Origin of the sequence: Paraburkholderia aspalathi (assembly GCF_905220735.1) — a bacterium.
Taxonomy (GTDB): Bacteria; Pseudomonadota; Gammaproteobacteria; order Burkholderiales; family Burkholderiaceae; genus Paraburkholderia; species Paraburkholderia aspalathi.
Genome location: NZ_CAJNBA010000003.1, coordinates 342,304 through 454,500, shown reverse-complemented (window position 1 = coordinate 454,500; position 112,197 = coordinate 342,304). Strand labels below are relative to the sequence as shown.

General features: G+C 61.9%; 108 protein-coding genes and 6 tRNA genes (1 of these 114 only partly in view). 51 read left to right on the top strand and 63 right to left on the bottom strand.

From position 1 onward, the window contains the following. The 12 genes from KHO30_RS20945 to KHO30_RS20890 all read right to left on the bottom strand — a co-directional run. On the bottom strand, nucleotides 1-1,410 hold the 5' portion of the coding sequence (locus KHO30_RS20945; protein WP_211702123.1) for an MMPL family transporter. The gene continues 1,002 nt to the left of window position 1, outside the view; only the first 1,410 of its 2,412 coding nucleotides appear in the window; it begins with the start codon at nucleotides 1,408-1,410; its stop codon lies beyond the left edge, outside the window. Next, nucleotides 1,410-2,093, bottom strand: a complete 684-nt coding sequence (locus KHO30_RS20940; protein ID WP_093639111.1) for an outer membrane lipoprotein carrier protein LolA — start codon at nucleotides 2,091-2,093, stop codon at nucleotides 1,410-1,412. Before KHO30_RS20940 ends, KHO30_RS20945 begins: the two co-directional genes overlap by 1 nt. After that, nucleotides 2,081-2,512 (bottom strand): acyl-CoA thioesterase, encoded by a 432-nt coding sequence (locus KHO30_RS20935; protein ID WP_093639108.1) that lies wholly within the window; start codon nucleotides 2,510-2,512, stop codon nucleotides 2,081-2,083. The genes KHO30_RS20940 and KHO30_RS20935 overlap by 13 nt, the downstream gene beginning before the upstream one ends. Next, nucleotides 2,509-4,116, bottom strand: a complete 1,608-nt coding sequence (locus KHO30_RS20930) for an HAL/PAL/TAL family ammonia-lyase (RefSeq protein WP_211702120.1) — start codon at nucleotides 4,114-4,116, stop codon at nucleotides 2,509-2,511. The genes KHO30_RS20935 and KHO30_RS20930 overlap by 4 nt, the downstream gene beginning before the upstream one ends. Then, entirely contained in the window at nucleotides 4,103-5,872 is a 1,770-nt protein-coding gene (locus tag KHO30_RS20925) for a glycosyltransferase family 2 protein (RefSeq protein WP_211702411.1), read from the bottom strand. The genes KHO30_RS20930 and KHO30_RS20925 overlap by 14 nt, the downstream gene beginning before the upstream one ends. After that, a complete protein-coding gene (locus KHO30_RS20920; protein ID WP_211702118.1) occupies nucleotides 5,872-7,566 on the bottom strand; it encodes an ApeI family dehydratase in 1,695 nt (564 codons plus the stop codon). The genes KHO30_RS20925 and KHO30_RS20920 overlap by 1 nt, the downstream gene beginning before the upstream one ends. Next, the gene (locus KHO30_RS20915; RefSeq protein WP_211702115.1) at nucleotides 7,563-8,225 is read right to left on the bottom strand and encodes a COG4648 family protein; all 663 of its coding nucleotides are present in this window, start codon (nucleotides 8,223-8,225) and stop codon (nucleotides 7,563-7,565) included. Before KHO30_RS20915 ends, KHO30_RS20920 begins: the two co-directional genes overlap by 4 nt. Then, complete coding sequence (locus KHO30_RS20910) at nucleotides 8,225-8,476, bottom strand: acyl carrier protein (RefSeq protein ID WP_093639096.1); 252 nt, start codon at nucleotides 8,474-8,476, stop codon at nucleotides 8,225-8,227. The genes KHO30_RS20915 and KHO30_RS20910 overlap by 1 nt, the downstream gene beginning before the upstream one ends. 2 nt (nucleotides 8,477-8,478) lie before the next feature. Next, nucleotides 8,479-8,778, bottom strand: coding sequence for a phosphopantetheine-binding protein (locus KHO30_RS20905; RefSeq protein ID WP_054037294.1), 300 nt, complete (start codon nucleotides 8,776-8,778; stop codon nucleotides 8,479-8,481). After that, on the bottom strand, nucleotides 8,753-9,547 hold the full coding sequence (locus KHO30_RS20900) for a lysophospholipid acyltransferase family protein (RefSeq protein ID WP_093639093.1): 795 nt from the start codon (nucleotides 9,545-9,547) through the stop codon (nucleotides 8,753-8,755). The genes KHO30_RS20905 and KHO30_RS20900 overlap by 26 nt, the downstream gene beginning before the upstream one ends. Continuing rightward, nucleotides 9,531-10,244, bottom strand: coding sequence for a beta-ketoacyl synthase chain length factor (locus KHO30_RS20895; protein ID WP_211702112.1), 714 nt, complete (start codon nucleotides 10,242-10,244; stop codon nucleotides 9,531-9,533). The genes KHO30_RS20900 and KHO30_RS20895 overlap by 17 nt, the downstream gene beginning before the upstream one ends. A 696-nt stretch (nucleotides 10,245-10,940) precedes the next feature. Next, nucleotides 10,941-11,639 (bottom strand): DUF4136 domain-containing protein, encoded by a 699-nt coding sequence (locus KHO30_RS20890; protein WP_200618122.1) that lies wholly within the window; start codon nucleotides 11,637-11,639, stop codon nucleotides 10,941-10,943. A gap of 242 nt (nucleotides 11,640-11,881) precedes the next feature. Here KHO30_RS20890 and pepN point away from each other — a divergent pair, with 242 nt between their 5' ends. From pepN to KHO30_RS20865, 5 genes are all read left to right on the top strand, one after another. Next, nucleotides 11,882-14,578 carry an aminopeptidase N gene (gene pepN / locus KHO30_RS20885; RefSeq protein WP_200618121.1) on the top strand — a complete coding sequence of 899 codons (2,697 nt, stop codon included), beginning with the start codon at nucleotides 11,882-11,884 and terminating at the stop codon, nucleotides 14,576-14,578. A 196-nt stretch (nucleotides 14,579-14,774) separates the two neighbouring features. Beyond that, nucleotides 14,775-15,056 carry a type II toxin-antitoxin system RelE/ParE family toxin gene (locus KHO30_RS20880; RefSeq protein ID WP_200564691.1) on the top strand — a complete coding sequence of 94 codons (282 nt, stop codon included), beginning with the start codon at nucleotides 14,775-14,777 and terminating at the stop codon, nucleotides 15,054-15,056. Between the two features lie 16 nt (nucleotides 15,057-15,072). Further along, nucleotides 15,073-15,528 (top strand): HigA family addiction module antitoxin, encoded by a 456-nt coding sequence (locus KHO30_RS20875; RefSeq protein ID WP_054037300.1) that lies wholly within the window; start codon nucleotides 15,073-15,075, stop codon nucleotides 15,526-15,528. A gap of 122 nt (nucleotides 15,529-15,650) precedes the next feature. Next, nucleotides 15,651-16,667, top strand: a complete 1,017-nt coding sequence (locus tag KHO30_RS20870) for a class 1 fructose-bisphosphatase (RefSeq protein WP_093639075.1) — start codon at nucleotides 15,651-15,653, stop codon at nucleotides 16,665-16,667. Nucleotides 16,668-16,722: 55 nt separating this feature from the next. Then, nucleotides 16,723-16,798 (top strand) — tRNA-Thr (locus KHO30_RS20865). Nucleotides 16,799-16,913: 115 nt separating this feature from the next. Here the strand turns inward: KHO30_RS20865 and KHO30_RS20860 are convergent. Together KHO30_RS20860 and KHO30_RS20855 are read right to left on the bottom strand one after the other, a co-directional pair. Beyond that, nucleotides 16,914-17,114, bottom strand: coding sequence for a hypothetical protein (locus KHO30_RS20860; protein ID WP_093639072.1), 201 nt, complete (start codon nucleotides 17,112-17,114; stop codon nucleotides 16,914-16,916). 224 nt (nucleotides 17,115-17,338) lie between these two features. Next, complete coding sequence (locus KHO30_RS20855; protein WP_342345969.1) at nucleotides 17,339-18,253, bottom strand: LysR family transcriptional regulator; 915 nt, start codon at nucleotides 18,251-18,253, stop codon at nucleotides 17,339-17,341. Between the two features lie 125 nt (nucleotides 18,254-18,378). Between KHO30_RS20855 and KHO30_RS20850 the strand changes: the two genes are divergently transcribed. The 3 genes from KHO30_RS20850 to KHO30_RS20840 all read left to right on the top strand — a co-directional run bounded on the left by KHO30_RS20850 (nucleotide 18,379) and on the right by KHO30_RS20840 (nucleotide 21,048). Further along, nucleotides 18,379-19,494 carry an aldo/keto reductase gene (locus KHO30_RS20850; protein WP_200650551.1) on the top strand — a complete coding sequence of 372 codons (1,116 nt, stop codon included), beginning with the start codon at nucleotides 18,379-18,381 and terminating at the stop codon, nucleotides 19,492-19,494. Between the two features lie 510 nt (nucleotides 19,495-20,004). Next, on the top strand, nucleotides 20,005-20,154 hold the full coding sequence (locus KHO30_RS20845; RefSeq protein ID WP_028200145.1) for a hypothetical protein: 150 nt from the start codon (nucleotides 20,005-20,007) through the stop codon (nucleotides 20,152-20,154). 297 nt (nucleotides 20,155-20,451) lie between these two features. Further along, nucleotides 20,452-21,048 (top strand): chorismate mutase, encoded by a 597-nt coding sequence (locus KHO30_RS20840; RefSeq protein ID WP_200618118.1) that lies wholly within the window; start codon nucleotides 20,452-20,454, stop codon nucleotides 21,046-21,048. A gap of 109 nt (nucleotides 21,049-21,157) precedes the next feature. Here KHO30_RS20840 and KHO30_RS20835 read toward each other — a convergent pair whose 3' ends face one another. Both KHO30_RS20835 and KHO30_RS20830 read right to left on the bottom strand, forming a co-directional pair. Next, entirely contained in the window at nucleotides 21,158-22,312 is a 1,155-nt protein-coding gene (locus tag KHO30_RS20835; RefSeq protein ID WP_211702110.1) for an exonuclease domain-containing protein, read from the bottom strand. Between the two features lie 352 nt (nucleotides 22,313-22,664). Next, a complete protein-coding gene (locus KHO30_RS20830; RefSeq protein WP_054037310.1) occupies nucleotides 22,665-22,868 on the bottom strand; it encodes a cold-shock protein in 204 nt (67 codons plus the stop codon). Between the two features lie 445 nt (nucleotides 22,869-23,313). Here KHO30_RS20830 and KHO30_RS20825 point away from each other — a divergent pair, with 445 nt between their 5' ends. Further along, nucleotides 23,314-23,562 carry a hypothetical protein gene (locus KHO30_RS20825; RefSeq protein WP_093639059.1) on the top strand — a complete coding sequence of 83 codons (249 nt, stop codon included), beginning with the start codon at nucleotides 23,314-23,316 and terminating at the stop codon, nucleotides 23,560-23,562. 530 nt (nucleotides 23,563-24,092) lie between these two features. Further along, a complete protein-coding gene (locus tag KHO30_RS20820; protein ID WP_200618116.1) occupies nucleotides 24,093-25,241 on the top strand; it encodes a porin in 1,149 nt (382 codons plus the stop codon). A gap of 51 nt (nucleotides 25,242-25,292) precedes the next feature. On the opposite strand, the gene greB is transcribed toward KHO30_RS20820, so the two are convergent. Continuing rightward, on the bottom strand, nucleotides 25,293-25,871 hold the full coding sequence (gene greB, locus KHO30_RS20815; RefSeq protein ID WP_211702108.1) for a transcription elongation factor GreB: 579 nt from the start codon (nucleotides 25,869-25,871) through the stop codon (nucleotides 25,293-25,295). A 120-nt stretch (nucleotides 25,872-25,991) separates the two neighbouring features. On the opposite strand from greB, the gene KHO30_RS20810 reads away from it, so the two are divergent. Both KHO30_RS20810 and KHO30_RS20805 read left to right on the top strand, forming a co-directional pair. Beyond that, nucleotides 25,992-26,068: transfer RNA gene (locus KHO30_RS20810), tRNA-Arg, on the top strand. Nucleotides 26,069-26,157: 89 nt separating this feature from the next. After that, nucleotides 26,158-26,234, top strand: a tRNA-Arg gene (locus tag KHO30_RS20805). A gap of 106 nt (nucleotides 26,235-26,340) precedes the next feature. Here the strand turns inward: KHO30_RS20805 and KHO30_RS20800 are convergent. The 5 genes from KHO30_RS20800 to KHO30_RS20780 all read right to left on the bottom strand — a co-directional run bounded on the left by KHO30_RS20800 (nucleotide 26,341) and on the right by KHO30_RS20780 (nucleotide 31,297). Next, nucleotides 26,341-26,829, bottom strand: a complete 489-nt coding sequence (locus tag KHO30_RS20800; RefSeq protein WP_211702105.1) for a phage protein NinX family protein — start codon at nucleotides 26,827-26,829, stop codon at nucleotides 26,341-26,343. 135 nt (nucleotides 26,830-26,964) lie between these two features. Next, nucleotides 26,965-29,319, bottom strand: coding sequence for a RelA/SpoT family protein (locus tag KHO30_RS20795; RefSeq protein ID WP_054037314.1), 2,355 nt, complete (start codon nucleotides 29,317-29,319; stop codon nucleotides 26,965-26,967). A 91-nt stretch (nucleotides 29,320-29,410) separates the two neighbouring features. Next, nucleotides 29,411-29,614, bottom strand: coding sequence for a DNA-directed RNA polymerase subunit omega (gene rpoZ / locus KHO30_RS20790; protein WP_006025620.1), 204 nt, complete (start codon nucleotides 29,612-29,614; stop codon nucleotides 29,411-29,413). A 60-nt stretch (nucleotides 29,615-29,674) separates the two neighbouring features. Beyond that, the gene (gmk, locus tag KHO30_RS20785; protein ID WP_093639047.1) at nucleotides 29,675-30,355 is read right to left on the bottom strand and encodes a guanylate kinase; all 681 of its coding nucleotides are present in this window, start codon (nucleotides 30,353-30,355) and stop codon (nucleotides 29,675-29,677) included. 18 nt (nucleotides 30,356-30,373) lie between these two features. Beyond that, the gene (locus KHO30_RS20780) at nucleotides 30,374-31,297 is read right to left on the bottom strand and encodes a YicC/YloC family endoribonuclease (RefSeq protein WP_211702102.1); all 924 of its coding nucleotides are present in this window, start codon (nucleotides 31,295-31,297) and stop codon (nucleotides 30,374-30,376) included. Nucleotides 31,298-31,553: 256 nt separating this feature from the next. Between KHO30_RS20780 and rph the strand changes: the two genes are divergently transcribed. From rph to KHO30_RS20755, 5 genes are all read left to right on the top strand, one after another. Next, nucleotides 31,554-32,294, top strand: coding sequence for a ribonuclease PH (rph, locus tag KHO30_RS20775; RefSeq protein WP_054037414.1), 741 nt, complete (start codon nucleotides 31,554-31,556; stop codon nucleotides 32,292-32,294). Beyond that, on the top strand, nucleotides 32,287-32,934 hold the full coding sequence (gene rdgB, locus KHO30_RS20770) for an RdgB/HAM1 family non-canonical purine NTP pyrophosphatase (protein ID WP_211702099.1): 648 nt from the start codon (nucleotides 32,287-32,289) through the stop codon (nucleotides 32,932-32,934). Before rph ends, rdgB begins: the two co-directional genes overlap by 8 nt. Continuing rightward, nucleotides 32,931-34,160, top strand: coding sequence for a radical SAM family heme chaperone HemW (hemW, locus tag KHO30_RS20765; protein WP_211702097.1), 1,230 nt, complete (start codon nucleotides 32,931-32,933; stop codon nucleotides 34,158-34,160). The genes rdgB and hemW overlap by 4 nt, the downstream gene beginning before the upstream one ends. Before the next feature lie 55 nt (nucleotides 34,161-34,215). Then, nucleotides 34,216-34,305 (top strand) — tRNA-Ser (locus KHO30_RS20760). Between the two features lie 522 nt (nucleotides 34,306-34,827). Continuing rightward, entirely contained in the window at nucleotides 34,828-35,286 is a 459-nt protein-coding gene (locus KHO30_RS20755) for a hypothetical protein (RefSeq protein WP_211702095.1), read from the top strand. A gap of 43 nt (nucleotides 35,287-35,329) precedes the next feature. Here KHO30_RS20755 and KHO30_RS20750 read toward each other — a convergent pair whose 3' ends face one another. The 3 genes from KHO30_RS20750 to KHO30_RS20740 form a co-directional block, all read right to left on the bottom strand. Next, entirely contained in the window at nucleotides 35,330-35,734 is a 405-nt protein-coding gene (locus KHO30_RS20750; RefSeq protein WP_211702092.1) for a RidA family protein, read from the bottom strand. A gap of 87 nt (nucleotides 35,735-35,821) precedes the next feature. After that, nucleotides 35,822-36,052 carry a hypothetical protein gene (locus tag KHO30_RS20745; protein WP_054037416.1) on the bottom strand — a complete coding sequence of 77 codons (231 nt, stop codon included), beginning with the start codon at nucleotides 36,050-36,052 and terminating at the stop codon, nucleotides 35,822-35,824. 188 nt (nucleotides 36,053-36,240) lie between these two features. Continuing rightward, a complete protein-coding gene (locus KHO30_RS20740; RefSeq protein WP_054037418.1) occupies nucleotides 36,241-37,461 on the bottom strand; it encodes a Bcr/CflA family multidrug efflux MFS transporter in 1,221 nt (406 codons plus the stop codon). Nucleotides 37,462-37,710: 249 nt separating this feature from the next. Between KHO30_RS20740 and KHO30_RS20735 the strand changes: the two genes are divergently transcribed. From KHO30_RS20735 to KHO30_RS20720, 4 genes are all read left to right on the top strand, one after another. Beyond that, entirely contained in the window at nucleotides 37,711-38,208 is a 498-nt protein-coding gene (locus KHO30_RS20735) for a hypothetical protein (RefSeq protein ID WP_211702090.1), read from the top strand. A 91-nt stretch (nucleotides 38,209-38,299) separates the two neighbouring features. Further along, entirely contained in the window at nucleotides 38,300-39,583 is a 1,284-nt protein-coding gene (hemL, locus tag KHO30_RS20730; RefSeq protein WP_211702087.1) for a glutamate-1-semialdehyde 2,1-aminomutase, read from the top strand. 70 nt (nucleotides 39,584-39,653) lie between these two features. Beyond that, a complete protein-coding gene (gene ribD / locus KHO30_RS20725; protein WP_093639020.1) occupies nucleotides 39,654-40,823 on the top strand; it encodes a bifunctional diaminohydroxyphosphoribosylaminopyrimidine deaminase/5-amino-6-(5-phosphoribosylamino)uracil reductase RibD in 1,170 nt (389 codons plus the stop codon). Between the two features lie 15 nt (nucleotides 40,824-40,838). Then, the gene (locus tag KHO30_RS20720; protein ID WP_054037332.1) at nucleotides 40,839-41,474 is read left to right on the top strand and encodes a riboflavin synthase; all 636 of its coding nucleotides are present in this window, start codon (nucleotides 40,839-40,841) and stop codon (nucleotides 41,472-41,474) included. An 89-nt stretch (nucleotides 41,475-41,563) separates the two neighbouring features. Here KHO30_RS20720 and ilvD read toward each other — a convergent pair whose 3' ends face one another. Further along, complete coding sequence (ilvD, locus tag KHO30_RS20715; protein WP_093639014.1) at nucleotides 41,564-43,426, bottom strand: dihydroxy-acid dehydratase; 1,863 nt, start codon at nucleotides 43,424-43,426, stop codon at nucleotides 41,564-41,566. Nucleotides 43,427-43,629: 203 nt separating this feature from the next. Between ilvD and ribBA the strand changes: the two genes are divergently transcribed. The 4 genes from ribBA (at nucleotide 43,630) to KHO30_RS20695 (ending at nucleotide 47,015) form a co-directional block, all read left to right on the top strand. Further along, on the top strand, nucleotides 43,630-44,766 hold the full coding sequence (ribBA, locus tag KHO30_RS20710; protein WP_054037333.1) for a bifunctional 3,4-dihydroxy-2-butanone-4-phosphate synthase/GTP cyclohydrolase II: 1,137 nt from the start codon (nucleotides 43,630-43,632) through the stop codon (nucleotides 44,764-44,766). Nucleotides 44,767-44,816: 50 nt separating this feature from the next. Beyond that, nucleotides 44,817-45,323: a 6,7-dimethyl-8-ribityllumazine synthase gene (gene ribH / locus KHO30_RS20705; protein WP_054037335.1), complete on the top strand. Its 507-nt coding sequence runs from the start codon at nucleotides 44,817-44,819 to the stop codon at nucleotides 45,321-45,323. Then, the gene (nusB, locus tag KHO30_RS20700; protein WP_028197808.1) at nucleotides 45,320-45,754 is read left to right on the top strand and encodes a transcription antitermination factor NusB; all 435 of its coding nucleotides are present in this window, start codon (nucleotides 45,320-45,322) and stop codon (nucleotides 45,752-45,754) included. The genes ribH and nusB overlap by 4 nt, the downstream gene beginning before the upstream one ends. A 64-nt stretch (nucleotides 45,755-45,818) precedes the next feature. Beyond that, entirely contained in the window at nucleotides 45,819-47,015 is a 1,197-nt protein-coding gene (locus KHO30_RS20695; RefSeq protein WP_211702084.1) for a pyridoxal phosphate-dependent aminotransferase, read from the top strand. A gap of 114 nt (nucleotides 47,016-47,129) precedes the next feature. Here KHO30_RS20695 and KHO30_RS20690 read toward each other — a convergent pair whose 3' ends face one another. Beyond that, nucleotides 47,130-48,323 (bottom strand): lytic transglycosylase domain-containing protein, encoded by a 1,194-nt coding sequence (locus tag KHO30_RS20690; RefSeq protein ID WP_211702083.1) that lies wholly within the window; start codon nucleotides 48,321-48,323, stop codon nucleotides 47,130-47,132. A gap of 606 nt (nucleotides 48,324-48,929) precedes the next feature. Between KHO30_RS20690 and KHO30_RS20685 the strand changes: the two genes are divergently transcribed. Continuing rightward, a complete protein-coding gene (locus KHO30_RS20685) occupies nucleotides 48,930-50,498 on the top strand; it encodes a UbiD family decarboxylase (RefSeq protein WP_211702079.1) in 1,569 nt (522 codons plus the stop codon). A 134-nt stretch (nucleotides 50,499-50,632) separates the two neighbouring features. Continuing rightward, on the top strand, nucleotides 50,633-51,310 hold the full coding sequence (locus KHO30_RS20680; protein ID WP_093639002.1) for a LysE family translocator: 678 nt from the start codon (nucleotides 50,633-50,635) through the stop codon (nucleotides 51,308-51,310). Nucleotides 51,311-51,390: 80 nt separating this feature from the next. Here the strand turns inward: KHO30_RS20680 and KHO30_RS20675 are convergent, their stop codons facing one another. Together KHO30_RS20675 and KHO30_RS20670 are read right to left on the bottom strand one after the other, a co-directional pair. Next, nucleotides 51,391-52,356, bottom strand: a complete 966-nt coding sequence (locus tag KHO30_RS20675; RefSeq protein ID WP_211702077.1) for a threo-3-hydroxy-L-aspartate ammonia-lyase — start codon at nucleotides 52,354-52,356, stop codon at nucleotides 51,391-51,393. Nucleotides 52,357-52,513: 157 nt separating this feature from the next. After that, nucleotides 52,514-52,816: a hypothetical protein gene (locus KHO30_RS20670; protein ID WP_093638996.1), complete on the bottom strand. Its 303-nt coding sequence runs from the start codon at nucleotides 52,814-52,816 to the stop codon at nucleotides 52,514-52,516. 768 nt (nucleotides 52,817-53,584) lie between these two features. On the opposite strand from KHO30_RS20670, the gene KHO30_RS20665 reads away from it, so the two are divergent. The 4 genes from KHO30_RS20665 to KHO30_RS20650 all read left to right on the top strand — a co-directional run bounded on the left by KHO30_RS20665 (nucleotide 53,585) and on the right by KHO30_RS20650 (nucleotide 55,861). Beyond that, nucleotides 53,585-54,523 (top strand): Rossmann-like and DUF2520 domain-containing protein, encoded by a 939-nt coding sequence (locus tag KHO30_RS20665; RefSeq protein WP_211702074.1) that lies wholly within the window; start codon nucleotides 53,585-53,587, stop codon nucleotides 54,521-54,523. A gap of 77 nt (nucleotides 54,524-54,600) precedes the next feature. After that, nucleotides 54,601-54,921: an EthD family reductase gene (locus KHO30_RS20660; RefSeq protein WP_211702071.1), complete on the top strand. Its 321-nt coding sequence runs from the start codon at nucleotides 54,601-54,603 to the stop codon at nucleotides 54,919-54,921. Nucleotides 54,922-55,137: 216 nt separating this feature from the next. Next, nucleotides 55,138-55,701, top strand: a complete 564-nt coding sequence (locus KHO30_RS20655; RefSeq protein WP_093638987.1) for a YggT family protein — start codon at nucleotides 55,138-55,140, stop codon at nucleotides 55,699-55,701. A gap of 86 nt (nucleotides 55,702-55,787) precedes the next feature. Then, nucleotides 55,788-55,861 (top strand) — tRNA-Gly (locus tag KHO30_RS20650). 173 nt (nucleotides 55,862-56,034) lie between these two features. Here the strand turns inward: KHO30_RS20650 and KHO30_RS20645 are convergent. Both KHO30_RS20645 and KHO30_RS20640 read right to left on the bottom strand, forming a co-directional pair. Then, entirely contained in the window at nucleotides 56,035-56,514 is a 480-nt protein-coding gene (locus KHO30_RS20645; protein ID WP_211702068.1) for a hypothetical protein, read from the bottom strand. A gap of 3 nt (nucleotides 56,515-56,517) precedes the next feature. Then, the gene (locus KHO30_RS20640) at nucleotides 56,518-56,901 is read right to left on the bottom strand and encodes an aggregation-promoting factor C-terminal-like domain-containing protein (protein ID WP_200618067.1); all 384 of its coding nucleotides are present in this window, start codon (nucleotides 56,899-56,901) and stop codon (nucleotides 56,518-56,520) included. A 398-nt stretch (nucleotides 56,902-57,299) separates the two neighbouring features. Between KHO30_RS20640 and trmB the strand changes: the two genes are divergently transcribed. Beyond that, entirely contained in the window at nucleotides 57,300-58,106 is an 807-nt protein-coding gene (gene trmB / locus KHO30_RS20635) for a tRNA (guanosine(46)-N7)-methyltransferase TrmB (protein WP_211702065.1), read from the top strand. An 85-nt stretch (nucleotides 58,107-58,191) separates the two neighbouring features. Here trmB and KHO30_RS20630 read toward each other — a convergent pair whose 3' ends face one another. The 3 genes from KHO30_RS20630 to KHO30_RS20620 all read right to left on the bottom strand — a co-directional run bounded on the left by KHO30_RS20630 (nucleotide 58,192) and on the right by KHO30_RS20620 (nucleotide 60,120). Beyond that, nucleotides 58,192-59,028 (bottom strand): undecaprenyl-diphosphate phosphatase, encoded by an 837-nt coding sequence (locus tag KHO30_RS20630; RefSeq protein WP_211702062.1) that lies wholly within the window; start codon nucleotides 59,026-59,028, stop codon nucleotides 58,192-58,194. A 79-nt stretch (nucleotides 59,029-59,107) separates the two neighbouring features. After that, on the bottom strand, nucleotides 59,108-59,701 hold the full coding sequence (locus KHO30_RS20625) for a DUF1439 domain-containing protein (protein ID WP_200618064.1): 594 nt from the start codon (nucleotides 59,699-59,701) through the stop codon (nucleotides 59,108-59,110). 89 nt (nucleotides 59,702-59,790) lie between these two features. Further along, the gene (locus KHO30_RS20620; protein ID WP_200618061.1) at nucleotides 59,791-60,120 is read right to left on the bottom strand and encodes a YkgJ family cysteine cluster protein; all 330 of its coding nucleotides are present in this window, start codon (nucleotides 60,118-60,120) and stop codon (nucleotides 59,791-59,793) included. 232 nt (nucleotides 60,121-60,352) lie between these two features. Between KHO30_RS20620 and hemN the strand changes: the two genes are divergently transcribed. Together hemN and KHO30_RS20610 are read left to right on the top strand one after the other, a co-directional pair. After that, nucleotides 60,353-61,738 carry an oxygen-independent coproporphyrinogen III oxidase gene (gene hemN / locus KHO30_RS20615; protein ID WP_211702060.1) on the top strand — a complete coding sequence of 462 codons (1,386 nt, stop codon included), beginning with the start codon at nucleotides 60,353-60,355 and terminating at the stop codon, nucleotides 61,736-61,738. A 106-nt stretch (nucleotides 61,739-61,844) separates the two neighbouring features. Then, nucleotides 61,845-61,929, top strand: a tRNA-Leu gene (locus KHO30_RS20610). A gap of 97 nt (nucleotides 61,930-62,026) precedes the next feature. Here KHO30_RS20610 and KHO30_RS20605 read toward each other — a convergent pair. Next, complete coding sequence (locus KHO30_RS20605) at nucleotides 62,027-62,251, bottom strand: DUF6900 domain-containing protein (protein WP_093638969.1); 225 nt, start codon at nucleotides 62,249-62,251, stop codon at nucleotides 62,027-62,029. 141 nt (nucleotides 62,252-62,392) lie between these two features. Continuing rightward, nucleotides 62,393-63,778, bottom strand: a complete 1,386-nt coding sequence (locus tag KHO30_RS20600) for an amino acid permease (protein ID WP_211702057.1) — start codon at nucleotides 63,776-63,778, stop codon at nucleotides 62,393-62,395. Between the two features lie 214 nt (nucleotides 63,779-63,992). Here KHO30_RS20600 and KHO30_RS20595 point away from each other — a divergent pair, with 214 nt between their 5' ends. Next, nucleotides 63,993-64,946 (top strand): alpha/beta fold hydrolase, encoded by a 954-nt coding sequence (locus KHO30_RS20595; RefSeq protein ID WP_211702055.1) that lies wholly within the window; start codon nucleotides 63,993-63,995, stop codon nucleotides 64,944-64,946. A gap of 32 nt (nucleotides 64,947-64,978) precedes the next feature. On the opposite strand, the gene KHO30_RS20590 is transcribed toward KHO30_RS20595, so the two are convergent. From KHO30_RS20590 to KHO30_RS20550, 9 genes are all read right to left on the bottom strand, one after another. Continuing rightward, nucleotides 64,979-65,812: a M55 family metallopeptidase gene (locus tag KHO30_RS20590; protein WP_211702053.1), complete on the bottom strand. Its 834-nt coding sequence runs from the start codon at nucleotides 65,810-65,812 to the stop codon at nucleotides 64,979-64,981. Continuing rightward, entirely contained in the window at nucleotides 65,812-66,966 is a 1,155-nt protein-coding gene (locus KHO30_RS20585; protein ID WP_211702051.1) for a DmpA family aminopeptidase, read from the bottom strand. Before KHO30_RS20585 ends, KHO30_RS20590 begins: the two co-directional genes overlap by 1 nt. Further along, nucleotides 66,963-67,868, bottom strand: coding sequence for a glutathione ABC transporter permease GsiD (gsiD, locus tag KHO30_RS20580; RefSeq protein ID WP_054037373.1), 906 nt, complete (start codon nucleotides 67,866-67,868; stop codon nucleotides 66,963-66,965). The genes KHO30_RS20585 and gsiD overlap by 4 nt, the downstream gene beginning before the upstream one ends. A gap of 7 nt (nucleotides 67,869-67,875) precedes the next feature. After that, a complete protein-coding gene (gsiC, locus tag KHO30_RS20575; RefSeq protein ID WP_054037376.1) occupies nucleotides 67,876-68,796 on the bottom strand; it encodes a glutathione ABC transporter permease GsiC in 921 nt (306 codons plus the stop codon). A gap of 108 nt (nucleotides 68,797-68,904) precedes the next feature. Further along, entirely contained in the window at nucleotides 68,905-70,467 is a 1,563-nt protein-coding gene (gsiB, locus tag KHO30_RS20570; RefSeq protein WP_211702049.1) for a glutathione ABC transporter substrate-binding protein GsiB, read from the bottom strand. A 118-nt stretch (nucleotides 70,468-70,585) separates the two neighbouring features. After that, complete coding sequence (locus tag KHO30_RS20565; protein ID WP_211702047.1) at nucleotides 70,586-72,508, bottom strand: dipeptide ABC transporter ATP-binding protein; 1,923 nt, start codon at nucleotides 72,506-72,508, stop codon at nucleotides 70,586-70,588. Between the two features lie 99 nt (nucleotides 72,509-72,607). Beyond that, complete coding sequence (locus KHO30_RS20560) at nucleotides 72,608-73,600, bottom strand: isoaspartyl peptidase/L-asparaginase family protein (protein ID WP_211702045.1); 993 nt, start codon at nucleotides 73,598-73,600, stop codon at nucleotides 72,608-72,610. Continuing rightward, a complete protein-coding gene (locus tag KHO30_RS20555) occupies nucleotides 73,597-74,562 on the bottom strand; it encodes a MurR/RpiR family transcriptional regulator (RefSeq protein ID WP_211702044.1) in 966 nt (321 codons plus the stop codon). The genes KHO30_RS20560 and KHO30_RS20555 overlap by 4 nt, the downstream gene beginning before the upstream one ends. Before the next feature lie 185 nt (nucleotides 74,563-74,747). Continuing rightward, nucleotides 74,748-76,007, bottom strand: coding sequence for an MFS transporter (locus KHO30_RS20550; RefSeq protein WP_211702042.1), 1,260 nt, complete (start codon nucleotides 76,005-76,007; stop codon nucleotides 74,748-74,750). 94 nt (nucleotides 76,008-76,101) lie between these two features. Between KHO30_RS20550 and KHO30_RS20545 the strand changes: the two genes are divergently transcribed. Together KHO30_RS20545 and KHO30_RS20540 are read left to right on the top strand one after the other, a co-directional pair. After that, complete coding sequence (locus tag KHO30_RS20545) at nucleotides 76,102-76,812, top strand: pseudouridine synthase (RefSeq protein WP_211702040.1); 711 nt, start codon at nucleotides 76,102-76,104, stop codon at nucleotides 76,810-76,812. 168 nt (nucleotides 76,813-76,980) lie between these two features. Beyond that, nucleotides 76,981-77,169: a hypothetical protein gene (locus KHO30_RS20540; RefSeq protein WP_093638935.1), complete on the top strand. Its 189-nt coding sequence runs from the start codon at nucleotides 76,981-76,983 to the stop codon at nucleotides 77,167-77,169. Nucleotides 77,170-77,271: 102 nt separating this feature from the next. Here the strand turns inward: KHO30_RS20540 and KHO30_RS20535 are convergent, their stop codons facing one another. Continuing rightward, nucleotides 77,272-78,306 (bottom strand): NAD-dependent epimerase/dehydratase family protein, encoded by a 1,035-nt coding sequence (locus KHO30_RS20535; RefSeq protein WP_211702038.1) that lies wholly within the window; start codon nucleotides 78,304-78,306, stop codon nucleotides 77,272-77,274. A 94-nt stretch (nucleotides 78,307-78,400) separates the two neighbouring features. Here KHO30_RS20535 and KHO30_RS20530 point away from each other — a divergent pair, with 94 nt between their 5' ends. After that, complete coding sequence (locus KHO30_RS20530) at nucleotides 78,401-79,432, top strand: CDP-6-deoxy-delta-3,4-glucoseen reductase (RefSeq protein WP_211702036.1); 1,032 nt, start codon at nucleotides 78,401-78,403, stop codon at nucleotides 79,430-79,432. Here KHO30_RS20530 and KHO30_RS20525 read toward each other — a convergent pair. Beyond that, nucleotides 79,398-79,790, bottom strand: a complete 393-nt coding sequence (locus tag KHO30_RS20525) for a hypothetical protein (RefSeq protein WP_211702034.1) — start codon at nucleotides 79,788-79,790, stop codon at nucleotides 79,398-79,400. The two genes, KHO30_RS20530 and KHO30_RS20525, sit on opposite strands and share 35 nt — an antisense overlap. Before the next feature lie 557 nt (nucleotides 79,791-80,347). On the opposite strand from KHO30_RS20525, the gene KHO30_RS20520 reads away from it, so the two are divergent. Further along, complete coding sequence (locus KHO30_RS20520; protein ID WP_211702033.1) at nucleotides 80,348-81,532, top strand: acetylornithine transaminase; 1,185 nt, start codon at nucleotides 80,348-80,350, stop codon at nucleotides 81,530-81,532. 18 nt (nucleotides 81,533-81,550) lie between these two features. Then, nucleotides 81,551-82,018, top strand: a complete 468-nt coding sequence (locus tag KHO30_RS20515; protein ID WP_200564721.1) for a GNAT family acetyltransferase — start codon at nucleotides 81,551-81,553, stop codon at nucleotides 82,016-82,018. 88 nt (nucleotides 82,019-82,106) lie between these two features. Here the strand turns inward: KHO30_RS20515 and KHO30_RS20510 are convergent, their stop codons facing one another. The 7 genes from KHO30_RS20510 to KHO30_RS20480 all read right to left on the bottom strand — a co-directional run bounded on the left by KHO30_RS20510 (nucleotide 82,107) and on the right by KHO30_RS20480 (nucleotide 89,135). Then, nucleotides 82,107-82,823 carry an ABC transporter ATP-binding protein gene (locus KHO30_RS20510; RefSeq protein ID WP_093638918.1) on the bottom strand — a complete coding sequence of 239 codons (717 nt, stop codon included), beginning with the start codon at nucleotides 82,821-82,823 and terminating at the stop codon, nucleotides 82,107-82,109. Beyond that, nucleotides 82,823-83,596, bottom strand: coding sequence for an ABC transporter ATP-binding protein (locus tag KHO30_RS20505; protein ID WP_054043663.1), 774 nt, complete (start codon nucleotides 83,594-83,596; stop codon nucleotides 82,823-82,825). Before KHO30_RS20505 ends, KHO30_RS20510 begins: the two co-directional genes overlap by 1 nt. Before the next feature lie 15 nt (nucleotides 83,597-83,611). Continuing rightward, entirely contained in the window at nucleotides 83,612-84,781 is a 1,170-nt protein-coding gene (locus KHO30_RS20500; RefSeq protein WP_093638915.1) for an ABC transporter permease subunit, read from the bottom strand. A gap of 13 nt (nucleotides 84,782-84,794) precedes the next feature. Further along, a complete protein-coding gene (locus KHO30_RS20495) occupies nucleotides 84,795-85,745 on the bottom strand; it encodes a branched-chain amino acid ABC transporter permease (RefSeq protein ID WP_200618030.1) in 951 nt (316 codons plus the stop codon). Between the two features lie 230 nt (nucleotides 85,746-85,975). Then, a complete protein-coding gene (locus KHO30_RS20490) occupies nucleotides 85,976-87,175 on the bottom strand; it encodes a branched-chain amino acid ABC transporter substrate-binding protein (protein WP_200618028.1) in 1,200 nt (399 codons plus the stop codon). 542 nt (nucleotides 87,176-87,717) lie between these two features. Next, nucleotides 87,718-88,677: a 4-hydroxy-3-methylbut-2-enyl diphosphate reductase gene (gene ispH / locus KHO30_RS20485; protein ID WP_093638909.1), complete on the bottom strand. Its 960-nt coding sequence runs from the start codon at nucleotides 88,675-88,677 to the stop codon at nucleotides 87,718-87,720. 2 nt (nucleotides 88,678-88,679) lie between these two features. After that, nucleotides 88,680-89,135, bottom strand: coding sequence for an FKBP-type peptidyl-prolyl cis-trans isomerase (locus tag KHO30_RS20480; protein ID WP_054042637.1), 456 nt, complete (start codon nucleotides 89,133-89,135; stop codon nucleotides 88,680-88,682). 210 nt (nucleotides 89,136-89,345) lie between these two features. Between KHO30_RS20480 and radC the strand changes: the two genes are divergently transcribed. The 4 genes from radC (at nucleotide 89,346) to nadB (ending at nucleotide 92,703) form a co-directional block, all read left to right on the top strand. After that, nucleotides 89,346-90,212, top strand: a complete 867-nt coding sequence (radC, locus tag KHO30_RS20475; protein ID WP_244864096.1) for a RadC family protein — start codon at nucleotides 89,346-89,348, stop codon at nucleotides 90,210-90,212. A 242-nt stretch (nucleotides 90,213-90,454) separates the two neighbouring features. Next, entirely contained in the window at nucleotides 90,455-90,688 is a 234-nt protein-coding gene (rpmB, locus tag KHO30_RS20470) for a 50S ribosomal protein L28 (RefSeq protein WP_007180631.1), read from the top strand. A 10-nt stretch (nucleotides 90,689-90,698) separates the two neighbouring features. After that, a complete protein-coding gene (rpmG, locus tag KHO30_RS20465) occupies nucleotides 90,699-90,866 on the top strand; it encodes a 50S ribosomal protein L33 (RefSeq protein WP_006050116.1) in 168 nt (55 codons plus the stop codon). Nucleotides 90,867-91,104: 238 nt separating this feature from the next. After that, nucleotides 91,105-92,703 (top strand): L-aspartate oxidase, encoded by a 1,599-nt coding sequence (nadB, locus tag KHO30_RS20460; RefSeq protein ID WP_093639273.1) that lies wholly within the window; start codon nucleotides 91,105-91,107, stop codon nucleotides 92,701-92,703. Nucleotides 92,704-92,787: 84 nt separating this feature from the next. On the opposite strand, the gene nadC is transcribed toward nadB, so the two are convergent. The 6 genes from nadC to purN all read right to left on the bottom strand — a co-directional run bounded on the left by nadC (nucleotide 92,788) and on the right by purN (nucleotide 99,724). Then, complete coding sequence (gene nadC / locus KHO30_RS20455; protein WP_093638905.1) at nucleotides 92,788-93,699, bottom strand: carboxylating nicotinate-nucleotide diphosphorylase; 912 nt, start codon at nucleotides 93,697-93,699, stop codon at nucleotides 92,788-92,790. After that, on the bottom strand, nucleotides 93,699-94,838 hold the full coding sequence (nadA, locus tag KHO30_RS20450; RefSeq protein WP_211702031.1) for a quinolinate synthase NadA: 1,140 nt from the start codon (nucleotides 94,836-94,838) through the stop codon (nucleotides 93,699-93,701). The genes nadC and nadA overlap by 1 nt, the downstream gene beginning before the upstream one ends. A gap of 142 nt (nucleotides 94,839-94,980) precedes the next feature. Then, on the bottom strand, nucleotides 94,981-96,177 hold the full coding sequence (locus KHO30_RS20445; protein ID WP_054042639.1) for a DesA family fatty acid desaturase: 1,197 nt from the start codon (nucleotides 96,175-96,177) through the stop codon (nucleotides 94,981-94,983). 202 nt (nucleotides 96,178-96,379) lie between these two features. Next, nucleotides 96,380-97,735, bottom strand: a complete 1,356-nt coding sequence (locus KHO30_RS20440; RefSeq protein WP_211702029.1) for a mechanosensitive ion channel family protein — start codon at nucleotides 97,733-97,735, stop codon at nucleotides 96,380-96,382. A gap of 79 nt (nucleotides 97,736-97,814) precedes the next feature. Then, nucleotides 97,815-99,074 carry an RsmB/NOP family class I SAM-dependent RNA methyltransferase gene (locus tag KHO30_RS20435; RefSeq protein ID WP_093638896.1) on the bottom strand — a complete coding sequence of 420 codons (1,260 nt, stop codon included), beginning with the start codon at nucleotides 99,072-99,074 and terminating at the stop codon, nucleotides 97,815-97,817. Further along, nucleotides 99,071-99,724, bottom strand: coding sequence for a phosphoribosylglycinamide formyltransferase (gene purN / locus KHO30_RS20430; protein WP_093638893.1), 654 nt, complete (start codon nucleotides 99,722-99,724; stop codon nucleotides 99,071-99,073). The genes KHO30_RS20435 and purN overlap by 4 nt, the downstream gene beginning before the upstream one ends. Before the next feature lie 118 nt (nucleotides 99,725-99,842). On the opposite strand from purN, the gene KHO30_RS20425 reads away from it, so the two are divergent. The 6 genes from KHO30_RS20425 (at nucleotide 99,843) to dut (ending at nucleotide 107,160) form a co-directional block, all read left to right on the top strand. Next, nucleotides 99,843-100,838 (top strand): bifunctional riboflavin kinase/FAD synthetase, encoded by a 996-nt coding sequence (locus tag KHO30_RS20425; protein WP_054042648.1) that lies wholly within the window; start codon nucleotides 99,843-99,845, stop codon nucleotides 100,836-100,838. A gap of 170 nt (nucleotides 100,839-101,008) precedes the next feature. Beyond that, nucleotides 101,009-103,846, top strand: a complete 2,838-nt coding sequence (gene ileS / locus KHO30_RS20420; RefSeq protein ID WP_211702027.1) for an isoleucine--tRNA ligase — start codon at nucleotides 101,009-101,011, stop codon at nucleotides 103,844-103,846. Further along, complete coding sequence (gene lspA / locus KHO30_RS20415) at nucleotides 103,846-104,352, top strand: signal peptidase II (protein ID WP_093638890.1); 507 nt, start codon at nucleotides 103,846-103,848, stop codon at nucleotides 104,350-104,352. Before ileS ends, lspA begins: the two co-directional genes overlap by 1 nt. A 37-nt stretch (nucleotides 104,353-104,389) precedes the next feature. Then, a complete protein-coding gene (gene coaBC / locus KHO30_RS20410; protein WP_211702025.1) occupies nucleotides 104,390-105,604 on the top strand; it encodes a bifunctional phosphopantothenoylcysteine decarboxylase/phosphopantothenate--cysteine ligase CoaBC in 1,215 nt (404 codons plus the stop codon). A gap of 75 nt (nucleotides 105,605-105,679) precedes the next feature. Then, nucleotides 105,680-106,699, top strand: a complete 1,020-nt coding sequence (locus KHO30_RS20405) for an LLM class flavin-dependent oxidoreductase (protein ID WP_093638884.1) — start codon at nucleotides 105,680-105,682, stop codon at nucleotides 106,697-106,699. A 14-nt stretch (nucleotides 106,700-106,713) separates the two neighbouring features. Then, nucleotides 106,714-107,160, top strand: coding sequence for a dUTP diphosphatase (gene dut / locus KHO30_RS20400; protein ID WP_054042650.1), 447 nt, complete (start codon nucleotides 106,714-106,716; stop codon nucleotides 107,158-107,160). 138 nt (nucleotides 107,161-107,298) lie between these two features. Here dut and clpA read toward each other — a convergent pair whose 3' ends face one another. After that, nucleotides 107,299-109,596: an ATP-dependent Clp protease ATP-binding subunit ClpA gene (gene clpA, locus KHO30_RS20395; protein ID WP_074282414.1), complete on the bottom strand. Its 2,298-nt coding sequence runs from the start codon at nucleotides 109,594-109,596 to the stop codon at nucleotides 107,299-107,301. After that, complete coding sequence (gene clpS, locus KHO30_RS20390) at nucleotides 109,593-109,907, bottom strand: ATP-dependent Clp protease adapter ClpS (protein WP_006050100.1); 315 nt, start codon at nucleotides 109,905-109,907, stop codon at nucleotides 109,593-109,595. Before clpS ends, clpA begins: the two co-directional genes overlap by 4 nt. A gap of 553 nt (nucleotides 109,908-110,460) precedes the next feature. On the opposite strand from clpS, the gene KHO30_RS20385 reads away from it, so the two are divergent. Further along, entirely contained in the window at nucleotides 110,461-110,667 is a 207-nt protein-coding gene (locus KHO30_RS20385) for a cold-shock protein (RefSeq protein WP_007180614.1), read from the top strand. A 251-nt stretch (nucleotides 110,668-110,918) separates the two neighbouring features. Here the strand turns inward: KHO30_RS20385 and icd are convergent, their stop codons facing one another. Further along, entirely contained in the window at nucleotides 110,919-112,175 is a 1,257-nt protein-coding gene (icd, locus tag KHO30_RS20380) for an NADP-dependent isocitrate dehydrogenase (RefSeq protein ID WP_093638881.1), read from the bottom strand. Between the last annotated feature and the right edge of the window lie 22 nt (nucleotides 112,176-112,197).

Genomic DNA, 112,197 nt, shown 5'->3' with positions numbered 1-112,197 from the left:
ATCACGCTGGATCAGCAGATGGATATCGTCGTCGCTCGTCAGACGCAACCAGCCGGGAATCGCCACGATCAGCAATAGCGCCGCGACGAACCATGCGCGCTTGCCGCCGATCGTGCGATGCCAGACCGTCAGCAGACGCGCCGCACCAGCGAACAGGTGCCGCGGGCCGCGCTTCGGCGGGCGCGTGAGCAACGCGGGCAACAGCCACAGCACGGAGGCATACGCCGTCACAATGCCCGCAATCGCGAAGCATGCTATCTGCTTGAGCGCCGGGAACGGCACCCACGTGAGGATCGCGTAGCCAAGCAGGCTGGTGGCAAGCGCGACCGTCAAGGCCGGGCGCACGGCACGCGCGCCACGGCGCGAATCCCAATCGCGCTCTGCACCGAGATAGACCACGAAATACTGAATCGAATAATCGACCGCTTCGCCGATCAGACTCGCGCCGAACACCAGCGTCAACAGATGCAGTTGACCGAACACCAGCATCGTGACCGCAAGCGCGCAGACGATGCCGAGCGCCGTCGAAACGAAACCGAGCAGCAACAGACGCGGCGAGCGGAACACCCACATCATCAGCAACGCAATCCCGCACAGCGACGCGACGCCGATCAGATGCACCTCATGTTCCGATGCGCTACGGGCCGACTCCGCGTAGAACACCGCACCGGTTCTCGCCACCGACACGTCAGGGAACGCCTGCTTCAGGCTGCTTTCACCCTGCGCAAGCGCGGCGAGCACGGCGTGCTGCGTTTTCGATTCGTAGGCGGAGCCCGGCAGCGTGGCGACGATCAGCACGCTGGTCGCGCTGCCGCGATGCGACACCAGCATGTTGTCTTCGAGTTCGAGATTCGACGTGGCGAGCGGCAAACCGCCGAGCCAGTGTTCGAGCCAACCGAACGGATCGTCGGCGAGCGGCGTGGTCAGGCCTCCGTGCAATGGGCTGTAGATGCGTTGTGCAAGTGCGTCGTGCAGCGTGGGGCTTGCAGCATTGCTCTGCGCGAGTGCCGCGCGGTCAGCGGGCGCCAGCAAACCGAACCGATACGGCATATACAGCGCGGCGATCTGCGACAGATCGAACGGCGGCAGCTCCGCCGTCACCGAGCCGAACGCCCCGCTCTTCTGCAACGATGCGCCGAGTTGTTTCGCAGCCGTTTTGGCGTGCGCGTCATCGTTGCTGGTGACCAGGAAAACCGTGCGGTCGCCCAGCGCACTCGCCAGCGTATCGACCGCCTTTTCGGCGATCGGATCCGCTTCCGTGGCAGGCAGCAACGCCAACAGATTGGTCTGCAGCGGTGAGGGTCCCGCAAAACGCCAGCCGCAATACAGCGCTGCGGCGAGCGCGAGCAGCAGCCACGCGGCGCGCATGCCCCACGCCTGTTTCGCGGACCGCTGTTGCAGCACCTGCATTACGGCGCTCCGAGAAGGCTACGCTCAGCCGGCGTTGGTTCGCTCACCGCAGCGCTTTTCGCAAAGTCGAGCTTCGTGATGTCGCCGTTCGCGAGCGTGATGCGCAAGCTCTGCAGATAGTCGCCGCCGTTCATTTGCAAACCTTTGATCGACTGCGCAATCTGCGGCTGGTTCGGCGTGAGCTGCATGCGCCACTGCGCGGCGCTGCCTTCGGCCTGCACGTCGAATTGCGAATAGAGCGCCGACAGATCGCCGCCTAGCATCGCGCGCATCATCTTCGAAACCTGCGCGACGCCGCGTGTGCCCTGGGCACTGTGAGCGGTCACACGCTGGCCGTTGGCGTCGACTTCGGCGACGCCCGCGTCGGTGATCACGTAGGTGGCTTTGTAAGGCGTGTCAATCTGCCAGATCACACCACGATCGCGGAAGAACAGCAGCGAACCCGTGCTGACGAGCGGCTGCTTCATCGCGGCGAGCGTTTGCGTTTGCGTGAATTGCGCACGAACGCCCTTGGCCTGGGCAAGGTGGGAGGCGATCTGCGAGACGAGTGCCGGGTTGCCGGCGGACTGCGCGGCTTCAGCCGCAGACGCCACCAGCGGCCATGCTGCCAGGCTCGATACGCTTAGGGTGCCTAGCGTGAGCAACGCTCCCGCTGCCACACCGCGCAAGCTCATCGTCCCCATACGCGCTCCAGCTTTTCGAATACGACGGGCGGCGACACGAACTGCAATTCCTGCGTCGCGGCATCGACCGCGACCTGGATCGTGTAGCCCTTCGTCAATCGCGTACCGGATGCGCAGTCGACAATTTCATAGCCTATTTTCAGGCGATTTTCGTGTTCGAGCAGTTGCGTGCGCACTTCGAGCGCCTGGCCGTAAGTAGCCGGGCGCACATACTTCAGATGTGCTTCGACGATCGGCCACAGGTAACCTGAAGCCTGCATTTCGCGGTAGTCATAGTCGAACGTGCGCAGGAGCGCCGCGCGGCCGATCTCGAAGTACTTCAGATAGTGGCCATGCCAGCACACGTTCATCGCGTCGACGTCGTGAAACGGCACTTCGACCATCGCGCTGGCAGTCAACACTTTAGGGGAGCCGCTCATGCGTTCGGGCCTCCGCGATAGTCGTTCAACAGATCGCAGGCGGCGATGCGCGCAGTCAGTGCGCGCAGGTCGCTTTCCAGCGCGCGGTCTTCGTCGACGAACGGCGACTGCGCCGTCACGCTATCGATGAACGCTTGCAGCGGCGCGGGAACAGGCGTGGTGCTGTCGATCTTCAAGCGCAGACGCGCGGCTTGCACCGTCGCCAGCGTATGCGCGGCGGCAACCTGCTCGGTCAACTCCAGCACGCGCAAACAGTCGCGCGCAGCGATCGTGCCCATGCTGACCTTGTCCTGATTGTGCGCTTCGGTCGAACGCGAGAACACGCTCGCCGGCATCGTGTTCTTCAACGCTTCGGCCGTCCATGCGGACGACGAAATCTGCACCGCCTTGAAACCGTGATTGATCGCTGCGCGCGCGGGCGCAGCACCCGACAGGTTGCGCGGCAAGCCGTTATTGAAATTCACGTCGACCAGCAGCGCGAGCTGCCGGTCCATCAGATCGGCGAGATTGGCGACCGCGACTTTCAGCGAGTCCATCGCGAACGCGATATGGCCGCCGTAGAAGTTGCCGCCGTGCAGCACGCGCTCGTTGTCGGGGTCGATCAGCGGGTTGTCGTTCGCGCTGTTCAGTTCGTTCTCGACATCGCGGCGCACCCATGACAAAGCATCGCGCGCAACACCGATTACGTGAGGCGCACAGCGAATCGAATAGCGGTCCTGCAGACGATGCCCCGGCGTATCGTCGCGCCCACTCAGATCGTCGCGAATCCACGCCGCGGCTTCGGCCTGGCCTGCATGCGGCTTCACTTCGAACAGCATTGCGTCGAAGTGCGCGGCGCGGCCGTCGAGTGCCACGGTAGAGAGCGCGGTGAGACGTGCGGTGAGGCGCGTCAGATGATCGGCGCGCGCGAACGCGAGACAGGCGAGGCCCGTCATCACCGCGGTGCCGTTCATCAGCGCAAGGCCTTCTTTCGGCGCGAGCGTCAGTGGCTCGTGACCCAGTTCGGCCCAGACTTCGCGCACGTTGCGCAGACTGTCTTCGAACATCACATCGCGTTCGCCGGCGAGCGCGGCGGCTACATACGAGAGCGGCGTCAGGTCACCGCTTGCGCCGACCGAGCCTTCCGACGGAATGCGCGGCAACACGCGATGATTGATCAGATCGGCAAGGCGTTCAAGCAACACGGGGCGCACGCCGGAGAAACCATAGGCCAGCGAGTTGAGTCGCGCGGCGATCACCGCGAGCGTTTGTGCGTCGTCGAGATACTGGCCCATGCCGCAGCCGTGGTAACGCGTCAACTGCAACGGCAACGCTTCGACGAGTTCCATCGGCACGTCGACCACGCACGCGTCGCCATAGCCGGTGTTGACGCCGTACACGGTCGCGCCCGACGCCAGATGCCGGCGCAGAAAATCCGCGCCGCGCTGGATGCGCGCACGCCACGCCGGATCGGCGCTCAACGCAACCGGTGCGCGATGGTGAGCGATCGCAACGACTTCTTCGATCGTCAGCTTGCGGCCGCCGATCGTTACCGCTGCCGCGTTCGCGCGGGTGTTCTCACTTGCGCTAGCGCTCTGCGCCTCGATCAGATCATGTTCGGCCATGTGTGCCTCGCTTGGGGCTGGCCCAGAAATCGAAGAAATTGAACCATTGATAAGGTGCCTTGCGGCAATAGTGTTCGAGGCGCGCCGCGTACCGCTGCGCCCACGCGGCAAGATGCTGCGCGCGTTCGCGGCGCGGCAACTCGATGCGCTCGGCGAACGGTTCGAAATACAAACGATAACCGTCGCGCTCTTTCAGGCAGAAGAACAGATAGACAGGGCAGCCCAACGCATGTGCGAGCACGTAGGGGCCTTGCGCGAACGGCGCAGTCGAGCCGAGAAATTGCGCTTCGGTCGTGCGACCCGCTTCGTGGGCGGGCACGCGGTCGCCGACGATCACCAGCAGCTCGCCCGCATCGACGCGCTCCTGCATCATCATCGCAGTCTCAGGACCGAAGTCGCTGACTTCGAGCAGATGCCGCGCGAACTGGCTATTCGCCGACGCCAGCACGCTATTGAAGCGCCGCGCGTGTTCGGTGTAGACCACCGCGGTGACTTTCGCGTAGGCGCCCTGCGCGGCGAGCGCGCGGGTCATTTCCAGATTGCCGAGATGCGCGCCGATCACGAGCGCGCCTTTGCCGCTTGCCACCAATGCTTCGAATGCCGATGGGTCTTCGAATTTGACGTCGGCGTTGTTGACACGACCGGACCACGCCGCGAGCTTATCGAAACCCGATTGCGCGAACGCCAGCATGTGGCGATAGGCGGACAGCCAACCCGGGCGCGGCGTATCGCCGTGCGGTGCGGCCGCACCGAGACGCGTGAAGTAGTTGCTCGACGCCTCGCGTGCGGCACGACCCGTCAGCAGAAAATACGCGACGATCGGATGCAGCCAGAGCGCGGTGAAACGGCGGCCGAATAACTTGCAACTGAGGGCGAGCAAGGACATGCCCAGATGGCTGCCGCGTTCGGCGATTCGCCACCAGTCCTGGGGGCTTTGTTCGTTTTGTTCAGCGTGCTGGCCGGGTTCGTTCTGATCGCCCTGCTTGACCGCCTCACTTGCAATAGCCGAACGGCGTGGCATCACTTTGTGCGCGAGCAGCATCGGCAGACGCCACAGCATGCCGAACACGAGGCGCGTGTGGCTGCGGCTGATGCGCACGTTGTCCCACAGCACGTCGAAATGCGAGACGCCGTCGCTTGCATAGGTGACGCGCGTCGGAATCGAACGGAACGCGGCGCGCCGCCAGTGCAGACGCACGAGAATTTCGATGTCGAAGTCCATGCGCGTCGGCAGTTGCACGCTGTCGATCAGCTCGCAAGCAAGCGCAAGCGGATACAGACGGAAGCCGCACATCGAATCGCGGATCGTCAGCGAGAGCGTTTCGATCCACACCCACACGTGTGTCAGATAACGGCCGTAGAGGCGCGATTTCGGCACGCTCTCGTCGTAGACCGGGCGGCCGAGGATCACCGCGCCCGGTTCGGCAAGCGCCGCGTCGATGAAACGTGGCACGTCCGTCGCGTCGTGCTGGCCGTCGGCATCGATCTGCAGAGCGTGCGTGTACTCCGCGGTGCGTGCGGCGCGTAGTCCCGCCATCACCGCCGCGCCTTTGCCGCCGTTGACCGGCAAACGTAGGAGCGTAAGCTGCTCCGCGTACTGTTGCGCGAGCGAAGCGAGCACCAACTGGGTCGCTTCATCGCTGCCGTCGTCGACGACAAAGATCGGCAAGCCGTGCACCGCGAGATGGGCAACGGTCGCGCCGATCGCGTCCTTGTGGTTATAAATCGGAATGACGATGCAAGGAGCGAAGCGCATCATGCGGGCTCCCGATACACGATCACACCGGACGCGCATTCACGCCCGCTCAGCCGGTACGCGAACTGCACGCGGCCACGCGCGGCGTCGTGTGCGAGCGTGAGATTCAGCACCGCGCCCGGTGGCACCGGCGCCATGAACTTGAGGCGATCGACCGATGCCAGTGCTCGCACGGCGGGCACGTGTTCAGCGGCCAGATGCATGGCCCAGTGCACCTGAACGACGCCCGGCAGAATCGGCAGACCGGGGAAGTGGCCGGCGAAATGCACGAGCGTCGGCGGCACGCGCAGTTCGTAGTGCAACGTGTCGGCACTGCGGGCTTCGGCGAGCACTTCCACGCCGTCCTCGCGCGGTTCGAATGCCGCCGCGACAGCGGCCACCGGCAGCTTGCCGCGCGCGTCGAACGGCAACGTGAGGCGGAAACGCCAATGACGCGGCAGCACCACCACATCGAAATAGGCAGCGAGATGTCGGCGCAGGGTGCGCGCGAGTTGCACGCGGCCATCGCCGCGCAATGCCTCGCAGCCGGCTTCCGTCAGCGCCACGACGGCGCCGACGCGCTCGCGCGAGGCGCCTTCCAGCGGCGCGATCGCCGCTTGCGCAACATACGGATGCAGCGCGAGACGCGCTTCGAGCTCCGGCAACGACACGCGCTTGCCATCCAGCTTGAGCACGCGATCGAGGCGGCCTTGCAGGCGGAAGCGGCCATCGGCGTCGAACGCGATCTTGTCGTCCGTGCGATGCCAGCCGGTGTGATCGAGATGCGGCGAGCGGACATTCAGCGCGCCGTCTTCGTCGCGGCGCACTTCAATGCCGACGACCGGCTGCCAGGCATCGGTCCGATCCTGACGACGCCACGCGATGCCACCGGTTTCCGTACTGCCGTAGATTTCGAGCGGCGCAGCGCCATAAGCGGCGGCGTATTCCTGTGCGGCTTCCAGGGCGAGCGGGCCGCCTGAAGAAAAGAACGCGCGCGGCGCCGGCGTCAACGCGGCGAAGCCGGGCAGCGCAGGCCAACGCGACAATTGCGCGGGCGTCGAGACAACCACCGTCGCGCCGCATTGCTCGATCTGCGCTTGCAGATGCAAAGGCTCGATGCTGATGGTGCGGTCAAACGCGCGGCCCGCTGCAAGCGGCCATAACACGCGAAACAACAAACCGTAGATGTGATGATGCGGCACGCTCGCGAGCATCGTCGCATCGCCGACCAAAGCACCCCACTGCTTTTCGAGCGTGTGCACTTCGGCATTGAATTGCGCGAGGGTCTTGCGGATCGGTTTGGGGGCGCCGCTGCTGCCGGAAGTGTAGAGCGTCAACGGAGCTTGCGGATCGATCGTGTGTGAAGCATCAGCATCAGCGTCTGCGTCTCGCACGCCAAGTGGCAGGTCGGCGTCGGTCAGCACGGCGTCGTACACATCGGCCAGATCGGCGAGATAGCCCGGCGTCGCGTTGGCCGGAATCACCGGCTCCTTGCCGCACGCGAACAGCGCAAACAGCGCGCAGGCGAAATCGAACGGATCATCGATACACAATGCGTAGCGGCGCGCGTCTTGCGTTTGCATCAGCGTGACCAGCGTCGACACACGAGCGCGAAACGCTGTGCGGTCGAGCACCGTCGCGCCGTCGCGGCATACCGGCGCATTCACGACGGCGGCCCCATGGCCCGCCGACAACAGGTCGTGCAACGCAATCATGCCGCCTCCGAACGCGCGGCTCGCGGCAGCACCACCAGATAACGCCAGATGACCTCGGCTACCAGCAGCACGCCGATCAACCCATAAGCGATCGCGCCGTTATAGAGCGACCAGTTTGCGCGGCTCCAATAGAGCGCCGTATAAGCGGAGAACGCGCCGTTCAGCGCGAAGAAAACGCACCACACCTGGGTCACGCGCCACGTATGGCGCACGGCGCCCGGCGGCAGATCCGGATTGCCCAGCCGCGCGAATTTTTCGATCATCGACGGCCCGCGCACGAGCGTCGCACCGAACGCGATCAGCAGACCCAGATTGACGAGCGAAGGATAGAGGCGCAGCAGCAGTTCGCTGTTGGTGAACACGATGGCCGCCGAGGCGCAGCTCAGCAAGCCGACCACGGTGCAGTCGATCGTGGAGAGCCGGCGCAGCGAGGTCGCGACCGGACCGCTGCCGGCCCAGCGTTGCAGCCACAGAATCGCAAACAGCATGCAGCCGACATAGCGCGGCGTGTCCCAGCGCCAGGCACACAGAATCAACGCGGGATACGCGAGTTTCAACAGAACCTGCACCACCGTTTTGGCCCAGTGGCGCTCAGTGCCGGGCGAAGCCTCGGCGGGCCGGCTCGCCGCCGCTTGCATTCGCGAGCGCACGGATGGCATCAGCCTTGTGCCGCCAGCAGCGATTCGACCGCACCGATCACATCGCCGACCGTGCGCACCGACTTGAATTCTTCCGGCTTGATGCGGCGGCCGGTCATTTCCTGCAGTTTGATCGCGAGGTCGACGGCGTCGATACTGTCGAGATCGAGGTCCTCGAAGAGATGCGCGTCTGGCGTCACGCGCTCCGGCTCGATCGCGAAGTTCTCTTTGAAGATGGCGCGGATGCGCTCAAGAATCTCTGCCTCGTTCACGATTAATCCCCTTTTCTTGTGGTTTCGTTCACAGCATGCGCCGTTTCGCGTTGACTCGCGACCAGCGCGGCCAGCGTGCTGATCGAACGGAAGTGCTCGCGGGTGCGTTCGTCGTTCGCGGCGATGGTCAGCTGGTATTGTTTGCGCAGCACGATGCCGATCTCGAGCGCGTCGATCGAGTCGAGACCGATGCCGTCGGTATCGAACAACGGGGCGTCGTCGTCGATATCGGCCGGACTCAGGTCTTCCAGATCGAGGGCTTCGATCAGAAGCTGTTTAATTTCCAGTTTTAAAGAATCCATAATCGAACAGGTGCTGAGTAATGTGAGCTTCGATGGCGCTGGTCACGCTGCGCGCCGCGAGAGACGGTGAAGTGTCGTGGTCGGCGAGTTGCTCGACGCCAAGCGGCTCGAGCACGTTCACACGGATCCTGAAAGCGCGCGCCGGCACGTCATACCAGCGCATCTGCTTGGTGAACGCCGGCGGATCGCAGTCCATCAGCACCGGCACGATCGGCGCGCCGACCTTTAATGCCATGTGCGCGAACCCGCGTGAAAACGCGTGCAGCCGGTTCGGCGCGGGGCTGCGCGTGCCCTCGGGAAAAATAATCATCGTGTAGCCCGCTGCCAGCTGTCGCGCGCCGGCTTCGACGAGTTCCGACGGATCCGCGTTGCTCACATATTCCGCCGAGCGCACGATCCCCCAGAAACACGGGTTGCCCCAGTGCGCGTTTTTCACCACGCAACAGGCGCGCGGCGTGAGCGACAACAACACCATCACGTCCAGGTAGGTCGGGTGATTGGCGACCACGATCGCCGGGCCGCCGGCGCGCAATGCCTGCCCACCCGATACCTCGAGCTCCATCACGCCGATGCGCTGCAACACCGCGACCAGCGCGCGGAAAAACCAGTGAATCACGGTCGTCACCACGCGCTGACGCGACGCCCGGTGCGGCCACAGCCACGCGAGCGGAAACACCAGCACCGAAAACAGCACGCCGCAGATGCCGAACACCACGAAGGCCATGCCTGTCGCGCAGAACCGCCAAACGTAATCAAGCCGCGCGTTCATGCCACCTCCAATGCCAGGCCGCGCCGGCGCCTTGCCAGACGGCGGGCCTACCCGTTTCCAGACAGTGCTGCAGCGCCTGACTCTGGGTCGTGAAACGTTCTTCCGTGCTTGCCTCCTGCGCGGCCACGACTGCCTCGTCACCCGCGCCGGACAACGTGCAGACCAGTTGCCCCGTCGCCGCTTCGCCGTTCAGCAGGATCGCGATCGCGCCGCCCTGCACTTCGTCTTCGATCGTGCCGTACGCCTGATCGGCCGGTTCGTCAGCGTACACCAGCAATACTGGTGCCCCGGGCTGCGTTGCATATTGCGCGTACGCTTCCAGCAGCGCGTAGCCGAGCGTCTCGGCGCCGGCCGAGATCGCGCTGGCAGCGGAACGATCGCCGCGCGCGATGCCGAACACGCCGGTCATGGCGTTCAGCACCGAGAGGCTGAAAGCGGTCGGCGAGACCGGATCTCCCGCGCTGATGGCACGCAGGATGTCCGTGGTGCGCCGCAATTCGCCGTGACGTGAAGCGAACACGACCCGGACCTCATCTTGCGCCACACAGTCGTGCGCTACCTTCAGGGCGACTCTGGACAGCGTGCTCAGGCGACGCCGCACGATCGGCTCGATGAAGCCGATGTCGGGTGCGGCAGATGCGGCAGCAGGCCAGCTAGACCAGCGAGCGACCGGAATGGTCCAGTGCAGATCGGGCATATCGGTGTTCGCGCGTAGAAGCGAGGAGAGGCTGAGGGCGCCTGACGGAATACGCAGCCGTCACAGCGTATGCGCGCCGCGCGGAACGACAATCTCCAGCCGGGGTCAATCCAATCTTCTTATATAGGGTTCAGCGTTTTAACGGCACGTGGCCCCGATTATTTAGGCGCCTTCGCCAATTAGTCTGATGGATTGACTCAGGCTCCCTGTGGTCGCCGGAATCATACTGAATATTGTGGATTAAATCAGCCACAAAAGACGTATCTATCTGTATCCGTATCGCAGGTGCGACGGATGCCTGGACAACGTCAAAATATAGGCCTGGCGGCCCTTGCGCGATCGTGAGCAGTCTGCAAAGCCGCCTTGCGGCGAGCTCCGCGGGCCAGATGGGCGCTGCTACGTCAGCAAATAGACGCGAATACTTTCATTTAACTTTCTAAACAAGTGTTTCGTTTCGGAACATTTCAACGCTTTGGGGCCGGCCTGCTGAGTGAAATGCCGTGCATTTTTCGATTCTCGTGCGCGACTTACGGAGGCTTACCGTAACGTCGTTTTTGCCATATCGCGGTGGCGCTACCCACTTCCGGTCAAAGACACGCTCGCGCCGGCAGCAAAGCAAAACGGCCTGGCAGGGTGACCTGCCGGGCCGTTTTTGTTGCGCTGCAACGTATGCGGTTCGCCGCGAAGGTGCAGCGCTTACTGCACAACCTTCGCACCCGGCGCCGAGGCTGGTGCAGCCGCGGGCGCGGCGCCCGTCGTCGCGACTTCGTTCGAGACCCCGCCGTTCTTGTCGACGGGAAGCTTCACGGTATGGACGACGCCGTTGCCGAGCGGGAAGTCCGCCAGCGCGCTGCGCGCCAGATACGGCATGGCTCTCACCAGCGACGATTCTTCGTCCGAATTGCGCGCCGTCACGTTATAGACCTCTTTGCCGCTGGCTCGCTCGGTAATCCGCACGCCGAGCAGGTGCGTGAAGATCGGGTAACTCTGGTTCACATAGGCGGTCGGAAACGCACCCCACGGTCCCCACGGATCGAACGGCCGGCCCCAGTACGGCGCCGGCCAGGGGTTGTAATACACCGGCTGCGCAACCGTCACCATGTCCGAGCGAATCCCGTACGAGAGCCCGACCAGATAACGCGCCTGGGACGTGTCGACCTGACGGAACGCATGCGTGGCGAGTTCGTTGCCGACGAGGCGCTCGTAGGTGGTGAGTTCGAGATTGTTCTGCTGATCGCCCGCCCGTGTGAACGCATAGGTACGGCTGGCGTCGTTGCCGCTCCAGTCGGAGAATGCCGTGACCTGCGAGGTCACGTAACTCGTGCAGCCCGACAGCAGCACCGTCAGCGTGGCCAGCAGCAGTGTGGCGCGGCGGGTCCATCGATTAATGTTCATGGTCTACCTCTTAAGGCCTTTAGTTTGCTTCTGGATTGTTAGCGTTGCGCCTGTCGCCACTCGATTTCAACGACGCGCTGGCCTTTTTTATTCCACGCGCGCGCCGATAATACGCTGACCAGGCGAATCGGCAAAAAGTTCGAGCCGCACAATCCGCCGAGCCTTTGTACAATGGCTCGACAAGCCCGGCTCGCGCGCCATAAGCACGCTTGACGGCTCGAGTCCCATCACTACAGAACGCCATGGCCGATACCGCAACGCCCAATGTGATCCGCCGCGCCGATTACGCGCCGCCCGCCTTCCTGATCGACACCGTCGCACTGGAGTTCGATCTGATCCCCGAACGCACCGTCGTCAGGAACACGATGCGGGTGCGCCGCAACCCGGACGCGTCCCACGCCTCGAATTTCGAACTGATGGGCGAACAACTCGAGTTCGTCAGCGCCACGATCGACGGCGCCCCGTTCGCCCAAGCGCATGCGCACGAACACGGCCTTACGCTCGACAACGTGCCGGATAGCTTCGAGCTCACGCTCACCAGCATCTGCAATCCGGCGGAAAACACCACGCTGTCGGGCCTGTATGTGTCGGGCGGCAACTTCTTCACGCAGTGCGAGGCCGAGGGCTTTCGCCGCATCACCTATTTCCTCGACCGCCCCGACGTGATGGCGACCTTCACGGTCACGCTGCGCGCCAGCAAGGCCGACTATCCGGTGCTGCTGTCGAACGGCAATCTGCTCGAAGAAGGCGATCTGCCGGACGGCCGCCATTTCGCCCGCTGGGAAGATCCGTTCAGGAAGCCGAGCTATCTGTTCGCGCTGGTCGCCGGCAAACTGGTCGCGCTCGAAGAACGCGTGAAGAGCGGTTCGGGCAAGGAAAAGCTGTTGCAGGTGTGGGTCGAACCGCACGACCTGGACAAGACCCGTCACGCCATGGATTCGCTGATCAACTCGATCCGCTGGGACGAGTCGCGCTTCGGGCTGGAACTGGATCTGGACCGCTTCATGATCGTCGCGGTGAGCGACTTCAACATGGGCGCGATGGAGAACAAGGGGCTCAACATCTTCAACACGAAGTACGTGCTGGCGAACCCCGAAACGGCAACGGACACCGACTTCGCGAATATCGAGGCGGTGGTCGGCCACGAGTACTTCCACAACTGGACCGGCAACCGCGTGACGTGCCGCGACTGGTTCCAGCTGAGTCTGAAAGAAGGCCTGACGGTGTTCCGCGATCAGGAGTTCTCGGCCGACATGGCGGGCGGCGCGACCGATGAAGCCGCGCGCGCCACCAAACGCATCGAAGACGTGCGCGTACTGCGGCAGATGCAGTTCGCCGAAGACGCGGGTCCGATGGCGCACCCAGTGCGCCCGGAAAGCTACGTCGAGATCAACAACTTCTACACGATGACGGTCTACGAAAAAGGCTCGGAAGTCGTGCGGATGTATCAAACGCTGTTCGGCCGCGACGGTTTCCGCAAAGGCATGGACCTGTACTTCAAGCGTCATGACGGCCAGGCTGTGACCTGCGACGACTTCCGTCACGCGCTCGCCGATGCGAACGGCCGTGATCTCGCGCAATTCGAGCGCTGGTACAGCCAGGCCGGCACGCCGCGCGTGTCCGTGCGCACGCAATACGACGCCGCGCAGCAGCGCTACAGCGTGACGCTCACGCAAGGCTACGGCGATACCGCCCCGGCCGCGCGTGAAACGCAAAAGGGTCCGCTGCTGATTCCGTTCGCGATTGGTTTGATCGGCAAGGACGGCCACGATCTGCCGCTGCAACTGGAAGGCGAAACCAGGGCGTCGGAAGCCACCACTCGCGTGCTGGAATTCACGCAGACCGAACAGACCTTCACGTTCGTCAACGTCGCGCAGGAACCACTGCCCTCGCTGCTGCGTAATTTCTCGGCGCCGGTGATCGTCGAATACGACTACTCGGCCGATCAGCTCGCTTTCCTGCTCGCGCACGACAGCGATCCGTTCAACCGCTGGGAAGCCGGTCAACGGCTCGCCACGCGCGAGCTGCTGACGCTCGCCGGGCGCGCCGCCACGGGCGTGCCGCTGCAACTCGACGACTCGGTGGTCGCGGCGTTCGCTCGCGTGCTGACCGACGAGACGCTCTCGCCCGCTTTCCGCGAACTGGCGTTGATGCTGCCGTCGGAAGCGTATCTGGCTGAACAGATGGCCGAATCGAATCCGGCTGCCGTACATGCCGCGCGGCAGTTTGTGCGCAAGCGCCTCGCGAATGCGCTCAGAGCGGACTGGCTTGCCGTGTACGAAAAGCACCGCACGCCAGGTGCGTATGAAGCGACGCCGGAGGCTTCCGGTCATCGTGCGTTGAAGAATCTTGCGCTGTCGTATCTCGCGGAACTGGACGATCCGGCTGGAGCCGTGCGGCTTGCATCCGCGCAATACGACGCCGCCAACAACATGACCGACCGCTCGGCGGCGCTCTCGGCGTTGCTCAATGCGTCGGCGGCGAACGGCGGCAGCGTGGAGGCGCAGCAGGCGCTGGACGACTTCTACCGGCGCTTCGAAAAGGAACCGCTCGTCATCGACAAGTGGTTCGCCTTGCAAGCCACGCAACGTGGCAGCGCGCAGCGTCCGGTGATCGAGATCGTGCGCAAGCTTATGGCGCATCCTGCGTTCAACCTGAAGAACCCCAACCGCGCGCGCTCGCTGATTTTCAGCTTCTGCGCCGCGAACCCTGCGCAGTTCCATGCCGAAGACGGCTCGGGCTACGCGTTCTGGGCCGAGCAGGTGATCGCGCTCGACGCCATCAATCCGCAAGTGGCCGCGCGCCTCGCCCGCTCGCTGGAATTGTGGCGCCGCTTCACGCCGACACTGCGCGACGGCATGCGCGCGGCGCTGGAGAAAGTGGCGTCGCAGGTGAAGTCGCGCGACGTGCGCGAGATCGTGGAAAAAGCGTTGGCGTGACGATCGTCTGACAGCGCTTTACGCAGCGAAAAGCCGGCACGTGTTGCCGGCTTTTTTTCGTCCTCAATTTCGCGATGAGGCGATGTGCGGACGTCAACGTTAGCCGTCTGGACGACTATTCGTATCGGCTCGACAGGGTGAAAGTAAACGCATTCATTTGACGGTTTACGTTTAACGCGATGCGTTATATCATCCCATGATCACGACATTCGGCGACAAGGCTACGGCGGCAATCTTTCAGGGCAAGTTCGTGCATTCACTGCCGCTTCATATGCAGGCGCTCGCACGCCGCAAGCTGCTCATGATCGACGCCGCCAGGTCGATCCGCAACCTGCACGCGCCGCCGGGCAATCGGCTCGAATCCTTGCAAGGCCAGCGCAGCGGGCAGTGGAGTATTCGCATCAACGCACAGTGGCGCATCTGTTTTCACTTTGTCGACGGGGAGGCGCTGAATGTCGAAATTGTCGACTATCACTGATTATTGGGAGACCGGCATGGTCATCAAACGCTCCGATCTGGGCAGCATCGATTTCTCCGACATCAGCACCGGCGAAAGTATCCCGGAAATCCACCCCGGCGAGATTCTGCGGTGCGAGTTCCTCGAGCCGCTCGGCATGTCCGTCAACGCGCTCGCCCTTGCGCTGCGCGTACCGGCGCCGCGCATCAACGACATCGTGCGCGGCAAACGCGCCATCTCGGCTGACACCGCGCTGCGGCTCGAGCGCTACTTCGGCGCGAGTGCGCAATTCTGGCTGAATCTGCAGATCGCCTACGACCTGCGGGTCGCCACCGCGGCGGCCGGCGAGCAGATCGAACGCGAGATCGAGCCGATGCCCAAGGCGAACCGGCCCAAAATGCCGAAGGTCCCCGCCGAACACGCCCGTGCCGCGGCGCTTGCCACCCATGTGGCCGGCCATGTCACGGCCATCAAGGCTCGCCGAAAAGCCTGAATTTCGCGCGCCTTTACAGCCCCTGGCAAGACGGGCGCACGCCCTTGTATCTCAAAAGCACGGAATCGACACAGCGAGCGGTTAAAATCGAGACATTCCCTAAGCCTTCCCGGAGTACAGCAATGGCTTTGCAACGTCGTACCACTCTCACGAAGTACCTGATCGAGCAGCAGCGCGAAACCAACAACCTGCCGGCCGACCTGCGCCTTTTGATCGAAGTCGTCGCGCGCGCGTGCAAGGCGATCAGCTACCACGTCAGCAAGGGCGCGCTGGGCGATGCGCTCGGCACGGCGGGCAGCGAGAACGTTCAGGGCGAAGTGCAGAAGAAGCTCGACATCCTGTCGAACGAAATCCTGCTCGAAGCGAATGAATGGGGCGGTAACCTCGCGGGCATGGCGTCCGAGGAAATGGAGCAGTTCTTCCCGATCCCCGCCAACTACCCGAAAGGCGAATACCTGCTGGTGTTCGATCCGCTCGACGGCTCGTCGAACATCGATGTCAACGTGTCGATCGGCACGATCTTCTCGGTGCTGCGCTGCCCGGACGGCCAGCAGCCCACCGAACAATCGTTCCTGCAACCCGGCACGCAGCAGGTTGCGGCAGGTTATGCCGTGTACGGCCCGCAAACCGTGCTGGTGCTGACCACCGGCAACGGTGTGAACTGCTTCACGCTCGACCGCGAACTGGGTTCGTGGGTGCTCACGCAAAGCGATATGCGCATTCCGGTCGAAACGCGCGAATATGCGATCAACGCGTCGAACGAGCGTCATTGGTATCCGCCGGTTGAGAAATACATCGGCGAGTTGAAAGACGGCAAGGACGGTTCGCGCCAGAGCGACTTCAACATGCGCTGGATCGCGTCGATGGTGGCCGACGTGCACCGTATCCTGAACCGCGGCGGCATCTTCATGTACCCGGCCGACAAGCGCACACCGGACAAGCCGGGCAAGCTGCGCCTGATGTACGAAGCGAACCCGATGGCGTTCATCGTCGAGCAGGCCGGGGGCGCCGCGACCAATGGCGAGAAGCGGATTCTGGATATCCAGCCGAAAAGTCTGCACGAACGTGTAGCGGTGTTCCTCGGCTCGAAGAACGAAGTCGACCGCGTCACGCGCTACCATCTCGAAGCAAAAAAGTGACCGCGGGGGCTTGCCAAGTTCCTGAAGAAGTCCCTATAATCTCGTTTCTCCTGATGCCGGAATAGCTCAGACGGTAGAGCAGCGCATTCGTAATGCGAAGGTCGGGGGTTCGATTCCTCTTTCCGGCACCACAAGATTCAAGCAAAAAGCCCAGTCCTCGTGACTGGGCTTTTTGCTTTTCTGTTGCCGGTTTTCAACGCGGTTTTCGCTGCAACCGGCGCCACAACGACCAAAGATAGCGCCCCTTCAGCCGCCAAAATCCAGTCGATCGCTTCGCGCGGTCACGCCGAGATTGCGAACGATCATGGCGTCTTCAACGATCACGTTCTCAGCCGGCTTCATGCCATAGGCCAACACCGCTTCCTGCGGCGCTGACGAGAACCACGAGATCCGGCCGGCGCACTCGATACCGACCTGACGTCCTTTCCAATAGACAGCGTTTTCCATGGCGAACTCTCTGAAGGGCGAAGACTGCCATCTTCCGCGCCGGTGTCGGCGCTTCCGTTATCCACCGCACCCTGTGCCGCAGATAGCCGCTTCAATGATAGTCGGCGGCACGATCGAGGCGAACGACAAACCAACGGCAGTTGCAGACACCACCCGGGGAGAGCCGCACGGCAGCGTATCCGACGCAACGATTCGCAGCCTGAAGCTGCAGTACCACGCGAGGTCTATCGGACTTCGCGCTTCTCCCGTAGGAAATCGATCAGCGCGCGCAGCTTGAACGGCATCTGCGCACGGCTCGCGGTGTACAGAAAAAACCCCGGGAAGCTCGGACACCACGCCTCCAGCACGCGGACCAGGCGGCCGTCTTCGAGTTGCTCCTTCACGTAGTCGTCGATCACGTGAAGGAGACCCACGCCCTGCTCCGCCGCCCGCACCATCGTGCGCAGATCGTTGGTGACGAGACTCCCGCGCGTCTCGACTTCGAACACGCGCGACGGATCGTCAGGCTGCGCGAACTCCCATCGATAGATGCCGCCGCTAGTCGAGAAGCGATAGCGCAGGCAATCGTGAGCAGCGAGATCGGCTGGCGTCGCCGGCGCTGGGTAGCGCTCGAAGTACGCCCGCGAACCGGCTACGACAATACGGATGTCACCACTCAAGGGCACCGCCACCATGTCCTTCGCGATCCGTTCGCCGAGCCGGATGCCCGCGTCGAATCCTTCGCCGACCACGTCAGCGAAACCATCGTCGAGTGTCAGATCGAGCCGGATCTGCGGATAGCGGCGCGTGAACTCGGCCAGATGCGGCAACACCAGCAGCTCGCTCGCGACCCTCGGCAAATTGATGCGCAGCGTGCCGGCAGGCTGGTCGCGGGTTTCGTCGAGCGCCTCGAAGGCCGCCTCCAGTTCGCCCAGCGCAGGCAGCACACGCGCGAGAAACTGCGCGCCAGCTTCCGTCAGGGCGACACGCCGGGTGGTCCGGTTGAAGAGGCGCACATTCAACTGAGTCTCGAGCGAACGAATGCTTTGCGACAACGCCGAGGCCGTCACGCCGGTTTCCGCAGCGGCGTGCGTGAAGCTGCCGTGGCGCGCCACGCTCGCGAACGCCATCAACGCCGGCAACTGGGCTGGGTCCATCATGATCTCCATTGTTAAGTCAGACTTCACAATCCTTGCAGACAGACAGCATTTTTCCAAGCAAAGAATCGGCGCACGATGGCGCCATCGATTCAACGCTTCCCACCTGACTGTTCAAGGAGACTGACATGACGATGGACCGCTACACCCTGCTCGGCCGCTCGGGCCTTCGCGTGAGCCCGATTGCACTCGGCACGATGACCTTCGGCACCGAATGGGGCTGGGGCGCCGACGAACAAGCAGCGCAACGCCTGTTCGATCTGTACGTGGATGCCGGCGGCAACTTCATCGACACCGCGGACATGTACACCGAAGGCACCAGTGAGAAATGGCTCGGCAAGTTCGTCGCGGCGCGCGGTCTGCGCGACCGGCTCGTGATCGCCACCAAGTACGGCTACAACGCCGAGACCGGCAATCCGAACGCGGGCGGCAACCATCGCAAGAATCTGCTGCGTGCGCTCGACGGCTCGCTCAAACGCCTCGGCACCGACTACATCGACCTGTATTACCTGCACACATGGGACCGCGTCACCCCGGTGGACGAAGTCATGCGCGCGATGGACGACGCCGTGCGCGCGGGCAAGATCCGCTACGTCGGCCTGTCGGATACGCCCGCGTGGTTTGCCGGACGGGCGCAGACGCTGGCCGACTGGCGCGGCTTCGAACCAGTCGCGGCAATGCAGCTTGAATACTCGATGATCGAACGCAACGCCGAAAATGAATTCGCTGATCTCGCCGCAAATCTGGGCATGGGGCTCGTGCCGTGGAGTCCGCTGGGTATGGGTGTGTTGTCGGGCAAATACCGTCCGTCGCAAGGCGGAGCGGCGAGCGCTGTTTCCGGCGACGGGCGCCTAGCGGGCATGGCCAGCGCGCCACCGCCGGGATTCGACAAGCTGACTGAGCGCAACTTCCGCATCGTCGCGGAACTGGAGGCCGTCGCGAACTTCGCGGGGCGACCGATGGCGCAAGTTGCGTTGAACTGGCTGCACCAGAAGCGCGGCGTGTCGAGCATCATTGTTGGCGCGACCCGACCGGAGCAGTTGCAGGAGTCGCTCGGCTCGCTCGATTTCACGCTCGCGCCGGAATTGGTCGCACGACTCAACGCCATCTCGGCACCTGCCCGTCCATTCCCGTACTACATGTTTGCTGATGGTCATCAGGCGCGGATTCATGGCCAGGTCGAAGTCGCCGACAAACCTGCGGCCTACTCCGCACCCGTCACGATTCCAGCGTCAAACGCGTAAAAATTGTCCACCTCGAGCGCCACGCTTCGTCTGGAGCGTGGCGCTTTTCTATTTGCAAAAAATAGTCAGAAAAGTATTCCCATTCGTCAACGAATTCGCGCAATCGTTCGTTTACAAACAATTAGGGGGCTGAATGACCGTGTTGAATCAGTCGGTAATAAACGAACGTTCGGACTAACACGGAGAAAATCCTTCCGATGCGGCAGTGCACAAAAATCGCCGTGATTTGTTCATATCAACGGATTTGAACATGCGATGCTGTGACGCAACAGAGATAATGCGCGGAAGGCGCATGGGGCAAGGCTGAGAGGGGAACGGAAGAGATATCGGACTGTTTTTGATTGGCCGCGGCAAATTCAGTTCTGCGCAGTCAACCGGCAAATTCTATTCAAACATTCCGTTCCAATGTAAGGCTGTACCGTTAAAGCAACACACATCATGTGAGCCGCATCAGACGCTGGTGCAAAACGGGGACCGAGGCAGATAATCGGTTTGTAAAGGAGAGAGATCATGGATGCCAAACCACCAAAGATTCCGACCCCGGATAAAGTTTTTAGTCCGGATCCGGAACCCGCTGGCGTCGAGTTTCTGGGTGCCGAACTGCCCGAGCATGTTCGCGCATTTTTCGACGAACAACGTAAGTCGTGCGACTCGAAGTAATTGTGCAGTGGCGCGATGCAGCATCAGCGTCCGCGCGTCCGGCGCGTGGCGAACGTTGCTACGCGCCCCTACGATTGTCGTTTGCCGCTTTCGGGGTGCGGGTTACGCCTGCCTGATTGTGACGCCGAGCTGATCTGGCCCGGCGCAAGTGATAGCACTCGTCTCTCACTCGTCTCTGCCAGGCGCCTTTAAATATCCCCGCAGTTTGCTATTCGGTTGTTCAGCACGCCCGCTTGATCCGCGCATCGTCTATTCTTCTGGTTTTTCTTCCGCGGCCACTGGCCACTCCCGCCTTCCATGAATCGCTCGTATCGCTTTGGAGCGTCATGCGCGCTCGCGTTGTTCGCCGCGCTTGCGCTCGCGCCCGCCCCAGCCGTCGCGGATGGCGACGACACCGCTCTCACCAATCTGATCGCACTGGCTTCGCAGCGTCTCGCGCTCGCAGAGCCCGTCGCGCGCTGGAAGTGGGCCAACCACCAGGCGATTACGGATACGCCGCGCGAGAATGCGTTGCTCGCCGACGTCGAAAAGCGCGCCGTTGCAGCGAACGTCGATCCAGCGTTTGCGCGCGCCTTCTTCCAGGATCAGATCGACGCCAGCAAGGATGTGCAAAACGCGCTGTTTGATACCTGGCGCAGCACGCGGCCGCCCGAGGGCCCTGCGCCCGACCTCGCTAGCAGCACGCGGCCGCAGTTGGACCGGCTGACGCAATCGCTCGTGGCCGGACTCGCGCGCGTGCAACCGCTGCGCACGGCGCAGGATTGTCCGTCGCGCGTGGCGCAATCGCTGGCTAACTGGAAATCGCTGACGCGCTATGACTCGACCCATTCGAGCGCGTTGACGCGCGCTCTCGGCCACGTGTGCGAAGCGGGTGGAGTCGGTGCGACGGGCTGATCGCTTGGGGCGGTCGAACGGGTCCGAAATCCCGACCGGTCCGCCGCCGCCCTCAGGTGCTGATTGAACTCGCCCTGAAGAGCGGGTTATTGCACAAACAAAACCCGAGTTAAGCCAGACTCGGCACAGGCGTGCCGCTGGAAACGCTCAAGGGCATCACGCGCAAGCCGCGCGCCAGATGGCTTTGCAGAAGACGATAGGTCGACAGTTCGAACGCTCCGCCCGCGCTCGACGCATACAGTTCCGCCGCTTGGGCGAGCGAGGGCGCATGCCCAAGGTAACGCCACCGGTCGACAACATGAAAAGCGCGCGCGTGCGACACGTCTTCACGCTCCTCAAATACGATCGGACCTTCGAACGGCCAGGGTGCATCCACCGGATCGCTCTTCAAGACACGTGGCACCCGGTTATGGCCCGGACGCAGCGTTGCGATCCATTGCGCCTCTGCAAGCATGGCACCCAGTTCGCCACCGGTCGCGCGCCACTCGACACGCCGAACCTGTTGCGCAAGCCTCACATCCTTCGACGAACGCCGCTCACCCGTTAAGTGCGAGCGCAGCCGCTGACGCACACGCACGCTTCGCCCGACATAGAGCGGCAGATCGTCTTCTCCATAGAACGCATAGACACCGCATCCGGCCGGCGCGGTGTCGAGCAGATCTTCGGTGATAGCGCCGGCAAGCCGGTAGCGCCGCGTAGTGCGCTCGATCTGCGCCTGCAGGATGTCCGGAGGTACAAGACCGCCATGCAGACGTTGCCAGAACTGCCAGATCAGATCGGCGTCGGCGAGTGCGCGGTGACGATCGGACGGGACGAGACCATGACGCTCCACCAACGCATCGAGCCCATGGCGCTTTTCCGCCGGAAACAACGCGCGCGACAGGCGCACGGTGCACAACACATCCGGATCGAACGCGAGTCCGGCCCGGCGAAACTCCCCACGCAGAAAACCGCGATCGAAACTGGCGTTGTGCGCGACGAACAGTTTGCCGTTCAGGCGCTCGAACAATGCCGGCGCGATAACGTCGAAAGTAGGCGCGCCTCGCACCATCGCATTCGTGATGCCGGTGAGCTGCTGAATGAAGGAAGGAATCGGTTGCTGCGGGTCGACCAGGCTGCTCCAACGCGACACACCGGCCGGTCCTATTTCAACCACGCCGACTTCGGTGATGCGATGCTCACTGGTCGAGCCGCCGGTGGTTTCAAGGTCGACGAAGACGATCGGCACATCTAGGGCCGGTTGCGGCAGAAACTGTTCAGACATGGAAAAGGATACTTTGGACGCGTGGCTTTGCGGCAAGTATGCACCAGTTAGCCGCTGCGCACCCAGCCAGTATTGCTTTGCCCTTGTCGTCGTGCGGCGCAAAGACTGCATTCCTGCACGACCTGCGATTCCCTCATAAAGCCGTTAATTATTATATTTTTATGCTGGCGATTTTAGATTCCAGGGCGAAATTTTACGCCCCTAATCTTCCCCAGATTAATTCGAACCAGGTAGTTAATCGCGTATGCCGCGATGATAATAACCAATGCCCATAAAAAAAGCCTCCGCGTCTTGCGAAGGCTTTCCGGCGATCAGGCTGCCCGGCGACATACTCAGAGCAGCGCGGTGCGACTTACAGCGGTTGAATGTTCGCCGCTTGCTTGCCCTTCGGGCCTGCCTTGACCTCAAAGGAGACGCGCTGGCTTTCCTTCAACGACTTGAAGCCTTCAGTGCGGATCTCCGAAAAGTGCGCGAACAGGTCTTCGCCACCCGAATCCGATGTAATGAAGCCAAAGCCCTTAGCATCGTTGAACCATTTAACAATACCAGTTTCCATATTCCAGCTTCCCTCGAGGATTTATCAAAATCGGGGCATTGCCCTCAAACTGCATTTCCTGGCCATTTCATCCGCGATCGGGCATTTGTGAAGCCCTCAGCACTTCCATATCTGGCAATTGAAATTCAGCTTTGCTGTTATACGAGGAACGAAGAATCAACGTCAAGCGAATTTTGCATATTCACTTAGCACGCCGCGCGATAAGTCAATGCCAAATGAATCAGAGGAATTCCGACAGCATATTCAGCAAAAACCGGATAACTTTTCACGTCAATATTACTCGCTCGATATCACCCATCAGCGATATCGGAAAAAATTTCGGCATGCCCACGCGAATATGTAACAAAGGATGTTTTCAGTAAGTGTTTGTCCGAGTTGTTGCGCCGCACTCATGCCAGCATGATGGAAATCAGTACCGAGAAGTAATGCGCGTCAGGAGATTGCCATGCTGTTCAATGAATTCCGTCGCCTCATCGCCTGGTTCACCCAATCGCACAGAAGGACAGTTCCCGCGCAATCCGAGCCGGCCGCCCCGTCACCCTCGGCCTTCGAAGTCGATCCCATGTGGCATGGGGACCACTGGCAAAACCTGCTCTCGTCCCCCATGGATGCGCGTCGCTACGTGATGGAAGACTGGAGTGTCTCGGTGGCAACCGACTGGAGTGATGTGGACGGTGCCGCGCCGGCGCACTGACTAACGCCGTCGAATCCACAATCGGTAGGCAAAAAAAAGCGCGACTGGGAAGTCGCGCCGACAAAGGTTTGGAGATCTTTTTCGTCAACGAAAAAGTCTGCTTCGGAAAGCAGAGATTTCAGTATAACGGCTTAGTCGAAATCGATTATTCGCATAATCGACAACCATCTATTGCTATAGCGACAACAATCCTTTTTTACGATTTATTGCGTTGTTTTTTTGCATCGATTGTTGTAGCAAATGTGCAACGCGATTCAGTTGACTCCCCTCTCACCCCCCACTCAATAACGCTGCAAGCCTTTATCAGCAAGGCTTAAACGGTATTCGCATATCGTTTCATATCCAGTAATACTTTATTGCGAAAATCGGAACATCCGCTTTGCAAGCGTCTCTCTACACTCTGCGTAACCGGAAACCGGCGCGCGTGCTGTACAGCGCGCTTCTCATGCGGATTTCGCCTCTCGCAGCGCCCGCGTGATGGTCTCCTTAAGCCTGGGTTCAACGCCCACTCTAGCTCTCGGAGTTACAAGATGAAAAAGACTCTCATGGTCGCGGCCCTCACGGGCGTTTTTGCAACGGCAGCGCATGCCCAGAGCAGCGTCACGCTGTATGGCTTGATCGACGCCGGCATCACCTATACCAATAACCAGCACGGCCACAGCAACTGGCAAGAAACGAGCGGCTCGGTGAACGGCAGCCGTTGGGGCTTGCGTGGTTCTGAAGACCTCGGTGGCGGTCTCAAGGCCATCTTCACGTTGGAAAACGGCTTCGGCATCAATGACGGCACGCTGAAACAAGGTGGCCGCGAATTTGGTCGTCAAGCGTTCGTCGGTCTGACGAGCGACCAGTTCGGCGCCGTGACCCTCGGCCGTCAATACGACAGCATGGTCGACTACGTGGGCCCGCTGGCACTGACCGGCACGCAATACGGCGGCACGCAGTTCGCGCACCCGTTCGATAACGACAACCTGAACAACTCGTTCCGCGTCAACAACTCGGTCAAGTACCAGAGCGTGAACTACGGCGGCTTCAAGTTCGGCGGCATGTACGGTTTCTCGAACCAGGCTGACGGCTTCGCCAACAACCGTGCTTACAGCGCGGGCGCATCGTATAACTGGGGCGGCCTGAACCTCGCTGCTGCTTACCTGCAACTGAACAGCAACGGCGCAACTGGCGCAGCTGCAGCGTTCAATTCGGGCGGCGCAGTGTCGAGCGACAACACGTTCTTTGCTGCTCGCCAGCAAACGTGGGGCGCAGGTGCTAACTATGCATTCGGCCCGGCTACCGTCGGCCTCGTGTACTCGCAAACGAATCTGTCGGGTCTGGCTGGCATCGGTGCAGGCGCATCGGGTCAAACAGGCGGTATCGGCGGCTTCGGCGGCAGCAGCGCTCACTTCCAGAACTTCGAAGCTAACGCTCGCTACGCGCTGACGCCGGCAGTGAGCATCGCCGGTTCGTACACGTACACGCGTGCAAGCCTGGCCGGCACGCGTCCGCACTGGAACCAGTTCAACCTGCAAACCGCGTACGCGCTGTCCAAGCGTACGGACGTGTACCTGCAAGGCGAATATCAGCAAGTCAACGAAAACGCCGTCGTCGATGCAGACATCAACGGTCTGGGCGCTTCGGGCAACAACAAGCAAGTCGCTGTAACCGCAGGTCTGCGTCACCGCTTCTAAAGCAGCTGGCAACACCTGCAGTATCGAAGGCGCCGTTCGCGGCGCCTTTTTTTATGCTGCACCGCCGCCGGTATCGGGCGGGGGATATTTGACGTCCAGGATGTCGATCGGCTGCGGGCCGGCCGGCGTGTACAACGTCACCGTATCGCCGATTTTGGCCTTGAGCAGTGCCCGCGCGATCGGCGAGATCCAGCTGACGTGGCCGACATCCAGATCGACCTCATCGACGCCGACAATCGTCAGGGAATGCACCTCGCCATCTTCCGTCGCATATTCCACGGTCGCGCCGAAGAAAACCTGATCGACGTTCTCCTGTTTGCTGCTGTCGACTATTTCAGCGATGTCGAGACGCTTGGTCAGAAAACGAATCCGCCGATCGATTTCTCGCAAACGGCGTTTGCCATAGATGTAGTCGCCGTTTTCCGAGCGGTCACCGTTCGAGGCCGCCCACGACACCAGTCTGACCACCTCCGGCCGCTCGACATCGATCAGATGCAGCAATTCATCGCGCATCCGCCGGTAGCCGGCGGGCGTGATGTAGTTTTTTGTACCCGGGGGGATTTCGGGCTGGGCGACGTCGAGATCGTCGTCATTCTCGTCGCTCGACTCTTTGACAAAGGCCTTGTTCATGATGATCCGGTAACCGCAGCAAACGACTGCCTATCAAGGGTACACGATCAGGGCAATGAGACAAATCGCAGTTACATGCTTCCCTTTTTGAAAACCTTTGCTATAATCTCGTTTCTGCGTGCGGCTGTAGCTCAGTTGGATAGAGTACTTGGCTACGAACCAAGGGGTCGTGGGTTCGAATCCTGCCAGCCGCACCACTTATTCGAGGGCCTCCCTCCGGGGAGGCCCTTACGTTTTACCGAGCCTCATTGCAGTATCATCGTATTTAGCGCCACCTGTTTAGCGTGCGGCTGTAGCTCAGTTGGATAGAGTACTTGGCTACGAACCAAGGGGTCGTGGGTTCGAATCCTGCCAGCCGCACCACCTATGAAGGGCCTTCCGATCGGAAGGCCCTTTGTTTTTGCGTGACCGGTTCTGCTTTAACCGGTCCACCCGGCCAGCCCCTCAAGCCTTGGCGGCGTCACCGCAGCTACCGCGGTATCGACTGAATATCACCGATCTGCCCATCGGGACTCGGCACATCCGCGAACGGCCTTTCCGCCGATTCCTCGCCGATCAGCGCCGCGTGCTCGCCAGCCACAGCCTGCGCCTGCCACAACACCTCGCCCACACTTGCGCCGAAACGGCTTTCAACAAACGCCCGCAGCAGCGCGATCCGCAACGAGTCTCCCCGCCCTTCCACGGTTCGATGGCCGCCTTCGAACTCCGCGATGCAATGTGCCGCGCCATGATCGGTCCGCTCACGCACCTCCAGCCGCTGCGCGCGCTCCAATACCGCCGCAGCCGCTTCCCACGACGCGGAAGGCGTAAAACGGCCATCCCACGGGCGGCCGCGGTCATTGCCGCGGATCGAGACGGTTTCGCCGCTATCGGTAAAGTAGATTTCGCGCACGAAGTCATGCAGGCTGCGCGCCACCCAATAATCGAGCGCCACGCCGGTGAGGTCAGCTACGTTCATAAGCGTTCTCCCTGAAGTTCCGGTGAGACTCGCTGACTAGCAGGTGCGTTCAGATTCGAACAAAGGCCGCCTGAAGCCGCCCGAGGCAAGCAGACGTCAATGTGTTTAGTCGAGCAGACCCAGCCGGCTTTCAGATCAGTAATCCGCGCGCTCGCGGTCGATTCGCATCCCGCCGTCGTGACGGTGATGCCCTTCCTCGCTCGGCCGCTCGCGCGCAATACGCATCACGTCCGGATTCGTACGCACGCGGCGCATGACGTTGGCGAGATGGACGCGATCGCTGACCTGGATCACAAAGCGCAGCACCGTGGATTCCTGCGACAGGTCTTCGTCCATCGCGATGTGGACGATGTTCGCATCCGCCGATGTGATATCGGCGGCCACCCGGGCGAATACGCCCTTGGTGTTCTTGACCAGCACCTTCACCGCGACGTCGAACAGACGCCCCGGCTGCGGCGCCCATGCCACGTCGATCCAGCGGCCCGGATCGCGGCGGTGGATACGCTGCGCAACGCGGCAGTCGGTGGTGTGGATCGCCATGCCGAGGCCGATGCCGATGTAGCCCATGATGTCGTCGCCCGGAATCGGACGGCAGCACGCGGACAGTTGCACCGACATGCCTTCGGTGCCGGTGATCACGACCGGCGGCGCATGCGATGCTGTGCCGTCGCGCGAACCGTCGTCGTCGGCATCGCGGCCGCTCATCAGCACTTCGATGCGCTTGGCCATGACCGCAGCGACACGGCGGCCGAGGCCGATATCCGCGAAGATTTCCTGACGGTTCTTGTTGCCCGTCCACTGCACCAGCTTTTCCCACGCCTCAGGCGTGACGTCCGACAGCGCCAGCCCATAGCCCTTCAGCGCCTGGTCGACGAGGCGCTCGCCGAGCTGCACGGACTCGTTCAGACGCATGGTCTTCAGGTAGTGGCGGATCGCCGAACGCGCCTTGCCGGTACGCACGAATCCAAGCCACGCTGGATTCGGCTTCGAATAGGGCGCCGTAATGACTTCGACGATATCGCCGCTCTTCAGCTCGGTACGCAGCGGCAGGAGTTCATTGTTGATCTTCACTGCGACGCACTGGTTGCCCAGATCGCTGTGGATCGAATACGCGAAGTCGAGTGCAGTGGCGCCGCGCGGCAGCGCCATGATCTTCGACTTCGGCGTAAACACGTAGACCGCATCCGGGAACAGATCAATCTTGACGTGCTCGAGGAATTCGCTCGAATCGCCCGCTTCACTCTGAATGTCCAGCAACGACTTCAGCCACTGGTGCGCGCGCTTTTGCACATCGTTCAGATCCGCGCCGCCATTCTTGTACAGCCAGTGCGCGGCGACGCCCGCTTCGGCGATCTCGTGCATCTTGCGCGTGCGCACCTGGAACTCGATCGGCGCGCCGAACGGGCCAACCAGTGTGGTGTGCAGCGACTGATAGCCGTTCACCTTCGGGATCGCGATGTAATCCTTGAACTTGCCCGGCACCGGCTTGTAGAGCGCATGCAGCGCGCCGATGCAGGTGTAGCACTCCAGCGCACTTTCGACCACCACGCGGAAGCCGTACACGTCGAGCACCTGCGAGAACGACAACTGCTTGTCGCGCATCTTCTTATAGATACTGAAGATGGTTTTCTCGCGGCCGGTGACTTCGGCGTCGAGCTTCGCGTCGGCAATCGCGCGCTGCACCGACTCCAGAATCTTGCCGACCACTTCACGCCGGTTGCCGCGCGCGGCCTTGACGGCTTTTTCGAGCGTGGCGTAGCGATGCGGGTTGAAGTTCGCGAAGCTCAGGTCCTGCAGCTCGCGATAGGTATTGTTCAGGCCAAGCCGGTGGGCGATCGGTGCGTAGATGTCCAGCGTTTCGCGCGCCACGCGGCGGCGCTTTTCGTGCGGCACCGCACCCAGCGTGCGCATGTTGTGCAGCCGGTCGGCGAGCTTGACCAGAATCACGCGGACGTCGCGCGCCATCGCGAGCAGCATCTTGCGGAAGTTTTCCGCTTGCGCCTCTTCGCGATTGCGAAACTCCATCTTGTCCAGCTTCGACAACCCGTCCACCAGTTCCGCGACCTTCGCGCCGAATCGCTCGGCGAGTTCGGCCTTGGTCACGCCCTGGTCTTCCATCACGTCATGCAGCAGCGCCGCCATGATCGACTGGGCGTCGAGATTCCAGCCGGCGCAGATTTCCGCGACGGCGACAGGATGCGTGATGTAGGGCTCGCCGCTCTGGCGATACTGGCCAAGGTGGGCTTCGTCGCTGAAATGGAACGCCGCCTTGATGTCCTTGATTTCTTCCGGCTGTAGGTAACCGGACAGAACACCTGTCAGCTTGGCGATCGAAACGACGTCATGCCGGCGCGGTTGCTCCGGCGTGGCGGTCGGCCCGAACAGATGGCGAAACGACTGTTCGAGGACCGCGTCGATGTACTTCCGTGCAGACGAGGGCGAATCGGCGTCGTGTTCCACTTCCGTGGCGGTGGGCGGGGTAGCACTCAATTTCGCCTCCGTAGCGGTTAGGGTTGGACGCCGGTCTGTACGTTGATGCAATTACATGGCAATGGGGCAATCGAAAACGGAAGCGTGCGCCTTAGACAGGCACCTTCTTCAACATTTCGACGCCAACCTGGCCAGCTGCGATTTCACGCAATGCGACGACCGTGGGCTTGTCGCGGCTTTCGATCTTCGGCGTGTGACCTTGTGCGAGCTGACGCGCGCGATAGGTTGCGGCAAGCGCGAGTTCGAAACGGTTCGGAATCTGTTTGAGGCAGTCTTCGACGGTAATGCGGGCCATGTTGGGTTCCTTCTCAGTATGTTGCTTATTCTACCTTATGTGCTCGACATGCCGCCGCGTTCACGCGTGTGGCAGGTGAATGCCAAGCTGCACGAAAAGCTGCGTGTGACGGGCGTATTGCGAGGCGAAGCGCGAACGCGTCGCCGCCACGAGGCAGCGCAGTTCGCCGAGCGCGCGTTCGAAGTTGTCGTTGATCACGACGTACTCCGCTTCGGCCGCGTGCGCCATCTCGCTGCCGGCTGCGAGCAGACGGCGCGTGATCACGTTCGGTTCGTCCTGGCCGCGCTTTTTCAAACGCTCTTCGAGTGCGTCCAGGGACGGCGGCAAGATGAAGATTTCAACAGCGTTGTGAAACTGTTTCTTCACCTGCTGCGCGCCTTGCCAGTCGATTTCGAGCAGCACGTCATGGCCGCTTTTCATCTGTTCTTCGATCCACACGCGCGAAGTGGCGTAGTAGTTGCCGTGTACTTCCGCGCTTTCCAGAAACTCGCCAGCAGCGTGACGGGTCAGGAAATCGTCGACCGTCGTGAAGTGATAGTGCTCGCCGTCCTGCTCCTTCGGGCGCGGCGGGCGCGTCGTGTACGAAATCGACAGACGGATCGCGTCGTCGCCGGCGAGCAGCGCGTTCACGAGCGTCGACTTGCCCGCGCCCGAAGGCGCGACCACCATGAACAGGTTGCCGGGATAAGCACCGGCGTAAGGATTGCGCGGTGCGCTGGTTTCGCGTGTGTGGTCGGTCATGTTCTCGGGGCTCCTGCCTTACTCCAGATTCTGTACTTGCTCGCGCATCTGTTCGATGAGCAGCTTCAGGGTCATCGACGAATCGGCCAGTTCCTTCGCCGCCGCCTTCGAGCCGAGCGTGTTCGCTTCGCGATTCAGTTCCTGCATCATGAAGTCGAGCCGCTTGCCGACCTTGCCGCCCTTCTCGATCACGTGACGTGTTTCGTTCAGGTGAGCCGTGAGGCGCGACAGTTCTTCGGCGATGTCGATACGGATGCCGTACATCGTGACTTCCTGGCGAATCCGTTCGTTGATTTCTTCGCGCGAGACGCTCGTTGCCGTCGTGTCCGGCGCGGCGATACCCAGCGCTTCCTGCAGACGTTCGACGATCTTCTGCTGATGTTTGGCGATCAGCTCCGGCACGAGCGGCGTGATCTTCGTGACGATCGCTTCCATCTCGGTGACGTTGGCGAGCAGCACCGCCGCCAGCTGCGCGCCTTCGCGGGCACGCACGTCGATCAGATCGGTAATCGCCTGCTTGCCGCATGCGAGCACCGCATCGCGCAGCACGTCCGGCGCCACGCCGGTTTCGGCCAGCACGCCTGGCCAGCGCAGAATTTCTCCGGTGCGCAGGCGCCCTGCTTCCGGGAACGTCGACAACACCGTGCGCTCGAGCAGCGCAAGTTGCGTCAGCGCCTCGCGATTCACCGAGCCCGCGTTAGCCGATTGTTCGCTGCGTTGCAGGTTGATACGGATGTCGACCTTGCCGCGCGAAAGCTTGTTCATCAGCATTTCGCGCAACGTCGGTTCGCAGACGCGCACGTCTTCCGGCATTCGGAAGTTCAGATCGAGAAAGCGCGAGTTCACCGTGCGCAATTCGACCGATACGCTCACGCCGCCTGTGCCTGAGGCCGGGACGAGTTCGCGCGTGGCGCTCGCATAGCCAGTCATGCTGTAGATCATCGTATTTCTCGCGATTGTGGCCATGCGTTCGACGATGGCCGGAGAGTCGAATCGCCCGGCGTGTACGAGACGCGGGGCGGAGAATCCGCATTATCCCATTTTTACCGACAAGGCCGCTTCATACGCGCGAAGTACTACCCCGCGCAAAGCCCCGGCACATGCGGGCGGCCGTCCGATCGACAGGCCGCGCCGCGCCCGACGCGATCGGCGGTAAAATCGCGGTTTCCCCCTGCTCTTCTTCCAGACCAATCCCAACATGACCGACAACACCCAACGCCCCAGCGGCCGCCAGGCCAATCAGCTGCGCGACGTGCGCATCACGCGCCACTACACGAAGCATGCGGAGGGCTCGGTGCTGGTCGAGTTCGGCGACACCAAGGTGATCTGCACGGCGAGCATTGCCGAGAGCGTGCCGTCGTTCCTGCGCGACCGCGGCCAGGGCTGGCTGACCGCCGAATACGGCATGCTGCCGCGCGCCACGCATACCCGCAGCGACCGCGAAGCCGCGCGCGGCAAGCAAACCGGCCGCACCCAGGAAATCCAGCGCCTGATCGGCCGCGCGCTGCGCTCGGTGTTCGATCTCGAGAAGCTCGGCGCGCGCACGCTGCATATCGATTGCGACGTGATCCAGGCCGACGGCGGCACGCGCACGGCCAGCATCACGGGCGCATTCGTGGCGGCGCATGATGCCGTGGCCAAATTGCTGGCTACGGGCCGCATCGAAAGCTCGCCGATTACCGATTACGTCGCGGCGATTTCGGTCGGCGTGTACGACGGTCTGCCGGTGCTGGATCTCGACTACGACGAAGATTCGCAATGCGACACCGACATGAATGTGGTGATGACGGGCGCGGGTGGCTTCGTCGAAATTCAGGGCACGGCCGAAGGCGTGCCTTTCTCGCGCGATGAAATGAATTCGCTGCTCGATCTGGCGAGCGATGGCATCAACACGCTGATCGCAAAGCAGAAAGCAGCGCTGGAGCAAAAGAGTGAGTGAAGTTCGTCAAGGCAACGGCGCAGTTGCGCCTGACTCGCCGTTGAAGAAAGTCGTGCTGGCGTCGAACAACGCGGGCAAGCTGCGCGAGTTCGCGGCGCTGCTCGGCGCGGCCGGCATTGACCTGATTCCGCAAGGCGAGTTGAACGTGCCGGAAGCGGAAGAGCCGTATCCGACGTTCGTCGAAAACGCGCTGACCAAGGCGCGTCACGCGGCAAAGCTCACCGGCCTGCCCGCCCTCGCCGACGATTCCGGTTTGTGCGTACGCGCGCTGCGCGGCGCGCCTGGCGTTTATTCGGCGCGCTACGCGCAACTCGCCGGCGGTGAAAAGAGCGATGCGGCTAACAACGCACAGCTCGTTTCAGCCTTGCAAGGTGAAACCGATCGGCGCGCGTATTACTACTGCGTGCTGGCGCTCGTGCGTCATGCGGACGATCCCGAACCGCTGATCGCCGAAGGCCGCTGGCATGGCGAAATGCTGGATGCGCCGCGCGGCGCGCATGGCTTCGGCTATGACCCGTACTTCTTCCTGCCGTCGCTGAATGCGAGCGCCGCGGAACTTGAACCGGCGGTAAAGAACGCCAGCAGCCATCGCGCGATTGCCTTGCGCCATCTGCTCGCGCGTTTGACGGAGGAAGCGTGATTCCGATCAAACCGGCGCCTGCCGATATCGGCAACGGCGTCATCAAGGCCTTCACGTCGCCAGGCGCCATTCGCCTGACGTCGTTGCCGCCCTTGGCGTTGTATGTGCACTTCCCCTGGTGCGTGCGCAAATGCCCGTACTGCGATTTCAACTCGCACGAATGGAAAGGCGACACGTTTCCGGAGACCGAGTATCTCGACGCGCTGCGCGCCGATCTCGAGATGGCGTTGCCGCTCGTGTGGGGGCGCCAGGTGCATACCGTGTTCATCGGCGGCGGCACGCCCAGCTTGCTGTCGGCGGCCGGACTCGATCGTATGCTGTCCGACGTGCGTGCGCTGCTGCCGCTCGACGCCGACGCGGAAATCACGCTCGAAGCCAACCCTGGTACGTTCGAAGCGGCCAAGTTCGCGCAGTTTCGCGCGAGCGGCGTGAATCGCCTGTCGGTGGGCATCCAGAGCTTCAATGAAGCGCATCTGAAGGCGCTCGGCCGGATTCACGACGCGACGCAGGCGCGCCACGCGGTGGAAGTGGCCGCAAACACCTTCGACAACTTCAACCTCGATCTGATGTTCGCGCTGCCGCAGCAGACGCTCGCAGAGTGTCAGGCGGATGTGGAGACGGCCTTGTCGTTCGCGCCGCCGCATTTGTCGCTGTATCACCTCACGCTGGAACCGAACACGCTGTTTGCGAAATTCCCGCCTGCGCTCCCCGACGACGATGCGTCCGCCGACATGCAAGACTGGATTCACGAACGCACGACAGCCGCAGGCTACGAACGCTACGAAGTGTCCGCGTATGCGCAGCCGCATCGGCAGAGCAAGCACAATCTGAATTACTGGCGCTTCGGCGACTATCTCGGCATCGGCGCGGGTGCGCATACCAAACTGTCGTTTCCGAACCGCGTGCTGCGTCAGGTGCGCTATAAGCACCCCACTACCTTCATCGAGCGAGCGTTGGCCGGCACGGCAGTGCAGGAAGAGAACGAGGTCGGGCCGCGCGATCTGCCGTTCGAGTTCATGCTGAACGCGCTGCGGCTGGTGGAAGGATTTCCGGTGCATCGCTTTATTGAGCGCACAGGGCTCTCGATGACCTCCATCGAACCGGCTTTGCAGGAGGCGGAACGGCGCAAGCTGATTACGCGCGACCACGAAAAGATCGCGCCGACGCCGCTTGGCCAGGCCTTCCTGAACGATCTGCAGGCGCTGTTTCTGAAAGATCCGCAGTGATTGCAGCCCCGCCAAGCGCCGCAACGAGGATTTTTCAGGTTACAATTTAGGGCTTGGAGGTGTGGCCGAGCGGTTTAAGGCACCGGTCTTGAAAACCGGCGAAGGAGTGATCCTTCCGTGAGTTCGAATCTCACCGCCTCCGCCAGACAATCAATGAATACGGGCCTATAGGCCCGTTTTTCATTTCTGCACATCAAAACACCCGCCGATCGGCAAATGTCCAACGTGTCGAACGGGTAAGCAACTGTAAATAAAACCCGCTAGCACCGAGGCTGCGTAATTTGCCGTCACAAGCTAGCCCGAACGAACGCGGCGCCCGGCTCCTCCAACTCATGACAAGGGAGGAACCATGCTCAAATTACTGTTAACGATAGGTTTCGCAGTGGGCCTTACCGGGTGTGTCGTTGCACCGCCCTATGGCGGCTACCCGGCATACGGATATGCGCCCGGCTACTACGCCGCCCCGAGCGTCAGCGTGGGTGTTGGAGTCGGCGGTTATTACGGTGGCCGCGGGCGGTGGTAATTTCTGACTGAGCTGATTCCCGGCCAAGTTCGTATCGGTCAATCTCTCGGCACCACCCGCATTAAGGGGAACCCCTCCCTCAACATCTCGCTCCCATGGTCGATATCAAGACTATCTGTGCCTCAGCACGCCAGGGAGTCGCTCATGAAAGTCAGTACTTTAGCCTGTGCACTAATTTGGGTTGCCGCGAGCGCGGGCGCATCGTCCGCGCTCGCCGGCACGTCAACGGCGCTGTCCGACGACGATAGCGCAGCGGTATTCGGCTCGGCCAGGCTGTCGAATCTGCAGGACATCGGCGGCAGCGCGAAAGTTGGCGCCTCTGCCGCTACCCTGGGCGCCAATACGCTGAAAGGCGCGAGCGGCAACATCGGCGTGAACGTCTCAGCCGGTGCGCTGAATGCTCAGTCCAACCAGATCATCCTCATCACCACACCGCAAGCCTCGGTCACCTCGCAACAGAATGTGCATGCCGTCGCGCAAGTGACGGGCAGCACCTCCGCCAAACTTGGTGCTGGCTCACTAGCGGCGGTAAGCGGCAATGCCGGCGTGAATATCGCGTCCGGTGTGGGTAATGCCCAGTTCAACGGGCTCATCATTCACTGAGTCGCAACGCCTCGCAACGCATCGCAACGCATCAGGCCACGACTTAAACCAGCGCGGTCGCCTCGACCTCGACCTTCAACCCGTAATGCAGGTGTGGAACCGGCACGACGGCCCGCGCCGGCCGTGCCTCACCTGCCCAACGCGCGTAGACCTGATTGAAGCTCGCCCAGTGTTCGACATCGGCGATATAGACGCGCACCTGCACCAGTTGCGCAATGCTGCTGCCGGCGCCTTCGAGCGCAGCCTGAACATTCGCCAATACCTGCTCGGCCTGGACCTCGAACGAGGCGTCAGCAAGCTTCTCGCCCTGTGCGTTGATCGGCAACTGTCCCGAGACGAATACAAAACCATTCGCGATCGCGACGTGACTGTAATGGCCACCCGGCTTTGCCAAACCAGCGGGATTGTCCATGTGCGGCAGATGCGGGGCGTGCTGGCTAACAGCCATGAATGCAACTCCAAAGTGGATGGCGCCTTGGTGGCGCGTGACTATGCACGGGACGCTGCATGCCGCTCACCGCCCACGTCAGACGCGTCACACGCTAAGCGCATCCAGCTTCTCACGCGCATCGGCGCAACGGCGATTCAGGTCGCGATGCATCAGCTGACTGTCGAGCAGCGCCGATACATCAGACAAACCGTAATCAAAGCGCAAGACGTATTCGATGTCTGTGTAATCGTGATAGGCGCCGCTGTCTGCCAGCTTCTGCGCTTCAGCGAAGGCAGCATGTTGCCGTTCGCCATTCATCAAATCTCTGATCGCCATGATTGCCGCTCCGAGGAACAGTGACTCCATCATAGCAACGCAAATCAAAACGCACGGTCGCGCGCACGCAACACCTGGTGTTTTCCGTAGACACGTTGTTCGCGCAGGATGAAGAAGCAGGCATGCCGCGCGTTTCGGCAAAGGAACAATGATCCGCGTTCAGCGAAGAATGCCTGCTCGCGATGCCGTCAAACAGCAGCGACAGGTACCTTCATCCCGTGCCATTTGACTACCAGAATCCGCCCGACGTAACACAGCACGCCCGCGACGCCCACGACGATGCCCATACCCTTGGGCGAGCCATCCTGCCAGAGTCCAACGGCGAGGCTCGCCAACGCGCCGAGCGCCAACTGCACCGCGCCGAACACAGCGGCGGCGGCGCCGGCATTCAACGGATACCGATGCATAAGATCGGTCGTGCAGTTAGCGGACAACAAGCCCACCACGCCAACCACGAAGAACAATCCGAAAACGATCGACCACAAACCGCCCCACCCCGTCAGCGAGACGAGACAGACGAACAGCGACGCAATGCAACTCACGGTCGCGGCGAACGAAATGATCGGCAGCGAACCGAGCCTGCCGACGAGACGCGTATTCATCAAGTTGCCGAACATGATGCCGACGATATTCAACGCGAACAGAAAGCCATAGTGCTGCGCCGATACATGGAAATATTCGATGTACACGAACGGCGTCGCCGTGATGTACGCGAACATCGACGCGAACGCCATGCCCCCGCACAGCATGTGCCCCCACGCGACCGGATCGCGCAGCAATTTGCCATAGGCGCCGAACGATTTCAGCAGCGCTGAATGCGCACGCTTTTCGGGCGGCCACGTTTCCGGCACCTTGAGAAATGCAGTCACCGCGCACACCGTACCGAACAGCGTCAGCACGACAAAGACAACACGCCAGCCGCCGAGCAACAGCAACTGCCCGCCGATCAGCGGCGCGAGCAACGGCCCGATCGACGTGACGATGGCGAGCATCGACAGCACACGCGCGGCATCGGTCGGCCCGTGCGCGTCGCGGGCAATCGCGCGCGCCAGCACCGAGGCCGCGCCCGCGCCGAGCGCCTGCACGAAGCGGAATATCACCAGCGATCCGATCGAAAACGACAGCGCACAGGCCACGCTTGCCAGCGCATACATGATGATGCCGCCGAGCAGCACGGGCCGGCGGCCATAGGTATCCGACAACGGACCATAGAGCAGCATGCCGATCGAAAAGCCGAACATGAAGCTGGTAAGCGTGGTTTGCGCGGCGCCGTTGCTGATGGCGAATGCCTGCGAAATAGTCGGCAGGCTCGGCAAATACATATCGATCGAAATCGGCCCGCATGCGGCAAGCGCACCGAGCAACAGAATCAGCCGGCCATCGGGCCGGCTTCGGGTGACGTGAGACATGGGAATCCAGATGAAGCGCCGCGCCTTTATCGGCAGCGACACACGGTGAAACAGGGAAAGCAGCAGCTTGACGACCTCGATTGTACGCGACAGCTAAACCGTCCGAGGCGTCCAGGTTCGAATGATCACGGGCCGTTCATGCTCCGCGACAAGCGCGCCGTCGATCGGTTAAGCTGCCGCCAGAACGCTTCGGGGCGTGACACAAACCTGTCCGCTACGCCTTCCACACTGCCCTGTTCCGACCTTGTCATGACTGCCTTCCTGTTGATCTGGAGCCCCAAGAAATGGCCGTGGCCCGAGTTACCCGGCGTGGCGAAACGTGTCGCCGCAGGCGTAGCGGTGGCTGATGTGTGGGGTTGCGGATTTGCCCGCAGCATCCTGCCGGGCGACCGCGTGTTCCTGCACCGTGTCGCGCAGGAACCCAAGGGCATTTTCGGCTCGGGCTACGTAACGCGCGCGCCGTACGAGGTCCCCGACCCGGCGACGAAGCGCGGCTACCGGTTGTGCATCGACTTCGTCTACGACTGGGTGGTCGACGCACACGAGGGTGTCGTGATTCCACGCGAGATGTTGCGTACGCATCCGTTTTCGGTGCAGACATGGGACGCGCAGAGTTCAGGCACCGTGATCAAGCCAATGGCGGAAGGCGCGCTGGAGAAGCGCTGGGCCGAACTCACAGGCAAGCGCAAGCCGCCAAAGCTCGACACATCCGCCGGCATGGGCATACCCAAAACCTCTTCACGCTGACTCCGGTACAATTTCTGTACTCATCCCAGCGCTGCGCCAGCCGCTTCCGGGCTATCCGCGCCGCTGCGCAACCCAAATTCCAGCCATCGTCATGTCCAATAATCAGACCCTCTTCGAACGCGCGCAGCGCACCATCCCCGGCGGCGTGAACTCGCCGGTCCGCGCCTTCCGTTCGGTAGGCGGCACGCCACGCTTCATCGAACGCGCCGAAGGAGCGTACTTCTGGGACGCGGACGGCCAACGCTATATCGATTACATCGGCTCATGGGGCCCGATGATCCTCGGCCACGTCCATCCCGAAGTGCTGGAAGCCGTTCAGCGCGTGCTGGCTAACGGCTTCTCGTTCGGCGCGCCGACAGAATCCGAAATCGAAATCGCCGAAGAAATCTGCAAACTGGTCCCGTCGATCGAACAGGTTCGCATGGTCTCGAGCGGCACCGAAGCGACCATGAGCGCACTGCGTCTCGCGCGCGGCTTCACGAATCGCAGCCGCATCGTCAAGTTCGAAGGCTGCTATCACGGTCACGCGGATAGCCTGCTGGTCAAAGCCGGCTCGGGCCTGCTCACGTTCGGCAATCCGACTTCGGCGGGCGTACCAGCCGATATCGCCAAGCACACCACAGTGCTCGAGTACAACAACGTCGCGGAACTCGAAGAAGCGTTCAAGGCGTTCGGCAACGAGATCGCCTCTGTGATCGTCGAGCCGGTGGCGGGCAACATGAACCTCGTGCGCGCCACGCCTGAATTCCTGCAAGCCTTGCGGCGCCTGTGCACCGAGTACGGCTCGGTGCTGATTTTCGACGAAGTGATGTGCGGTTTCCGCGTCGCCCTGGGCGGCGCGCAAGAGGTCTACGGCATCACGCCGGACCTGACGTGTCTGGGCAAGGTGATCGGCGGCGGCATGCCGGCGGCGGCCTTCGGCGGCCGGCGCGACATCATGGCTCACCTCGCGCCGCTCGGCGGCGTCTACCAGGCGGGCACGTTGTCGGGCAATCCGATCGCGGTCGCCGCAGGTCTGAAGACGCTGCAACTGATCCAGGCGCCCGGCTTCTACGACACGCTCACCGCCCGCACCACGCGTCTTGCGCAAGGTCTCGCCAATGTCGCGCGTGAAGCGAAGGTGCCGTTCGCGGCCGATTCGCTCGGCGGCATGTTCGGCCTCTACTTCACCGAGTCGGTCCCGACCAGCTTTGCCGAAGTCACAAAGAGCGACGTGCCGCGCTTCAATGCGTTCTTCCACAAGATGCTCGACGCAGGCGTGTACTTCGCGCCGTCGGCCTATGAAGCGGGCTTCGTGTCGATCGTGCACGACGACGCGATTATCGACGCGACAATCGACGCGGCGCGCGGCGCGTTCGCCTCGCTCGCGGCCTGAAGCCGGTAAGACACGCAACCCCTGACCCCAGGTTCAATACTGCCTAGCCACCGTACCCGACCGGACACCGATGTTTTCGCAAACCGACTTCGTCCATATGGAACGCGCGCTCGCGCTAGCCAAGCGCGGCATGTACACGACCGACCCGAATCCGCGCGTCGGTTGCGTGCTCGTCAAGAACGGCGAGGTGATCGGCGAAGGCTTCACGCAACCGGCCGGTCAGGATCATGCCGAGGTTCGCGCGTTGAAGGACGCGCGCTCGCGCGGCCATGATCTGCGCGGCGCCACGGCCTACGTGACGCTCGAACCATGCAGCCATTTCGGCCGCACACCGCCGTGCGCCAACGCGCTGATCGAGGCGCAGGTCGAGCGCGTGGTCGCGGCGATGGAAGACCCGAATCCGCAAGTCTCCGGGCGTGGCCTCAAAATGCTGCGCGACGCCGGCATTGAAGTACGTTGCGGACTGCTCGCCAACGAAGCGCACGAACTGAACATCGGCTTCGTGTCGCGCATGACGCGCGGCCGCCCATGGGTGCGCATGAAAGTGGCCGCGTCGCTGGATGGCCGCACCGGCTTGCCGTCGGGCGTCAGTCAATGGATTACCGGCGAAGCGGCACGCGCCGACGGTCATGCGTGGCGCGCCCGTGCGTCGGCGATTCTGACGGGCATCGGCACCGTCAGGGAAGACGATCCGCGCATGACCGTGCGTGCCGTCGACACGCCGCGCCAGCCGCAACGCGTGCTGATCGACAGCCAGCTCGACGTGCCGCCTGACGCGCAGATTCTGGCCGGCGCACCCACGCTGATTTTCTGCGGCAATCTCGACGAGCGTCACACCGAGCGAGCCGCCGCACTGCGCGATCGCGGCGCGGAGATCGTGCAACTGGCGAACGCGTCCGGCAAGGTCGATTTGCCCGCCATGCTGAAAATACTCGGCGAGCGTAACGTCAACGAACTGCACGTCGAAGCGGGCTACAAGCTCAACGGTTCACTGCTGCGCGAAGGCTGCGTCGACGAACTGCTGGTCTATCTCGCGCCCAGCCTGCTTGGCGTAGACTCGATGAGCATGTTCAATCTGAACGCGCCCGAAACGCTCGACGGCCGCACGCAACTGAACTTCCACGCAGTCGACCGGATCGGCGACGATCTGCGGATTCTTGCTCGCTTCGTGCCCCGCGCCGTGCCGGATCCGGCACCCGAAACCGGCACCGAGCCCGCACCCCAACCAACTTCGAATTGATCAAGGATTAGCACGATGTTTACAGGAATCGTCGCGGCGGTGGGCCGCATCGAATCAGTCAAACCCCTCGGCACGGATGGCGACGCGGGTGTGCGCCTGAACGTCGAAGCCGGCGGCCTCGATCTCGAAGACGTGCAGCTCGGCGACAGCATCACGATCCAGGGCGCCTGCATGACGGTGGTGGAAAAAGCCGCGCATTCATTCGAAGTGGACGTGTCGCGCGAAAGCCTGAATTGCACCGTCGGTCTCGGCGAGCCGGGCGAAGTCAATCTCGAGAAGGCGCTCCGTGCACACGACCGGCTCGGCGGCCATATCGTCTCCGGCCATGTGGACGGTCTCGGCACGGTCACGCGTTTCGCGCCGGTCGGCGAATCGCATGAATTGCGCGTGCTCGCTCCGCGCGAGATCGGCCGCTATCTGGCTTACAAAGGCTCGATCACAGTCAACGGCGTGAGCCTGACGGTCAACTCGGTTCAGGACCGCGACGACGGCTGCGAATTCTCGATCAACCTGATTCCTCACACGGTGCAGGTGACGTCGCTGAAGAATCTGCGCGAGGGTTCGCAGGTGAATCTGGAGATCGATCTGATCGCGCGGTATGTGGAGCGGATGCTGTCGGCATCGCAGGACGGACAGCAGCCTTTGAAGTAATCGGATTGACGGGCGGCGTCCGTTGCGGACGCCGCCCAGCCTCACGGCTCCTATCTCAGCGAGCCGGTCAGCCAAGCGTCAACTACGCCTTACTTGCGCTTCAATTGCGAGAGATCCCGCACCGCGCCACGGTCCGCGGAAGTCGCCAGCGCCGCATAGGCCTGCAACGCCTGCGACACCACACGTTCACGATCCACCGGCATCCACGCCTTATCACCACGAGCCTCCATGGCCTCGCGACGGCGCGCCAATTCGTCGTCTGACACCACCAGATGCATCTTGCGCTTGGGAATGTCGATCTCGATCACATCGCCATCTTCCACCAGACCGATCGTGCCGCCTTCGGCTGCTTCCGGCGACGCGTGCCCGATCACGAGCCCTGACGAACCGCCGGAGAAACGGCCGTCGGTGAACAGCGCACAGGTCTTGCCCAGACCCTTGGACTTCAGATACGACGTGGGGTACAGCATTTCCTGCATGCCCGGACCGCCCTTGGGACCTTCGTAACGGATCACGACCACGTCACCCGCTACGACCTTGTCGCCCAGAATGGCGTCGACAGCGTCGTCCTGGCTCTCGAAGACGCGCGCGCGCCCGGAGAAGATCCATTGCGATTCGTCGACACCCGCGGTCTTGACGATGCAGCCCTTCTCCGCGAGGTTGCCGTAGAGCACGGCGAGGCCGCCGTCTTTCGAATACGCGTCCTGCTTGCTGCGGATACAGCCGGTCTTGCGGTCGGTATCCAGCGACGCGAACGTGGCTTCCTGGCTGAACGCGACGGTAGTCGGAATGCCGCCCGGAGCCGCACGGAAGAACTTCTGCGCTTCTTCACCCGCACCACCGGCGACGTCCCATTTGGCGATGGCATTGCCCAGCGTGCCGCTATGCACGTTGCCGCACGACAGGTCCAGCAGATCCGCGCGGGCCAGCTCGCCGAGAATGCCGAGGATGCCGCCGGCACGGTGCACGTCTTCGATATGGTATTTGTCGGTGGCGGGCGCCGCTTTGCACAGGCACGGCACTTTGCGCGAGATGCGGTCGATGTCGGACATCGTGAAATCGACGCCGGCTTCCTGCGCGGCAGCCAGCAGGTGCAGCACGGTATTGGTCGAACCGCCCATGGCCACGTCGAGCGCCATGGCGTTCTCGAATGCCTGCTTGGTGGCGATGCTGCGCGGCAGGACCGACGCGTCTTCTTCCTGATAGTAGCGGCGGCACAGGTCCACCACGAGGCGGCCGGCCTGTTCGAACAGGCCCTTACGCCATGCATGCGTGGCGACGATCGTGCCGTTGCCCGGCAACGCGAGACCAATCGCCTCGGTCAGGCAATTCATCGAGTTCGCGGTGAACATGCCCGAGCAGGAACCGCACGTCGGACAGGCGCTGCGCTCGACTTCGGCCACTTCAGCGTCGCTGATCTTGGGGTCCGCCGCCTTGATCATCGCGTCGATCAGGTCGATCTTGGCGATCACCTGGCCGTCCGTGGGCGATTTGACCTTGCCCGCTTCCATCGGACCGCCGGACACGAACACAACCGGAATGTTCAGGCGCATGGCGGCCATCAGCATGCCCGGGGTGATCTTGTCGCAATTGGAGATGCAGACCATGGCGTCGGCGCAGTGCGCATTGACCATGTATTCCACCGAGTCGGCGATCAGCTCGCGCGAAGGCAGCGAATACAGCATGCCGCCGTGGCCCATGGCAATGCCGTCGTCCACCGCGATGGTGTTGAACTCCTTGGCCACACCACCGGCCGCTTCGATTTCCTTCGCGACCAGCGCGCCCAGGTCGCGCAGATGCACATGGCCCGGCACGAACTGGGTGAACGAGTTCACCACCGCGATGATCGGCTTGCCGAAATCGTCGTCTTTCATTCCGGTAGCGCGCCACAGGGCGCGGGCGCCGGCCATGTTGCGGCCATGAGTCGATGTGCGTGAGCGATAGTGCGGCATGATCTTTCTCGAACGGGTTTAGCGGGGAAGTTGTTTTCTGGAGGCGGCCTTCGCGGGCGCGGCGAATTATAGCAACGCCGCCCTGTCAAACCGCCGCCAGACAGCCGTAAGTGCCTCGCCAAACGGCCTATGCCATCCGGCCCAGGCGACGTGGGGGCGCGCGTGGCGTAAAATACGCGCTTTCTTCGAAAAACTCCGCCAACATGACGCTCGCCTCCACTCAAGAGATCATTGCCGAACTGAAAGCAGGCCGGATGGTGATCCTCGTCGACGAAGAAGACCGCGAAAACGAGGGCGACCTCGTGATCGCCGCCGAATTCGTCACGCCGGAAGCGATCAACTTCATGGCCCGCTACGGCCGCGGCCTGATTTGTCTGACGCTCACGCAGGAACGCTGCAAGCTGCTGAACCTGCCGCTCATGACCTATCGCAACGGCACGCAGTACGGCACGGCGTTCACCGTCAGTATCGAAGCAGCCGAAGGCGTGACCACGGGCATCTCGGCGGCCGACCGTGCCCGCACGATCGCCGTGGCGGTCGCACCGGACACCAAGGCCGAGCACATCGTGCAGCCGGGACACGTGTTCCCGATCATGGCGCAGCCCGGCGGCGTGCTGGTGCGCGCCGGCCATACCGAGGCCGGCTGCGACTTCACCGCGCTGGCAGGCCTCACGCCGGCCGCGGTGATCTGCGAAGTCATTAAAGACGACGGCACGATGGCGCGCCTGCCGGACCTGATGGAATTCGCCAAAGAGCACGATCTGAAGATCGGCACGATCGCGGATCTGATTCACTACCGCAGCCGCACGGAATCGATCGTCGAGCGCATTTGCGAACGCACCATGCAAACCGCGCACGGCGCGTTTCGCGCGGTGATGTATCTCGACCAGCCGAGTGGCCAGCCGCATATCGCGCTGGTGCGCGGCACGCCGAACCCGGAGCAGGAAACGCTGGTGCGCGTGCACGAGCCGCTGTCCATGCTGGATCTGCTCGAAGTCGGCAAATCAACGCACTCATGGACGCTGGATGCGGCGATGAAAGAGATCGCCGAGCGCGACCTCGGTGTGATCGTGCTCCTGAACTGCGGCGATTCGAAGGAGCATCTGGTCGACGTGTTCAAGGCGTTCGATTCGAAGGAAAAAGCCGAGGCGCTCAAACGCCGGCCGGTCGACTTCAAGACGTACGGCATCGGCGCGCAGATCCTGCGTGAGCTGGGTGTCGGCAAGATGCAGGTGCTGTCGAACCCGCGCAAGCTGGGCAGCATGTCGGGGTACGGCCTGGAAGTCACCGGCTTCGTGCCGATGCCGGGCAGCACCGCACAGGCTCCGCAACAAGGCTGATCCGACCATTCACGCGCTTAAGCGCCAACTCAAAACACTACGGAATTCACATGGAAATCGGACAATACCAACCGAATCTCGACGGCGACGGACTGCGTATCGGCATCGTCCAGGCGCGTTTTAACGAACCCGTCTGCAACGGTCTCGCGGATTCGTGCATCGAAGAACTCGAACGCCTCGGCGTGACCGGCGAAGACGTGCTGCTGGTCACCGTGCCGGGCGCACTGGAAATCCCGCTGGCGCTGCAAAAGCTCGCCGAAAGCGCGCAATTCGACGCACTGATCGCGCTGGGCGCGGTGATTCGCGGCGAGACGTACCACTTCGAACTGGTGTCGAACGAAAGCGGCGCGGGCATCACCCGCATCGGCCTCGACTTCGGCATTCCGGTTGCGAACGCCGTGCTGACCACCGAAAACGACGAACAAGCCGTCGCGCGCATGACCGAGAAGGGTCGTGACGCAGCGCGCGTGGCCGTCGAAATGGCGAACCTTTCGGTCGCGCTCGAACAGCTCGGCGGTGACGACGAGGAAGAAGACGAAGAAGAGGAAGAGGCATGAAGAGCGCACGCCGACGCTCCCGCGAACTGGCCACGCAGGGGCTTTACCAGTGGCTGCTGTCGGGTTCGCCCGGCGGCGAAATCGACGCGCAACTGCGCGGCGCGCAGGGCTTCGACAAGGCCGACCACGAACATCTGGACGCCATCCTGCACGGCGTGATCCGCGATTCGGAAGCGCTCTCCGCCGATATCGCACCGTGCCTCGACCGCCCGATCGATCAGCTTTCGCCGGTCGAACGCGCCGTGCTGCTGGTCGCCGCTTTCGAGTTGAAGAATCACCTCGATATCCCCTATCGCGTGGTCATCAATGAAGCCGTCGAACTCGCCAAGACGTTTGGCGGCGCGGACGGCTATAAGTACGTGAACGGCGTGCTGGACAAGCTGTCAGCGCAATTGCGCGCTGCCGAAACGCAGGCAGCCCGCAAGCATTGAGCTTGAGGCGGGGCGAGCGCGCCATGCGCCGTCCCGCTGTTGCTTCTGAACTGGATTTGATCGTATGAACTCCGTGACCGAACCCTTGGTGCGGCTTGCTGCCCGCGTTGACGCCATCCAGCCTTTCTATGTGATGGAACTGGCCAAGGAAGCTGCGCTACTCGAGCGCGAAGGGCGCGACATCATCCACATGGGAATCGGCGAACCCGATTTCACCGCACCCGAGCCGGTCATCGAAGCGGCCGCGAGCGCCCTGCGCCGCGGCGTTACGCAATACACGAACGCACTTGGCCTGCACGCGCTGCGCGAGGCGATCTCGGCGCATTATGCCGAGTTCTACGGCGTGAGCGTCGATCCTTCGCGGATCGTTGTCACCGCCGGCGCGTCTGCCGCGCTGCTGCTGGCTTGCGCGGCGCTGGTCGATCGCGACGATGAAGTGCTGATGCCCGACCCATGCTACCCGTGCAACCGCCACTTCGTGATAGCTGCGGAAGGCAAGCCGGTGATGGTGCCGAGCGGGCCGGCCGAACGCTTCCAGCTGACCGCTGCCGACGTCGAACGCCTGTGGAACGAACACACCCGCGGCGTGCTGCTGGCGTCGCCGTCTAACCCGACGGGCACGTCGATCGAACCGGCTGAACTCGAACGCATCGTTAAGGCCGTGCGGGTGCGTGGCGGCTTTACGATCGTCGACGAGATCTACCAGGGCCTGAGCTACGACGCGAAGCCCGTCTCGGCGCTCTCGTTCGGTGAAGACGTCATCACCGTCAACAGCTTTTCGAAGTACTTCAACATGACCGGCTGGCGTTTGGGCTGGCTGGTGGTGCCGCCCGGCATGGTCGGCGCGTTCGAAAAGCTCGCGCAGAACCTGTTCATCTGCGCGTCGGCGCTCGCGCAGCATGCGGCGCTGGCCTGCTTCGAACCAGACACGATCGCCATCTACGAAGCGCGCCGCCTCGAATTCAAGCGCCGCCGCGACTTCATTGCGCCGGCGCTCGAATCGCTGGGCTTCTCTGTGCCGGTGATGCCGGACGGCGCGTTCTATGTATACGCCGATTGCCGCACGGTCGCGCATCCGGCGGCCGGAGATAGCGCGGCGCTCACGAAGGCGATGCTGCACGACGCTGGAGTGGTGCTGGTGCCCGGCATGGACTTCGGTACGTACGCGCCGAAGGACTACATCCGGCTCTCGTATGCCACTGCCCTGCCGAAGCTGGAAGAAGCGGTCGAGCGGCTGGCGAAGCTCTTCGGACGGCACTGACTGGATAGAGGCATCAGAGTACAAACGCAAGCCACAAAAGAAAAAGGACACCTTCGGGTGTCCTTTTTTGTATCGGCCGCTCTCGCGTGCCGGGCGAACCGGATTACATCAACCTCAAGCGCCCAACTCCGAAGCCGATGCCACATGCTTGGTCGCATTGGAACTGGCATCGTCCTGCTCGGACACCGGCGTCTTCACCGGCGCTGCCGCGGCGCTCAGCGGATGACCGGCATCGAGCGTCATCTGTACGCGCTTGCCGTTGGTCGGTGCCGCTACAGCCGTCGTCGTATTCGACGCCGTCAGAACCGGAGCCTGCGGTGCGTTGATCGGCACCTTACGGCCACGCGCCACATCACGCAGACGGCCACGCTCGGCCATTACCTTGGCACCGTAGCCGCCGTCGTCCTGCGAGGTCGAGCCGACGTAGAGACGCAGACCGCCCGGCAGGGAACCGCCGCGTGCGATGCAATCCTTCAGCACCAGCGCGCCCACCTTGATGTTCGCGACCGGTTCAAGCGCCGCGCTCTGGCCGCCGAAATACTGGAACTTGTCCGAGTGAACCTTGGACATCACCTGCATCAGGCCCTGCGCGCCCACGCCGCTCTCGGCGTACGGGTTGAAGCCCGATTCGATTGCCATCACGGACAGCAGGAGAAGCGGGTCGAGACCGACTTCGCGGCCGGTGTCGAACGCTGCCTTCACGAGCTCGCTAACGGGCTCCTGAGCAACGCGATAGCGCCGCGCCAGGTAAGACGAAACCAGATCCTGCTCGCGGGTCGAAACCAGCACGCGATCGTCGCGTGCATCGGCCGAGACGCGCTGCGCCGGGATCAGCCGTGCCAGCGCGGAGACGCTCTGCATGGTGCGCGGGTCGAGGCCGTTCAGTGCGGCCACGCCCATACCGGACGTGCCGGTGCCGTCGAAGGCGCCGTCATAGCTGGTATTGCTGGCGGTGACGCCGTTGTTGCCATTGTTGCCGTTGTTCGCACCGCTCGCGGTGTCGCTACTTGTCGAATTCGCGGCCAGCGAGTCGTCAGAGGACGCACCAGGGGGCCCGAAAGCCGGCAGCGGGTGGCCCTGCAGCAGACGGGCGGGACCGGCTTGCACAGCGGCGGAAATGACCGGCATCAGCTTGGCGGCAAGGGTGCCGCGCAAAGCTGGCATCAGCCACAGCGTAACGGCCAGCACGACGGCGATTCCGCCGACAATGCTGAACAGGTGATGACTCATTCGCGTGCCGCGACGCAACGCACCACGCACAACTTGCGCAATACGTTCATCGGGACGCCACGATAACCAGGCGTTCATTCAGATCTCCCATGTTGCATGATCCGCGAACTCCGCCAGTCGAACAGGCGGTAACACACATTCGCAGAGTCAAGACATCGCGCGCTCTGTCTGGTTAGGGCAGCAGCGACGTCGGGAAAACGGCAAATACCGTTTGTGGGGAGCCATCTTGAAAAGAGGCCCGCGGCATGCCAAAAAACATGCGGGCGGAGGCTCCCACGCGAAAAACCAGCGTCAACAGGCGCTGGCGAGGACTTCAGTAAGACCGTCAAATACCGTGCAGGGGGTCGGTAAGCGGTGACGCGTTGCGTCTGAAGGGACCGGGGCGGCGGTAAAAACGTTCACGCCCTGCAACCAATGTGGACGGATTTTATGCAGGGTTTTATAGATCGTCAACACTATAGATAGGCAAATGTATAACTAATTGTAATAATGAACAGTGTTCAGTCCGTTAAGAACCGCGCGGTGCGCGCTTCTTGAGCTATCTCAATTAGTCCTCCCGAAGCAGGCCGTTTGGCCAATCTACGTGCGACTGCCAACACAGGTAAAATCGACAATCGTTCTGGCACCGCGAAGCCCTGCCGTGCCCTACCTTTTTGCCGCTTGCGCGGCTCTCTACCGCACCAGATGAAATACAAAGACCTGCGCGATTTCGTCGGCCGTCTCGAAACGATCGGTGAACTGCGCCGCATCTCGCAAAACGTCTCGCCCGTCCTGGAAATGACCGAACTGTGCGACCGCGTCCTCCGCGCCGGCGGTCCCGCGATATTGTTTGAGAGCCAGCAGCAGCATGCGTTTCCGGTGCTCGGCAACCTGTTCGGCACGCCGCGCCGCGTCGCGCTCGGCATGGGTATCGACGCGCAAGCAGGTGAAGGCGATGGCGCCGCGCTGGAGTCGCTGCGCGACGTCGGCCGTCTGCTCTCCGCATTGAAGGAACCGGAGCCACCGAAGGGCCTCAAGGACGCTGGCAAACTGTTCTCGCTCGCGAAGGCGGTGTGGGACATGGCGCCCAAAACAGTGAGCGCGCCGCCCTGCCAGGAAATCGTCTGGGAAGGCAACGACGTCGACCTCGGAAAGCTGCCAATTCAAACCTGCTGGCCGGGCGATGCAGGGCCGCTGATCACATGGGGCCTGACCGTCACAAAAGGCCCGAATAAGAGCCGACAAAATCTAGGCATATATCGCCAGCAACTGATCGGGCGTAACAAACTCATCATGCGCTGGCTCGCGCATCGCGGCGGCGCACTCGATTTCCGCGAGTTCGCGCTGCAGAATCCGGGCAAGCCGTATCCCGTAGCCGTGGTGCTGGGCGCCGACCCGGCGACCATCCTCGGTGCGGTGACGCCGGTGCCCGACACGCTCTCCGAATACCAGTTCGCCGGGCTGCTGCGCGGCGGCCGCACCGAACTCGCGAAGTGCATCACGCCGGGCGTCGACGGTTTGCAGGTGCCCGCGCGCGCGGAAATCGTCCTGGAAGGCTTCATCTATCCGCAGGAAGGCACGCCCTCACCTGCTCCCGCAGGCGCGCCGCCGCGTCCGGCCAAGGGCGCGTCCGCCGCTTACGAACATGCGCTGGAAGGACCCTACGGCGACCACACCGGCTACTACAACGAGCAGGAGTGGTTTCCCGTCTTCACGGTCGAGCGCATCACCATGCGGCGCGACGCGATCTATCACTCCACCTACACCGGCAAACCGCCCGATGAGCCCGCCGTGCTCGGCGTCGCGCTCAACGAAGTGTTCGTGCCGCTGTTGCAGAAGCAGTTCACCGAGATCACCGATTTCTATCTGCCGCCCGAAGGATGCAGCTACCGGATGGCGATCGTGCAGATGAAGAAGAGCTATCCGGGTCACGCCAAGCGCGTGATGTTCGGCGTGTGGAGTTTCCTGCGGCAATTCATGTATACGAAATTCATCGTCGTGGTCGACGAAGACGTGAATATCCGCGACTGGAAGGAAGTGATCTGGGCGATCACCACGCGTATCGATCCCGCCCGAGACACCGTACTGGTCGATCGCACGCCGATCGACTACCTGGATTTTGCCTCGCCGGTGGCGGGTCTGGGATCGAAGATGGGACTCGACGCGACCAACAAATGGCCCGGCGAAACCGATCGCGAATGGGGCCGTCCGATCGAGATGGACGGCGCGGTCAAAAAACGCATCGACACCTTGTGGGATGAGTTGGGACTGTAAAAACAGGCCCTGAGTCTCACCGGTCACATCGCTGAATGTCGGGATTCTGTCGGCATCGAAGCGATCCGTTCACCAGCCGGATCGCTCCCGCTTGAACAAGTCTGAATAACAAAACTGATGGAGCAGTTGCGCGGATGCATGCCTTTTCAATGATGTCGGATGGTTTCTTTCTGTCGTTGTCGTTATGTCTGGATATCGGTCTCGTCAACGTCGCGATGATTTCGCTGACGCTGTCGCACGGCTTCAAACCGGGCTTCTGGCTGGGCTTGGGTTCCTGTTTCGGCGATCTCGTTTACGCGGCGCTCGCGCTCGCGGGAATGGCTGCGCTGCTGCAGTTCGAATCGGTACGCTGGGTGGTGTGGATCGGCGGCGCGGCGGTCCTGCTGTTTCTCACATGGAAGATGGCGCGTGAAGCGCTGTTCCCGGCGACGGCGCCTGCAGTTGCCGGCGAAGCGGATGCCAACGCATCGCATCTTTCCCCGTGGCGCGGTTTCTTGCGCGGCGCGTTGCTGGCAATGTCATCGCCGTCAGCGATTCTATGGTTCGCCGCAGTCGGCGGTGCGTTGATTGCGAAAGCCGGCGCCACCAGCGCGACCACTGCACCGGTATTTCTCGGCGGCTTCTTCCTGGGTGGCTTGTGCTGGACGATCTTTATCTGCGGACTCGGTAGCCATGGACGCAAACGCGCCGGCACCGGTTTGCTGCGTGCGTGCCATGTGTTGTCGGCGCTGCTGTTCGCCTACTTCTCATATAGCGTGATCGTGAACGGATATCGCGATCTGATCGTGCAGACCGCACAGGTGGCAAGCTAGAAAAAACGGCTCGCCTTGGCGAGCCGTCTTCCCTCAATTTCAACGTGCGCAGCTCGGCGCAATAACGATCAAGCAGCGTATCAGGCGAGATACTGCGCCAGCTTCGCCAGATCGACGTTGCCGCCGCTCACCACCACACCCACGCGCTTGCCCTTCACCGGCACGATGCCATTGAGCACGGCAGCCGCGGCGAGACAACCCGTCGGCTCGACCACGATCTTCATGCGCTGCGCGAAGAAACGCATGGTCTCGATCAACTGCTCGTCGCTGACCGTTTCAATCTGCGCGACCAGCTTCCGGATGATGGCAAACGTGTAGTCGCCGAGATGCGTGGAAGCAGCGCCGTCGGCAATCGTGCGCGGCGTGTCGATATGCACGATCTCGCCGCGTGCGAGCGATTGCTGGCCGTCGTTGCCCGCTTCGGGTTCAATACCGATGACGGTGCACGCCGGGCTCAACGCCGCCGCCGCCAGTGCGCTGCCGCCGATCAATCCACCGCCGCCGAGACAAACGAAGAGCATGTCGAGCGGGCCGGTTTCGTCGATCAACTCCTTCACCGCCGTGCCCTGCCCCGCGATCACATGCGGATGGTCGTACGGCGGAATCAGCGTCATGCCACGCTCTTCGGCGAGCCGCCGGCCGATCTCTTCGCGATTCTCGGTGTAGCGGTCGTAGCTGATCACTTCGCCGCCATAGCCCTTGGTCGCCGCGACTTTGGCGGCGGGCGCGTCGTGCGGCATGATGATCGTGGCGTGAATCCCGGCAAGACGCGCCGATAGCGCGATTGCTTGCGCGTGATTGCCCGACGAGTACGTCAACACACCCGCTTTACGTTGCTCCGCGTCGAAATGCGAAATCGCGTTGTAGGCGCCGCGAAACTTGAAAGCTCCCATGCGCTGAAAATTTTCGCACTTGAAGAACACCGACGCGCCCGTGCGCTCGTTGAACGTGCTCGAGGTTAGAACGGGGGTGCGATGAGCGACGCCTTCGAGACGCGCAGCGGCGTCGAGTACGTCGTCGAAAGTGGGAGCGGGAAGCGCTTGCATTGACGAAACTCTCCAGAGCGGTGGCGAAACAGCCATTCTCCCAGCTTCGACGATGCTTTGGTATGTCGCGCGGTATGCCGCAGTAGAAACACAAACGGCGTAACCCGGCGATCAAGCCGGCGTTACGCCGTCAACCCATGCTGTGCTCTGCCCGCGATTAGCGGCGATAGTAGCCGTGGCCGTAATAACCGCGACCGTAGTAACCGTGATGATAATAAGGACGGCCGTAGCCACCGTAATACCCACCCACCACGACTGCCGGCGGCGCGTAGTAGCCCGGCGCATAGACCACAGGCGGAGGCGGCGGCGCGTAATAGACCGGCGGCGGCGCGGCATAAACCGGATACGCGGGCGCAACCGGAATGCCAATACCGATACCGACAGAAACGTGCGCCTCAGCAGCAGTAGCGAACCCCACGCCGAGTGCGGCGGCAACGACAAACGGAACGATCTTTTTCACTTTTATTCTCCTGGCGCGGCCCACTAAGGTCGCCGACTTCGCATGCCTTGCATGCTATGAATTCAATGTATCGAAAAAGACCATGCATAGATGTTCGCATTTGTTGCAAATTGCAATTGGCGGCAATAGGTCGGAAAGTGCGTCGGCGCGAGGTCGCCAGGACATGCCGCGCAACAGACTGAGAACTAAGGGTTTGCCAGCGGTGAAATGCGCGTGAACCCACTGCCCTGAGGGTCTTGCGGCTCCCGGTTCTCACTTGTCAGTAATCTTTGATTACAAATTAGCTTCAATCCTGACGGCCCAAATGAAAAATGCCCGGTGCAATCGCACCGGGCATTTCTTACCCATCAGCAGACGGTATTGTCAGCCTACCTTCACATAGGCGAATTCTCGGGAGACGCTGGGCGGAACATACGCGCCACTGATGCGCACGCGTGGCGTCAGGCGCTTTTTCTGATCCCACCAGCGACGGCGCTGTGAGTGCGTCAGGAACCGCAAGTGCTTTCGGTAAGAAAAAATATTCATCGCTACCTCCCGAATCTGACTGCGAGACGAAAAACCCAGAACAGCAACTGCAAAACCGGCTCATGAAGGAAATTGTGAGCAGTTTTCGGACCCGCGGGGCGTGTGTGGCCGGATGACCGACCAGACGCGCCATATCGCGCGCGGACTGATCAGAGGAATACCCACACCGGGACACACTACTGCCGGACGGATGGGCGATACTGCTGCATTCCCGTTCAAGTATCCCGCCTGGAGCACGCAACCATGTCCCAGCCCCCTCTGCCGCGCCTCGGCTTCATCGGTGCGGGCCGGCTCGCGCGCTGTCTCGCGCTGAGCTTTTCACGCGCCGGCTATCCTGTCACGGCGGTGGCGAGCCGCTCGGCGGCCTCGGCCGGCCGGCTCGCCAGTCAAATCGAACATTGCGCCGCATTCGACGATCCACAACAGGTTGTCGACGCAGCCGATATCGTCTTTTTAGCCGTTCCCGATGACAGCATCGGTACGACGGCGCACACACTGCGATTCACGGCAGACGCGGCGACCGGCCCATGCGACAAAGCGCTCGTGCATTGCAGCGGCGCCTCGCCGGTGGAGTTGCTGGCCCCGGCGCGCGACCAGGGTGCCTCGATCGGCGGGTTTCACCCACTGTACCTCTTTAGCGGCGATCTCGCCGACCTGGAGCGGATCGCCGGCTGTTCGGTGACGATCGAGGCCGACGGCGCGCTCATGGAGGCTCTGACGGCGCTGGCCGTCGCCCTGCGCTGCCATCCGCTGTCGATTCCTGCAGGCGGCCGCATGCTGTACCACGCCGCCGCGCATTACGCCGCCAGCTTCGCGCTCTGCAGCCTCGCGGAATGCGTGGCGCTGTGGCGCACGCTGGGTTTTGCCGAAGACGACGCGTTGCGCGCGCTGCTGCCCATGCTCTCCGGCACCATCGAAACCGCTCGCGACAAGGGCCTGCCCAACGCGCTCGCCGGCCCTGTGTCGCGCGGTGATACGGGCGTGGTGGAAAAGCAGTTGGCGTTGCTGGAAGGCCTTGGCGGCGATCATGCCGCGCTGTACGGTTTGCTGACGCGGCGCGCGGTCGGACTGGCCGAACGCCGCGTCAAACCGCCCGCCGCGATCGACACGATTGCCGAGGCGGTGGAAGAATCGCTTAACCGGTCGCTGAATCAGGCCGCAGCAGGTGCAAGCGTCAAGTAAGCCGTGATAATGTGACGTCCGGCGCCGCGCGCAATCCGCCAGCGCCGCGCTTCGGGACCAACAGACGAGAACGCACAATGATCAAGGTCAGCATCCTTTATCCGTATCGGGAAAACGGCCACTTCGACGTGGACTATTACTGCGTCACGCACATGCCGCTCGCGGCCAGGCTGTTCGGGCCGTCGCTCAAAGGCTGGTCGGTCGACGTCGGCATCAATGCAGGGCCGCCGGGAACGCCACCGCCGTATGTCGCCGCGGGCCACTTCCTGTTCGATAGCACGGACGACTTCTATAAAGTCTTCAAGTCGGCCTCGGAGCAGCTGGTTGCCGACATTCCGAATTACACCGACGGCGGCAACGGCACGATTCTGATCAGCGAAATCAAGGTTTCTGTGTGATATCGAGTGGCGGGTGCGGCCTGACGGTATGCAGTTCGCCGATTGGCCTACTCGAGCATCTGGAAATTGAAGCACTGCGTCCCCATTTGTGACGCGTAACGCGCCCTCCTCGGGAACGGCGCAGGCAATCCAAATGAACCCGCCGGCGCACCGATCGGTCAGCGCCGGCACCCTGCGGCCGATCGACGGCCGCCTTCCGAAGGATAAGGACACGAGATGTTTGGCGATATCGCCCGTTTTCTGCTCAATACCGTCTTTACGCTGTTCGGCGCCGCGCTGCTGCTGCGCGCATGGCTGCAGGTCGTGCGCATGCCGCCGTACAATCCCGTGACGAACGCCGTGCTGCAAGCCACCAACTGGATCGTGCTGCCTTTGCGGCACATTCTGCACAGCACCCGCAACATCGACTGGGCGAGTCTCGTCGCAGCGCTGATTGCGGCGATCGTTTATGTGGTGCTGATGGTGGTGCTCACGGGCGCCGATCCGCTCACGCTCGTGCCGACACTGCTGATCGTTGCCGTGCTGACCGTGATCAAGTGGGCGCTGAACCTGATCATCTGGATGACGATCCTGATGGCGCTGCTGTCGTGGCTCAATCCGCGCTCGCCGGCCATGCCGATTCTGTACCAGCTGACCGCGCCGTTCCTGAATCCGCTGCGCCGCGTGGTGCCGCAACTCGGCGGCATCGACCTCTCGCCGATCCTGCTGTTCGTGATCGTGCAGGTGCTGCTGATGGTGGTCACACGTGCGGCCGTTCAATTGACCTACTTCGTGATCTGATCAGCGCTTCGTGCGCCTTGTGGAACAAGGGTGGCGGCAGTGCGATTTGCGCTAACCGCCCCTTCCCGAGTAGAATCGTGCGCTCTGCGGGCGTCGTATAATGGTAATACCCTAGCTTCCCAAGCTAGAGCCGTGGGTTCGATTCCCATCGCCCGCTCCAGACTCTTTTCAGCCAGCCTGGCGATTAACCAGGCGGCTTCGCGAAAAGGATCTGAATCTGCAGCACCTCGCCGCATTTCCCACCCGCTACGCCCTCTCCGTCTGTCATTTGAGAAGTCGCAAAAACGCGAGATGAGCGTGCGTGGTGTCAACGCGCCATTGCGGGGGCCGCCGCTAGTTCTTCGCAGCTTTCTCGACCGCCTTGACCAGCTTGAATTCGTCTTTGTCCAACGCGTAGTAGTACGTCCCGCCACCCGCTTCATTCCTGCTGCCGTGAACCACCAGCAGGCGGCTGTCGCGCTGGAATTCGATCGGCTCTTGCACATCCACGTCCCAGCAGCACACCGTAAACGGCAGCCACGTGACGCGGCCGGTCTTCGCGTCGATCGCCACGCTGGACACGCAGGACGCCCCGCAGCCCCAGCTTGCCAGCACGTAATGCCCGGCGAAGTTCGGCTTCTGCCGGCTGGCTTCGCGGATACGCGTCGCATATTCCTTGTCGTCCGCGGATACGAGCCGCACTTTCGCCGCTTTGCCCGCGAAGGTGTCGCTTACCGCGAAATCTTCAAAGCGCGGCACGCCGGCATCGGCGGCTTGCGCGACGCCCATCCAGCACATGGCGGACACAAAGCCCATCAATAGAAACTTTTTCATTGCTCAATACCAGTGGTGTTTTTCCCAGAACAGCCGTGCTGATGCCGCAGTGTGATATCGCCCGAGAATATAGCGAATCCCGCCCTGACATTCTTCGACCGCATTACCGAAAGATTTTTCGCCATTCGGATTCAATTCATATTGAGGCCGCAGCAACTGATAAAGCCCGCGTGCGGACGACTTCCCATTGCGCACGTCGACCACACCGCTCGACTCCTGCGCCATGAGCCACAGTAAATCGTTGAATTGAGTGAGGGCGACGCCTTCAATGGCCATTGCCTTGCGAAGTGCATTCTGGGAAGTAGTTGGAACCGCAGTTGGATCGATAGCGACCCAATCCGTTTTGGCGGCTTTTGCCTGACGATGATTGTGTGCGTGTTTGCCCATGGTGGATTTTCGTTTTGATAATCGTTGCAACGGAATGGCTTACAGCGCGATTAAATCATACGAATAGCTGTCACGGTTATGAAAACGTAATCTTGATGCCGAATTCAGGCTCCCTCCGCGTCGGCCACCGTCTGGACGCACCCTTTTCGGGTGTGCTACCTTACGCGCACTTGCAACGCCCGCTCCACCTTCCTGCTGAGCTTTCAGCGGAATCCAGCACGAGCCGCCTCCCATGAAGGCGGCTTTTTTGTAGTGGCGGCGGCCCGGCATAGCGATTCGAGCGAACCGCGCCTGCGAACTGCGGCCCATGCCGCGGCAAGCGTAAGCACAAACGCAAAAGGCGCCTCGCAACACGCCATGCAAGCCGCCAGGCCCTCACCCTAGTAGCAGTATCGATAATGATCCACGATCCAAACGACGCCGGCCTGCCCGACGAACTCCCGCCGCCTCCAACTGAAGCAGAAGCCGAAGGCCAACCGGCCGACGCCGACGCCGACGCGACTGCCGGCACCTCGCAAGACGAAGCCTTGCATCGACGCCGCATCCGCAGCTTTGTCACGCGCGCTGGTCGCGTATCGACCGGCCAGCGCCGCGCAATGGACGAACTCGGTCCGCGTTTCGTCGTGCCCTTCACGCCGCAACAACCCGACTGGAACAGCGTGTTTGGCCGCACAGCGCCGCGTGTGCTGGAAATCGGCTTCGGAATGGGCGCGACCACCGCGGAGATCGCCTCGCACCGTCCCGACGACGACTTCCTCGGCGTTGAAGTACACGAGCCTGGCGTTGGCGCGCTGCTAAAGCTGATGGGTGAGCAGACGTTGTCGAACATCCGCATCATTCAGCACGACGCAGTCGAAGTGCTTGAGCAGATGATCGCGCCGAACAGCCTCGACGGCGTGCATATCTTCTTTCCCGATCCTTGGCACAAGGCGCGCCACCACAAGCGCCGGCTGATCCAGCCGAAGTTCGTCGCATTGCTGGTTTCGCGACTGAAGCCGGGCGCCTATCTGCATTGCGCGACCGACTGGCAGAACTACGCCGAGCAGATGCTCGAAGTGCTGGGCGCCGATCCTGCGCTGGAAAATACCGCCGACGGCTACGCACCGCGTCCCGAGTATCGTCCCGTGACGAAGTTCGAGCGCCGTGGGCTGCGGCTCGGGCATGGCGTGTGGGATCTGGTGTTCAGGAAGCGCGCCGCGGTATAAAAACCGCACCGCAGTTGTGCCCGCCATAAGCAAAAAGGCCCGCAAACGCGGGCCTTTTCTCATGACGCGGAAAACATGCGGAGACTCAGTCCGCCCAGCTCAACGCGCCGCTGTAACCCACCAGCAGGATCAACAGTCCGAAGGCGATCCGGTACCACGCGAACACGGTGAAATCGTGCGCGGCGATGTAACGCAGCAGCCAGCGCACGCAGGCGAACGCGCTGATGAAGGCCGCCACGAAGCCGAGCACGAAACTGCCAAGCGCGTCGACGGACAGCAGATGCCAGTCTTTATAGAGCTCGTAAGCCGTCGCGCCGAAGATGATCGGAATCGCGAGGAAAAAAGAAAACTCCGTAGCAACGCGCCGATCGAGACCGAACAGCATCCCGCCGATGATCGTCGAACCCGAGCGCGACATGCCTGGGATCAACGCAAAACATTGAGCGAGGCCGACTTTCAGCGCGTCCAGCGGGCTCAGATCGTCGACGTTCTGAACACGTGCCGGCACGTCGCCTCGCGTGCGCTGACGCGCTTCCGCCCACAGAATCACCACCCCGCCCGCCACTAACGCGAACGCGACCGGCACGGGCGAAAACAGCGCCGCCTTGATCGCCTTCTCGAACAGCAGACCGAGCACAATCGCCGGAATCGTCGCGATGATCACATTCAGCGTAAAGCGCCTCGCGTCGGGTCGGCTCGGCAAGCCGACCACTACGCCGCCGATGCGGCGCCGGAACTCCCAGCACACGGCCAGAATCGCGCCGAGCTGGATCACGACATCGAAGGTTTTCGCGTGTTCATCCGTGAAATTGAGCAGACTGCCCGCGACGATCAAATGGCCAGTACTCGACACCGGCAAAAATTCCGTCAGCCCTTCGACGACGCCCAGAATCAGCGCCTTGCAAGCCAATAGCCAGTCCATCCGTGACCCTCGTTGTTATAGATAGCCGAAACGAACAGGGGCGGCACGGTGTGCGCGGCCCTGCCGGCCGCGCGCAGCGTCATTTCTCGACGATTTGCACGCGTATGCCGTTTGTAAGGATGGTGATTGTACCGGGTTCGTAATTCACCCCGGCAAATTGCAGCTGTTCGGGCTTGAAGGTGTAGATCGGATAGTTGGTCAGCAACTGCGTGGCGAGCACGGCCGCGGCGGCGTTGATCTGCTGCGTGTAGGCCTGCGCCTGACCGCTCACGCTGACGTTGTCGACGCTCGGCGACTTCAGCACGACGGATTTGCTGGCGGCGTCGTAAGCCAACTCGCTCGACAGTGTGAATACGCCGTCGACCGGTTGCGGCATGAACGGGCTCGCGAGCCGAGCGTCGAGCTTCACCGAAACGCGGTTCGCGTCCGGTAGGAAGCCGACCACCGGGTTGGTCAGCGCGACGTCGAACACTTGCGAAACCGTCCGCTGATACGGGAATTTGCGCTGCACCGCATCCTGCACCTGCTGCTGCGAGAACGTGTAATGCGAGGGGATAAAAGGGAAAATCGATGTCGCGCAGGCCGCCAGCGACACGGTGATGCCAAGCGCGGTGCAGCCTGTCAGCGCGGCAAGCAGGAAGCGGCGCCGGGTCGGCGCAGCGGGTCGAGTCATGCGAAATCTCCTGTGGAAGCCTTCTCGAGCATGCGGTTGCGTTGGGTTGTTTGTTCGGATGGGTGACGTGACGGAATCGTTCCCGCGCGCTATTGGCGTACCGCCAGTTGCGGTTGAGTCTGCGTTTCAAGCTGGGTGAGCCAAGCGAGCGCCTCGCTGCGGCTCGTGCCGCACATCTCCGTCTGCGGTTGCAGACCGGAACAGCACGCCGGCCGCTCCGGCTGACCGAAGATCGCGCAGCGCAGATCATCGCCGAGTTGCACGCAGCGCACGCCCGCCGGTTTGCCATTCGGCATGCCGGGGATCGGGCTCGAAATCGACGGCGCGATACAGCACGCGCCACAATCGGGGCGGCACGCATGACCGGCCACATGGAACGGGGACTCGCGCTTCACAACGCTGTTCGGCACATCACTCACGACATTTTTCCTGAACTCGAAAACAGGCAATACAACATACAACGCAGCGCCAGACCCGCATTGTGCCATCGCATCTCGTGCGACCTTTTTACACAATTACGCGAAGGGTCGCTCACGTAAACTTGCTGGATACGAAAGGCCACGCTCAAGAGGCGTTTGCGCTGTTCGAACCGGTCCCGAGAATCCTCCGGCTCGTGCCTCTTCAAGGGTGGCCGTCAAACCCGAGCGCCCCATGACCACCGCCAACACGCTATTCCGCCCCGACCTGCTCACCAAATACAGCGCGAACGGTCCACGGTATACGTCCTATCCAACGGCCTTGCAGTTCCGCGACGATTTCGATCCCGCCGACTATCTGCGCGCCGCGGCGGACCCAGGCTCCTCTGCCACCGATCTCTCGCTGTACTTCCACATCCCCTTTTGCGACACCGTGTGCTTCTACTGCGGTTGCAACAAGGTCGCCACAAAGAACCGCGCGCACGCGCGTCCCTATGTCGAGCATCTGAAGCGTGAAATGGCTTTGCAGGCCGCGTGTTTCGACGCGCGACGCCCCGTTTCGCAATTGCATTGGGGCGGCGGCACGCCCACGTTTCTGTGGCACGATGAAATGGCGGAACTCATGGCCGCCGCGCGCGAGCACTTCACGTTGCTGCCCGATACTGAAGACGAATATTCGATCGAAGTCGATCCGCGCGAAGCGTCGCCCGAGACCATTGCGCATTTGCGCACACTCGGCTTCAACCGGCTCAGTCTCGGCGTGCAGGATTTCGATCCGGTGGTGCAGCAGGCAATCAATCGCATTCAGCCGCTCGAGATGACTGCGTCGGTGATGCAAGCCGCGCGTGATACGGGCTACCACTCGATCGGCGTCGATCTGATTTACGGGCTGCCGCATCAAACGGTCGATAGCTTCAGCCGCACGCTCGACACGATGATCGAACTCGCACCCGATCGTCTTTCGGTGTTCGCGTATGCGCACATGCCACAGCTCTTCAAGATGCAACGGCAGATGGATGAGGCCATGCTGCCCTCGCCTGCTGTGCGCCTTGCGATCCTTCAGCTGGTCGTCGAGCGCCTGACCGACGCGGGCTATGTCTACATCGGCATGGATCACTTCGCGCTGCCCACCGACGAACTCGCGCGCGCACAAGCGCAGCGCACGTTGCATCGGAATTTCCAGGGGTACAGCACGCGAGCGGAATGCGATCTGATCGGCTTCGGCGCGTCGTCGATCGGTAAAGTCGGCGACGTGTACGCGCAGAACATCAAGGACCTGCCGGGCTACGCCGCGGCAATCGATGCGGGCAAGCTCGCGATCACACGCGGCGTGCGCCTCACTGCGGACGACCGTCTGCGTCGCGATGTGATCACGCAATTGATGTGCAATCTGGAACTGCGCTTCGACGAATTCGAAGCCGCGTACGGCATCCGCTTTGCCGACACGTTCGAACCGGAACTGGAGCGCTTGCGAGGCTTCGAGCAGGACGGGCTGGTGTCGGTAAGCAACAGCAAGCTCGAAGTGCAGATGGCCGGACGCATGCTCGTGCGCAACATCGCGATGATGTTCGACCGCTATCTCGGTCAGCAAACGCTCGAACGTTTTTCACGCACGGTTTGACGGCTGGGTATGCGAAGAAAGCGACCGGCTTGCCCGTCGTCGAATTTTCCGCCATAATCTGCGTCTTCGCCGCGAGCCATACTCTGGCGCGTGCGCTGCAAGACCTGCCCAGGTGGTGAAATTGGTAGACGCAGGGGACTCAAAATCCCCCGCCGCAAGGCGTGCCGGTTCGATTCCGGCCCTGGGCACCAAAAGAAATTCCAGCAGTACCGTATAAAGATCAGAAAACCCCGCCCAGTCATGCTGCGCGGGGTTTTTTGTTGTCTTCTGCAAAGCGGCTAAAGCGCACTACTGAAGATGGTCAGCCGGACATTTATTCGAGCTCACTCGATGACCGACCATGAGGCCGGCGTCGTAGGCCGCTTCCAGCGCTCGCGCGAGACTATCGACACGCACGATGCGTAAATCGGCGCTCGGCTTGCCGCTCAGTTCGAACGTCGCGATGCCGAGCGTTTCATGCGCGATCGACAGCAACAATTCCAGACGTGCGTCGTGTTCGATGGTGGTGTTCATATTCGGCTCCTGACGTGCGACATTGCACTTATCAGCTTAGGCAATAATTGCTTAAGCAATATGTGACGTTCGGCCGCATATTGAAGCTCTTCTCGATATTGGGCGGTCCGACGCCAACAGCGCCGGTGCCCACTCCCCGCCTTACCGCCCTGCCACCTGTGCGCCGCCATGCGTCGCTGCACGCCGGCACTTGAACACGTAGCCAAGCCACATCACGACCAGCCACGCGGGCACGAGCCATACCGAAACCGACAGGCCCGGCGTCATTGCCAGAATCACGAGGATCAGCGCCATGAAAGCGAGGCAGATCCAGTTGCTGACTGGGAACCAGAACGACTTGAACACGAGCGTCTCGCCCGCCGCCACCATCGCCTTGCGCGACTTCAGATGCGTCAGGCTGATCAGCGCCCAGTTCAACACCAGCGCGGCCACCACCAGCGCCATCAGCAGGCCAAGCGCTTCGGCCGGAATCAGATAGTTGATGATCACGCAGGTGAACGTGGCGAGCGCCGACAAACCAATTGCCATATACGGCACGCCGCGCCGGTCGACCTTCATCAGCGCGCGCGGTGCGTTGCCCTGTTCCGCAAGACCGTAGAGCATGCGGCTATTCGCATAGACGCCGCTGTTGTAGACCGACAGCGCTGCGGTCAGCACCACCACGTTGAGGATGTTCGCGGTCAGTGTCGAGCCGATCTGCGAGAAGATCATCACGAACGGGCTGCCGCCGGCCGCCACCTGATTCCACGGATACAACGAAAGCAGCACCGCCAGCGAGCAGATGTAGAAAATCAGAATCCGGTAGATCACCTGATTCACGGCCTTCGGAATGCTCTTTTGCGGATCGGCCGCTTCAGCAGCCGTAATGCCGATCAACTCGAGGCCGCCGAACGAAAACATGATGACCGCGAGCATCATGAACAGGCCATGAAAACCGTGCGGGAAAAAGCCGCCGTCGGCCCAGAGATTGGTGATCGACGCTTGCGGACCACCATGGCCGCTGATCAGCAGATAGCCGCCGAACAGGATCATGCCGATCACCGCCACCACCTTGATGATCGCAAACCAGAATTCGGTTTCGCCGTATGCTTTGACGTTGGCGAGATTGATTGCGTTGATGACGGCGAAGCACACCAGCGCCGATACCCAAGTAGGCACGCCCGGCCACCAGTAGTGCACGTAGGTGCCAACAGCGGTCAGCTCGGCCATGCTCACGAGCACGTACAGCACCCAGTAGTTCCAGCCGGACAGAAAGCCGGGGAAATCACCCCAATACTTGTACGCGAAGTGGCTGAACGAACCGGCAACCGGTTCCTGCGCGACCATTTCGCCGAGTTGGCGCATGATCATGAACGCGATGATGCCGCCGATCGCATAGCCGAGAATCATCGACGGGCCGGCGGCCTTCAACACGCTGGCGGAGCCGAGAAACAGGCCCGTGCCGATCGCCCCGCCCAGCGCGATCAGCTGGATGTGACGATTCTTAAGCCCGCGCTTCAGGCCGTCTTGCTGCTGTGCACTATTCAAAATTGCGCCCCAGTGTATGGATATCGATCGCCCGATCAGACTTATGGTCTGCCCCGGCAGAACCTGAAATTTTACCGCGGCCGATATTACCTAAATACTGGGAGCAACCCGCGCTTGGTTCTGCGCCGCACTTAACGGCGAGGATAGTGATTGTCACTGGCGTGGGGCTTCTGTATGTTGCCCTAGTCGAGGTTTTTGCCTTCGGAGATTCAACATGTCGCCCAAACGTTTGCTTTGCGCCGCTGCTTTGTGTCTCAGCTTCGCTGCGGCGGGTGCCCTCGCGCAAACCGCGGCGCCCACGGCAGAACCCGCCGCCGAGCCGGCCGACATGCCGGGCATGGAATCGAGCGCACCGGAAGCACCGGAGCCGCCCGCGGCGCCGGCCGCAATGCCTGCGACTCCCGCCGCCGTCCCCACGCCTGCCGCTCCAAAAGCGACCGCCGCCAAACCACCCGCGGCACCGATGACCGGCCCCGTGCGCAACGTCGTGCTGGTTCATGGCGCGTTCGTCGACGGGTCGAGCTGGAACGGTGTCGTCGCGAAATTGCAGCAGAAGGGTTATCACGTGAGTTCGGTGCAGAACCCGCTCACGTCGCTGGCCGACGATGTCGCCGCCACCCGCCGTGTTCTCGCGCGCCAGGATGGCCCGACCATCCTCGTAGGACATTCATGGGGCGGTGTCGTGATCACCGAGGCCGGCGCGAACGCGCCGAACGTCGCCGGTCTCGTCTATGTGGCGGCGATTGCACCGGACCTGCACGAATCGACAATGGACCTGATGAAACGCGCGGCGCCGGCGCCAGCGGGTCAAGCCATCACCGCGGATTCCACAGGCTTTCTTTGGCTTGACCGCAGCAAATACCACGCCGACTTCGCCGCCGACGTGCCCGAGAATCTGACGCGCGTGCTCTCCGCCGCGCAACAGCCGATCTCCGCCAGGGCCTTCAGCGAAACGGTCAGCCAGGTGGCGTGGAGAGAGAAGCCTTCGTGGTACATCGTGACGACGAGGGATCGCGCGATATCGCCTGAAGTCGAACAGTTCATGGCCAACCGGATGGGCGCGAAGATCGTGCCGATCTCATCGAGCCATCTCGTGCCGGTGTCGCATGCTGGCGCGGTTTCGGATGTGATCGATCGGGCAGCGCGGGAGCTGAGCCGGCAACAGTAGGCTGTCGCCGGTCACGCCCTCCGTCACACGGGTCAGCGCAGCATGAACGACATCGCCGACAGGCAGTTCAGCATGCGCACCGCATGTTCGGCAGACTCCGCACTAAAACGCAACGTGACGGCGTCGACACGCGTGAGCGTCGGCCATTGGCAGAACAGATCGGCGAGCGCGGTAGTTTGCACGCGCAGCTCGCATTCGACGGGCTTCGCGGCAGCCCGCGTGGCTTGCGGCGCATGACCCTTGTCGATGTAATGCCGCACCACTTCGCGCGCGGCAATTTCGATCGCGTCGCGAGCGCTTGCCGGTGTTTGCGTGACGCCGCTCGCATGCCCCGTTGCGCTCTTGGTGACCACGAAACGCGCGCCGGGAAAGCGCGGCGCGGTTTCCTTGGCGAATACATCGTCGCCGGATAAAAGCGCTACCTGTGCACCATATTCTTCCGCCAGCGCGCCGTACAATCCCGCCTCGCCGACTTCGACGCCGTTCAGCGAGACACGTGCGAACGCGAAGCTGTTGATCGTGTGCGCGAGAATGCCGTGCGTTTGCGACCTTGCGTGATAGCCGATCATGAACACCAGCGCCGCGCCGTATTCAAGGCCGGCCATCATGCCAAGCGTACGTGGTTTGCCGAGCACGATCTGGGCACGCGCATCGAGCAGATCGGGCAGCAGGTTGCGAAAGCCGCCATGCGAATCGTTGACCCACACGTGCGTCGCGCCACCCGCGAACGCGCCTTCGATCGCCGCGTTGGCTTCGAGCGTCATCCAGCGGCGCGCGGCTTCGTATTCGCCGTTGCCCGCGCGCGTTTGTTCAGGATGAAACACGCCAGCCACGCCTTCGATGTCGACGGAAATCAGGACTTTCATCAGGAAGATTGCTTGAGAAGTTGAGCGAGGTCGGGGGCGGCGTCGTGCAGCGACAGGCGACGATGGCCGTCGCGGCCCGTCACCGACGTGGCGCTCCATAGCGCATCGACGATCGCTTGCTCGACGCTGTCCGCGCAGGCACGGAATAGCGCATCGAGGCGTGTGTCGGCGAGCATGGGTGGCAAGGCAACGAAGTCGGATTCGTGCGGCACGGTGTAGGCCGTCGAAAACGCCAACGCGATGTCGCCGCTGCCGTGGCCGTACACCGACCCGGTTCGTGCAAGACCGGCCGCGGCGCGCAATGACAGACGCTTGAGTTGACGAGCGTCGAGCGGCGCGTCGGTGGCGACGATCATGATGATCGAGCCTTGTTCGGGTTTTGAGTGTGGCGCTGATGTCGCTGAGGCCGCTGAGTTCACCGAGGTCTCTGCGCTCGCCGAAGTTGCTAAGGTCGCCGCGCCAGCGGCGACAGCTTTGGCTGCGCGTTCGGCGAGCACGCGACCGAGCGGCGTGCCGTCGATCGTCAGCATCGGCAGGCGACCAAAGTTCGCCAGCACCAGCGCGCCGACCGTATAAGTCTGCCCTGCTACGTTAACAACACGCGACGCATTGCCGATACCACCCTTCAGATCGAAGCAGGACATACCGCGGCCTGCGCCAACCGAACCGCTCGCAACGTCGACGCTTGCAGCCTCATACGCGTCGCTGTAATGCCGTTCGCTTACCGCTAAAGCCTGAATATCGTTCAGGTATCCATCATTACATTCGAACACCAGCGGATTGACCGTCGACCATTCGCGTCCGATTTTCGGATTGCCTTGAATAGCCGCACGAATCTGCGCTTGTGCGACAGCAGCGACGCCAAAGGTATTGGTCAGCGCAATGGGCGTCTCCAGCACGCCGAGCTCCTCAACCTGCACGAGCCCAATGCTCTTTCCAAACCCGTTGATCACAGAGGCCGCAGCAGGCACCTTGCTCACAAAAGGATCGCTACGATGCGGACGAATCACGGTCACGCCGGTTTGCACAACGCCTTCATCCAGCGTGCAATGTCCGACCGTCACGCCTTCTACGTCGGCAATCGTGCCACGTGGGCCGCTTGGTAACACGCCGATATGCGGTGCGTTCTCATCGGCAGTTTCGGTAAAACTCATGGCCGGTCAAGCTTCGGATCGAGCGCATCGCGCAAACCGTCGCCGAGCAGATTGAATGCCAGCACAGTGAGGAAAATCGCCAGACTCGGGAACAGCGCGATATGCGGCGCCGTGACCATATCCGCGCGCGCTTCGTTGAGCATCGCACCCCACTCCGGCATTGGCGGTTGCGCGCCGAGTCCGAGAAACGACAGGCTCGCCGCCGTGATGATCGACGTACCGATCCGCATCGTGAAGTACACCACGATCGACGAAATCGTCCCCGGCAGAATATGCCGCACGATGATGGTCCAGTCTGATGCGCCGATACTGCGCGCCGCTTCGATATAGGTAAGTTGCTTGAGCATCAGCGTATTGCCGCGCACGAGCCGCGCAAACGCCGGGATGCTGAAAATCGCCACCGCGCAGATCACATTGATCATGCCGTTGCCGAGAATCGCGACCACACCGATCGCCAGCAGAATGCCGGGGAAGGCAAAAAGCACATCGGCGACACGCATCGTGATGCGGTCCCACCAGCCTTCGTAGTAACCGGCCAGCAAACCGAAGAACGTACCGATCACCGCACCGATCGCCACCGACAGGAAACCGGCCTCGAGCGAAATGCGCGAACCCGCCAGAATGCGACTGAAAATATCGCGGCCCAGTGAATCGACGCCGAACCAATGCGCGGCCGATGGCCCCGCGTTCAACGCGTCGTAGTCGAAGAAATTTTCCGGATCGTACGGCACGATATGCGGCGCGAGAATCGCAACCGCAACCAGCAGCAGCACGAAAATGCCGGCGCCCAGCGCCACATGCTGCTTGCGGAATTTGCGCCAGAATTCACTCCACGGTGTGCGGATCGCGTTTTCTACGAGAGCGGCCTTGGCCGCATTCGCCTCGGTGGCTGAGATGCTCATGCGGGCCTCACTTGAAACGGATGGTCGGGTTGATGACGGCGTACAGCACGTCCACAACCAGGTTGATGATGATGAACTCAAGCGAGAACAACAGCACTTCCGCCTGAATCACCGGGTAGTCGCGCATCGCCACGGCATCCACCAGCAAGCGCCCGAGCCCCGGCCAGTTGAATACCACTTCGACCACGATCGAGCCGCCCAGCAGAAAGCCGAATTGCAGCCCCATCATCGTGATGACGGGAATCATCGCGTTGCGCAAGCAGTGTTTGATGATGACGAGCCGTTCCGGCACGCCCTTGGCGCGTGCGGTACGCACGAAATCTTCATTCATCACTTCGACGAACGAAGCACGCGTGAAGCGCGCCATCACCGCCGCCACTGCTGCACCAAGCGTGAGCGAAGGCAGCACGTAGCTCTTCCACGACCCGTCGCCAACGATCGGCAGCCAGCCGAGCTTCACCGAAAAGATTTCCATCAGCAGCATGCCGAGCGCGAACGCGGGAAACGAAATACCCGACACCGCGAGCGTCATGCCGAGCCGGTCCGGCCAGCGATTGCGCCACACCGCCGAGACGATGCCGATCCCCATGCCGAGCACCACCGCCCACACCATGCTCGCGAGCGTGAGCAACAACGTCGGCATGAAGCGCTCGCCGATTTCCTGGCTGACCGGCCGCTTGCTGCGCGTGGACGTGCCGAAGTCGCCGTGCGCGATCTTCACGAAGAAGTTGGCGAATTGCTGCGGCATCGGTTTATCGAGACCGAGATCGGCACGCACCAGTGCAACGGTCGCCTCATCCGCTTCGGGACCGGCCGCGAGACGCGCCGGATCACCGGGCAACAGATGCACGAACAGGAACACCAGCACGGCGACGATGAAGAGCGTCGGCAGCAGGCCAAAGATACGTTTGACGAGGAAGTTCAGCATGAAACCCAATCCGGCAATGATGCGGGCAACGAAAGATCTTTCAGAGCAGTACGCGACTGTCCGGCCCGTGCGTTCGTGAAGAACACACGGCGCCGAACGGTCGGCTCATCACTTGATCGCGATCTCGTCGAAATTGAACGAGCCGTCCGGCGCGACATAGGCGCCCGACAAGCGCTTGCTGCGCGCGAACACGACCTTTTCCTTAACGAGGAAGATCCACGGCGCGTCGGCCCAGATGCGTTTTTGCGCGTCGGTGTAGAGCGCGGCCTTCTGCGTGCGGTCGGTGGTTTCGAGCGCCTGCTTCAGATCGGTATCGACCGTGTCGTTCTTGTAGTACGCGGTGTTGACCATCTTCGGCGGGAACGAGACCGATCCGAGCAGCGGCGTGATCGCCCAGTCCGCTTCACCCGTCGACGACGACCAGCCCGCGTAGTACATGCGCACAGGAGCGGTTGCCGGATCCTGCGCGCTTTCCACCTTGGCGACGCGTTGACCTGCTTCGAGTGCTTCGACCTGCGCCTTGATGCCGACTTGCGCGAGTTGCTGCTGCACGAACTGAATCACCTTCTGCGCCGTCGAGTAGTTATACGCGGACCACAATGTCGTTTCGAAACCGTTCGGATAACCCGCTTCCTTCAGCAGTTCACGCGCCTTCGCCGGATCGTACGGCCAGGGGCCGAGCTTCGTCGCGTACTCGACGCCTTGCGGCACCACGCCCTCAGCCGGCGTCGCGTACCCGGCAAACGCGACCTTGATCAGCGCATCCTTATTGACCGCGTAGTTCAGCGCTTCACGCACCTTCGGATTGTCGAAGGGCTTCTGGTTGACGTTCATGCTGATATAGCGCTGGATGATCGACGGCGAAGCAATCAGATCGACCTTCGGGCTCGACTGCAATTGCGCCGCCTGTTCGAACGGCACCTGGAACGCGAAGTCCGCTTCACCAGTGCGCATCAACGCAGCACGTGTGTTGTTGTCGACCACCGGTTTCCAGTCGATCGCATCGACCTTCGGGTAGCCCTTCTTCCAGTAGCCCGCGAACTTCTTCACGGTCAGGTCGCCAGCCGGGTCCCATTTCACCAGTTCGAACGGACCTGTGCCGACCGGGTGGAACGCGATGTCCTTGCCGTACTTCTTCAGCGCGTCAGGCGAAATCATCACCGCCGACGGATGCGCCAGTACGTTGACGAACGCCGAGAACGGCGCCTTCAAGGTGATCTTCACCGTGTACGGATCGACCACTTCGGTCTTCTCGATACGGTTGAACATGTTGTAGCGTTTGAGCTTGTTCGCCGGATCAGTCACGCGGTCGAAGTTCGCTTTCACTGCGGCGGCGTTGAAGTCGGTACCGTCCTGGAACTTCACGCCATGACGCAGCTTGAACGTATAGACCTTGGCATCCGGACTCGCTTCGTAGCTATCGGCTAGCACGTTGACCAGCTTCATGTCCTTGTCGAAACCGAACAGGCCTTGATAGAACGACTTGGCGACGGCTTGCGACAGCGTGTCGTTCGCATCGTATGGATCGAGCGTCGTGAAGGTCGACGCAACAGCCATCACGGCCGTGGTATCGGCGTGCGCCACACTGCCCGCGAGCATCGCGAACACCACCGCGCCGCCGCTGACCAGCGCGCGCAAACGAAACGGAGAAGACGGGACCAGCAGGTTCATGAGGTTGGCTCCAGGCTGCGAATTGAAACAGGGTTATGTGCTGCGAGAGAAAATGGTTTTTGCTTCAGGCTTAGTGCGTGGTTCAGTTCTGCGCACGGGTACGCGGCATCTATCGCGTCTAGTAAGCGCCCCCGACCCGATGCTGCGCCACGAAATGATCCGGTCCGACCGCAATCAGCGGCGCCACGCTCGGTTCGTCATTTAGCGCGTGGATCGGGCTCGGAATCTCATCGGCGGCGAGCATGCGTTTCGCGTGACGGCGCGCCGGATCGGCGACCGGCACCGCGCCCATCAGCTTCTTCGTGTACGGGTGCTGCGGCGCTTCGAACACCGCGCGGCGCGGGCCGATCTCGACGATCTGGCCGAGATACATCACCGCCACGCGATGGCTGACACGCTCCACCACCGCCATGTCATGCGAAATGAACAGATACGCAACGCCCAGTTCGCGTTGCAGATCGAGCATCAGGTTGACGATCTGCGCCTGCACGGAGACGTCCAGTGCGGAGACGGATTCGTCGGCGATGACGACTTTGGGATTCAATGCCAGCGCACGCGCAATCGCGATGCGTTGCCGTTGTCCGCCCGAAAATTCGTGCGGATAGCGCCCTGCGGCCTCGCGTGGCAGGCCAACCTTTTCGAGCAGCCACGCCACGCGCGCTTGTGCTTCGGCGCCTTGAGCGACGCCGTGCACGAGCAGCGGCTCCATGATCGAGAAGCCGACCGTCAAGCGCGGATTCAGCGAAGCAAACGGGTCCTGAAAAATAAACTGGATATTGCGGCGCAACGCTTGCAACGCAGGGCCGGTGAGCGAGCTGATTTCCTTGCCGTCGAATTCGATCGAGCCGCTCTGGCTTTCGACGAGGCGCAGCAATGAACGGCCCGTCGTCGATTTACCGCAACCCGATTCGCCGACCAGCGCGAGCGTTTCACCCGGGCGCAGATCGAAGCTGACTTTTTCGACCGCATGCACGCGGCCGGTCAAACGCCCGAACACGCCGCTCTTGACCGGAAAGCGCGTGACCAGATCGCGCACGCGCAGAATCGGCGGCGTGCTGTCGTGGATCAACGGTTGGGTTTCTTGTGCGACGGCGGCAGCGGGACGAACGGCATCGTCGGTGCCGGTCAGCGCCGCCTGCTCGACGGTCAGAATCGGAAACTTGGCGGGCTGATCGGTGCCCTGCATCGCGCCAAGGCGCGGGACCGCCGCAAGCAATGCCTTCGTATAAGGATGCGAAGGCGCGGCGAACAACGTCTCCGACACCCCCTCTTCCACTTTCTCGCCGCGATACATCACCAGCACGCGATCGGCCACCTCGGCCACCACACCCATGTCGTGCGTGATGAAGATCACGCCCATGTTCATCTCGTCCTGCAAGCCGCGAATCAATTGCAGGATCTGCGCCTGGATCGTGACGTCGAGCGCGGTGGTCGGCTCGTCGGCGATCAGTAGTGCGGGCTTGCACGACAACGCCATCGCGATCATCACGCGTTGGCGCATACCGCCGGACAGCTGATGCGGAAAACGTGCGGCCACCCGGCGCGCTTCCGGAATGCGTACGAGTTCGAGCAGACGCAGCGTTTCGGCGTGCGCGGCAGAACGGCTCTTGCCTTGATGCAGTGCAATCGCTTCGCTGATCTGGTCGCCTACCGTGAACACCGGATTCAGCGAGGTCATCGGCTCCTGGAAGATCATCGCGATGTCGGCGCCGCGAATCGAACGCATCGTGCCGGACGACGCTTTCGCGAGGTCGAGCACGCTGCCGTCGCGGCGCCGGAAAGCGATGCTGCCGCCGGCAAGGCGCCCACCGCCATGCTCGATCAGCCGCATCAACGCGAGCGATGTCACCGATTTGCCTGAGCCCGATTCGCCGACGATCGCCAGCGTCTCGCCACGCTCGACCGTCAGCGAGAGATTGCGCACCGCGTTGACGGTCTTGTCGCCGCTGCGGAATGCGACCGACAGATTGTCGACCGCAAGCACGCGTTGCGGCGGCAAGGTTTCGATAAGCGGACGAGCGGTGTGCGATGAAGTCGGCACGATGGTTCCTTTGGATTCGGACGCGGCTAACGGTGATTCAAACGAAAACTTAAGCGGCAACTCAAGCGGCAGTTCACGCGACGATGCAGCAAGACCGCATCAGCGATAGATCGCCGTCACCGGCGACTCGCCGATCCGTGCGAAACCGCGATACATGCCCTCGGTGTTGAACGGCAGCGTGACGTTGCCGCGTGCATCGACGGCGATCAGGCCACCGCGTCCGTCGATCTTCGGCAAGCGGTTCATCACCACGTCGCGCGCTGCTTCTTCGAGCGAGACGTTGCGGTACGCCATCTGCGCCGCCACGTCGTAGGCGGCCACCATGCGCATGAACATCTCGCCAGAACCAGTGGTTGAGACCGCGCAGGTTGCGTCGTCCGCGTAACAACCCGCGCCGATCAGCGGCGTATCGCCGACCCGGCCCACCTGCTTGTTGGTGACGCCGCCTGTCGATGTCGCGGCTGCAACGTGGCCATGCTGGTCGAGCGCGACCGCGCCGACGGTGCCGAACTTGCGATTCGGATCGATCGGCTCGTGCGGCGTGGGATCGTCGTCGCTCGACGATGGCGCGGAGGCCAGCGTCGCGCCGTCGTGATCGAGCATTGCGCGCTGCTGACCGCGTGCGAGTTGCCATTGGCGATGACGCGCTTCGGTATGGAAATACTCGGGCTCGACGAATTCAAGTCCTTGTGCGGCCGCGAAGGCTTCGGCGCCTGCGCCGGTAAACAACACGTGTTCGCTGCGTTCGAGTACGCGGCGCGCCGCCAGAATCGGATTGCGTACGCGCGTCACGCAGCAGATCGCACCGGCGTCGAGCGTGCTGCCGTCCATGATGGCCGCGTCGAGTTCATGCGTGCCGGCGGCTGTGTAGACCGCGCCGCGGCCTGCGTTGAAGAGCGGACAGTCTTCGAGCAGACGGACGGCTTCGCTAACGGCGTCGAGCGCGCTGCCGCCGTCGGCGAGTACGCGCTGTCCGGCGCTCAGCACAGCGTGCAAGGCAGCGTGATAGTCGGCTTCGGCGCTGGCCGACATCGACGCGCGCAGGATCGTGCCTGCCCCGCCGTGAATGGCAATGACTGCGTTGGGGTTCATTTTTTGGCTTTGGTAGTGCGGGGAATGCGAGTGGAAGCGTTCACAGACTGCTCGCTTGTGCTGGCGACAGCAGCTTGCGGATCGGTAAGCCACGGCAGTACGAATTCGGTGACTTCGGCGGCGGCCTTCACCGAGCGTTTCGCCCGGTAGGCGACCGCGTCGCACAGCGCTTCGATAACAGCCAGCACGGCGGCATCAGCATTGGCCGCAAGTCGCCGTTCAGAGCGGATATAGAGCGAGAGATCGGCGAATTGCGCGAGCGGCGAGCGCGGGCCGTCGGTCAAAGCGAGCACGCGCGCCCCGCGACTTGCCGCACGCCGCGCAAGTTCGATTGTGTCTTCGACGTAACGCGGAAACACGATCCCGATCACCAGATCGCCTTCATTCGAAGCGAACAGACGCCGCGCGGCATGCGAGGGTCCGCCGACTAACGCAAGCGACTGCACGTTGTCGTGATACGGCATCAGGCCGTGCTCCATCAAGCCGGCGAGGAACGCGCTCGAACCCGCGCCGAGCACAAAGACGCGACGCGCGGAGATGATCGCTTCTACGGCGGCCTCGGCGGCGGCGCTGTCGATCGCTGAGCGAGTGGATTGCAGATTGGTTGCGGCCTGTTCGAGCGACGCGTCAATCACATCGTCGCCGGAAGCAAGCGATTCCTGCGCGCTACGCAGCCGCTCTACCGGCGCGAGCGTCGCTTCGAAGCCACGTACTAGCGCTTCCCGAAACTGCGGATAACCGTCGAAGCCGAGCGCGCGGGCGAAGCGATTCGCCGTCGCCACCGACGCACCGACCACACTTGCCAGTTCGTCGATTCGCATGGTCGCCGCACGGAACAGATTCGCCAGCACGTATTCGCCCATGCGCCGATGAATCGGCGTGAGGGTCGGCATCGCCGCGGCGATGCGCGTGGCGATGGCCTGCTCGGCGGGGTTCGAAGCAACGGACGAGTGATGGATCATGCGAGCAAGGCGGCCTGGTAACTGCCCTCAAAGAGGACTTCATTCGGGGGGTGTAAGCAAAATGCATGAAAGTATATTTACATAGAAATTTCGCCGAAAAAAATTCATTTTCATTTTCGAGGGTTTTCACGGACGCCCGCACCTGCCTTGGCACGCAGCGCATGCCATCCGATGAAAACCAGTTTTCATTGCGCGACTGCTGCGCCTTCAGGAATATGCGCGAGCCGCGCCGCCGGCGACATGACGATGATCAACGCCTGCACAAGGAAAGCCGCCGCGGCCGCGACCAGACACGCGTCCATCCCCCAGCGCGCACTGATCGCCGCACCGAGCAACGCGCCCAGCGGCCGCGCGCCATAGGTCGCGGTGCTGTTGAGCGCTGAGACGCGACCCATCATCCGTTCAGGTGTGATCGCCTGACGCAGCGTGGTCGAGCCGACCACCCACAAAATCGGTCCGGCGCCGAGCAGGAAGAAGCTCAGCATCGCGAGCCAGAACGACGGCGTGACGATCGTCGCCACCATCACGAGCGAAGCGAGCAAACCGCACGACGGTCCGATGATCAGCACGCGACCGAACGCGAGACGCCGCGCGATGGCCGGTGCAGCGAGCGCGCCGCACACCATGCCGACGCCATACGCGCCGAGCGTCACACCGACCATCGAAGCGCTCAAGCCCAAGCGATGCACGGCGTACGGCACATACACCGCCTGCAGCACGAAGAAACCGAGGTTGAAGAAGATCGCGGTAGCGAGCATCGGACGCAGCAACGCGTCGCGCAGCACGAAGCGCGTACCGTCGCGCAGTTCCAGCAGGAAGTGACGCTGGGGAGCAGCCGCTCGCGGCGGTTCGCGCAGCCCCGCGAGCAAGACGACGGCCAGCGCCGATAGGCCGGCCGCGCAGCCATACGCCCATCCCGCGCCGATCCAACCGACCAACAGTCCGCCGAGCGCCGGTCCCGCCGAATACGCGACGCTGCGCGCCAGTTCGAGCCGGCCGTTGGCCTGGGCGTATGCCTCGCGCGGCACGATCGACGGCACCAGCGAAGGCGCCGCGACGTTATAGGCAACCGTGCCAGTCGCGGCAATGAAGCCGAGCGCGGCGAGCAGCGGCAAGCTCAGCGCATGCGTCATCAGGAGCAGCAGCACGCACAACATTGCGATCACGCGCACGCTTTCGGCGAGCGTCATCAACGTGCGGCGCGAGCGGCGGTCGGCCCATACGCCGAGCGGAATCGACAACAACAGGAACGGCAAGGTCTGCGCGGTTTGCAGCAGACCGGTCTCGCGTGCGCCGGCGCCGAGCGCGAACACGGCGACGAGCGGCGCGGCGGCAAGGCTGATCTGCTCAGCGGATTGCGCGACCAGATTCGACCATGCGAGCCGCTGGAATGCGGCCGGCAGACGAAGCGCGGATGAAGACGACGAAGAGGAAGCGGCGTGCATCGATGAACTCCTGCGACGGGATGGGGAAAGACCATCGTGGTCGCTAAGGCGCTGCGCGGCGCTCCGCTTCTTGCGGTGTTATTCTTCGCTCGCCATGAATCTCGAAAGCATCCTCTTCACACAAGGTTTCGGCTCGCGCCGCCAATGCCGGGCGCTGATCGGCGACGGCCGCGTGAGCATCGACGGCTCCGTCTGCGCCGATGCCGACGCCGATTTCCCAACCGACGACAGCACGTTCTGCTTCAGCGTGGACGGGGCCGTCTGGCCGTATCGCGAGCACGCCTATCTGTTGCTGAACAAACCTGCCGGCTACGAATGTTCGCGCGATCCGCAGCATCATCTGAGCGTGTTCAGCCTGCTGCCGCCGCAGTTCGCCGAACGTGGCGTGCAGTGCGTGGGCCGCCTCGATCAGGACACGACCGGCCTCCTGCTGCTCTCCGACGACGGCAAGTTCGTGCATATGTTCACGTCGCCGAAACGCAAAGTGCCGAAGCTGTATATCGCGACCACGCGCCATCCCATCGACGACGCCCAGTTGCACGCCTTACGCGACGGCGTCTTGCTGCACGGCGAGCCCAAGCCGATCGTCGCTGTCGACGTAGAGGCGCGCGGCGAACACGCGCTGGCCCTCACCGTGATGGAAGGCAAATATCACCAGGTCAAGCGGATGATCGCGGCAGCCGGCAACCGTTGCGAAGCGCTGCATCGCGAGCGGATCGGTGGACTCGCATTGCCCGCGACGCTCGCGGAAGGCGCATGGCAATGGCTCGACGAAACCGACCTCGGATCTTTACGGAGCGGGTAAACAGGTAGGACCCTTTTAGAGCCTTGATGCGTCAGGAGAATCGTGTGCGCCCCCACACATAGGCTCTCGCGGACACCTGATTGCACGCTGCATCGCAGCATGCTCTTCCTTACAAGTCGCTCTATACTCGTTTAAACGAAGACTACAAAGGTCTCAGGGAGGGGCGCCATGGTCATCCACGACACTATTCAAATTTCGACCGTGATGATTGCTTTCACGTGTCTCGGGATCGTCCTGGTCGGCGGACTGCTGGTCATGATGCGGCTGCGGCACAAATATCATCCGAACCTGATCGGCGCGCTGATCGGCGCCATGCTGTGTTTCCTGTTGCTGGAGGCATTGCCGGCGCTGACGTAAGCCAGCGCGGCAGGGAATCTGACCGGGTCATGCCTGGCGCTGCGAGCATTTGATTTTCCCTCGGCCGAATACCTTGAAAACGCGCCGCCTGCCGGCGCGTTTTCAATTTCCACGCTTCGCGAAAAAATCCTCGACACTCGGATATTGCAAGCGCACGCGCAACTCCTCTTTGAGGCGCCGATTCACGAGCCGCCTCGATTCACGCATGAAGGACAGCAAGGTCGGCTCGATCTGCTGCTCCGCCTCCGCGCGCGTGATGCGAGGCGCGCGCTCGAGGCCGAACGCATCGGCCACCGCATCGAAGTACTCTCCCATTTTCAGCGACGTATCGTCGGACGCATGAATCACGCGCCCCGGCCGCCCGTGGGTGGCGAGACGCACGAGGATCGCGGCCAGGTCGTCGGCGTGGATATGGTTGGTGTAGACGTCGTCGGCGTCGATCAGGGCAGGAGTGCGCTTTTCCAGCCGCGCGAGCGGCAGGCGGTTGCTCGCATAGATGCCCGGAATCCGCGCGATGCTGGCAGCGACCACGCCGCGCGCGGTGGCGCGCCGCAATTGCCGCTCGGCCGAGACGCGCCGCTTGGCGCGTGCATTAGCCGGCTGCGGCGCGCGCGTCTCGTCGATCCACGTGCCGCCACAATCGCCGTACACGCCTGTCGTGCTCGCGTACACCAGCCTCACAGGCACGTGCGGAGCGGCGGTCCAGCGCACCCTGTCGGGTACAATATTGGCTGCTTCAGATTCCGCCCATGAGGCACTCAAGTTGCGCAACCCGCGGCGCAGCCGCCCTACCGGCGCCACCGCGCCGCGCGCGGCGCGCATCGCCCGATCACGGCGTGCGCTCAACGTTGCGAGCAAGGCGCGGGTGCGGCGGTCATCGTCACCGGTCTTTTGCGGTGGCGCGAGATGCAGCACCGTCGGCGCGAGGCCGGCAAGCCGTTTCAGGCTGCGGCGCGCGTCGAGGTCGCCGACCAGCGGCGTGACGCCGGCGGCGCGCAATTCGGCACCGCGCTCGGCGTGGCTGGTGAGCGCGAAGACATGCGCGTGTGGCCGCAACAGGGGCACGCAGCGCATGCCAACGTCCCCGCAGCCAACAATCAACACGCGCGGCCGGCGTAAATTTCGTGTCGCTTTCATGGTGGACGCATTGTAGCCGTCAAGCGCGGCAGGTACCGCACAGTTGCACAGCGGGTCCGATAACGATTACCGACTTTTCGATTTCGAACACTCTATGGCATTTAACGTCACGCTCCGGCAAAGCGGCCGGCAGTTTCAGGTAGAACAGGACGAACCGGTCCTGATCGCGGCCTTGCGCCAGGGCATTGGTCTGCCGTACGGCTGCAAGAACGGCGCCTGCGGCTCATGCAAAGGCACCGTGGTCAGCGGTCAGATCGAACAGCGTCAGCATTCGTCGTCGGCTTTGTCGAACGACGAAAAGACGCGCGGCATGGCCCTCTTCTGCTGCGCGACGGCCTGCTCCGATCTCGAAGTGGATATCCGCGAAGTAGCCGGCGTAGGCGACGTGCAGGTCAAGAAACTGCCGTGCCGAGTGAACGCGATCGAGCGCAAGGCCGACGATGTCGTCGTGCTGAAGTTGCAATTGCCCGCTAACGAGCGTCTGCAATATCTGGCCGGCCAGTACCTCGAATTCATTCTGAAAGACGGCAAGCGCCGCAGCTATTCGATGGCGAGTGCGCCGCACACCGAAGGCCCGATCGAATTGCATATCCGTCATATGCCCGGCGGCGCATTCACGGACCACGTGTTCAACACGATAAAAGAGCGTGACATCCTGCGCTTCGAAGCCCCGCTCGGCACCTTCTTCCTGCGTGAAGACTCGGACAAGCCGATCGTGCTGCTCGCCTCGGGCACGGGCTTCGCGCCGCTGAAGGCGATCGTCGAACACGCGGTGTTCAAGAACCTGAACCGGCCGATGACGCTTTATTGGGGCGCGCGCCGCAAGAAGGACCTGTACCTGCTCGAGCTCGCCGAGCAATGGGCTCGCGAGATTCCGAACTTCAAGTTCGTGCCGGTGCTGTCGGAACCGGACGCGGGCGACGCGTGGACGGGTCGCGTCGGCTTCGTGCATCGCGCGGTGATCGAGGATCTGCCGGACCTGTCGCCGTATCAGGTGTACGCGTGCGGCGCACCGGTGATGGTCGAGTCGGCACAGCGCGATTTCACCCAGCATCATGGGCTGCCGGAAGACGAGTTCTACGCGGACTCCTTCACGAGCGCGGCGGATCTGGCGAACGCGGTTTGAGGGAGTGCGTAGCATCGGCGCAGGTGCGTCGATGCTCGCGAAGCGGAGTTCTGAAAGCACGGCTATGCATATGGCCGTGCTTTGCGCATGGATGATTTGCACGGACGAACGCGTCGAGTCTGATCTGCAACGCGTGCGCCTGATTTTCTAGCGCCGCATGCTCTGGCTTGAGCAGCTTGCGCAATGCGATTTCGACCACCGCAGTAACGCTCATCAGTGCACCGGCAAGCTGCAACATCTCCTGATGAAGAGCGACGGCTGCACGAGTGCTGCCTGCCATTGCCTGAAACGTACCGAGACGTTCGCCCGAAAGCAGTGCGGCGACTGCAGTAATTTCTTCATCTGTCAGGTGCTTCATTGACCTTTGGCTCCTGTGCTTTTAGAATTGCTTGCGATAAGTCGGGATCAGCGTCGGCAGCTATCTTCGGATGGGCGGACCCCCGGCTTCCTGATTGAAAATGGGCGCTCTCCTGAGCGCCCATTTGCATTTCTGGCGGCCGTTTGTACCGCTTTATGCCGGCTTGTTCCGCCCTGCCGGACAGCTGCTCAAACAGCCAATTTCACATTTTAGTCAGCCGCCGATCTCATAATCGGCGTACAACCTGGTCTGCCGCTGCGGACAAAAAATATCCGCCCAATGCAAATTCATGGTTTACACCAGCGCTTTTCTTGTCGTATTCTTTCGCGCATGAACCGCATCCAGTCCGAACTCCGACGTCGCCGCTCGCCGCTCCCTTAGGGGCGCCGCTGGCTTCGTCACGGATTCGCGCCGCACAACGGCGCAAGCAGTTCGAATCATGAAAGCCACGGCATGCCGTGGCTTTTTTGTTTGCTTTTTTTGTTTTCACCGGCCGCTGCTTCATTTGAGGCCAACCGCTCACTCACCCTTCACCCCGCTGTCTGGAGCTTGCCGTCATGAATTTCAATGAGTACCCGATCGAGTCGCTGATGTACATCACGAACCGGCCCGAAATCGTTTTCACGCACGGCAAGGGCTCGTGGCTCTACGACAATAACGGCAAGCGATATCTGGATTTCATCCAGGGCTGGGCGGTCAACAGCCTCGGCCATTGCAACGACGGCATGATCGAAGCGCTCAACACGCAATCGAAGCTGCTGCTGAATCCGTCGCCGGCCTTCTACAACGAGCCGATGGCGAAGCTCGCCGGACTGCTCACCCAGCACAGCTGCTTCGACAAGGTGTTCTTCGCGAACAGCGGCGCCGAAGCGAACGAAGGCGCAATCAAGCTCGCGCGCAAGTGGGGCAAGAAGTTCAAGGACGGCGCGTTCGAAATCATCACGTTCGATCACAGCTTCCACGGCCGCACGCTCGCCACCATGTCGGCAAGCGGCAAGCCGGGTTGGGACACGATCTACGCACCGCAAGTGCCGGGCTTCCCGAAGGCGGATCTGAACGACATCGCATCGGTCGAAAAGCTGATCAATGCGAAGACCGTCGCGGTAATGCTGGAGCCGATTCAGGGCGAAGGCGGCGTGATTCCCGCCACGCGCGAGTTCATGCAGCAACTGCGGGCGCTGACCAAGAAACACAATCTGCTCCTGATCGTCGACGAAGTGCAAAGCGGTTGCGGCCGTGCCGGCACCTTGTTCGCGTATGAACTGTCGGGCATCGAGCCGGACATCATGACGCTCGGCAAGGGCATCGGTGGGGGCGTGCCGCTCGCGGCGCTGCTCGCCAAAGCTGAAATCGCCGTGTTCGAAGCAGGCGACCAGGGCGGTACTTACAACGGCAATCCGCTGATGACTGCGGTCGGCTACTCGGTGATCTCGCAGCTGACCGCGCCGGGCTTCCTCGAAGGCGTGCGTGCACGCGGCGAATATCTGCGCGCCAAGCTGCTCGAACTGTCGGAAGAGCGCGGCTTCGAAGGCGAACGCGGTGAAGGTCTACTGCGCGCCCTGCTGCTCGGCAAGGACATCGGCAACCAGATCGTCGAGAAGGCTCGCCTGATGCAGCCCGACGGCCTGCTGCTGAACGCGGCGCGTCCGAACCTGCTGCGTTTCATGCCGGCACTGAACGTCACGAATGAAGAAATCGACCAGATGATGGCGATGCTGCGTTCGATTCTCGACACGCTGTAATCACACAGGAAAGCGCGTATGACGACGACCGCAACGCTATCGATCCGCCGCTTCGAAGCGAGCGACACCGACGCCGTGGTCGCGCTGTGGCAGGAAGCATTCCCCGAGTATCGGGACGTGACGAGACCACAGCGCAATCCGCATCTGTCGATCGCCAACAAGCTGGCGACGCAGCCGGAACTGTTCTTTGTCGCCGTGTTCGACGAGCGTATCGTCGGCACGGTGATGGGCGGTTATGACGGGCACCGAGGCTGGCTGTATTCGCTCGCGGTGGATGAATCGTTGCGACGTCACGGCATCGGCACGCGCCTCGTCGCCCATGTCGAAAACGCGCTGACCGAACGTGGATGCCCGAAGCTGAATTTGCAGGTGCTCTCCGCGAAGGACGACGTGCGCGCGTTCTATGAAGCGCTCGGGTATCGTGCGGATGCTGTTATCAGTCTCGGCAAACGACTGGGCGAACTGGCGGAAACGCCGGCGGCTTAAGCGCGGGCAATCGCCTGAATAGAAAAAGGCCGCATGCGCTTCGATCGCGCATGCGGCCTTTTTGCGTCTACAGCAAATTTAACCCGAGTTATTCACCCAGATAAGCTGCCCGAACCTTCGGGTCATCCAGCATCTGCTTCGCATCACCGGACATCGTCACCAGGCCCGAGTCCATCACGTAGCCGCGGTTCGCCGCCTGCAACGCGAGACGCGCGTTCTGCTCGACCAGCAGCACCGTCATGCCTTCAGCCGAGATCGCCCGCACCACTTCGAAGATCTTCTCGACCATGATCGGCGACAGACCCATCGACGGTTCATCCAGCAACAACAACTTCGGCTTGCTGATGATCGCGCGCGCCATTGCCAGCATCTGCTGTTCGCCGCCCGACAACGTGCCCGCATATTGCGTCGCACGTTCCTTCAGGCGCGGAAAAAAGCCGAACATACGATCGACGTCTGCCTTGATGGCGTCGGTGTCGTTGCGCAGATACGCACCCATCTGCATGTTCTCGACGATCGACATGCGTGAGAAAATCCCGCGGCCTTCCGGCACCATCGCGAGACCGCGCTTGAGCAGCTCGTGCGCCGGGATGCCCTTGATCGACTCACCCATGTACTCGATATCGCCTGCCGAGTACGGCTTCAGACCCGTGATCGCCTTCATCGTCGTGGTCTTGCCCGCGCCGTTCGCGCCGATCAGCGTGACCAGTTCGCCCTGCGCAACTTCGAGATCGATACCCTTGACTGCCTGGATGCCGCCGTAATTGACCTGCAGGCCCTTGATTTTCAACATTGCCGTTGCCATTAGTGGACCCCCGCACCCAGATAAGCTTCGATCACCTTCGGATCCTTCTGCACGTCTGAAGGCAGACCTTGCGCAATCACCTTGCCGTAGTCGAGCACCGTCATCTGGTTGCACAGACCCATCACCAGTTTCACGTCGTGCTCGATCAGCAGAATCGTCTTGCCGTCGCTGCGGATCTTGTCGAGCAGCTTGGTCAGCTCGACCTTTTCCGTTGCGTTCATGCCGGCAGCCGGTTCATCCAGTGCGAGCAGCTTCGGATCCGTTGCCAGCGCGCGGGCGATTTCCAGACGGCGCTGGTGACCGTACGACAGATTGCGCGACGTGTAGTCCGCGTACTGCGCAATGCCGACGTATTCCAGCAGTTCGATCGCGCGTTCCTTGATCTCGCGCTCTTCCTTGCGCTCGGCCGGCGTCTGGAACACCGCGCCGATCAGGCCGTGCTTGGTACGCACATGACGGCCGACCATCACGTTTTCCAGCGCAGTCATACCGCCGAACAGACGGATGTTCTGGAACGTACGCGCAATCCCCGCCTTCGCCACCTGATAGACGGCGGTCGGCGTGTACTCCGTGCCGTCGAGCTTGAACTCGCCCGAATCCGGCGTGTACAGACCCGTGATCACGTTGAAGAAGGTCGTCTTGCCGGCGCCGTTCGGGCCGATCAGGCCGTAAATCTGGCCCGACTTGATCTGCAGGCCGACGTCGGACAGCGCCTGCAGGCCGCCGAAGCGCTTGTTCACGCCCTTGACGGACAGTCGAATGTTATCGCTCATATTTTTCTCCGTCCGTTAGGCACGCACCGGCTTCTTGCCGCTGCGCTTCGCCAGTTTCGCAATCTTGTCTTCGTGCTTCGGCGACGGCCACAGGCCTTCCGAGCGGTACAGCATGATCACGACCATCGCGAGGCCGTACAGCAACTGACGGATCACTTCGGTATCGACGATTTCATGACCGAAGATCGCGTTCTGCAGCGGACCCATCGTCGAGCGCAGGAATTCCGGGAACACTGCGAGCAGCACCGCACCGAGAATCACGCCAGGGATGTGGCCCATACCGCCCAGCACCACGCAGGCCAGCACCACGACCGATTCCCAGAACGTGAACGATTCCGGCGACACGAAGCCCTGGAACGAACCGAACATCGCGCCCGACAGGCCGCCGAACGACGCGCCCATCGCGAAAGCCAGCAGCTTCACGTTACGGGTGTTGATACCCATGGCCTTGGCGGCGATTTCATCTTCACGAATGGCGGCCCATGCACGGCCGATCCGCGAGTGCTGCAAACGCGTACAGGTCCAGATCACGAACAGCGCGCACAACACGAACAGGTAGTAGTACGAGTACACCGACGGGAACTGCAAGCCGAACAGCGAGTGGGTTTGCGCGAGGCTGAAACCCCCGACGTTGACCGGATCGATCCCCGTGATCCCCTTCGGACCATTGGTGATGTTCACCGGACGGTCGAGGTTGTTCATGAAGATCCGCACGATTTCCCCGAAGCCCAGGGTCACGATCGCGAGATAGTCGCCACGCAGACGCAGGGTCGGCGCGCCGAGCAGAACGCCGAAGGTCGCGGCTAGCGCCATCGCAATCGGCACGATGATCCAGATCGGCGTATGCAGGCCGCCCGGGAACAGGTGCGCGATCCACTCGAACTGCGAGGTCAGGTGCGGCGAACTCAGGAGAGCAGCAACGTAGGCGCCGATTGCGTAGAACGCGATGTAGCCCAAGTCCAGCAGTCCGGCGAAGCCAACCACCACGTTAAGACCCAGCGCGAGCATCACGTACAGCATCGCGAAGTCGAGCACGCGGACCCAGTAGTTGCCGCCTGCCGCGCCGATGATCATCGGTGCCGCGATCACGAAGATCGCGGTGATGATGCCGACGGTCAACGTCTTCGTCAGGTTCTTTTCAGGGATGAGCGTCGTGGACGGCTCGATCGGTTGAATTGAGGTCATGTCTGTCTACTCCTTATGCTCGATCAGCAACACGTTCGCCCAACAGGCCCGACGGACGGAACACCAGCACGATAATCAGCACGATGAATGCGAACACGTCCTGGTAGTTACTGCCGAATACACCGCCCGTGAGGTTGCCGATATACCCCGCCCCCAACTGTTCGATCAGGCCGAGCAGCACGCCGCCCACCATTGCCCCGCCGAGGTTGCCGATCCCGCCCAGCACCGCCGCGGTAAAGGCCTTCAAACCTGGGATGAAGCCCATATAGAAGTGTGCGTTACCGTATTCGGACGCGATCATCACGCCGGCAAGAGCGGCCAGCGCCGAGCCGATCATGAAGGTCGCCGAAATCACGAAGTTCGGGTTCACGCCCATCAGGCTGGCAACGCCCGGGTTCTCAGCGATCGCACGCATCGCGCGGCCGAGCTTGGTCTTGTGGACCAGCAGCAGCAGACCGCCCATCACGAGGAACGCCACCACGATGATCACGATTTCGGTCATCGAGATCACGGCGCCAGGCGTCGTGTCGGTGGCCTTGATCACGTTGATCGGGTCGGTAGGCAACAGCTGCGGGAACGGCAGCGGGTTGCGCGACCAGATCATCATCGCGAGGGTTTGCAGCAGGATCGACACACCGATCGCGGTGATCAGCGGGGCGAGACGCGGTGCTTTACGCAACGGCCGGTAGGCCACGCGCTCAATCGTGTAGCCGACCACCGAGCAAACCACTGCCGCGATGATCAACGCGATGATGAGCGTCGGCACATTGCCGAGGCCGGGGAAGTGGTTCTGAAGCACGCCTATGGCTGAGAGCGCAACCATCGCGCCCACCATCAACACATCGCCGTGCGCGAAGTTGATGATGCCCAGGATGCCGTAAACCATCGTATAGCCCAGTGCGATGATGGCGTAAACGCTGCCAAGCACCAGCCCGTTGAGGACCTGCTGGATGAAGATATCCATTTAATGCTCCTTAGCCCGTGCGACTGGATTCGCGTTCTTCATCAGCCGGTGGGCGGTGATGCGGTACGCCAATCTCAACGGCACTGCGGGTACTGATGTAAAAGACCGGTAAGGGTTATCCGCTGCCCGTTTCGTCTTACGACTGGGATGCAGTCGGGGACGAATCGATGGCGGATGCAAAAACGGCACCGTTGGGTGGTTTCGGTGCCGTCAGGCTGTACGTCCCGTCATCACATCTTCACGACGTCGAGAACCGCTTTCTTGCCGTCCTTGAAGTCGTAAAGCGTAATGGCGCCCTCTTTCAAATCACCCTTGTCGTCGAACGCGATGTGGCCGATTACCCCGTTGTAATCGGTGGACGGCATCGCAGCCAGCACCTTGGGCGCCTCGATAGAATTAGCGCGCTTCATTGCATCGACAATCACGTACACAGCGTCATACGTGAACGGTGCGTAAATCTGCACCGGCGTGTGGAAGCGGTCTACGTACTTCTGTTCGAAGTCCGCTCCCTTGTCCATTTTCGAAAGCGCGAGTCCCGCCTCCGAACAGACCAGGTTTTGCACGGCGGTTCCCGCCAGCTCACCCACCTTGTCGGTACACACACCGTCGCCGCCAAGGATTTTTGCCCTGATACCGAGCGCCGCCGCCTGTTTGGCAAACGGCCCGCCCGTCGCGTCCATTCCGCCGAACATGATCACGTCCGGCTGAACACTCTTGATCTTTCTAAGGACGGCTTGAAACTCCGTAGCCCTGTCATTCGTGGCTTCACGCGCGACGATCTTCGCCCCGCTCGCCTGTACCGTCTTCGCGAACTCGTCGGCCAGTCCCTTACCGTATACGGTCGAGTCGTCGACAATCGCGATGCGTTTCGCGCCGAGCACTTTCGTCGCGTAGTTGGCCAGCGCCGGGCCCTGCTGGGCATCGGTCGCGACCACCCGATAAGTCGTCTTGAAACCTTGCTGCGTGTACCCCGGATTTGTCGACGACGGCGAGATCTGCACGATCCCGGCATCGCTATAGATCTTTGACGCCGGAATCGAGACACCTGAATTCAGGTGGCCGACCACGGCGACAACGTGATCGTCGACAAATTTTTCAGCGACCTCCGTACCCGTTTTCGGGTCCGCTGCATCATCTTGTGCGTCGAGCTCCAACTGGATCTTGTGACCGTCGATGGTCAAGCCCTGCTTATTGATTTCCTCGACCGCCAGACGCGCGCCGTTTTCATTGTCCTTGCCAAGATGCGCAATGCCGCCCGTCAATGGGGCCGCATGACCGATCTTCACAACAGTTGCTTCACTCGCCGGTGCCGCTGCCGCCGTGGCAGCCGATGCACCTGCTCCCGCCTCGCCTTCCTGCTTTTTGCCGCACGCGGTCAACATCGCAACCGCGGTCACGATGGACACGGCGTAAGCAAACTTGACTCGCATTAAGTAGGTCTCCTGCGCCTTGCAAAATCTATTGTTCGGGACCCGGAGGCCTTGAGAACGCGCGCATTGTAACTCCAATTATGCGACGGGCAATATTGTTGAAACGGTGGGGTTTTCCTGCATTGCAACCTTATTTTGAGAGAGGAATTCCGCAAAAGGCGCAACCGGGTTGCGACTATTTTTCGTGCATCAGTTGCACCATCGTCGCACCCAATGGCATCAAGTGTTGCAGCGATCTGGCCCGATCCCTGATTGCGCCGTGGTTCGCGTTAAGTATTACGTTTCCATTGATATCAGAATGCGCGCACTATTTTAGTGCGTCAAAAATCGGGGCAACACGTTTGAAACGATTTAAACGGGGCCACATCGTCCAAAAATTGTTTAAAAGCCAAATCACAATTCAAAGGAATTTGTGTGGGAGAACACTTAAAACGGCCCAGGGCGCTGATCTGGCACTTTATTTTGGACGGGCCCACGAATCCGCGGACGTAAAAAAAGCGCGCCCTTGGGCGCGCTTTCCTTTCAGAAACGTCGGCTGATTGTCAGGCAGGCAGACCCAGCCCGCGCGGCAGCGGAAATGCGATGTTTTCCTCAATGCCGTCGAGCGCGCGCACGTTGCGCACGCCAAGCTCACGCAACCGGCCAATCACCGCTTGCGCCAGCGCTTCCGGCGCCGAGGCGCCCGCCGTCACACCGATCCGGCGCTTGCCTTCGACCCATACCGGATCGATCTGGTCTGGCGAGTCAACCATATAAGAAGGCACGCCAAGCTTTTCGGCCAGCTCGCGCAACCGGTTCGAGTTCGAACTATTCGGGCTGCCAACCACGATCACGACGTCGCATTGCGGCGCCATGAACTTGACCGCGTCCTGGCGGTTTTGCGTGGCGTAGCAGATGTCCTGCTTCTTCGGCTCGCGGATCGCCGGATATTTCGCCTTCAGGGCGCCGATGATCTCGGCTGCGTCGTCGACCGACAGAGTGGTTTGCGTCACGAACGCGATCCGCTCGGGATCGGCCAACTGCAAGGCCAGCACGTCTTTGATGTCTTCCACCAGATGCATGCCTTCGCCCGCCTGCCCCATCGTGCCCTCGACTTCAGGGTGGCCCTTGTGGCCGATCATCACGATGTCGAAGCCGTCCTGGCGCATTTTCGCGACTTCGATATGCACCTTGGTCACGAGCGGACAGGTGGCGTCGTACACCCGCAGGCCGCGCGACTCGGCTTCCGAGCGCACCGCTTTCGACACGCCATGCGCGCTGAAAATGACCGTATTGCCGGCCGGCACTTCTTCCAGTTGCTCAATGAAAATTGCGCCCTTCTTGCGCAAATCCTCGACGACATAGGCGTTATGGACGATTTCGTGGCGCACGTAAATCGGCGAGCCGTGCAGCTTGATGGCCCGCTCTACGATTTCAATGGCCCGATCGACGCCGGCACAGAACCCACGCGGCTGCGCCAGCAGGATCTCGGTTTCGGCAAGAGTCGTATCCGTGATGCTCATGTTTACAGAATCCCGATGATTTTCACTTCAAACGCCAGCGCCTGGCCGGCAAGCGGATGGTTGAAATCGAACAACGCCGACGTCTCGCCAACTTCCTTGAGGACGCCCGCGTAGCGGCCGCCACCCGGCGCGTTGAATTCGACCAGGTCACCCGGCGAGAAATCCTCGCCGATCATGCTGTTTTCGCGCAGCGTGGCCAGCGAGACCCGCTGGATCAACTCCGGATTGCGCGGACCGAACGCCTGACCCGGCGTTAGCTGAAAGGTCGAATGGTGGCCCACCTTCAAACCCAGCAAAATGTCTTCCAGCGGCGGCGCCAGTTGACCCGCGCCGAGCAGCAGCGTAGCCGGATTGTCGGTAAACGTATTGATGACTTCGGCGCCATCGGCAAGGGAAAGCCGGTAATGAAGCGTGACGTGTGAACCGGGTTTCACTTCGGAAATGTCGATGATGCTCATGCAATGCTCGCTCAGTCGAAGCGCTCTGCACGCGTGCGCCGCGGGCGCAGTTGACGCCGCAGTTGACGCGCGTGGCAAACCCTCGGGGTGCCGTGCGCAAAGCGTCTATTGTAAGCCACATAGCGGGCGGCGGCTTGGCCGTCGCGCGCATCGCGGCACGGCCGCGCACCGCGCGCCGCCACAAATCCGAACTGGAGGATGTATATCTATATGGCTGACTATGCCTGCACGATGGACGAAGCGACACTGGAAGCGGCGTTGCCGGAGCCCGCTGCGCCCGACGCCGCCGTACTCGCGGCCCCCGCCCCGGCGTCGCCACGCGCTGGCGCCGCGGCTGGTCATACCGCAGCGGACAGCTCTGCCGAAGCCGCCGCGGACGGCGCCACACCTCTGACCCGGCCGCTTGTACGCGGCAAATGGCACAAGAACGACATGCCACGCGAGCGGCTGATCGAGGAAGGGCCCAGCGTCCTGTCCGACACCGAAATGATCGTGCTGGTGCTCGGCGCGGGGCTGCCGGGCCACGACGTGTTCAACGTTGCACGCACCCTGCTCGACCGCTTCGGCTCGCTACGCGCGATGCTCGACGCAACTTACTCGGACTTCGACGGCCTGCGCGGTATCGGGCCGGCGAAAAAAACCCAGCTGATGGCCATTATGGAAATGGCGCGGCGTTCGCTGGTCGATAAAATGCGTGATCGCTCGCTAATGAACTCGCCTGAGGCCGTGCAAGACTATCTGCGCCTGCGTATCGGCGGAAGTCCCCACGAAGTCTTCCTGTCGCTCTTTCTCGACGCCCGCCACCGTCTGATCCGCTGCGAGGAGAGCGCCCGAGGCACGCTCACGCGCATGGCCGTCTATCCGCGCGAAATCGTGCGGCGGGCGCTAAACCTGAATGCGGCCAGCCTGATCGTCGCGCATAATCACCCTTCCGGCGCCGTCCAGCCGAGCGCGAGCGACTGCCGGCTGACGCATACGCTGCGCGAAGCCCTTGCGCTGATCGACGTACAATTGATCGACCATCTGGTGATCGGCGCGGATCACACGTACTCGTTTGCCCGCGCCGGCTGGCCCTAACACGGCGCCAACCAGGGTCGCAGCAACGTCGTGCCGAGTTCAGCATCGCAAATAAGGTTTGATTTTGCGGCTTTTTTTCTGCTAGAATTCCGGTTTGCCTATTTCCAACCCCCTGTTCCGAAGCCACCAAGGCGTTCCGGAAAGGAAACGTGCCTCGAGTTTCAATAAACTCTCAAGCGCGGCTCTTTTCGGGAAACTTTCACGGCGTTCGAACTCAGAATTAGCGTATTAGGAGTGCTCTCATGGCACGCGTATGCCAAGTAACTGGGAAAGCGCCGATGAGCGGCAACAACGTTTCCCACGCGAACAACAAAACCAAGCGCCGGTTCCTGCCGAACCTGCAAAACCGCCGTATTTGGGTGGAAAGCGAAAACCGTTGGGTGCGTCTGCGCGTTTCGAACGCCGGCCTGCGCCTGATCGACAAGAACGGTATCGACGCTGTGCTCGCAGATCTGCGCGCACGCGGTGAAGCCTAAGGAGTAAATCATGGCGAAAGGCGCACGCGACAAGATCAAGTTGGAATCGACCGCAGGCACGGGTCACTTCTACACGACGACAAAGAACAAACGCAACATGCCGGAAAAGATGCTGATCAAGAAATTTGATCCGGTCGTCCGTAAGCACGTTGACTACAAGGAAACCAAGATTAAATAAATCTTGGCTCCTGCCTGACGAAGGCAAAAAGATTCGCAAAAAAGCCTCGCATTCGTGCGAGGCTTTTTTGTTTTCAACTTCCCAGTATCGTGCTGATTAGCTCTCCTTTGCCCACTTAGGACAGTCTTATCCCGTTCGGCCAGCTTTCCCTCATTCGTCGCGACGCGTATCCTTTCTCGTTTTGGCGGCATGCACACAGCATGCCGTCATGGCAAAACGAAAGACGGAGATGCAGGCGATGGAATTCGATGTAGCGATTGTCGGTAGCGGTCTGGCAGGCTTGAGCGTCGCGCTCAACCTCGCGGAGACCCGGCGGGTTGCGGTGGTCGCCAAGCGATCGATGACCGAAGGCGCGAGCGATTGGGCGCAAGGCGGAATCGCCGCCGTTCTTGATTCGGCAGACAGCATCGAAAACCACGTGCGCGACACACTGATCGCCGGCGGCGGCCTGTGCGATGAGGCGGCGACGCGCTTTATCGTCGAGCATGGCCGCGCTGCGATCGAATGGCTAATCGCGCAAGGCGTGCCGTTCACCAAAGACGACGCCGCCGAACTCGGCTTTCATCTGACACGCGAAGGCGGCCACAGCCATCGTCGGATCATTCACGCTGCGGATGCAACGGGACATGCCGTGGTCACCACGCTCAGCGAGCGCGTACGCCGTCATCCGAACATCACCCTGCTCGAGGACCATTACGCGATCGACCTGATCACGTCCGACCGCCTCGGTTTGCCGGGGCGTCGCTGCCATGGTCTGTATGCACTCGATCTGCAAAGCGGCCGCACCGTGACAATCGAAGCGCCGCATACCGTGCTCGCCACCGGCGGCGCCGGCAAGGTCTATCTGTACACCACCAACCCCGACACTGCGACCGGCGACGGCATCGCAATGGCCTGGCGCGCCGGCTGCCGCGTGTCGAACATGGAATTCATCCAGTTCCATCCCACCTGCCTGTTCCATCCTTATGCGAAGTCGTTCCTGATCTCGGAAGCGGTACGCGGCGAAGGTGGCATTCTGAAGCTGCCGGACGGCACGCGCTTCATGCCGAACCACGATGAGCGCGCCGAACTCGCGCCGCGCGACATCGTCGCGCGCGCAATCGACTTCGAGATCAAGAAGCGCGGCATCGACTGCGTCTATCTCGACATCAGCCATCAGCCGCCCGAATTTCTGCGCGAGCACTTCCCGACGATTCTGGCTCGCTGCCTGGAATTCGGCATCGACATCACCAAAGAGCCGATTCCGGTTGTGCCCGCCGCGCACTACACGTGCGGTGGCGTCGTGACGGACCTGGCGGGCAGGACTGACCTCGCCGGTCTCTATGCGGTCGGTGAAACGTCATGCACAGGCCTGCACGGTGCGAACCGGCTTGCCAGCAATTCCTTGCTCGAGTGTCTCGTGATCGGGCGCTCCGCCGCGCAGGCGATCGAGGAAGAAGGCTTCAGCGCCGCCGTCCATGCTCCGCTGCCTGACTGGGACGAAAGCCGTGTGTCCGATCCGGACGAAGAAGTGGTGGTCGCGCACAACTGGGATGAACTGCGCCGCTTGATGTGGAACTATGTCGGCATCGTGCGGACGGACAAACGGCTGGCCCGAGCCAAGCATCGGCTTGCCTTACTGCGTGACGAGATTCATGAGTATTACGCGAACTTCAAGGTGAGCCGCGATTTGCTTGAACTGCGCAATCTGGTCGACGTGGCGTCATTGATCGTCGAAGGCGCTCGTTCACGGCGTGAAAGCCGCGGCTTGCACTTTAGCCGCGATTGGCCGGCGACGTTGCCGAAAGCGCTGCCGACTGTGCTATCGCCGGAACATGTGCGTAACCGCAACGTGTGATTTCTGAAGCTGAAGTGAAAAAGCCATCGCCGGTTTCCCTGCGATGGCTTTTTCATGGATGGCGAACGCTTAAGCGTGCACGGTTCAGACGATTCGCATCGAGTAATCCGTCGCACGCACATCTTTGGTCAACGCGCCGATCGACACGCGGTCGACGCCTGTTTCCGCAATGGTACGCACCGTCTCGAAGTTCACACCGCCAGACACTTCCAGCACCGCTCGCCCCGCCGTGATACGCACTGCTTCACGCATCGCGTCGAACGAAAAGTTGTCCAGCAGAATGGATTGCGCGCGATGCGCCAACGCGGTTTCCAATTGTGCGAGCGTTTCGACTTCGATCTGAATCGACACGCCTGCATTCAGCGCGAGCGCCGCATCCATTGCGGCCCCGACACCGCCCGCTGCAGCGATGTGGTTTTCCTTGATCAGAATGCCGTCGTACAAAGCGAGCCGCTGATTCGCACCGCCGCCCACGCGCACGGCGTATTTCTGCGCGAGCCGCAAGCCCGGCAAGGTCTTACGCGTATCGAGGATGCGCGTTTGAGTGTGGGCGATTGCGTCGACATAGCGGCGCGTTGCGCTCGCCACGCCCGACAGCAGCTGCAAGAAATTCAACGCATTGCGTTCCGCAGTCAACAGCGCACGGACAGGGCCACGCAGTTCGCAGACCGGCGTATCCGCGGTCATCCGATCGCCCTCGCGATAACGCCACTGCACTTCGATGCGCGGATCGACCTGGCGCATCACCGCGTTGAACCAGAGCACGCCGCACAGCACGGCATCTTCACGCACGATGATGCGTGCATCGCGCACGTCGTCCGCAGGAACAAGGCGACCGGTTTGATCACCTGCGCCAACATCTTCTGCCAGCGCGTCAGCGACGTTACGCGCCAACGCCGCATCGAATGCCGCGCCGTACTGCGCATGAATCTCCGCGAACAGCGGCGACACCGCCTCGACCTGATTGCGCTCCACTGCCCCTTCAACCGCCCCCATTACGCCGCTCCCACGTTCGAATACAGTTGCGCGTCGCGTGCGAGATCGCCGCTGGCTTGCACGCGCTTCTTGTGACGCGCCGCGAAGTCGAGCATCCGGTCGATCGGCAGACGCGCGCGCTCGCCGATCGCTCGATCGACGAAGATTTCGTTGTGCCCACGTTCGAGCACCTCGGCTAGATTTGCGAGGCCGTTCATCGCCATCCACGGGCAATGCGCGCAACTCTTGCAGGTCGCGCTGTTGCCGGCCGTGGGCGCGGCGATCAACGTCTTGCCAGGCGCGGCGAGTTGCATCTTGTGCAGAATGCCGAGATCGGTCGCCACGATGAAATGCGTCGCGTCGAGTTTTTGCGCGGCGTCGATCAACTGCGTGGTCGAGCCGACCACATCTGCTTGCGCGACCACGTTAGCCGGCGACTCCGGATGCACCAGCACTTTCGCGCCCGGATACTCGGCGCGCAGCAGATCGAGTTCGATGCCTTTGAATTCGTCGTGCACGAGACACGAGCCCTGCCACAGCAGCATGTCCGCACCGGTCTTGCTCTGGATATAGCTACCGAGATGCCGATCCGGCGCCCAGATGATCTTTTCGCCGCGTGCGTGCAGATCGGCAACGATTTCCAGCCCGATCGACGACGTCACCATCCAGTCCGCGCGCGCCTTGACCGCCGCACTGGTATTCGCATACACGACCACCGTGCGATCCGGGTGCGCGTCACAGAACGCCGAGAATTCATCGACCGGACAGCCGAGGTCGAGCGAACAGGTCGCGTCGAGATCCGGCATCAGAATGCGCTTGTCCGGACTCAGGATTTTCGCCGTCTCACCCATGAAGCGCACGCCCGCCACCACCAACGTCTGCGCCTCGTGATCGCGGCCGAAGCGCGCCATTTCCAACGAGTCGGCCACGCAACCGCCGGTTTCGTCGGCGAGTTCCTGCAGTTCCGCGTCGACGTAGTAGTGCGCGACGAGCACGGCTTTCTCGCGCTTAAGCAATGCGCGGATGCGCTCTTTCAGCGCCACCTTCTGTTCCGCCGACGGCGCGTCGGGCACCTTCGCCCACGCCTGCCCGATCCCGCAGGTCGTGCCCTGCGCCTGTGGCCGGTCGTATTCGACGGTCCTGATCGCCTGCTGATCCATGATCTCCTCTGCCTTCGCTCTGCCGCCGCGGACTGTCAATCGTGTGTCGTTGAAATTGCCGCGGCCCAAAAAGCAAAACCCCGCCAACGCGGGGTTTTGTGACGTAACGAAATTTTAATAGATTTCGCGCTAAGGCATACGATCAGGCATAACGGCGCAAACGCATTGCAAAGTCCTGCAGTGCTTTGATACCGCTCTGTTCCGCGCGATGACACCAGTCTTGCAACTGAACCAGAAGTTGGTCGCGCGACGCATTCGAGCGCTCCCACATCGCCGCGAGTTCATTGCGCATGTCGATGTAAGTCTTGAGCTTCTGGCTATTCGCGAAGATCTGCGGCAACTGGCGCTTCTGCGGCTCATCGAGACCCGCTTCTTCCTTGTGGAACCAGCTACGCGCACCGCGCATCACCTGATACTTCTCGCGTGCGCCTACTTCCTTCAGATGTGCCAGTTCCTGGCGATAAGCACGCTTGAGCGCCTTGCCGTAACGCGCCATCACTTCATAGCGGTTTGCCAGCACGGCTTGCAACGTATCCTGATCGAGAACCAGTTTGCCGGTGGTCAGACGCGGCGTAGGCGCGATCTTCTTCACCTTGGCCAGACGGAACGCCGACATGATGCGGATGTACATCCAGCCGATGTCGAACTCGTACCACTTATTCGACAGCTTGGCCGACGTCGCATACGTGTGGTGGTTGTTGTGCAGTTCTTCACCGCCAATGATGATGCCCCACGGGAAGATGTTGGTGCTGGCATCCGACGAGTTGAAGTTGCGGTAGCCCCACCAGTGCGCGAGGCCGTTCACCACGCCAGCCGCCCAGAACGGGATCCACACCATCTGCACGGCCCAGATCGTCAGGCCGACGACGCCGAACAGCGCGACGTTCAGCACCATCATCAGGCTCACCCCGAGGATCGGGTACTTGGTGTAGACGTTGCGTTCCATCCAGTCATTCGGCGTGCCGTGACTGAACTTGCGCATCGTTTCTTCATTCTTGGCTTCGGAACGGTACAGTTCCGCGCCTTCGAGCAGCACCTTCCAGATGCCGCGCGTTTGCGGGCTGTGCGGATCTTCTTCGGTCTCGCACTTGGCGTGGTGCTTACGGTGAATCGCGGCCCATTGGCCGGTCAGCATGCCGGTGGTCATCCACAGCCAGAAGCGGAAAAAATGACTGACGATCGGATGCAGCTCCAGCGCGCGGTGCGCCTGGCAGCGATGCAGATAGACCGTTACGCCAATGATCGTGATGTGCGTCGCGACCAGCGTGTACAGCACAAGTTGCCACCACGAAAAGTGCAGCAAACCGTGAGCAAGGAAATCGAGCAAGGAATTCAACAAGGCAATTTACCTGTGGAACAAGAGACGCCAGACACACGCGAAATGCGCGTGTCAAGAAAGTGAAAGCATACAGCGGGATTGGACGATATTCTACTTGAAGCGTTCCAAGTGTTTGTAACAAATAGGGATTTTTTGTGCGCTATCAACCAGATGGAACGCGCCGGAGGTCTTTTTTGGACCTCCGGCGCGTTCGCAGTGCCCGTCAGTGGGCGCTGTCCGCCTGATTGGCCGCGGGAGCGGTCATTGTTACCGCTTGCGGCATCGCGTCGCTGATGTTGCCGACGATTCGCACTTCGCGTTGCGCGAAAGGAATTGCGATGTCGTGTTCGGAGAACAGACGCCAGATGTTGCGATTCACGGCCGAACGCACGCCTGACGTGCCTGTTGCCGCATCCTCGATCCAGAAACCCAGTTCGAGGTTGATCCCGTCGGGGCCGAAGCCAACCAGATAGGGCGTAGGCGCCGGTTCCTGCAACACCCGCGCGACGCCCTGAGCGGCCTCGGTGAGCAACGCCATCGCCTGCTCCACGTCGGTGGAGTAGGAAACCTGCACGGCCGCCTTGGCGTAGCCGCGCGTCAGATAGGACGACTGGTTCTGCACCACGTCCGTAATCAGCTTTTCGTTCGGAATCAGCGTTTCGATGCCGTCGAGACCGCGCACCACCGTATACCGCGTGCGGATCTGCGTGACCATGCCCTGCAAGCCGCTGACGTTGATCGTGTCGCCGATGCGCAGCGAGCGGTCGATCAGGATGATGAAGCCCGAGACGTAGTTGCTGGCGATCTTCTGTAAACCGAACCCGAGCCCGACACCCAGCGCACCGCCGAACACGCCCAGTACCGTGATGTCGATGCCGACCAGCGACAGGCTGATCAGGATGGCCGCCAGCACGAACGCAGCACGCCCGACTCGCGCCACCACCACCTTGAGGTTGGCATCGAGCGTCTTCGAACGCATCAGACGATCTTCGAACGTGGCGCCGAGCCACATCGCGACGATCATCGTCACACACACCCACAGAAGCCCCGTGGTAAGCGAAAGCAGCGTCATGTGCGCATTCGCGACCCGGAAGCGTACGCTGCCCATCCACGTGATCACGTCGTCCTGGATGCCCATCACGGTGAGCACCATGCCGATCCAGACGACCAGCGAAACGATCTTCTCGACGAGGAACAGCCACGGATGGTTCGCGCCGTCCTGACTGAAGACCCGTCGCGCGAAGAAAAACACGATGTAAATCAGGCCGATACCGAACAGCGGCACCAGCGCCAGATCGAGCAGCGCGGTGTGCATGAACTGGCTGGTGATCGCCTGTGCAACCCACACAAGCGCCGCGCCAATCAGCGGGAAGAATGCGCGGTTCAGGCTCTCCGCGCCGAAACGCAGGGTCTGGTAACGCGTCTGGCGCCGCAGATCGAGCGTGCGCCGCAACAGGCGCGCGATCAGCCAGGCAATGGCGAGCGTCACGAGCAGGACGCCGACCTGCCACAGCATCACCGGCTGGCCGAAGTCGCGCGCGAGGTCGCCGAACATATGAGGAAAAATGCGGTTTTGCATGATATCGCCGAAATCGCCGGCGCAGCGGGGTTCAATTCAGAAAAGGAACCCGGTTGCGCCGACAGATAGCCGGTTGCGTTTAGCTCTGGCGTTCCAGCACGGCTGCGAAGAAGCCATCAGTAGCGTGGCGGTGCGGCCACAACGACAGGTAATCGCCCATTTCCAGCTCGATGCGCTGCTCAGCGAGCACGTCGCGCGCCGGCACCAAGGCGAAGTCCGGATGGTCGGCGAGGAATTGCTGCACGACGGCTTCGTTTTCCGCTTCCAGAATCGAACAGGTTGCGTAGACGAGACGGCCGCCCTTCTTCACCAGACGCGAGGCGCTGGCCAGAATCGACGCCTGCTTCGGCGCCAGTTCGGCGACCGATTCCGGCGACTGGCGCCACTTCAGATCCGGGTTACGACGCAGCGTACCCAGCCCGCTGCACGGCGCGTCGACCAGCACCCGGTCGATCTTGCCGGCCAGACGCTTGATCTTGGCATCGTGCTCACTATCGATCAGCACCGGATTCACGTTCGACAGCCCGCTACGCGCCAAGCGCGGCTTGAGCTTGGCCAAACGCCGCTCGGAGACGTCGAAGGCGTACAGACGCCCGGTGGAACGCATCGCCGCGCCCAGCGCCAGCGTCTTGCCGCCCGCGCCCGCGCAGAAGTCCACGATCATTTCGCCGCGCTTGGGGGCAACCAGCGAACACAGCAACTGGCTGCCCTCGTCCTGGACTTCGACCCAGCCGTGCTGGAACGCGTCCAGCTTGGTAAGCGGCGGCTTGCCGACCACCCGCACGCCGAACGGTGCGAAAGGCGTCGCGCCACCTTCGATGCCGGCCTTCGACAGCGCGTTCAGCACGTCGTCGCGGCTTGCCTTGATCGGGTTCGCGCGCAGGTCCAGCGGCGCCGGATAGTTCAGCGCGGCGGCCAGTTGCGCCAGTTCCGCGGGTTCGAAGCGCTTGGAAAGCGCCTGATAGATCCAGTCGGGCAGATTCAGGCGAATCCGCAGCGGCAGGCTCTCCGGGTCGATCTTCGCGACGTGTTCGAGCCAGTGCGATTCGGTATCAGTCAAGAACGGCTTGAGGGCCGTGCGGCCGGCCGTCTGCATCAGTCCCAGCAAGGCCATGCGGCGCGCCGGGCTGCCCGCGCCGCCTTCGGCCAGATGAGCGAATTCCATCCGGCGGCGCAGCACGGCGAAGACCGCTTCGGCGATCACGCCGCGCTCGCCGTGCCCGAGCTTAGGATGCGCGCGGAAAAAGCGGCTCGTCGTGGCGTCGGCGGGGCCGTTCAGCTTCAGGACTTCAGCCAGCAAAGTCTCGGTTTGTCCAATCAAAAAACCATGTAATCTCATGCGCCCTCTCCGGCGGTGTGACCGGCAAAGAGCCATTGCGGCTCCGGCGGCGTAAGCGTGACGCGCAAGCCGTCGAGAGCAAGACGCCCTTCGACGAACCAGCGCACCGCGCGTGGATAGATAATGTGTTCGGTTGCCAGCACGCGTTCGGCGAGCGTGGCGGGGGTGTCGCCAGCCTCAACGGGGACGGCCGCCTGCGCGACGATCGGCCCGTGATCCAGCTGCGACGTGACAAAATGCACCGACGCGCCGTGCAGCCGCACGCCGGCGTCAAGTGCCTGTTGATGGGTTTTCAGGCCCGGAAAGCTCGGCAGCAGCGACGGATGCACGTTCAGCATGCGTCCGGCGTAATGGTCGACGAAACCGGCCGTGAGCACCCGCATGAAGCCGGCGAGCACGACGAGATCAGGTGCGAAGCTGTCGATTTCTTGCGCCAGCGCGGCGTCGAAGCTGTCGCGATCGGGAAACTGGCGGTGGTCGACCACCGCCGTGGCAATGCCGTGCGACGCTGCGAACGCAAGGCCCGCGGCGTCAGGACGGTTGGCAATCACAGCGGCGACTTGCGCCGCCCAGCCTTCGTCCGCGCAGGCGCGAATGATAGCTTCCATGTTGCTTCCCCGTCCGGAAATCAGGATGACGAGTTTTTTCATCCGCGGATTTTATCATTCGGGGGACACTGAAACGGCGACGCGCCGCCGTCTCGTGCGCTGAGCGTTTATAATCGTTTGTTTTGCGGCATATCGGCCGCCCTACCTCAAACCCGCTATCGTGAGAGTCTTCCGCGGTCTTCCCAATGCCGAAAGCCGTGCGCCCTGCGCACTGACCATCGGCAACTTCGACGGTGTCCACCGCGGCCATCAGGCTTTGCTCGCCCACGTCCGGGCCGCCGCCGATGCTCGCGGCCTGCCCGTCTGCGTGATGACCTTCGAGCCGCACCCGCGCGAATTCTTCAACCCCGCCGGCGCGCCGCCGCGAATCGCCATGCTGCGCGACAAGCTCGAGGCGCTGCGCACCAACGGTGTCGACCGGGTCGTGGTCGAGCATTTCAACCATACCTTCGCGAGCCAGTCGCCGGATGCGTTTGTCGAACGGATCATCGTCAATGGGCTGCATGCTCGCTGGGTCATGATCGGCGACGACTTCCGCTACGGCGCCAAGCGCGCGGGCGATTTCGCCTCGCTCAAGGCCGCGGGTCAACTGCACGGTTTCGAAGTCGAGCAGATGGCAACCGTGGCCGATCCGTCCGGCGCGCGCATTTCCAGCTCGGGCGTGCGCGCGGCGCTGGTAGCGGGCGATCTCGACTCCGCGCGTGCCGCGCTGGGCCGCGATTACCTGATCAGCGGCCACGTCGTACATGGCATGAAGCTCGGTCGCGACCTCGGCTTCCCCACGCTCAATCTGGCGATCGCGCACAAACGCCCGGCACTGGCCGGCATTTTCGTGGTGCGCGTGCATGGCGTGGCCGACGAACCGCTGCCTGGCGTCGCCAGCCTCGGCCTGCGCCCCACCGTCGACGATTCCGGCCGCGTGCTGCTCGAAGTACACCTGCTCGACTGGCACGGCGACGCGTATGGCAAACTCGTGCGCGTCGAATTCCTGAAGAAGCTGCGCGACGAGGAAAAATACGTCGACCTCGAAACGCTGACCGCCGCCATCGCGCGCGACGTCGCCAATGCGCGCGCGTGGTTCGCGGCCGTCGGCGCCGGCACGCCGGGCAGCCGATCCACCGGTTTCGCCACTTCGGCCACTGACCGAATTAGATAGCCGCCGCGGTACATGTGAGCGCGCTGAAGCGCTGCATGTACCCACTGCTGCGCGCATCGAAGGGCGTCCGTGGATTACGCGACATGCCTGCCGGGCGCGCCCAACGCCCTGCGCATCTTGCGCTTACCGCAGCCTCGCTGCGCTTAGAAAGAATTCACCGCGACCTCATCATGAGCAACAAGAAAGCCGATTCGAAACCGCAGTCACGCTACCCGGTCAACCTGCTCGACACGCCGTTCCCGATGCGTGGCGACCTGCCCAAGCGCGAGCCGCAATGGGTCAAGGAATGGCAGGAACGCAAGGTCTACGAGAAGATCCGCGCCGCCTCCAAGGGCCGTAAGAAATTCATCCTGCACGACGGCCCGCCGTATGCGAACGGCGACATCCACTTGGGCCACGCGGTCAACAAGATCCTTAAGGACATGATCGTCAAGGCGCGCAATCTGGCGGGCTTTGACGCGGTCTATGTGCCGGGCTGGGATTGCCACGGCATGCCGATCGAAATCCAGATCGAAAAGCAGTTCGGCAAGTCGCTGCCGGCGGCCGAAGTGATGCAGAAGGCGCGCGCTTACGCGACCGAACAGATCGAGAAGCAGAAGGTCGGCTTCCGCCGTCTGGGCGTGCTCGGCGACTGGGATAACCCGTACAAGACGATGAACTTCACGAACGAAGCCGGTGAAATCCGCGCGCTCGCGAAGATCATGGAAAAGGGTTACGTCTTCCGCGGCCTGAAGCCGGTCAACTGGTGTTTCGACTGCGGCTCGGCGTTGGCCGAAGCGGAAGTTGAGTACAAGGACAAGACCGATCCGACCATCGACGTGCTGTTCAGCTTCGCCGAGCCGGAAAAGACCGCGCAGGCGTTCGGCCTGAATGCGCTGCCGCGCAACGAAGGCGGCATCGTGATCTGGACCACCACGCCGTGGACCATCCCCGCCAACCAGGCGCTGAACCTGCATCCGGAAATCGTCTACGCGCTGGTCGATACACCACGCGGCTTGCTGATCCTCGCCGAAGAACGTGTTGAAGCGTGCCTGAAACTGTATGGGCTGGAAGGCACGGTCATCGCGACCACGCCGGGCGCGAAGCTCGTCAACCTGCGCTTCAATCACCCGCTCGCCTCCGCGCATCCGGCCTACAAGCGCACGGCACCGGTTTATCTCGGCGACTACGTGACGACTGAATCCGGTACGGGTGTGGTGCACTCGTCGCCGGCGTACGGCGTGGAAGACTTCGTGTCGTGCAAGGCGCACGGCATGGCCGATTCGGACATCATCAATCCGGTGATGGGCGACGGCCGTTACATCGAATCGCTCGCGCTGTTCGGCGGCCTGTCGATCTGGGCGGCGAATCCGCAGATCGTCGAAGCCCTGCAAGCGGCCGGCTCGTTGCTGCGCACCGAGAAGTACACGCACAGCTACATGCACTGCTGGCGCCATAAGACGCCGATCATCTACCGTGCGACGTCGCAATGGTTCGCCGGCATGGACGTGAAGCCGAACGACACCGACAAGACGCTGCGCGAAACCGCGCTCGAAGGCATCGAGAACACCGCCTTCTATCCGTCGTGGGGCAAACAGCGCCTGTTCAGCATGATCGCCAACCGCCCGGACTGGACGCTGTCGCGTCAGCGTCAATGGGGCGTGCCGATGGCGTTCTTCGTGCACAAGGAAACCGGCGAGCTGCATCCGCGCACGCTGGAATTGCTCGAAGAAGTCGCGCAACGCGTAGAGAAGGCCGGCATCGAAGCATGGCAAACGCTCGACCCGCGCGAACTGCTCGGCGACGACGCCAACATGTATGAAAAGAACCGCGACACGCTCGACGTCTGGTTCGATTCGGGCACCACGCACTGGCACGTCCTGCGCGGCTCGCATAAAGACGAACTGCAGTTCCCGGCTGATCTGTATCTGGAAGGCTCGGACCAGCACCGCGGCTGGTTCCACTCGTCGCTGCTGACGGCTTCGATGCTCGATGGCCGCCCGCCGTACAACGCGCTGCTCACGCACGGCTTCACCGTCGACGGCGAAGGCCGCAAGATGAGCAAGTCGCTCGGCAACGGTATCGACCCGCACGAAGTGGCGAATCGCCTTGGCGCGGAAATCATCCGCTTGTGGATCGCCTCGACCGATTACTCGGGCGAACTGGCGATCTCCGAAGAGATCCTGAAGCGCGTGACGGAAGGCTATCGCCGCATCCGCAACACGCTGCGCTTCCTGCTCGCGAACCTGTCGGACTTCGACTTCGCGCAACACGCGCGTCCGGTCGAAGACTGGCTCGAGATCGACCGTTACGCGGTGGCGCTGTCGGCAAATCTGCAAAACGACATCCTCTCGCACTACGACAAATACGAGTTCCACCCGGTGGTCGCCAAGCTGCAGACGTTCTGCTCGGAAGACCTGGGCGGCTTCTATCTGGATGTGCTGAAAGACCGTCTGTACACCACGGCGGCTGACTCCGTCGCGCGCCGCTCGGCTCAGACCGCGCTGTATCACATCGCACACGGCCTGCTGCGCCTGATGGCGCCGTTCATGTCGTTCACCGCGGAAGAAGCGTGGAAAGTGTTCCAGCCGAACAGCGAAACGATCTTCACCGAGACGTATCACGCGTTCCCGGCGGTGCCGCAAGCCGGCGAGCTGCTCGACAAATGGACACTGTTGCGCGCTGCTCGTAGCGATGTGACCAAGGCGCTCGAAGAAGCACGCGTTGCGAACCTGATCGGTTCGTCGCTGCAGGCGGAAGTCGAAATCCGCGCGAGCGGCGCACGTTACGACGCGCTCACGAGCCTCGGCGACGACCTGAAGTTCGTGCTGATCACGTCGGCGGCGACCGTCGTGAAGGTCGATAGCGAAGCGGAAGAAAGCGTTGAGGTGATCGCCTCGAAGTATCTGAAGTGCGAACGCTGCTGGCACTACCGCGCGGACGTCGGCGCCAACGCCGAGCACCCCACCCTGTGCGGCCGCTGCTTCAGCAATCTGTTCGGCAACGGTGAAGTGAGGAGCGCGGCATAATGGCGAAAACCATGTCGAAATCGTCAGCTGCCGGTGGTTCGCTGGCGCCGTGGCTCGGTGTCGCGCTGATCGTGATCCTGTTCGATCAGCTCACCAAGATCGCGGTCCAGAAGGTGTTCGCCTACGGTGTTCCGCATGAGGTCGCGCCGTTTTTCAACCTGATCCTCGTGTACAACCGCGGCGCCGCCTTCAGCTTCCTCGCGATGGCGGGTGGCTGGCAGCGCTGGGCGTTCACCGCGCTCGGCGTGGTCGCGGCGCTGGTGATCTGCTATCTGCTCAAGCGCCACGGCGGGCAGAAGATGTTCTGCACGGCGCTCGCGCTGATTCTGGGCGGCGCGCTTGGCAACGTGATCGACCGGCTGGCGTACGGCCATGTGATCGACTTTCTCGATTTTCACGTACGCACGTGGCACTGGCCGGCGTTCAATCTCGCCGACAGCGCGATCACGATCGGCGCGATCCTGCTCGTGCTCGACGAGTTGCGGCGCGTGCGCGGCTCGCGGTAACGCGTATAGGTAGACCACGCTTTGTCGGAGGCTTTCGTTGGCAACCGCAGAACTCGCAGGAAAACACCTCGTCCTCGGCATGACGGGCGGCATTGCCTGCTATAAGATCGCCGAACTCACGCGTCTGTTGACCAAGGCCGGCGCGACCGTGCAGGTCGTCATGACCGAAGCGGCCACGCAGTTCATCACCCCCGTTACGATGCAGGCGCTGTCCGGCCGGCCGGTCTACACGAGCCAGTGGGACACTCGCGTGCCGAACAACATGGCGCATATCGATCTCTCGCGTGAAGCCGACGCGATCGTCATTGCGCCCGCCTCCACCGACTTCCTCGCCAAACTTGCGCACGGCATGGCCGACGACCTGCTGTCGACGCTGTGTGTCGCGCGCGATTGCCCGCTGCTCGTTGTGCCGGCGATGAACCGGCAGATGTGGCAAAACCCGGCCACCCAACGCAACGTCACGCAGTTGCGCGCGGACGGCATCGAAGTGCTCGGCCCCGATTCGGGTCCGCAAGCCTGCGGCGAAGTCGGCGACGGTCGCATGCTCGAAGCGGCCGCGACTTACGAAGCGATCACGTCATTCTTCTCGCCTAAGATCCTGTCCGGCCGTCGTGTGTTGCTGACCGCCGGCCCGACCTTCGAGCCGCTCGATCCGGTGCGCGGCATCACCAATCGTTCGAGCGGCAAGATGGGCTTTGCGCTGGCGCGCGCCGCGCAACAAGCCGGCGCCGAAGTACATCTGATCGCCGGCCCCGTCGCGCTGGAAACGCCGTGGGGCGTGTTCCGCCAGGACGTGCAAACCGCGCAGCAAATGCACGACGCGGTGATGCGCTCGGTCGCGGACGCCGACATCTTCATCGGCGTGGCCGCGGTGGCCGACTGGCGCGTCGATCACGCCAGCGAACACAAGATCAAGAAGACCGCCGAGCGCGCACTGCCCACCTTCACATTCGTCGAGAATCCGGACATCCTGGCAGCGGTCGCCAAGCTGCCGCATCCTCCGTTCGCAGTCGGCTTTGCAGCGGAAAGCGGCGACCTCGAAGTGCACGGTGAAGAAAAGCGCGCGCGCAAGAACGTGCCGCTCCTGATCGGCAATCTCGGCCCGCTCACTTTCGGTCTCGACGACAACGAGGTCATTCTGTTCGAAGCAGGCGGTGCAACCAAACTGCCACGCGCCGACAAGCAGACGCTCGCGCGCGCCTTGATCGTGGAAATTGCCAGGCGTCTGCCCGACACAAGTCTGATCCGCTAAAGCTGCGCGTGGCGGCGCAAACTGCTTTCGCCGCGCGCGCCTTTAGCGTACCGAATTATCTGGAGCAGTACTGACATGACGCTACTTTCCGTGCTCGATCAAACGCCCGTGATCGGCGGGCACTCAGTGGCGGACGCAATTGCCGCCACCGTCGAACTCGCGCAGCTGGCTGACGATCTCGGCTACACGCGCTACTGGTGCGCCGAGCATCACGGCTTGCGCGGTGTGTCGAACCCATGCCCCGAGGTCATGCTGGCGCGCCTCGGCAGCGTCACCCAACGCATTCGGCTGGGCTCCGGCGGCGTGATGCTGCCGTACTACAGCCCGTTCAAGGTCGCCGAGCAGTTCATGATGCTCGAGGCGTTATTCCCGAATCGCATCGATCTCGGCGTAGGCCGCGCTCCAGGCGGCGACATGCAAACAGCGCAGGCGGTCGCAGCCGGCGCCTACAACCGCGGCGACATTTTCCCGCAGCAGGTTGCCGATCTCGTCGGCCTGATGCACGGCACGTTGCCCACCGATCACATTGCGCACGGTGTACTGCTGCAGCCGCAGATTGCTACACGCCCGCAACTGTGGATGCTCGGCTCGAGCGAATTCGGCGGCCTCCTGGCGGCACAACTCGGTATCCGCTTTGCGTTCGCGCATTTCATCAACGCGCATTTCGGGCACCAGGTGGCGCTTGCCTATCGCGAGCGCTTCAAAGCCAGTCTGGAAACGCAACAGCCGTATCTCGCCGCCGCCGTCTTCGTGATTTGCGCGGACACGGAGCAGGAAGCCGCCGATCTGGAAAAGGCCGTCGACCTGCGTCGCGTGCAAATGGCCTATGGCCTGAACGAGCCGATCCCGACAATCGAACAAGGCATCGCGCAAGAATACGGCGAACGCGAGCGACTGGTGATCGACCGCGAGAAGCCGCGCAGTATCATCGGCACGCCAGAAACCGTCACTGAACGGCTGCATGCCTTGCAGGAGCAGTTCCAGGCCGACGAATTGATCGTGCTCACCGTAGCGGGCAGCTATCGCGCCCGGCTGCGCTCCTATGAACTTCTTGCCGACGCGTTCGAACTCGGACGCCCGGCCTCCAATCCTTAAACCTTCGAACCTGCATGAAACTCGACCTGAAGATTCTCGATGCGCGCATGCGCGAACAACTCCCGGCCTACGCAACCACTGGCAGCGCGGGGCTCGACCTGCGCGCCTGCCTCGACGAACCGTTGACCCTCAAACCCGGCGAAACCGCGCTGGTGCCGACGGGTCTGGCGATTCACGTCGGCGATCCGGGTTATGCGGCGTTGATTCTGCCGCGTTCGGGTCTGGGTCATAAGCACGGCATCGTGCTCGGTAACCTGGTCGGGCTGATCGATTCGGATTATCAAGGGCAACTGATGATTTCGACGTGGAATCGCGGCACAACCACGTTCGTGCTGAATCCGATGGAGCGCCTCGCGCAACTGGTGATCGTGCCCGTCGTGCAAGCCGAGTTCAATATCGTCGACGATTTCGAAACCAGCGAGCGTGGCGCGGGTGGATTCGGCAGCACCGGCAAGCACTAAGCGTATCGATAAGCGTTGAAGCTTCGCTTGCTTCCAACTAGCAACAAGCGTTTCGCACAACGCAAAAAGCAGAACGGCGCGGGGTTCAACCCGCGCCGTTCTGCTTTCAGGTGAGACTGAAACGCTTACTCGACCGACTTATTCAACCTCGACCGCTTCCGGATTCGGATTACGCGGTGCCGGATGCTCGTCGAAGGTCAACTGCACCTTGTCTTCCGCATCCACGTCGACCGTCACGCGCCCGCCGTTCATCAGCTTGCCGAACAGCAACTCGTCGGCCAGCGCACGACGGATCGTGTCCTGGATCAGACGTTGCATCGGCCGCGCACCCATCAACGGATCGAAACCGTGTTTCGCGAGGTGAGCACGCAACGCGTCGGTGAAGAGCGCGTCGACCTTCTTCTCATGCAACTGATCTTCCAACTGCATCAGGAACTTGTCGACCACGCGCATGATGATTTCTTCATCGAGCGAGCGGAAGCTGATCGTTGCGTCCAGACGGTTACGGAACTCCGGCGTGAACATGCGCTTGATGTCGACCATTTCGTCGCCGGTTTCCCGACGATTCGTGAAGCCGATCACCGCCTTGCCCATTGCCTCGGCGCCCGCGTTCGTCGTCATGATGATGATGACGTTGCGGAAATCCGCCTTGCGGCCGTTGTTGTCCGTCAGCGTGCCGTGGTCCATCACCTGCAGCAGCACGTTGTAGATGTCCGGATGCGCCTTCTCGATTTCGTCGAGCAGCAACACGCAATGCGGCTTCTTCGTGACAGCTTCGGTCAACAGACCGCCCTGGTCGAAACCGACATAGCCCGGCGGCGCGCCGATCAAACGGCTCACCGCATGACGCTCCATGTATTCCGACATGTCGAAGCGAATCAGCTCGATCCCCAGCGTGAACGCCAGTTGCTTCGCCACTTCCGTCTTGCCGACGCCCGTGGGGCCGGAGAACAGGAACGCGCCGATCGGCTTGTCCAGCTTGCCCAGGCCCGCACGCGCCATCTTGATCGCGGCCGACAGCGCGTCGATGGCCGGGTCTTGCCCGAACACCACGCTCTTCAGATCGCGATCCAGCGTTTGCAGCTTGCTGCGATCGTCTTGCGACACGCTTTGCGGCGGGACGCGAGCAATCTTCGAGATGATTTCTTCGATCTCGTTCTTGCCAATGGTTTTCTTCTGCTTCGACTTCGGCAGGATGCGTTGCGCCGCGCCCGCTTCGTCGATCACGTCGATCGCCTTGTCCGGCAGATGACGATCCGTGATGAAGCGTGCCGACAACTCAGCCGCCGCCGACAGCGCACCCGACGAATACTTCACGCCGTGGTGCTCTTCGAAGCGCGACTTCAGGCCACGCAGGATCGCCACCGTCTGCTCGACGGTCGGCTCGGTTACGTCGACCTTCTGGAAACGGCGCGACAATGCCGCGTCTTTTTCGAAGATGCCGCGATATTCCGTGAACGTCGTCGCGCCGATGCACTTCAAAGTGCCCGACGACAACGCCGGCTTCAGCAGATTCGATGCGTCCAGCGTACCGCCCGACGCAGCGCCCGCGCCGATCAGCGTATGAATTTCGTCGATGAACAGAATTGCGTGCGGACGTTCCTTCAATTCCTTGAGGACCGTCTTCAGGCGTTGTTCGAAGTCGCCGCGATACTTGGTGCCGGCGAGCAGCGCGCCCATGTCGAGCGAATACACCTGCGCATCGGCCAGAATATCCGGCACTTCGCCGCGTGTAATGCGCCAGGCGAGCCCTTCGGCGATCGCGGTCTTGCCGACACCTGCCTCACCGACCAGCAGCGGATTGTTCTTGCGGCGGCGGCATAGCACCTGGACCACACGCTCGACTTCCGACTCGCGCCCGATCAGCGGGTCGATGCGGCCGTCTTTCGCCATCTGGTTCAGGTTCTGCGTGAACTGGGCGAGCGGCGTTTCCTTCTGCGCGGCGGCTTCGTCGGACTCGGCATTCGCGTCGCTCGCTTTCGCGGCGTCCGTGCTGCTGGTCTTGGCAATGCCATGCGAGATGAAATTCACCACATCCAGACGCGTCACGCCCTGCTGTTGCAGGTAGTACACCGCATGCGAATCCTTCTCGCCGAAGATCGCCACCAGCACATTCGCGCCGGTCACTTCCTTCTTGCCATTCGAGGTGGATTGCACATGCATGATCGCGCGCTGGATCACACGCTGGAATCCCAGCGTGGGCTGCGTGTCGACGTCGTCCGTGCCGGGCACGGTCGGCGTGTTGTCATGAATGAAGTTGCGCAGGTTCTGGCGCAGATCCTCGATATTGGCCGCGCATGCACGCAACACCTCCGCCGCTGTTGGATTGTCCAACAGTGCCAGCAAAAGATGTTCGACCGTTATGAACTCGTGCCGCGCCTGGCGTGCTTCCATGAACGCCATGTGCAGGCTGACTTCCAGTTCCTGGGCAATCATGCTTCCTCCATCACACACTGCAGCGGATGCCCGGCCTGCCGTGCGTGGGTAACGACTTGCTCGACTTTGGTCGACGCGATGTCCCGCGTATAGACCCCACAAACTCCCCTGCCCTCGCGATGCACCTTCAACATCACCTGCGTTGCGGTTTCACGATCTTTATTGAAATATTCCTGCACGATCATCACGACAAATTCCATTGGCGTGAAGTCGTCATTCAGCAGCACTACCTTGTACATGGAAGGCGGCTTCAGCTTCTTTTCCTGCCGCTCCAGTACGGTGCCGTCCTGCTTGTCCGGGATAATCGCCATACACCCATTCTAAACAACTAGGACAGGCCCGCAATCCTGTCAAAACCCAGCCGACCGGCCGGTGAGCCCGTTCGCTCCCGCCTGATGGGTAAATACCCCAAAGCGGTGCGTCATTCGACGAGCCGATTGCGGAGCCGGCCCCTATCCTGTGATGCGTCGCGGCCGTGCTGCGCCGCAGTCGGATCGAGTATCGCACAACCTGCCCATGCTGGCTGACGGCACGCGCCCGGCCAGCGGACGGTGTGCGACCCGCAGAACAGCATGTGAGTCGATTATGCGACTTTTCAAGACAGCACGCTTGGGCAACCGCACATAAGAAAACAAAAGCGGGAAAAACCCTGGAAAACGCCTGTTTGCAACGCGACAACGACGTCTCAAAATTTTCTTGACACTCGAATAAAGAGCCTCAACAATCAAGCTGGCACTTTTTTCACTGCGCCATAAATCGAAAAAATGCCGATGGTGAGCTTGTGAGGAGGGAGCGGCTGCATCGCGCGGTCGTCGAGCTTTTCGAGGGCTCGTGGTAGTGACATGAGTTACAGGGGAAGTTGGAATGGCAACTGGTACGGTCAAATGGTTCAATGACGCAAAAGGTTTCGGATTCATCACGCCTGACGAAGGTGGTGAGGATCTGTTTGCACACTTCTCGGCCATCCAGATGAATGGGTTCAAGACCCTCAAGGAAGGTCAAAAAGTAACCTTCGAGGTCGTGCAAGGCCCGAAAGGCAAACAGGCATCGAACATCCAGGCACCTGCCTGAACCTGTTCGTTACCCGTCCTTTTGAAACCCGGCTTCATGCCGGGTTTCTTTTTTTGGGCGGCACATTCTGATTTACGGCAAATCGTGACCATTGCTTGAGGCGGGGATAACGCGAATACCCAAATATCGGACACCCGTCTCTCTTTCCGAACGCTTTCGATGCTCAACCGCTGCCGCCGGCCGTAAAAAAACCCCGGCCGCCTCACGGCGCCGGGGTTTTGACTCAGGCTGAAAAAACCAGCGCGGATCGCTTACATATTTTCGATCAACACCTGACCAAAGCCCGAACAGGACACCTGCGTCGCGCCTTCCATCAAGCGCGCGAAGTCATAAGTGACCCGTTTTTGCAGAATCGACTTTTCCATCGACTTGATGATCAGGTCGGCCGCTTCAGTCCAGCCCATGTGACGCAGCATCATTTCAGCCGAGAGAATTTCCGAACCCGGATTTACGTAGTCTTTGCCGGCGTACTTCGGCGCAGTGCCGTGGGTGGCTTCGAACATCGCGACCGAATCCGACATGTTCGCCCCCGGCGCAATCCCGATACCACCGACTTGCGCGGCCAGCGCGTCTGAAATGTAGTCGCCGTTCAGGTTCAGCGTGGCGATCACGTCGTATTCCGCAGGACGCAGCAGGATCTGCTGCAGGAACGCATCCGCAATCACGTCTTTCACCACGATGTCGCCACCCGTTTTCGGGTTCTTGATCTTCATCCACGGACCGCCGTCGATCAGCTCCGCGGCGAATTCCTTCTGCGCCAGCGCATAACCGTAGTCGCGGAACGCGCCTTCGGTGAACTTCATGATGTTGCCCTTGTGCACCAGCGTGACCGAGCGGCGATTGTTGTCGAGCGCATACTGGATCGCCTTGCGCACGAGGCGCTCCGTGCCTTCGCGCGACACCGGCTTGACACCGATCCCCGAGGTTTCCGGGAAGCGGATCTTCTTCACACCCATTTCTTCGCGCAGGAACTTGATGACCTTCTTCGCATCTTCCGACCCGGCAGGCCATTCGATGCCAGCATAGATGTCTTCCGAATTCTCGCGGAAGATCACCATGTCGATCTTTTCGGGTTCACGCACCGGTGAAGGCACGCCCTTGAAGTACTGCACCGGGCGCAGGCAGACATACAGATCGAGTTCCTGACGCAGCGCGACATTCAGCGAGCGGATGCCGCCGCCGACCGGCGTGGTGAGTGGGCCCTTGATCGAGACGACGTATTCCTTCAGCACCTGCAGCGTTTCTTCCGGCAGCCACACGTCCGGGCCGTACACCTTGGTCGACTTCTCACCGGCGTAGATTTCCATCCAGTGGATTTTCTTTTTGCCCGCGTAGGCTTTTTCTACCGCGGCATCCACCACTTTCAACATCACCGGCGTAATGTCGAGGCCCGTTCCGTCGCCTTCGATATACGGAATGATCGGCTGGTCGGAAATGTTGAGCGAGAAATCTGCGTTGACGGTGATCTTGTCACCGCCGGTCGGAACCTTGATGTGCTGGTACGGCATGATCGGACTCCAGTGAAGGCTG

Excerpts from the sequence above, each read along its gene's own strand:
- KHO30_RS20755 (WP_211702095.1), top strand. The coding sequence starts at position 34,828 with ATGAAAGTCAGTACTTTAGCCTGTGCACTAATTTGGGTTGCCGCGAGC.
- hemL (WP_211702087.1), top strand. The coding sequence starts at position 38,300 with ATGTCCAATAATCAGACCCTCTTCGAACGCGCGCAGCGCACCATCCCC.
- purN (WP_093638893.1), bottom strand. The coding sequence starts at position 99,724 with ATGAAAAAACTCGTCATCCTGATTTCCGGACGGGGAAGCAACATGGAA.
- KHO30_RS20550 (WP_211702042.1), bottom strand. The coding sequence starts at position 76,007 with ATGCACGCCGCTTCCTCTTCGTCGTCTTCATCCGCGCTTCGTCTGCCG.
- KHO30_RS20750 (WP_211702092.1), bottom strand. The coding sequence starts at position 35,734 with ATGGCTGTTAGCCAGCACGCCCCGCATCTGCCGCACATGGACAATCCC.
- ileS (WP_211702027.1), top strand. The coding sequence starts at position 101,009 with ATGAGCAACAAGAAAGCCGATTCGAAACCGCAGTCACGCTACCCGGTC.
- KHO30_RS20695 (WP_211702084.1), top strand. The coding sequence starts at position 45,819 with ATGAACTCCGTGACCGAACCCTTGGTGCGGCTTGCTGCCCGCGTTGAC.
- KHO30_RS20740 (WP_054037418.1), bottom strand. The coding sequence starts at position 37,461 with ATGTCTCACGTCACCCGAAGCCGGCCCGATGGCCGGCTGATTCTGTTG.
- KHO30_RS20905 (WP_054037294.1), bottom strand. The coding sequence starts at position 8,778 with ATGGATTCTTTAAAACTGGAAATTAAACAGCTTCTGATCGAAGCCCTC.
- KHO30_RS20560 (WP_211702045.1), bottom strand. The coding sequence starts at position 73,600 with ATGAACCCCAACGCAGTCATTGCCATTCACGGCGGGGCAGGCACGATC.
- KHO30_RS20935 (WP_093639108.1), bottom strand. The coding sequence starts at position 2,512 with ATGAGCGGCTCCCCTAAAGTGTTGACTGCCAGCGCGATGGTCGAAGTG.
- KHO30_RS20490 (WP_200618028.1), bottom strand. The coding sequence starts at position 87,175 with ATGCGAGTCAAGTTTGCTTACGCCGTGTCCATCGTGACCGCGGTTGCG.
- ribBA (WP_054037333.1), top strand. The coding sequence starts at position 43,630 with ATGACGCTCGCCTCCACTCAAGAGATCATTGCCGAACTGAAAGCAGGC.
- KHO30_RS20665 (WP_211702074.1), top strand. The coding sequence starts at position 53,585 with ATGTCCCAGCCCCCTCTGCCGCGCCTCGGCTTCATCGGTGCGGGCCGG.
- KHO30_RS20590 (WP_211702053.1), bottom strand. The coding sequence starts at position 65,812 with ATGAAAGTCCTGATTTCCGTCGACATCGAAGGCGTGGCTGGCGTGTTT.
- nadC (WP_093638905.1), bottom strand. The coding sequence starts at position 93,699 with ATGGGGGCGGTTGAAGGGGCAGTGGAGCGCAATCAGGTCGAGGCGGTG.
- KHO30_RS20880 (WP_200564691.1), top strand. The coding sequence starts at position 14,775 with ATGATCACGACATTCGGCGACAAGGCTACGGCGGCAATCTTTCAGGGC.
- KHO30_RS20480 (WP_054042637.1), bottom strand. The coding sequence starts at position 89,135 with ATGAGCATCATCGACATTTCCGAAGTGAAACCCGGTTCACACGTCACG.
- KHO30_RS20780 (WP_211702102.1), bottom strand. The coding sequence starts at position 31,297 with ATGATCTACAGCATGACTGGCTATGCGAGCGCCACGCGCGAACTCGTC.
- KHO30_RS20535 (WP_211702038.1), bottom strand. The coding sequence starts at position 78,306 with ATGAAAGCGACACGAAATTTACGCCGGCCGCGCGTGTTGATTGTTGGC.
- KHO30_RS20645 (WP_211702068.1), bottom strand. The coding sequence starts at position 56,514 with ATGAAAAAGTTTCTATTGATGGGCTTTGTGTCCGCCATGTGCTGGATG.
- KHO30_RS20440 (WP_211702029.1), bottom strand. The coding sequence starts at position 97,735 with ATGCAAAACCGCATTTTTCCTCATATGTTCGGCGACCTCGCGCGCGAC.
- KHO30_RS20930 (WP_211702120.1), bottom strand. The coding sequence starts at position 4,116 with ATGGCCGAACATGATCTGATCGAGGCGCAGAGCGCTAGCGCAAGTGAG.
- pepN (WP_200618121.1), top strand. The coding sequence starts at position 11,882 with ATGGCCGATACCGCAACGCCCAATGTGATCCGCCGCGCCGATTACGCG.
- nadB (WP_093639273.1), top strand. The coding sequence starts at position 91,105 with ATGGAATTCGATGTAGCGATTGTCGGTAGCGGTCTGGCAGGCTTGAGC.
- trmB (WP_211702065.1), top strand. The coding sequence starts at position 57,300 with ATGATCCACGATCCAAACGACGCCGGCCTGCCCGACGAACTCCCGCCG.
- clpA (WP_074282414.1), bottom strand. The coding sequence starts at position 109,596 with ATGATTGCCCAGGAACTGGAAGTCAGCCTGCACATGGCGTTCATGGAA.
- KHO30_RS20520 (WP_211702033.1), top strand. The coding sequence starts at position 80,348 with ATGAATTTCAATGAGTACCCGATCGAGTCGCTGATGTACATCACGAAC.
- nusB (WP_028197808.1), top strand. The coding sequence starts at position 45,320 with ATGAAGAGCGCACGCCGACGCTCCCGCGAACTGGCCACGCAGGGGCTT.
- KHO30_RS20720 (WP_054037332.1), top strand. The coding sequence starts at position 40,839 with ATGTTTACAGGAATCGTCGCGGCGGTGGGCCGCATCGAATCAGTCAAA.
- rpmB (WP_007180631.1), top strand. The coding sequence starts at position 90,455 with ATGGCACGCGTATGCCAAGTAACTGGGAAAGCGCCGATGAGCGGCAAC.
- ispH (WP_093638909.1), bottom strand. The coding sequence starts at position 88,677 with ATGAGCATCACGGATACGACTCTTGCCGAAACCGAGATCCTGCTGGCG.
- KHO30_RS20800 (WP_211702105.1), bottom strand. The coding sequence starts at position 26,829 with ATGAACGTAGCTGACCTCACCGGCGTGGCGCTCGATTATTGGGTGGCG.
- gsiB (WP_211702049.1), bottom strand. The coding sequence starts at position 70,467 with ATGAACCTGCTGGTCCCGTCTTCTCCGTTTCGTTTGCGCGCGCTGGTC.
- icd (WP_093638881.1), bottom strand. The coding sequence starts at position 112,175 with ATGCCGTACCAGCACATCAAGGTTCCGACCGGCGGTGACAAGATCACC.
- rpoZ (WP_006025620.1), bottom strand. The coding sequence starts at position 29,614 with ATGGCCCGCATTACCGTCGAAGACTGCCTCAAACAGATTCCGAACCGT.
- KHO30_RS20405 (WP_093638884.1), top strand. The coding sequence starts at position 105,680 with ATGACGCTACTTTCCGTGCTCGATCAAACGCCCGTGATCGGCGGGCAC.
- KHO30_RS20820 (WP_200618116.1), top strand. The coding sequence starts at position 24,093 with ATGAAAAAGACTCTCATGGTCGCGGCCCTCACGGGCGTTTTTGCAACG.
- KHO30_RS20505 (WP_054043663.1), bottom strand. The coding sequence starts at position 83,596 with ATGAGCGATAACATTCGACTGTCCGTCAAGGGCGTGAACAAGCGCTTC.
- KHO30_RS20875 (WP_054037300.1), top strand. The coding sequence starts at position 15,073 with ATGGTCATCAAACGCTCCGATCTGGGCAGCATCGATTTCTCCGACATC.
- KHO30_RS20500 (WP_093638915.1), bottom strand. The coding sequence starts at position 84,781 with ATGACCTCAATTCAACCGATCGAGCCGTCCACGACGCTCATCCCTGAA.
- dut (WP_054042650.1), top strand. The coding sequence starts at position 106,714 with ATGAAACTCGACCTGAAGATTCTCGATGCGCGCATGCGCGAACAACTC.
- greB (WP_211702108.1), bottom strand. The coding sequence starts at position 25,871 with ATGAACAAGGCCTTTGTCAAAGAGTCGAGCGACGAGAATGACGACGAT.
- KHO30_RS20680 (WP_093639002.1), top strand. The coding sequence starts at position 50,633 with ATGCATGCCTTTTCAATGATGTCGGATGGTTTCTTTCTGTCGTTGTCG.
- KHO30_RS20685 (WP_211702079.1), top strand. The coding sequence starts at position 48,930 with ATGAAATACAAAGACCTGCGCGATTTCGTCGGCCGTCTCGAAACGATC.
- clpS (WP_006050100.1), bottom strand. The coding sequence starts at position 109,907 with ATGGCGATTATCCCGGACAAGCAGGACGGCACCGTACTGGAGCGGCAG.
- KHO30_RS20435 (WP_093638896.1), bottom strand. The coding sequence starts at position 99,074 with ATGAGATTACATGGTTTTTTGATTGGACAAACCGAGACTTTGCTGGCT.
- KHO30_RS20915 (WP_211702115.1), bottom strand. The coding sequence starts at position 8,225 with ATGCCATCCGTGCGCTCGCGAATGCAAGCGGCGGCGAGCCGGCCCGCC.
- KHO30_RS20940 (WP_093639111.1), bottom strand. The coding sequence starts at position 2,093 with ATGGGGACGATGAGCTTGCGCGGTGTGGCAGCGGGAGCGTTGCTCACG.
- KHO30_RS20385 (WP_007180614.1), top strand. The coding sequence starts at position 110,461 with ATGGCAACTGGTACGGTCAAATGGTTCAATGACGCAAAAGGTTTCGGA.
- KHO30_RS20870 (WP_093639075.1), top strand. The coding sequence starts at position 15,651 with ATGGCTTTGCAACGTCGTACCACTCTCACGAAGTACCTGATCGAGCAG.
- KHO30_RS20525 (WP_211702034.1), bottom strand. The coding sequence starts at position 79,790 with ATGAAGCACCTGACAGATGAAGAAATTACTGCAGTCGCCGCACTGCTT.
- KHO30_RS20835 (WP_211702110.1), bottom strand. The coding sequence starts at position 22,312 with ATGTCTGAACAGTTTCTGCCGCAACCGGCCCTAGATGTGCCGATCGTC.
- KHO30_RS20545 (WP_211702040.1), top strand. The coding sequence starts at position 76,102 with ATGAATCTCGAAAGCATCCTCTTCACACAAGGTTTCGGCTCGCGCCGC.
- KHO30_RS20860 (WP_093639072.1), bottom strand. The coding sequence starts at position 17,114 with ATGGAAAACGCTGTCTATTGGAAAGGACGTCAGGTCGGTATCGAGTGC.
- nadA (WP_211702031.1), bottom strand. The coding sequence starts at position 94,838 with ATGGATCAGCAGGCGATCAGGACCGTCGAATACGACCGGCCACAGGCG.
- ilvD (WP_093639014.1), bottom strand. The coding sequence starts at position 43,426 with ATGCCGCACTATCGCTCACGCACATCGACTCATGGCCGCAACATGGCC.
- KHO30_RS20605 (WP_093638969.1), bottom strand. The coding sequence starts at position 62,251 with ATGAACACCACCATCGAACACGACGCACGTCTGGAATTGTTGCTGTCG.
- KHO30_RS20890 (WP_200618122.1), bottom strand. The coding sequence starts at position 11,639 with ATGAACATTAATCGATGGACCCGCCGCGCCACACTGCTGCTGGCCACG.
- radC (WP_244864096.1), top strand. The coding sequence starts at position 89,346 with ATGGCTGACTATGCCTGCACGATGGACGAAGCGACACTGGAAGCGGCG.
- rph (WP_054037414.1), top strand. The coding sequence starts at position 31,554 with ATGACCGACAACACCCAACGCCCCAGCGGCCGCCAGGCCAATCAGCTG.
- KHO30_RS20540 (WP_093638935.1), top strand. The coding sequence starts at position 76,981 with ATGGTCATCCACGACACTATTCAAATTTCGACCGTGATGATTGCTTTC.
- hemN (WP_211702060.1), top strand. The coding sequence starts at position 60,353 with ATGACCACCGCCAACACGCTATTCCGCCCCGACCTGCTCACCAAATAC.
- KHO30_RS20845 (WP_028200145.1), top strand. The coding sequence starts at position 20,005 with ATGGATGCCAAACCACCAAAGATTCCGACCCCGGATAAAGTTTTTAGT.
- ribD (WP_093639020.1), top strand. The coding sequence starts at position 39,654 with ATGTTTTCGCAAACCGACTTCGTCCATATGGAACGCGCGCTCGCGCTA.
- KHO30_RS20840 (WP_200618118.1), top strand. The coding sequence starts at position 20,452 with ATGAATCGCTCGTATCGCTTTGGAGCGTCATGCGCGCTCGCGTTGTTC.
- KHO30_RS20495 (WP_200618030.1), bottom strand. The coding sequence starts at position 85,745 with ATGGATATCTTCATCCAGCAGGTCCTCAACGGGCTGGTGCTTGGCAGC.
- rpmG (WP_006050116.1), top strand. The coding sequence starts at position 90,699 with ATGGCGAAAGGCGCACGCGACAAGATCAAGTTGGAATCGACCGCAGGC.
- gsiD (WP_054037373.1), bottom strand. The coding sequence starts at position 67,868 with ATGAGCATCTCAGCCACCGAGGCGAATGCGGCCAAGGCCGCTCTCGTA.
- KHO30_RS20900 (WP_093639093.1), bottom strand. The coding sequence starts at position 9,547 with ATGAACGCGCGGCTTGATTACGTTTGGCGGTTCTGCGCGACAGGCATG.
- KHO30_RS20825 (WP_093639059.1), top strand. The coding sequence starts at position 23,314 with ATGCTGTTCAATGAATTCCGTCGCCTCATCGCCTGGTTCACCCAATCG.
- KHO30_RS20530 (WP_211702036.1), top strand. The coding sequence starts at position 78,401 with ATGGCATTTAACGTCACGCTCCGGCAAAGCGGCCGGCAGTTTCAGGTA.
- KHO30_RS20895 (WP_211702112.1), bottom strand. The coding sequence starts at position 10,244 with ATGCCCGATCTGCACTGGACCATTCCGGTCGCTCGCTGGTCTAGCTGG.
- KHO30_RS20585 (WP_211702051.1), bottom strand. The coding sequence starts at position 66,966 with ATGAGTTTTACCGAAACTGCCGATGAGAACGCACCGCATATCGGCGTG.
- KHO30_RS20920 (WP_211702118.1), bottom strand. The coding sequence starts at position 7,566 with ATGATTGCGTTGCACGACCTGTTGTCGGCGGGCCATGGGGCCGCCGTC.
- KHO30_RS20925 (WP_211702411.1), bottom strand. The coding sequence starts at position 5,872 with ATGCGCTTCGCTCCTTGCATCGTCATTCCGATTTATAACCACAAGGAC.
- gsiC (WP_054037376.1), bottom strand. The coding sequence starts at position 68,796 with ATGCTGAACTTCCTCGTCAAACGTATCTTTGGCCTGCTGCCGACGCTC.
- KHO30_RS20675 (WP_211702077.1), bottom strand. The coding sequence starts at position 52,356 with ATGCAAGCGCTTCCCGCTCCCACTTTCGACGACGTACTCGACGCCGCT.
- KHO30_RS20515 (WP_200564721.1), top strand. The coding sequence starts at position 81,551 with ATGACGACGACCGCAACGCTATCGATCCGCCGCTTCGAAGCGAGCGAC.
- KHO30_RS20625 (WP_200618064.1), bottom strand. The coding sequence starts at position 59,701 with ATGACTCGACCCGCTGCGCCGACCCGGCGCCGCTTCCTGCTTGCCGCG.
- KHO30_RS20855 (WP_342345969.1), bottom strand. The coding sequence starts at position 18,253 with ATGATGGACCCAGCCCAGTTGCCGGCGTTGATGGCGTTCGCGAGCGTG.
- KHO30_RS20555 (WP_211702044.1), bottom strand. The coding sequence starts at position 74,562 with ATGATCCATCACTCGTCCGTTGCTTCGAACCCCGCCGAGCAGGCCATC.
- KHO30_RS20850 (WP_200650551.1), top strand. The coding sequence starts at position 18,379 with ATGACGATGGACCGCTACACCCTGCTCGGCCGCTCGGGCCTTCGCGTG.
- gmk (WP_093639047.1), bottom strand. The coding sequence starts at position 30,355 with ATGACCGACCACACACGCGAAACCAGCGCACCGCGCAATCCTTACGCC.
- ribH (WP_054037335.1), top strand. The coding sequence starts at position 44,817 with ATGGAAATCGGACAATACCAACCGAATCTCGACGGCGACGGACTGCGT.
- KHO30_RS20655 (WP_093638987.1), top strand. The coding sequence starts at position 55,138 with ATGTTTGGCGATATCGCCCGTTTTCTGCTCAATACCGTCTTTACGCTG.
- KHO30_RS20630 (WP_211702062.1), bottom strand. The coding sequence starts at position 59,028 with ATGGACTGGCTATTGGCTTGCAAGGCGCTGATTCTGGGCGTCGTCGAA.
- KHO30_RS20735 (WP_211702090.1), top strand. The coding sequence starts at position 37,711 with ATGACTGCCTTCCTGTTGATCTGGAGCCCCAAGAAATGGCCGTGGCCC.
- KHO30_RS20830 (WP_054037310.1), bottom strand. The coding sequence starts at position 22,868 with ATGGAAACTGGTATTGTTAAATGGTTCAACGATGCTAAGGGCTTTGGC.
- KHO30_RS20595 (WP_211702055.1), top strand. The coding sequence starts at position 63,993 with ATGTCGCCCAAACGTTTGCTTTGCGCCGCTGCTTTGTGTCTCAGCTTC.
- KHO30_RS20660 (WP_211702071.1), top strand. The coding sequence starts at position 54,601 with ATGATCAAGGTCAGCATCCTTTATCCGTATCGGGAAAACGGCCACTTC.
- KHO30_RS20745 (WP_054037416.1), bottom strand. The coding sequence starts at position 36,052 with ATGGCGATCAGAGATTTGATGAATGGCGAACGGCAACATGCTGCCTTC.
- lspA (WP_093638890.1), top strand. The coding sequence starts at position 103,846 with ATGGCGAAAACCATGTCGAAATCGTCAGCTGCCGGTGGTTCGCTGGCG.
- KHO30_RS20510 (WP_093638918.1), bottom strand. The coding sequence starts at position 82,823 with ATGGCAACGGCAATGTTGAAAATCAAGGGCCTGCAGGTCAATTACGGC.
- KHO30_RS20640 (WP_200618067.1), bottom strand. The coding sequence starts at position 56,901 with ATGGGCAAACACGCACACAATCATCGTCAGGCAAAAGCCGCCAAAACG.
- KHO30_RS20690 (WP_211702083.1), bottom strand. The coding sequence starts at position 48,323 with ATGAACGCCTGGTTATCGTGGCGTCCCGATGAACGTATTGCGCAAGTT.